The organism is Williamsia muralis (assembly GCF_002735905.1).
Taxonomy (GTDB): domain Bacteria; phylum Actinomycetota; class Actinomycetes; order Mycobacteriales; family Mycobacteriaceae; genus Williamsia; species Williamsia muralis_A.
The window spans coordinates 1-115,343 of record NZ_PEBD01000012.1; the positions used below are offsets into that span (position 1 = coordinate 1).

Consider the following 115,343-nt stretch of genomic DNA (forward strand, 5'->3'; position numbering starts at 1 on the left):
GTGTAAGTGCACAAGGGAGCTTGACTGTGAGACGTACATGTCGAGCAGGGACGAAAGTCGGGACTAGTGATCCGGCACCGGCAAGTGGAAGCGGTGTCGCTCAACGGATAAAAGGTACCCCGGGGATAACAGGCTGATCTTCCCCAAGAGTCCATATCGACGGGATGGTTTGGCACCTCGATGTCGGCTCGTCGCATCCTGGGGCTGGAGTAGGTCCCAAGGGTTGGGCTGTTCGCCCATTAAAGCGGCACGCGAGCTGGGTTTAGAACGTCGTGAGACAGTTCGGTCTCTATCCGCCGCGCGCGTAAGAAACTTGAGGAAACCTGTCCCTAGTACGAGAGGACCGGGACGGACGAACCTCTGGTGTGCCAGTTGTCCTACCAAGGGCACCGCTGGTTAGCTACGTTCGGAAGGGATAACCGCTGAAAGCATCTAAGCGGGAAGCCTGTTCCAAGATGAGGTTTCTCACCCTCTTAGCAGGGGTAAGGCCCCCCACAGACCATGGGGTAGATAGGCCAGAACTGGAAGCCCGGTAACGGGTGCAGGTGACTGGTACTAATCGGCCGAGGACTTACAACCAAAACATGTAAAAACTGTTTCGCATCCACTGTGCAATATCTGAAACAACACACACATCTCAAAAAAAGATAAATAGGCCAGAGACGTGTGTACTGGTTTCATAAAGTTACGGCGGCTATAGCGGAGGGGAAACGCCCGGCCCCATTCCGAACCCGGAAGCTAAGCCCTCCAGCGCCAATGGTACTGCACCCTAATCAGTGTGGGAGAGTAGGACACCGCCGAACACAACTTACTGAAGCCCCCCGCTTACGCGGGGGGCTTCAGTGCTTTCTGGGTACATCGACGTCGAGCAGGCTCCATGGAGACGGTCTTTGCTTAGATGAGTCCATGGCATCCCTGGTCACCGGTCCGTCGCTGGTCGAGTCTTATCTCCAGCACATCCACAGTTCCTGCTACGCCGGCGGGGGCGGCGAGCTGGCGGATTACATCCCAGAACTGGCCCGGGTGGACCCGAATCGGTTCGGGCTGTCCCTGGCGCTGCACGATGGCTACGTCTACTCGATCGCCGACGCGGATATCGGTTTCACCATCCAATCGGTGTCGAAACCACTTACGTATGCCCTTGCGTTGACCCACAAGGGTTTTGATGCTGTCGACGAGCGGATTGGTGTCGAACCGTCCGGTGAGGCGTTCAACGAGATCAGCGTGGACTCTCGTCGACGGCCAAGGAACCCGATGATCAATGCCGGGGCCATTCTCTCCGCTTCGCTGCTTCTGGAAACTCAACCGGACGTGGACAAGGCGTTCACCGAACTACTCGAGTTCTACTCGGCGTGCGCAGGCAGGCAGCTCGCACTCGACGCCGACGTCTACGCGTCAGAGATGCGGACCGGCGCACGGAACAGGGCGATCGCCTACATGTTGCAGAGTTTCGGCATGCTCCGGGCGGCGCCCGAGGACGCAATCGATCTGTACTTCAGGCAGTGCTCGTTGATCGTGACGACCGACGACCTCGCGACGATCGGAGGAACCCTTGCCAACGGCGGCGTCAATCCGCGCACGGGTCGGCGTGCAGTAGGGCAGGCGGTTGTCCAGCGGGTGCTGAGTGTGATGACCACCTGCGGAATGTACGACGGAGCCGGCGACTGGGTGACCACCGTCGGACTTCCTGCGAAAAGCGGTGTCGGGGGCGGAATCATGGCCGTCCTGCCCGGACAGCTGGGGATCGGTGTCTACTCGCCTCTGCTCGATGAGCACGGCAACAGCGTCAGGGGAGTGAGCGCATGTAAGCGCTTGTCGTCCGACCTCGGGTTGCACATGTTCAACGTCGCTCGGGAGAGTCGGGTGACCATCCGGTCGTTCTATTCGGCACGCGAGATCGACATCGTGTCCGACAGGTCCGACCATGAACGGCGATATCTGAACGGGCAACGAGATCGCATCCGGATATACGAGCTCCAGGGTGACCTGACCTTTTCGGGCACGGAGAGCGTACTGAGGCGACTGCGTGCTGCAGTCGCGGAGTTCGATGTCGCCATCCTGGACATGAGCCGCGTCGATCACGTGGACCAGGTATCCCGCTCGATGTTCTCCGGTGCCAGCGAGAACATCAACGGGGCCGCGCGGACGGCAGTGATCGTCGATCCCGACGGAGTGGTGGTACGACGCAATGCGCACGTCGCCGAGCCGAGTCCTGGCGCGGAGTATGTGGTGACCACGATGAGAGAGGCAATCACGCGAGCGGAGGACTTCCTTCTGAAGGTCGCGGTTGACCGTACCTAAATGGTCGCGTCCCCGGAATCGTGGAGAGACAGCAACGTGAGCGCCGCGAGAGTCTGCCCATCGCAGATCTGGCCCGCTCGCGCCGCTGTCCGGACCTCGGCGACCGTCCACCATCGCGCGTCCATGTCCTGTTCTTCGTGCTCTCGTGCGGCTGCTCCCGTGTGTAAGCCCTCGGCGAGAAACACCACTTGCCGCTGACTGCTGAATCCTGGCGCCACGTCCAACACGCCGATCTGGGTGAGGCTGTCGGCCGCCAGACCTGTCTCTTCCGCGAGCTCGCGGACAGCGAGATCCGGCGGCGGAACGTGTGCTCGATCGGGTGCGGTACCCGCGGGGAACTCCCAACGTCGCGCCCCCACCGCGTACCGGAATTGTTCGACGAGAAAAAGCCGGTCGCCGTCCCGTGGGATCACCACAACGCCTGTCGGCTTGTCGACCACGCTGTAGATCCCAGGACTCCCGTCGGCTCGCAGTATCTGATCTTCTCTCAATGACATCCAGGGGTTGGCGTAGATCTCCGAGGAGGAGACTCGTTTGATCGACACATGGACCACAATATTGCCGACCCCGGCACGGCGTGGAGAACGTGCGCTCGTGCGCGCCTAAGGTGGACGTCGTGCGTCTAGTTATCGCGACTTGCCAGGTGGACTATGTGGGCCGGTTGACAGCTCATCTGCCGATGGCCCGTCGGCTCCTGCTGATCAAATCCGACGGCTCGGTGAGCATCCATGCCGACGACCGTGCGTACAAGCCACTCAACTGGATGAGCCCACCCTGCTGGCTGGTGGAGGAAGATTCCGCCGCCCCTGAAGGGCCGCGGCTGTGGGTGGTGACCAACAAAGCCGGTGAAGAGCTCCGGATCACCATCACCGACATCGAGCACGATTCCAGTCATGAACTGGGTGTCGACCCCGGTCTGGTGAAGGACGGCGTAGAGGCGCACCTACAGGAGCTTCTGGCTGAGCATGTGGAGACGCTCGGCAGCGGGTACTCCCTGGTGCGGCGCGAGTACATGACCGCGATCGGTCCGGTCGATCTGCTGTGCCGGGACGCCGACGGTGTGTCGGTGGCAGTGGAGATCAAACGCCGCGGGGAGATCGATGGCGTCGAACAACTGACCCGCTATCTGGAGCTGATGAATCGCGACCCTCTGTTGGCTCCCGTGCAAGGGGTATTCGCTGCCCAGCAGATCAAGCCGCAAGCGCGGACACTGGCAACCGATCGCGGAATACGGTGCGTCACACTCGATTACGACAAACTCCGGGGGACCGAGAGTACCGAGTTCCGACTGTTCTAGGACAGGTGCAACGGTGCTGGAGCGGATCGAACCCGGGCCTGACGGCACCGATTATTACGTGCGGCCCATTTCCGGGCAACGTGCGGTCAAGGACTATCGCTGCCCACACTGCAGTCAGGTGATCTTCGTGGGTACACCTCACGTGGTCGCGTGGCCGGTCGACGACTACGGCGGGCCGGACCGCATCGATGACCGCCGCCACTGGCATACCGGTTGCTGGCGCAGACGCATCCACAGGCGGCGTCCAACCAGGTGAAGAGGAATGGCCGGGAAAGTCGCCTTGGACCGACCTCGTCAGCCGTCGCGGTGATCAGCGGTAGGAGGCGCTGACCGTGTCGTTGTCGGCGGCCGCGGCCTCGTCTGTCTCGCCATCGTGCTTGGCCGCGTCGGCGGTGTCCGCAGGCTCTTCCGAATCCCGTTCGCCGGCAGCTTTACTCGGCTGATCGAGCCGCGCATTCTCGGACAGGTCTTTGTTGAGCAGGCCCTTGGTGTCCGGGTCGAGTAGTTCGGGCTCGTTCTCGACCTCGGCGAGTAGCTGTGGCACATCGTCGAGCTGACTTCGCACCTCGGCGAGTTGCGCCAGCATACGGGCGCGCAGTGTTCGGATCTGCTCGGTGACTTCCTGTGCCCGAGTGATCCTTTCGGTAGCCGCCGAGGCCGCGCGTTGTCGGGTGCTCTCCGCTTCTGCTCGCGCGGTGTCCAACCGCTCTTTCGCCTCGGCCTTGCTGGTGGCTTCGAGCTGCTTCGCCTGCTCCAGGGCTTCCTTGCGGCGGGCGGCCATCGTGGTGTCGAAATCTTCTTGGATGCGCTCGCGATTGCTCTGCGCCCGGGCATCGAGTTCCTCGGCCCTGGCTTTGGCGTCGGCGAGGATGCGCGCCGCCTCTTCGCGCGCGGCATGCATGGTCGCCTCGTGCTCGGCGTTCATCGCCTCGCGACGCTCGTTCATCTCCTGCGTCTGCCTGGCAATCTCCTGGCGGTGCTCTTCAGCTTCTTGCCTGGCTATCGAGAGAGTTTCTGCCGCTTCGGCTTCCGATCGTGCCCGGATCTCCGACGCCTCGTCGGACGCAAGTCGCAACATGCTCGAGACGCGCTCGCTCATGCCTTGCACCGTGGTCGGGGGTACGGAGAGCTTGTTCACCTCACGGCGGAGCTCTTCGATCTCCTCGCGCGCGAGTTCCAAGTTGTCGGCGAGTTCGCGCGCATTCGCGGTGGCAGCGTCACGATCTGCGGCTATGACTCGCATCTCGGCGTCGAAACGACGAAAGAAGTCGATGACCTGATCACGGTCGTAACCGCGCATGACCGTGGCAAAAGGCAGTCCGGACGCAGATGTGGCCTCGTGAGATGGCATGGCCGCAATTTTACGCTGCACGGGCGTCAAAGCGGTTCAAGCCGGTGGACAGCATGAACTGTGTTACCGCACTGCAACGCTGGGCTACTGCCGGCCAGGCGCACCAGCCGTGAAGGTGACGAACGGGGCCGACTCAGTGAGCGGCTGCAGGCTCCACCAGTTCGAGGAGGACACCACCGGCATCCTTGGGATGGATGAAGTTGATGCGTGAGTTCGCGGTGCCGCGGCGGGGTGCGTCGTAGAGCACCCGCAACCCGTTGGCGACGAGCCGCCGGGTGACCTCTTCGACATCGGTGACGCGCACGGCCATCTGCTGCAGACCCGGGCCGTTACGGTCGATGAACTTGGCGATGGTGGACGTCTCGTCGATGGGGGAGAGCAACTGGATCAGAGCGTGTGACTTCTCGGCGCCTGCAGGCCCGACCATCGCTTCGACGACGCCCTGGGCTTCGTTCGTCTCCTCGTGCAGGCACACCAGGCCCAGGTTGTCGAGATACCAGGCCTTTGCCGCCTCGAGGTCGGGGACGGCGATACCTACGTGGTCGATCGCGGTGACCAGTTCGCCGATGGACGTCAGTACCGCTGACTGGGGGTTCTGTTCCGGAGCACTCATGGTCTAAAGGTAGCGTTGTGAGTGGTTGCGCCACCATTCAGCCAGCTTTGACGAGAGGTCAGAAGTAGATGTCGACATCGGTAATCGTATCCGGAGCCCGCACCCCGATCGGACGATTGATGGGTTCGCTCAAGGATTTCAGCGCAGTGGACCTGGGCGCGATCGCCATCCGCGGCGCCCTGGAAAAGGCCAAGGTTCCTGCCTCCGAGGTCGAGTACGTGATCATGGGTCAGGTCCTGGGTGCCGGAGCCGGGCAGATGCCCGCCAAACAGACCGCCGTCAAAGCCGGTATCGGCTGGGACGTCCCGGCGCTGTCCATCAACAAGATGTGTCTGTCGGGCATCGACGCGATCGCACTGGCCGATCAACTGATCCGCGCCGGTGAGTTCGATTGCGTGGTGGCCGGTGGCCAGGAGTCGATGACGCAGGCGCCGCACATCCTCCCGGGTAGCCGTGGTGGATTCAAGTACGGCAACACCGAGCTGGTCGACCACATGGCCTTCGACGGACTCCACGATCCGTTCACCGATCAGCCGATGGGCGCTCTGACCGAGCAGCAGAACGACGTCGAGTCGTTCACCCGCGAACAGCAAGACGCGTACGCGGCAGAATCCCACCAGCGCGCGGCCGCGGCCTGGAAGAACGGCCTCTTCGCGGACGAGGTGGTCCCGGTGAGCATCCCGCAGCGCAAGGGCGATCCCATCGAGTTCGCCGAGGACGAGGGCATTCGCGCGGACACCACCGCAGATTCACTCGCCCGGTTGCGTCCCGCGTTCCGTAAGGACGGCACGATCACCGCAGGCAACTCGTCGCAGATCTCGGACGGCGCCGCAGCGGTCGTGGTGATGAGCAAAGACAAGGCAACCGAGCTGGGACTGGAATGGCTGGCCGAGATCGGGCCCCACGGCGTGGTCGCCGGACCGGATTCCACGCTGCAGCACCAGCCGTCGCGGGCCATCCTGAAGGCCTGTAAGCGTGCCGGCATCGAACCTGCCGATCTCGATCTCGTCGAGATCAACGAGGCGTTCGCCGCAGTGGGTCTGGCGGCCACCGCCGAGCTGGGGCTCAGTGACGACAAGGTCAACGTCAACGGCGGTGCGATCGCTTTCGGTCACCCGATCGGTGTGTCCGGTGCGCGGATCACTCTGCACCTTGCCTTCGAACTGGCCCGCCGTGGCGGCGGTACCGGAGTAGCAGCGCTCTGCGGAGCCGGCGGCCAGGGTGACGCGCTGATCATCAAGGTGCCCGCACAATGATCTCCACCGACCTCACCGCAAAGATCTTCCGTGTTGTTGCCATCGCTGAGGCCGTGACCTGGCTGGCCCTGCTGATCGCCATGTTCTTCAAATGGGTCCTCGGCCATGAAGAGGCCGTCGCCATTCCGGGCATGACGCACGGGGTGGTCTTCGTGGCCTACATCGTGGTTGCTCTGTTCACTGCGTGGCGCCTGCGGTGGAGCCTGGTCACGACCGGACTCGCCCTCGTTGCGAGCATCCCACCGTTCGGAACCCTGATCTTCGAGATCTGGGCCAAGCGGAACAGACATCTCGACGCGACCGACGCCCCGACCCGGGCCGCCACCTCCTGACAACGCATACCGCCGCCAGCGCGCACGCGTCACGTGCCGTGCGCGTGGCGGTGTCCGGCATCTTTGCCCTTAACGGTCTGTTGGCATCGATGTGGGTCGCCCACATCCCGGTGATCCAGGACCGAACGGGCGTCGACAACGCGACTCTCGGTGGACTGTTGCTGACGTTGGGCGCATCGGCGTTTGTCGGCATGCAGCTGCTCGGACCACTGATCGACCGTTTCGGCTCGCGAGGACCCACTGTGATCAGCGCAATCGCGTTGGCTGTTGCGATCGTTCTGCCGGGCCTGGCCACCGGACCGATCACCCTTGCGGCGGCAATGGTGATGTTCGGATTCTGCAACGGTGCCCTCGATGTCTCCATGAACACGCAGGCCGTGCTCATCGAACGGATCTATGGCCGCCCGATCATGTCCTCGATCCACGGGTTCTTCTCGATCGGCGGACTGGTCGGCTCAGGGGCGGTCGCCGCCACCCTCGCAGTGGACTTGCCCCTGCTGGCCACGTTGGGGACTTGCTGCGCACTGGCGATCTGCTGCGCTTTGTTGTTGTCGAACACTCTGATCACCGGCAACACCGACGGAGAGCCAGGCGAACCCGGCGAGACAGGAGACGCCGCCGCGTCGCGGCGGCCGTGGGGAAGGATCGCCCTGCTGGCCGCGGTTGCTTTCGGTCTGATGCTGGCCGAAGGAACCGCCTACGACTGGAGTGCGCTGTACCTGGTGGAACGTTACGACCAGCCGGAGGCCGTCGGAGCAATCGCATTCGGCGCATTCAGCGCCACGATGGTGGTCGGACGCTTCTCGGCCGACACGGTGAGTACGCGGCTGGGACCGGTTGCGGTACTGCGCCTGGGATCTGCGATCGCCATGGTCGGTATGACGTTGGTGATCTGTTCGCCGACACCGGTGCTCAGTGTCATCGGATGGGCGATCTTCGGCCTCGGAGTGGCAGGCGGGGTGCCGCAGCTGTTCACCGCGGCCGGCAACATCTCCAGCCGGTCCAGTGGCCAGACCATCTCACTGGTTGTCGGGTGCGGGTACGTCGGAATGCTTGCGGGACCCGCGGTGATCGGTCCGGTGAGCAGTTGGTTCTCTCTCGGCATCGCGCTCTGGATCGCTGCAGCCGGCATGGCGTTCGCGTTCGTGGCGGCGCCGGTGGTCCGGCCGCGTGCGGGTGACGCCGGGTCTGGGCAGAAACATGCGTCCGCTGCTGGCGAACGCGGGCGGACCGGGGCACCACACGGTCTCTGACCGTGCCAGACTGGACGGGTGAGCAGACCGCAACCACGTCAACAGGCTGCTGCCCGAGCTGCAGCGGCGATGTCCGGGGCAGTGGATCTGTCCGTTCTCAAAGAGCGGGCCGATGCCCAACACGCACAACCCAACCGGCCGGCGACGCCGCCCGCGTCGGGCCCGCCCACCTCGGCATCACCAGTGCCGGCAGGCGGCGCCTTTCCTGCCGTCTATGACGTCACCGAAGCCGACTTCGAGTCCGATGTCGTCGCACGTTCGGAACAAGTGCTGGTACTCGTCGATCTCTGGGCAACCTGGTGTGGGCCCTGCAAACAACTCTCACCGACGCTAGAAGCCCTTGCGCAGCAGTCGGGAGGCAAGTGGGTGCTGGCCAAGGTCGACGTGGACGCCAACCCCCGCATCGCGCAGCTGTTCGGGGTCCAGTCGATCCCGACCGTGGTGGCGATCGCCGGTGGCCAGCCGGTGTCGGCTTTCGCCGGCGCACAGCCTGCCGCCCAGATCCAGGGGTGGGTCGACGACATCCTGGCCAAGTACGAACACACCTTCACCGGAGCTCCGGCTGACGACTCCGATGAGCCGCAGCCCGAACCGGTCGATCCACGGATGGCAGCGGCCGAAGACAAGCTGAACAGTGGCGACATCGACGGTGCTCTCGCCGACTACAGGGACATCGCGGCGTCCGAACCCGACAACGTCGAGGCCGCATCGCTTGTCCGCAATCTCGAGTTCGTATCGAGGGCACAAGGCCACGATCCCGCGTCGCTCACGGACCTCGAGGCCGACGACGTCGATGGCCACCTGGCGGCCGCGGATGTCGAACTGTTGAATCAGCAGCCGGAGGCAGCCTTCGACCGCATCGTTGCGGTGATCGCGAAGACCAGTGGCGACGAGCGGACCAGGGCAAGGACCCGGCTGCTGGAACTGTTCGAGCTGTTCGACCCGGCGGAGCCGTTTGTGGTCGCGGCCCGGCGCAAGCTGGCGACCGCCCTGTATTGACCGACTCTGTACTGAGCGACCCTGCACTGACCGACTCCTGACGGCCGATTCAGCACTGACCTGTCGAGACCTACGGGTCGTAGCGGGCGCAGCCCTTCTCGTCACCGAAGTAACCGGCCGAGAAGGCCGCGATCCGTGAGAACCCGCTCGGTAACGACCGACCGGCCACATCGCTGGCGACCGCGCCACTCACGAGTAGACCCGACACCAATTCGTCGAGGTCACCTCCGCGCAGCGTGAACGTTCCGGAGTCCGCTGTCGACCGTGCCCACCGGCCGGTGAAACAGGCAGCCCGGGCCGCGGTCACCGGCTGGTCCAGCACTTGGCCTCGCGCGCGTTGTGTCGCAAGTGAATACCGGGAAGCGACAAGCGAATACGCACTGAAGTCCCCACCGATGAAGCTCGGCAGCCCAGACGGTCCGCTGGTTCCGTTGGTCGCGATCAGGGCTAGTTCATCAGGGTCCATCGAGACGGTGTTGGTGTCCGGGCAGAACGCGACAGGCAGCGCGGCCTGTTGGTCGGACGTCCCGCCGCACGGTTGCTCGATCCGGTCGGTGAGCACCGACGGCCGGGCGGTGTCCGGCAGGTCGAAGAACGCCTCGACCGACTGCACCACCGACTCCAGGCCGGCTTCGGTGAACGGGGAGGTGTCGATGGCCCCGGCATTGTCGAACCTCGGTGGCATCTGGTCACGCAGGTCGTCGATCGTCAGTTCGGTGATCGCTGCGCACGTCGCCGGTCCAGACCGAAAACCCTTCTCGAACGCGAGGGCCCGCTCGAAGGCGGTGCCGTGATCGGACCGGCCCCGGCGGCTGTCGCGTGCGGAGATCAGCGCGGCCACCGCGGTGTTGAGCCCGTCCCCGGTGTTGATCTGAAGGAACTCGCCGTTGCCTTCGGCGATCCACCGGATGAAGTTCCCGGAGAGACAGTCGGCCTGCTGCTCGCTGACGATGGGCGAGGTGTCCTTGTCGAAACCGCCGATCATCTGGATGTAGTGGCCGTATTCGTGCGCGATCACCGTGACAGGCGCCATCGGACCGAATGCGTCCGCCAAAGCCGGCATCAGAACTCCGCGGTCCCAGCCGATCTCATCGCGCGTGGGGCAGAAGGCCGCATTGACCTGACCGAAGGTCGGTTCGTTGCAGAACAGCACCGACCGGCTCTGGGGAGACTCGGCATCCCATGAGACGAAGGACAGGCCGGTTTTGAAACTCGTTTTGAAGGCGGGCTCGAATGCCTGCTTCCAGTACGTCTCCAGGTCTGCCAGCGCGGCACCCATCAGGTCGTCGATCTCACCGTCGTCGCCCCCGCGGATGTCGAGCGCCGTGTCCGCCGCGTCATCACGGAGTCCGTTGGGCCCGTCTGTGACGGGAAGCCCGGCGACGGTGAACGGGTCGGCGTACGCCGACACCGCTTCACCGCTGACCACCTGACGCTCCTCGCGCGTGGCGCACGCCGATACGAGCATCAGACAGGCCCCCACCAGCGCACCGATCAGAACCGGCGTTCGCCGGGAGCTATGGGCCACGACCAAACTCTAGCCGCGCCGATCCGTGCTAGTCGGTGGCGGCTGCCGGAGTGAGCCAGATGGCACCATTCGCCGGAAGCGTGAGGCGAGCACAGGCCGGTCGACCATGCCACGATTCTTCCTCGGCGATGACCTGCCCGAGGTTGCCTTCCCCGCTGCCGGCGTAGGACGGCGCATCGGTGTTCAGCACTTCGTCCCACGAACCCGTCAGCGGTAGTCCCACCCGGTAGTCGGTGCGAGTGGTGCCGGAGAAGTTGAATACGCAGGCCATCACCGAACCGTCGGATCCCCATCTCAGAAAACTGATGATGTTGCCCGCGGTGTCGTTGGCGTCGATCCAGGAATAGCCATTCGGCGTGATGTCCTGGCTGTAGAGAGCAGGGTGACGTTTGTAGACGCTGTTGAGGTCGGAGACCAGCGACTGGACTCCGCTGTGCAGCTCACCTTCCCAGCCCTCGAGTTGCTCCCAGGCCAGGCTGCGCTCCTCCGACCACTCAGGGGTCTGTGCGAACTCTTGGCCCATGAACAACAGTTGCTTGCCCGGGTGGGCCCACATGTACGCGAGCAGCGCGCGGACCCCAGCCGCCTTCGTCCTGGAATCTCCCGGCATCCGCGACCACAGCGTGCCTTTGCCGTGCACCACCTCATCGTGGCTGATCGGCAACACGAAGTTCTCGCTCCACGCGTACATCAGCGAGAAGGTGATCTCGTGGTGGTGGAAGCTGCGATGGATCTGGTCACGCCCGAGGAACCCGAGCGTGTCGTGCATCCATCCCATGTTCCACTTCATCGAGAAGCCGAGGCCTCCGAGGTTGGTGGTGCGGGTGACGCCCGGCCACGAGGTGGACTCCTCGGCGACCGTGACCACCCCGGGGTGATGCTTGTGGACGGTCGCGTTCATCTCCTGGATGAACTGCACGGCCTCGAGGTTCTCGCGGCCGCCGTGGATGTTCGGCGTCCAGCCCCCTTCGGGCCTGGAGTAGTCGAGGTACAACATCGATGCGACGGCGTCCACCCGTAAGCCGTCGATGTGGAACTGGTCAAACCAGTAGAGCGCGTTCGCGACCAGGAAGTTACGGACCTCGTTGCGTCCGAAGTCGAACACGTACGTGCCCCAGTCGAGCTGCTCGCCTCGCTGAGGGTCGCCGTGCTCGTAGAGCGCGGTGCCGTCGAAGCGGGCCAGCGCCCAGGCGTCCTTCGGGAAGTGGGCGGGCACCCAGTCCACGATCACGCCGATCCCGAGCGAATGCAGGTGATCGACGAAGAACCGGAAATCGTCAGGACTTCCGAAGCGTGACGTGGGGGCGTAGTACGACGTGACCTGGTATCCCCATGAACCGCCGAACGGGTGCTCCGACACGGGCAGCAACTCGACATGTGTGAAGCCGAGTTCGATGACGTAGTCACCGAGTTGTTCGGCCAGCTCACGGTAGGTGAGGCCTTGTCTCCACGAGCCCAGATGGACCTCGTAGACGCTCATCGGTTCGATGGTGGCGTCGGACTCTTCACGCTGGGCAACCCATGTGTCGTCCGACCATTCGAACGACGTCTCGGGGATGACAGATGCGGTCTTGGGCGGGATCTCGGTGGCGCGGGCCATGGGGTCGGCCTTTTCGCGCACCACCCCGTCATTGCCGGTGATCCGGTACTTGTAGGTGGTACCCGGTCCGATGTCGGGGATGAACACCTCCCACACCCCGCTGGAACCGAGGGACCGCATCGGCGCCGTGTGACCACGCCAACCGTCGAAGCTCCCGATCACGGTGACGCCCTGGGCATTGGGTGCCCACACGGCAAAACTCGTCCCGGTCACCTCGCCGTCAGGTGTGGAGTACACACGTGATTGCGGTCCGAGGATCTCCCAGAGCCGCTCGTGGCGGCCTTCGGTGAAGAGATGGATGTCGAGTTCGCCGAGACTCGGCAGGAATCGGTATCCATCGGCGACCACGAACTCCCGGTCCGCCACTCCCGATTCGTCCGCGGGATAGCTCACCCGGTATCGGTAGTCGATCAGGTCGGTCAGCGGCACGGCCGCGACGAACAATCCCGATTCCTGGTGTGTCAGTGGGTAGTCGACTCCACCGATCACGGCGCTCACCGACACGGCATCGGGTTTGAGCGTGCGCAGGATGGTGTGGTCACCGGCCGGATGTGCTCCCAGTAGACCGTGCGGATTGTGATGTGTACCCGACAGCAATCGATGCAGATCACCTTCGGTCACAGCTGCGTCGGGTGCCTCGGAGGCGGCGGCGCTCATGACGGAGTCCGGAACGACAGGGCCGCGCGGGCCTCTTCGGGCATGGGGGGCAACGCGACCACGTGGGCCACCTGACGCCAGGGTTCGAGCCGAACATAGTTGGCCTGACCCCAGTGGAAGTTCTCGCCGGTCACCTCGTCGACTCCGCTGAAGCGGTCCTGCCAGTCATAGCCGAGTGAGGACATGTCCAGCCACAGGGTGGATTCTTCTGCTCCATAAGGATTGATGTTCACCACGACAACCACCGTATCCCCGGTTTTCGGATCGAACTTCGAATATGCGATCAGTGCGTCGTTGTCCACGTGGTGGAACTTGAGGTACCGCAGCTGTTGGAGCGCCGGATGCCGTCGGCGGATCTCGTTGAGCGAGCGAAGCCAGTTCTCCAACGACTCGCCCCGGCTCGCAGCACCTTTGTAATCCCGTGGCCGGAGCTGATATTTCTCCGAATCCAGGTATTCCTCGCTGCCCTCGCGTACCGCCTGGCCCTCATACAACTCGTAGCCGCTGTACACGCCCCACGTCGGCGACAGCGTCGCCGCCAGCGCGGCACGTAACGCGAACATTCCGGGGCCGCCGTGCTGCAGACTTTCGTGCAGGATGTCGGGCGTGTTGACAAAGAGGTTGGGGCGGGCGATGTCGGCGTTCTCGGCCAGTTCGTTGCCGAACTCGGTCAACTCCCACTTGGCGGTCCGCCACGTGAAGTAGGTGTAGGACTGCGTGAACCCGAGTTTCGCCAGGCCGTAGAGGCGGGCGGGCCGGGTGAATGCCTCGGCCAGGAACAGCACGTCGGGGTCGCGCTTCTTCACCTCGATGATCAGCCACTCCCAGAAGTCTGGTGGCTTGGTGTGAGGGTTGTCGACCCGAAAGATCTTGACGCCCTGGGCAACCCAGTGCAGCACCACCTTCAGGACGCCTCTGAATATCCCGTTGCGGTCGTCGTCGAAGTTCAGGGGGTAGATGTCTTGATACTTCTTGGGTGGGTTCTCGGCGTAGCGAATGCTGCCGTCGGGTTCGATCGTGAACCAGTCGGGGTGCTCGGTGGTCCACGGATGGTCCGGAGCGCATTGCAACGCCAGGTCGAGAGCCACCTCCATGCCGAGCTCCTCGGCGCGGTGGCGGAAGTAGTGGAAGTCGTCGAGTGACCCGAGGCGGGGATGGATGGCGTCGTGGCCACCGTCTGCAGACCCGATGGCCCACGGGGAACCCACATCTTCTGGTCCAGCGGTGACGGAGTTGTTCGGTCCCTTGCGATTCACCTCTCCGATCGGGTGGATCGGGGGCAGGTAGACCACATCAAATCCCATGTCGGCGATGCGGGGAAGGTCCTCGGCCGCAGTCAGGAACGTGCCGTGCACCGGATGTCCCTCGTTGTCCCATCCGCCGGTGGAACGAGGGAACAACTCGTACCAGGATCCGAACAGTGCCCTGGTGCGGTCCACCCAGACCCGGTGGGTGCGGCTCTTGGTGATCAGTTCGCGAACGGGGTGATCGGTCAGCAATTGAGCTACTTCGGCCGAGAGCGCCGGTCCGACACGATCGGGCAGATCGGCATTGCCATCACGCAAGGATGCCGATGCGCCCGCGACGACGTCGCGATCACTCGGGGGGACGAGGTCGAGGGCCCGGTCCAGGAGGCGGGCCCCGCGCTCGATGTCGTTGGCGAGCTCCGCACTTCCCTGACCCGCGGCGAGCTTCTTGTCCATCGCGTCGCGCCAGGTGGTGAACGGATCACTCCATGCGTCGATGCGGTACGTCCAATATCCGATGCTGGTCGGACTGAAGACGGCGTTGAAGGTATCTGGTTCTGCTGCCGGGACCATCCGGACGTCGAAGGTGCCGCCGCGGGCGGGACCTTCCACGTGCAGAGTGGCCGCCACCGCGTCATGGCCTTCGCGCCAGACTGTTGCGGTGACTGGAAAAGTCTCTCCGACAACCGCTTTCGCGGCAAACTGTCCGGATGAGACTACCGGGGCAATGTCATCGATCCCGATGCGCCCTATCAATGAGTCCGCCACCTTTCGAGAGTGTTGTCGCCCAACGCTGTCATGTCGTCGCGTGCACCACCACCGTAGGCGACCCGGGCCCGATCGGCTCGGGCTCGGACACCCTCACCCGGCGCCGGCGCCCTGCAATCGGGTCAGTGCACCCCGTACCAGCTGGGCATCGGTGGTCCGCCAAAAAGGTGGTAACGACGCGAGTAGGTAGTTTCCATAGCGTGCCGTCGCCAAACGTGAGTCGAGCACGGCCACCACTCCTCGGTCGGACGTCGACCGGAGTAGACGGCCCGTACCCTGCGCCATCAACAGCGCCGCGTGGGTGGCAGCGATGGCCATGAAGCCGTTGCCTCCTCGGGCCGCAACCGCACGCTGACGCGCCATCAGCAGGGGATCGTCCGGTCGTGGGAAGGGGATCCGGTCGATGAGGACGAGGTTGAGTGACGGGCCCGGCACGTCCACCCCCTGCCACAACGAGAGAGTGCCGAACAGACAGGTCTTCTCGTCTGCGGCGAACTCTTTCACCAGGGCCCCCGTCGCGCCGTCGCCCTGGCAGAGGACCGGGAGCTCGATCCGGGTGCGAACGGCCTCGGCTGCCTCTTTGGCGGCGCGCATCGAAGAGAACAGCCCGAGCGTGCGGCCGCCTGCGGCGGTGATCAATTCCACCATCTCGTCGAGCGTGCGGGTGGAGATGCCGTCGCGGCCCGGTGCGGGCAGATGTTTTGCGACATACAGAATTGCGGCCTTCTGATGGTCGAAGGGGGAGCCGACGTCGAGCCCGTTCCACCGCATCTTCTTCTCATCGGACGGCGGCGGCTTGCCGATTGCGGTGATGCTCTGCGCCGATTTGATTGCGTCGGAGTCGACGTCGGATCCGGCATCGCCGCTGCGGTGTGGCGGCAATCCCCAGCCGGCCGCCAACCCGTCGAACGAACCGCCGACGGTCAGTGTGGCCGACGTCAGGATCACTGTCGCCTTGGCGAACAGTGAGGCACGCAAGAGCCCGCCGACCGACAAGGGGGCCACCCTGAGCACGCGTTTGCGTTCACCTCGCACCAGGTCGTCCCCGACCCAGACGACGTCCAGGCGGCGCGATTCGTCGGGATCGTCGAACGCCGCCAGAATCCGCACGGCGGTGTCGTGCATCTCTTCCAGAGAGGTGAGCGCGGCCGAGCGGGCGGCACTGGCGTCGGCGTCCACCTCGCCACTTCGTTTGGCGGGCCCGATGGCGGTGTGCGCCTTCCACAGACGGTCACGCAACGACGCGAGCGCCGGCGGAGCGCCGTCGGGGAGCCCGCTCCATCTGCCGGGTTCGAGCTGTTCGAGGAGGGACTCGATCAACTCGCCGCTGCCCTCGATGTCGTCGGCGATCTCCTGGTCGATCAACTTCCCGCAGCGCCGGGCCACACCTGCGATGGAAGTGCCCGAGATCTCTGCGGTGGCCACAGCTGTGATCCGGTCGGCGAGTTCGTGGGCCTCGTCGACCACCACCACGTCGTGGTCGGGCAGGATCGTGGCCTGGCTCATCGCGTCGATGGCCAGCAGCGCGTGGTTGGTCACAACGAGATCGGCCGCGCCTGCCTTCGCCTTCGCCTTCTCGGCAAAGCAGTCGGCCCCGTACGAGCAATTGGTTGCTCCCAAGCACTCTCTCGCGCTGACGCTGACCTGTCGCCAGGCCCGGTCCGATACGCCGGGCTCGAGGTCGTCGCGGTCACCGGTATCGGTGTCCGACGACCATTCGCGGACTCGCGTGACCTCGCGTCCCATCCGAGATGCGGTGAAAGCGTCGAAGAGTTCCCCGTCGGGTTCCTCGATGGTTCCGGCATGGATTTTGTTGAGGCACAGATAGTTTCCTCGGCCCTTGAGGATCGCGAACTCTGGTGCACGGCCGAGAGGTTTGGTGAGCGCTTTTGCGGTGCGCGGGAGATCGCGGTCGACGAGCTGGCGTTGCAAGGCGATGGTCGCAGTCGACACCACCACCGTGTGCCCGGTGTCCACGGCATGGCGCAGCGACGGCACCAGGTACGCGAGGGACTTACCGGTTCCGGTGCCTGCCTGGACGGCCAGATGTTCCCCGGTGTCGATCGAATGTGCCACGGCTGAAGCCATTTTGAGCTGACCATCACGTTTGGCGCCTCCGAGCGCCTGCACCGCGGAGGCGAGCAGTTCGGGTACCTCGGGTATGGACGTCACCGTGATCGCCCACGGCGGCTCAGGTCTGTGTCATGCCACCAGATCATGCGGGACGGTCCGCCGCGGACACACCGGTGATCACGCCGATGCCGGCCTCGGTCATCCGGGCAATGGCTGTCTTGGTGGTGTCCGGGCTGACTCCGGCGGTGTAGCGCAACAACACCCGTGTGGTGAAACCGGACGCCTGTGCGTCGAGCGCGGTCGCCACCACGCAGTGGTCGGTTGTCAGTCCCACGATGTCGACGGCGTTGATCTGCTTGTCTCTCAACCAGTCCGCCAATCCGGCACCGGAATCGTCGAATCCCTCGAACCCGGAGTACGCCGCGCTGTATTCACCCTTGCTGAACACAGCATCGAGTGTGTCGGTGGCAAGCGAGGGGTGGAAGTCCACTCCCGGCGTCCCTTTGACACAGTGCGGTGGCCAGCTGTCGACGAAGTCGGGGTTGTCGGAGAAGTGGTCGCCGGGGTCGATGTGATGGTCGCGGGTGGCCACGATCGCGTGGTACCCGTGGTCGCGGCTGATGTAAGCGGTCACGGCTGCGGCGACGGCACCGCCGCCTTTGACGGCAAGAGATCCGCCTTCACAGAAATCGTTCTGCACGTCGACGATGAGCAAGGCGGTGCGGATGGGTTCGCTCACATCATTCCCCTCACGGTGCGATGAATCGGGTCGGGATGGCGGGATCCCCATGCGAGAGTCCCAAACCTTCCCACGGAAGCGAGACCAGGCCTGCGGCGAGGTGGTCACGCGATTGGGTCAGTGACGGTAGGCCTTCCACCGGTTTACCGCCCCTGACGAGTGGGATCTGAAGCGGTCGGGCGGGCAGGTCGAGCGTCGGTTCAGAGCCACCACTCGGGTAGATGACCTCCTCGACGATGGTGCCGGACTGTTTTGCGGTACGGACAGCGGTCTTGGCCCCGCCACGAGACTCCTTGTGACTGGCGCGTTTTGCGACAGGGAGTCCGTCGACCTCCACGAGCTTGTAGACCATACCTGCTGTCGGCGCACCGGATCCGGTGACCAGCGATGTGCCCACCCCGTAGACGTCGACCGGTTCGGCGCGTAGCGAAGCTATTGCGTATTCGTCGAGGTCTCCCGACACCACGATGCGTGTGCCGGTGGCACCGAGGTCGTCGAGTTGCTTGCGGACCTGGCGGGCGAGCACCCCGAGGTCGCCGGAGTCGATACGGACACCACCGAGCTGGGACCCGGCGACCTCGATCGCGTTGGCGACGCCCTGCGTGATGTCGTACGTGTCCACCAGCAAGGTGGTGCCGACACCGAGTTTGGCGATCTGGGCCGCAAAAGCGGTCTTCTCGTCGGGTCCGTCCGCGGTGGTGTGCACCAGGGTGAACGAGTGGGCGCTGGTGCCGGCGCTCGGTACGCCGTGGCGGTGGGCGGCTTCGAGGTTCGACGTGGCCGAGAGCCCGGCCAGGTACGCGGCTCGCGACGCGGCGACGGCCGCCTCCTCGTGGGTGCGTCGCGACCCCATCTCGATGATGGGCCGTGACCCTGCCGCGGTGACCATCCGGGCGGCGGCCGACGCGATGGCGCTGTCGTGGTTGAGCACCGACAACGCCAACGTCTCGAGCATGACGGCTTCGGCGAAAGTGCCGCGGACGGTGAGGATGGGCGAACCGGGGAAGTAGAGCTCGCCCTCGGCGTATCCGTTGATGTCTCCGGAGAACCGATAGTCGGCGAGCCACGACAGCGTCTCGTCGTCGAGGAACTTCTCGACCACCGCAAGCTGTTCGGGTCCGAAGGTGAAGTTGGTGAGCTGGTCGATCAGACGGCCGGTACCTGCGACGACGCCGTAACGACGCCCATCGGGCAGCCGCCGCGCGAAAACCTCGAAGGTGCACGTCCGATGGGCGCTCTGGTCGGCGAGTGCTGCGGCGACCATGGTGAGCTCATATTGATCGGTCAGCAGCGCTGTGTTCGAAGCGGTCACTATCGGTACCCTAGGGCCATGCGCGGACAGATGATGACCGCACCGCACCACTTCGGCCCTGTGTCGGCAGCGGGCGACGGTCAGCACGAGGCTACCCCGTCGAGTACCGCCGTCGCCGAACGTGACCAGGCAGTTGATCGGCCTTGGGTGACCATCGTGTGGGACGACCCGGTGAACCTGATGCGATACGTCACGTACGTGTTCCAGAAGCTGTTCGGGTACAGCGAGACACGGGCGGCGGAGCTGATGATGCAGGTGCACACCGAGGGCAAGGCGGTCGTGTCGACCGGTGACCGCGACAAGGTCGAATTGGATGTCCAAAAGCTCCACGCGGCAGGTCTGTGGGCCACTATGCAGCGGGACAGCTGAGCCGCGTGCGCAATTGGAAGCGGCGTGGTTCCGGCGAACGGCTCCGGATCACCACTGAGCTGGACTCTCACGAGTCGGATCTGATCGCATCTCTGATCACGTCGATGACCGAGTTGCTCGACGAACGGCAGTCCACGGCGCCGTCCGACGAACTCGCCGATCTCACCGGGATCGAGGCAGGACACTCCGAACCGCCGTCAGACGTGACGCTGGGGCGCCTGTTCCCAGATTTCCATCGACCCGACCAAGACGAGTCGACGTCGGTGGACGCGGTCACCGGAGATCTGAACGGCGCCCTGCGCAGTCTGCACGAACCGCACATCATCTCGGCCAAACAGCAAGCGGCCCAAGCAGTTCTGGACTCGTTGCCCAGCGGCGGCGGGCCGGTGTCGCTCACCGAGGCCGAGGCCGATCAGTGGCTCTCGGCGATCAACGACGTACGGCTCGCACTCGGTGCGATGATCGGGATCAGCGAGTCGACTCCCGATCAATTGCCCGAGGGTGATCCGATGGCTGCTCACCTCGACGTCTACCACTGGCTGACGGTTGTCCAGGAACTTCTTGTCGTCGCCCTGATCGGGAAATGATCTCGATGCGGGCCCGAAAGTGAGGAACAAGCCATGATTCCGGGGCCGACTGACTCGATCGCCGACGTGCGCGGCGTGCGAGTCGGACACCACCAGCGGGTCGACGACGAGGTCAGCGTGGCCACGGAAGATCAGGCCGGCGCGGGATGGGCCACGGGAACCACCGTCGTGCTGCTGCCGGACGGTGCAGTCGCGGCCGTGGACGTACGCGGCGGGGGCCCCGGCACCCGTGAAACCGACCTCCTCGATCCCACCAACACTGTGCAGCAAGCCCATGCCGTGGTCCTCACGGGCGGGAGCGCCTACGGTCTCGCCGCCGCCGACGGGGTGATGACATTCCTGGAGGAGCAGGGCACAGGTCTTGTCATGGACAAACAAGGTTCGGTGGTGCCGATCGTTCCCGCCGCGGTGATCTTCGACCTCGCTGTGGGCGACTGGTCGGCGCGGCCGGATCGCGAGTTCGGGGAGCGGGCGGCAGCAGCGGCGAGCACCGATGTGGCATCCGGTTCGGTGGGCGCAGGAGCCGGGGCACGGGCCGGCGAACTGAAAGGTGGCGTCGGGTCGGCGAGTATCCGCATCACCAGCGGGCCGGCCACGGGCATCACGGTGGCGGCGCTGGTGGTGGCGAATCCGGTCGGGGCAGTGATCGATCCGTCCACCGGTGTGCCCTGGGGTGCGGGTCCCTCAGAACTCGACTACTACGGGCTACGTCCTCCCGCAATCGAGGAGATTGCTCAACTGCGTTCGCTCACAACCAAATCAACGGCACTGAACACCACGATCGGGGTGATCGCCACCGATGCCGCTCTGGACCCGGCAGCGGCCACACGGGTTGCAATGACAGCGCACGACGGTCTGGCACGAGCCATTCGACCGGCGCACTCGCCGCTTGACGGGGACACATTGTTCGCTGTTGCCACCGGCGCAGTGACACCAACCCCGGGGGACGGCGAGGCACCGGCGATCCCGATGGGGATGAACCAGCAAGCTGCCCTCGTAGCGGTGGTCGGGGAAGCGGCGGCCACTGCCGTTCAGCGGGCCATCGTCAAGGCTGTCCTGTCGGCTGATCCGATTGCCGGAATACCGTCCTACCGCCAGACGTTGCCTTCAGCATTTGCACTTCGGTGACGGGTGCGTGACAACGGAGGTGGGAGTGCTCAACATCAGTCGATCGCTGGTGGACCAGATGGTGGCGCACGCCCGCGCCGACCATCCCGACGAGGCATGCGGGGTGATCGCCGGACCGGAGGGTTCGGACCGGCCCGAGCGGTTCATCGCGATGACAAACGCCGAGCGCAGCCCGACGTTCTACCGCTTCGACTCCGGGGAGCAGCTCAAGGTGTGGCGCGAGATGGATCGGGCCGACGAGGAGCCTGTGGTGATCTACCACTCGCACACCGCGACCGAGGCCTATCCGAGCCGAACCGACATCTCGTTCGCATCCGAACCGAATGCCCACTACGTGCTGATCTCGACCCGCGATGCCGACAGCGAGGAGATTCGCAGTTATCGGATCGTTGACGGCTCGGTCACCGAAGAACAGATCACCATCGACGACCACTAGCCGTGTGCCACAACGCACAGCACAGATCGGCCACAAATAAGGAGTTCGCCATGGCAGTAACCGTTTCCATCCCGACAATCTTGCGTACTTATACCGACGGCAACAAGCGGGTCGAGTCCAGTGGGGCGACGCTCGGTGAGTTGATCGACAACCTCGACGCCAGCCACGAGGGGCTCAAGGACCGGCTGATCGCGTCCGGCAAACTCCACCGCTTCGTCAACGTGTACGTCAACGACGAGGACGTACGGTTCTCCGGTGGCCTGGACACCTCCGTGGCGGACGGCGACGAGGTCACCATCCTGCCCGCGGTCGCCGGCGGCTGACCGTACCTCGATGACCCGCTACGAATCGCTGATCGACTCTGTCGGCGGCACCCCGCTCATTGGGCTGCAACGGCTGTCGCCGCGCTGGCACGCTGATGACAGCGGGCCGGCGATCCGGCTGTGGGCCAAGCTGGAGGACCGCAACCCGACCGGGTCGATCAAGGACCGACCGGCGCTGCGCATGATCGAGCAGGCCGAGACCGACGGCGCCCTCAAGCCGGGGGACACCATCCTGGAACCGACCAGCGGCAACACCGGCATCTCGCTGGCGATGGCCGCAAAACTCAAGGGCTACAAGCTCATCTGCGTGATGCCTGAGAACACGTCGATCGAACGACGTCAGCTGCTGACCATGTTCGGGGCGGAGATCATCTCCTCACCCGCGGCCGGCGGGTCGAACAAGGCCGTGGCGATGGCGAAGGAACTCGCGGTGGACAACCCCGATTGGGTGATGCTCTACCAATACGGCAATCCTGCGAATGCGCTCGCGCATTACGAGGGCACCGGTCCCGAGATCGTCGCCGACCTGCCGGAAATCACCCATTTCGTTGCCGGACTCGGCACCACCGGCACTCTCATGGGTGTCGGACGGTACCTGCGCGAGGCCCGTCCAGAAGTCCAGATCGTGGCTGCCGAACCGCGTTACGGCGACGAGGTCTACGGACTTCGCAACATCGATGAGGGTTTTGTGCCCGAGTTGTACGACGAGACGATCTTGTCGATGCGGTACTCGGTCGACAGCCACAACGCCGTTCGCCGCGTCCGGGAGCTGATCGAGAGCGAAGGAATCTTTGCCGGTATCTCGACCGGGGCCATTCTGCATGCTGCCCTCGGCGTTGCGCGCAAGGCCGGGAAGGCCGGTGAACGCGCGGACATCGCCTTTGTCGTGTGCGATGCCGGATGGAAGTATCTGTCGACGGGGGTGTACGAAGGTAGCCTCGACGAAGCAGGTGAAGGGCTCGAAGGCCATCTCTGGGCCTGATCAGCGGACATTGATCGGAGACACATGACCGGATCACTCGGCCCGTACGGCGGTGCCGGTGGCGGACTCACGCCATCCGGGTCCGCCGAGGCCAAGCGAACCTCTTGGCCGTTGTGGCTGCGGTCCGCGGTGGTCATCGTCGCGTTGACCGCCCTGCTGTACGTCGTCGAGGCGATCGACGCGGTGAGCGACCATGACCTGGACAGCGCGGGCATCGAGTCGCGCGAGACAGACGGTCTCTCGGGCATCGTGTTCTCGCCGTTCCTGCACGATGGGTGGGAACACCTGCTGGCCAACACGATTCCGGGGATGGTGCTCGGCTTCCTGGTTCTGATGGCCAAGCGGTTCATCGTCACGACACTCATCGTGTGGGTTGTGTCCGGTCTCGGTGTCTGGCTCTTCTCGCCGTCGTATGTCGTCACGGTCGGTGCCTCGGGCATCATCTTCGGCTGGCTCACCTACATCCTGGTTCGCGGCTTGTTCAACCGCGACATCTGGCAGATCTTGCTGGGCGTGGTGGTGTTCGTCGTTTACGGCGGTGTGCTGTGGGGCGTGGTCCCCACCGACGGCCGCGTCTCCTGGCAGGGCCATCTCTTCGGGGCGATCGGCGGAGTGCTGGCCGCGTGGTATCTCTCCGGCAAGGACCGTAAGCGCGGTGACGGCGCCGCGCCGACTCCCTACGGCGGCAACGGCATGGGCGCCAGCGGTTTCGGGAACAAGGGGGGCGCAGCCCTGTGAGCGCGGATGTGGACGCGCCGATCGGCATCTTCGATTCGGGGGTGGGCGGTCTCACCGTGGCGCGTGCGGTGATCGACCAGTTGCCGTCCGAGAACATCATCTACATCGGCGACACCGCCAACGGGCCTTACGGACCGTTGACCATTCCCCAGATCCGAGCGCACGCACTCGCCATCGGTGACGAGTTGGTCGATCGCGGTGTCAAGGCTCTTGTCATCGCCTGCAACACCGCATCGGCCGCCTGCCTGCGTGATGCTCGCGAGCGCTACCCCGTGCCCGTCATCGAGGTTGTGCTGCCCGCTGTTCGCCGTGCGGTGGCGGCGACCCGATCGGGTCGCATCGGTGTCATCGGCACCGAGGCCACCATCGCGTCTCGTGCCTATGAGGACTCCTTCGCCGCTGCCCAGAACGCGGTGATCACCTCGGTGCCCTGCCCACGGTTCGTCGACTTCGTCGAACGGGGGATCACCAGCGGTCGGCAGGTTCTCGGCCTCGCGCAGGGATACCTCGAGCCGCTGGCCCAGGCGGGCGTCGACACGGTGGTGCTCGGCTGCACGCACTATCCGATGCTGTCGGGTGTCATTCAGTTGGCCGTGGGAGATGAGGTCACCCTGGTCTCGAGCGCCGAAGAAACTGCCAAAGATGTGTTGCGGGTGCTGACATCCACAGACCTTCTACGACCGCCCTCCGACGTGCCCGCCGACCGCGTTTTTCAGGCCACCGGTGATCCCGAGATGTTCGCCCGGCTGGCTACACGTTTCCTCGGCCCTGCCATCGGCGCAGTTCAACACGCCTGATCGGCCGTCCGCCGACGGCAAGGTGAGCCGGCGTGGCAGCATGGCTGCATGCGTTTGACCGTGCTGGGTTGTTCGGGCAGTTTGGCGGGCCCGGATTCGCCGGCGTCCGGATATTTGCTAACGGTTCCCGGCGGCCAACCGGTGGTGATGGACTTCGGCCCCGGCGTCCTGGGTTCGTTGCAGCAGCATGCCGACCCCAACGAGGTCGCGGTGATGCTGAGCCATCTGCACGCCGACCATTGCCTTGATCTGCCCGGTCTGCTGGTGTGGCGCCGCTACAACCCGATTCCCGCCATCGGCAAGGGGACACTCATCGGACCTCCCGGAACAGCGGCCCGGATCGGCGCTGCATCATCGGAGTACCCGGGGAAGATCGACGACGTCAGCGACACGTTCGACGTGTCCACATGGACCGACCAGGAGGAGATCGAACTGGGCGGGATGAGAATCCTCGCCCGGAAGGTGAACCATCCACCTTCGACGTTCGGACTTCGCATCACCGGCCCGGGTGGCGAGGTACTGGCCTACAGCGGCGACACCGGCGTGTGCGATGAGCTCATCGAACTGGCCCAGGGCGCCGACGTGTTCCTCTGTGAGGCGTCGTGGACCCACGACCCGCAGAACAGGCCGCCGAACCTTCATCTGTCCGGCAGGGAGGCAGGCGAGGCCGCGGCCAAGGCCGGCGTCAAGAGCCTTGCCCTGACCCATCTTCCACCGTGGACCTGGCCCGACGACATGCTTGCCGAGGCCCGCGAGGTGTACGACGGCCCGATCCGCGTCGTGCGTCGCGACGAGCAGATCGATATCGGCTGACGAACTGCCGGGATGCTCGGACGAGATATCGGGCACCCGCCCACGGTGTCAGGTGGTGTCGATAGGGTGTCGGTGTGAGTAGACGCGCTGATGGCCGAGTAGACGACGAACTGCGGAAGGTCACCATCACCCGCGGATTCACCAACCACCCCGCCGGATCTGTGTTGGTGGAATTCGGACAGACCCGGGTGATGTGTACGGCCAGCGTCACCGAAGGCGTCCCGCGGTGGCGGCGCGGCTCGGGACTGGGCTGGCTGACCGCGGAATACGCGATGTTGCCCGCCGCCACGCACGATCGGTCCGACCGCGAGTCGGTCAAGGGCAAGGTCGGTGGACGCACCCAGGAGATCAGTCGCTTGATCGGCCGGTCGCTGCGTGCATGTATCGACCTGGCGGCGTTGGGGGAGAACACCATCGCCCTCGACTGTGATGTGCTCCAGGCCGACGGCGGCACCCGCACCGCAGCGATCACAGGCGCATACGTCGCGCTCTGCGACGCGGTCACCTATCTCAACGCCGCGGGCAAGCTGGCCGACCCCCAGCCGATCTCGTGCGCGATCGCCGCGGTGAGTGTCGGCGTCGTGGATGGCCGGGTGCGGATCGACCTTCCGTACGAAGAGGATTCGCGCGCCGAGGTGGACATGAACGTGGTCGCCACCGACACCGGCACCCTCGTCGAGATCCAGGGCACCGGCGAAGGTGCGACCTTCCCGCGATCGACCCTCGACCGCCTTCTCGACATGGCGATGCTCGGTACCGAGAAGATCTTCGAGGTTCAGCGCGAGGCTCTGGCCCTGCCGTACCCCGGCACGTTGCCCGAACCCGAGGTGTCCGGCAAGCGCAAGGCTTTCGGTAGCTGATGGCTCAGCGTCTCCTGGTCGCCAGCCGTAACAGTAAGAAGCTCGCCGAACTCCGGCGAGTCCTCGAGCGTGCCGGCATCAGCGGCCTCGAGGTCGTCGGTCTCGACGAGGTGCCTGAGTACGACGAGGCACCCGAGGCCGGCGCCACGTTTGAAGAGAATGCCCTCGCCAAGGCTCGGGACGGGTTTGCCGCCACCGGATTGGCCTGCATCGCAGACGATTCGGGCATCGAGGTGGATGCCTTGCGTGGTATGCCCGGCGTGTTGTCCGCCCGGTGGTCGGGCCGCCACGGCGACGATGAGGCGAACACCTCGCTGCTGCTCGGCCAGATGCGCGACGTACCTGCCGAGCGCCGAGGCGGGGCCTTTGTCTCCGCGTGCGCGCTGGTGACGGCCACCGGGGAGGTGGTGGTCCGCGGCGAATGGCGTGGCCGCATCGTCGATGCGCCCCTGGGCGACAACGGTTTCGGCTATGACCCCGTTTTTGTACCCGATGACGAGGCGGCGTGCGGACGGACAGCGGCCGAGTTGTCTGCATCCGAGAAGGACGCGCTCAGTCACCGCGGTCGTGCACTGACACAACTCGTGCCCGCCCTGCAGGAACTGGCACGGAGCTAGTCGCTCCTGGCCGGGCCTCAGACCCCGAACTGTGCCTTGATCTCTTGGGTGCGCTTGTGTTCCACCCAGAACGACAGGAACGGGATGGTGCCGGCGATCAGGGTGTAGACGGCCTTGCCCAAGGGCCAGCGGACCTTGATGCCGACGTCGATGGCCATGATGAGGTACACGAAGTACACCCAACCGTGAACAATCGGCACGAAGTCGAGTGCGTCGACGTCGAAGCCGTATTTGAGGACCAGTTCGGCCACGAGGAGCAGCAACCAGAGGCCGGTGACCCACGCCATCACCCGGTACCGAAGCAACGCGCCCTTGATCTTGCTCGGCGTTGCCGTGGTTGCAGGCGCGGTCTGTTCGGCCGGGGTCTCGGTCACTGATTGCTCCGTCGTGTGTTGTTCGTGTGCGGGTCGGTGTCGACCATCTCGGGGTCGGTCTGGCGCGGGTCGTTGCCCGCGAGTTCGGCGAGTATCTGGTTGTATTCGGCCAGCTGGTCGCTCTCGGGGCTGTCGTCCGGCGGGGGACTCGCCGGTGCGGGCCGAGGCGGCAGGACTCCGTCTGGAATCTCCGTCATGCCCTTGTTCGTTTGCAGCTTCAGGACTTCGACGGGGTCCGACTCGAGCACCACAAATCGCCGGTACGCGTAGACCACGAATATGGCGAAAGCCGGCCACTGGAGTGCGTACCCCAGGTTCTGGCCAGTACCCGAGCTCGATTCGAAGCGATCCCACTGCCACCACGCCAGCGCGAGACATGCCAGCGCGGCGACGATCACCAGCACGATGAGTGCTGGTCGATGCCGGTGCTTGATGGGAGCCATATCTTGACGGTACCTAAGTACTGCAACGCGCTGGTCAGCCGGTACGCTGTGCTCTGCACGCGCGAGTGGCGGAATTGGCAGACGCGCTGGATTTAGGTTCCAGTGTCTACGGACGTGGGGGTTCAAGTCCCCCCTCGCGCACCACAGATCTCTGCGGCGGCTGCCCGGAGTTTCGTACGCAAACGTCGGCGCTGTCGTGACTGAACGCAGATCCGCGGCGAGTCGGCCCGCGGCGTATGTGCTGCCGATAGACAGGGCGGCTCCTCCATGTCCGAAATCCACGTCCACAGGTGACCGCCCCGCCGGGCTTGAGACTAGCACCCATTCGAACGTATGGTCGAACAATGAAGACGGCCGGAATCGGGGGAGACGGCGGGCAACCGCGCCGTCCGGCCTTTGTGAGGGTCGGGCATATGGCAGTCACGGTCGATCTGATCACGCTGTACGCCTATCAACCCCATCACTCAGGGTCCTATCACCCCGATGGACTCCAATTCCGCAAGAAGACGACGGGAGTGCTCACCGAGTGGGGCATGACCGAATGGGGCGAATGGTTCGGCAAGGTCACCTACACCATCCCGGCCAAGGGGAGAGAGGAGAAGGTGACCCACTGGGTTCCTGGATGGGCGCTTCGGCCCGCGGAAGGGGTTGCCGGCGAACGTGATCCGTGAGCCCAGTCGTCGTCGCGGGTGGCGGGCTGGGCTGAACCCGAGGACTCTGGAGTTCAGTATGTCTGCGCGTCCGTCGTCTCTGACCTCCACGCGGCCCGTTCGCATGGTCGTCGCGGTCGCGATGATCGCTGTGCAACTGATTCTGACGGCATCTGTCGGTGCGTTTCTGTGTGGTGTGGGCAGTGCACGGGACGTGGACGGCCATACGCCGGCTGGATCTGGTGACCGCCGCGGTGTGGTCGGCGGCTTCGTCGGCAGGGCGGTGGCGACATGGCCACCTCGGCTGCCGATGTCGTTCGGCTCTACGCACGTGTGTCGAAGATGCCGGAGTCCGACCGTCAGTTGATCCTGGGCGCTTTGGCGTCGGCACCCGCGTGGCGGCCGACGGGTTCTCTCAAGACTTCGGTCTGCTCGCTCCTGGCGCGCTGAATACGCCTGTCGCCAAACAAGGGTGGATGTGTTGCTTCGAGCAGACGGCCTACCTCCACAGCGCCGGGTTCGTCGGCCCGGATCACAGATTTGTGGTGGCGCTGCTGAGCCGCCAACCCTACGAGGCGAGTTGGGCGACTTCGCGCGACGGCCTGACTGCCGTGGCGTCGGCGGTCGGGTCCGCGTTGTCTCTCTCAGACAACGACACGATGCAACTCGACCCACCGGGCAGCTCCACTGATGTGTCCCACAGCGACAACATCTTTCGGTCAGGTCGCGATAACCGCGCATTGAGCACGGCGCGTCGGCCGGGGCCGTGGTGTGACGTCGCTCGCCACCGGGAACGAAACCGCCGGCACGGATCGTTTGCCCCACAGACCAAAAAGTGCAGTCTTCGAAAGGTGTTTGTTGTGAGTCCGTTTCCGCCCCCGCCGCCATGGACAAGTGGATTCCGTGCACTCAACAGACCTGAGCCCGAACGGCAGAACGATGGCGACAAGAACGGCGGCGACAAGTGGGAGTGGCTCATTCTCGCCGCGATCTTGGCGGTTGTCGTGCTGGTCCTCATCCTGAAGTAGCTGTCGACACGCGGACCTCGGCTGTCCCAGCAATCCAACAAACTCTCCGACAAACAAACGAGCGGTTGGCACCTGTGGGTGCCAACCGCTCGCGTGGTTGTTGCTGCCTCTACTTGGTGTAGAGGCCCTCGATCTCGTCGGCGTGGGAGTCGTGGATGACGTTGCGCTTGAGCTTGAGGGTGGGCGTCAACTCGCCCGTCTCGATGGTGAAGTCGTTCTCGATGATCCGGAACTTCTTGATGGCCTCGGCCTTTGACACCTGATCGTTCGCAGTCTTGATGGCCACGTCGATGTCGGCGATCAGCGTCTTGTTGTCGACCAGATCCGAGACCGCGGTGTCGGCGGGGAGGTTGTTGCGCTCGAGCCAGCCGGGTAGCGCTTCGGGATCGAGGGTGACCAGTGCGGCGATGAAGGGCTTGTTGTCACCGACGACAAGGGCCTGACTGACCAGCGGATGCGCGCGGATCGCATCCTCCATCTGCGCGGGGGAGACGTTCTTGCCGCCGGCGGTGACGATGAGTTCCTTCTTGCGGCCGGTAATCGACAGGTAGCCGTCATCAAGTGTCCCGATGTCGCCGGTGTGGAACCAGCCATCCTTGATGGCCTCGGCCGTTGCCTGCTCGTTCTTCCAGTACCCGCCGAAGACCACGGGGCCCTTCAGCAGCACCTCGCCGTCGTCGGCAATGGCGACCGATTGTCCGTACACCGGACGGCCGACTGTTCCGATGCGTTGTGCGCCTTCGGCATTGACCGTGACGGCGGCCGTGGTCTCACTCAGGCCATAGCCCTCGTAGATGGGAATTCCGATGCCGCGGAAGAAGTGACCGAGTCGGGCGCCGAGTGCGGCTCCGCCGGACACTGCGCTTGTGCACTCGCCGCCGAGCGCAGCGCGGAGCTTGGAATAGACGAGCACGTCGAAGACCTTGTGTTTGGCCTTGAGGACCAGCCCGGCTCCGCCGTTCTCCAGCGCCTTCGAGTATTCGATGGCGGTGTCGGTGGCAGCCCCGAAGATCTTGCCCTTGCCGCCGTCTTCAGCCTTCTGTTTGGCGCTGTTGTACACCTTTTCGAAGACGCGGGGGACCGACAAGAGGTAGCTGGGCTTGAAGGCTGCGAGATCATCGAGGAGCGTCGGCCCCACGGTGGTGTGGCCGAGCTGCACGAGGTGCACGATCGAGGCGACCGAGATGATCCGGGCGAACACGTGCGCGAGCGGCAGGAACAACAGGGTTGAACTGCCTTCGGACATCAGGTCGCCGAGCGTGACACGCACACCGTGGCATTCGTGCAGGAAGTTCGCGTGCGTGAGTGCGACGCCCTTGGGCTTGCCCGTGGTTCCGGACGTGTAGACCAGAGTGGCGATGTCGCTCGACAGGGTATTGGCCAGACGCTGGTCGAGTTCGGAATCGTCGACGGATTCGCCACGGCGAACGAGTTCGTCGATGGCGCCTTCGTCGATCACCAGGATCTCTTTGAGGTCGGCACTGTCGGCGAGTACCGAGCTGTGTTGCTGCTTCTGGGCAGGCGTCTCGACCAACAGCAGGGAGGTCTCGGAGTTCTCGACGATGTACTGCACCTGCGAGGGGGCGGAGGTCTCGTAGATGGCGACCGTGGTTCCCCCGGCACGCCACACGGCGTAGTCGAGGACTGTCCACTCGTAGCGGGTGGCCGAGCAGATCGAGACCCGGTCTCCGTGCTTGATGCCGGACGCGATCAGACCCTTGGCGACCTTGTCCACCAGGTCGGCGAACTCCTTTGTGGTGATCGGAGTCCAGGAGCCGTCGTCACCGCGACGCTTGAACAGCCCCTTGGTCGGCGACTCGTCGCGGTGCCGCAACATCGAGTCAACGATGGACGCCTTTTCCGGAACGACGAAGTCGGACGGCACTGAAACTTCTTGCACAAGGGCCTCCTGCGGCAGGGGAGTGTCGGAGAGGCGGGTAACCGAGGCACTCGGAACCCGTCAACTGTGGGTTAGGTTACCTTTCGAACCTACTCGTCAGTAGGGCACCCTGACAGCCGTTCCCCTGCGTCGGGGTTTTGTCCTGCGAATAACGGATTTGAGCTGTTCACGGCTACAGTAGGTAGTAATGACAGACAGTATTGATGGGCCCCCTGTGCGTGACGCGGCCCTTTTAAGCGAAGACACCGTAACGTTCGCCGACCTCGGGATGGATCCCCGAGTGTTGCAGGCACTCACGGACGTGGGCTACGAGACCCCCTCTCCGATCCAGGCGGCAACCATCCCGCCCTTGCTCGAAGGCCGCGACGTGGTCGGTCTGGCACAGACCGGTACCGGCAAGACCGCCGCATTCGCCGTTCCGATCCTCTCGGGCATCGGCTCATCGGCGCGTAAGCCGAAGGCGCTCATCCTGGCTCCGACGCGTGAACTCGCGCTGCAGGTGGCCGAGGCGTTCGGCCGCTACTCCGCACATCTGCCAGGTGTGAAGGTGCTCCCGATCTACGGCGGTCAGAGCTACACCGTGCAGCTGTCGGGACTCCGCCGTGGCGCACAGATCATCGTCGGAACGCCGGGCCGTGTCATCGACCACCTCGACAAGGGCACCCTCGACATCTCGGAGTTGGACTACCTCGTCCTCGACGAGGCCGACGAGATGCTGAACATGGGTTTTGCCGAAGACGTCGAGCGCATCCTGCGCGATACGCCGGAATCCAAGCAGGTGGCGTTGTTCTCGGCCACCATGCCCAAGACGATCGGCCGGCTGTCGCAGAAGTACCTCAAGAACCCGGTCGAGGTCACGATGAAGGCCAAGACCGGCACCGCGTCGAACATCACGCAGCGGTATCTCCAGGTCTCGCACCAGCGCAAGCTGGACGCGTTGACCCGTGTGCTCGAGGTCGAGCAGTTCGACGCGATGATCGTGTTCGTGCGCACCAAGCAGGCCACCGAAGACCTGGCCGAGCGGCTGCGGTCGCGCGGGTTCTCGGCAGCTGCCATCAACGGCGACATCGCCCAGGCGCAGCGTGAGCGCACCATCGCGCAGCTGAAGAACGGTCAGGTCGACATCCTCGTGGCCACCGACGTGGCTGCACGCGGTCTCGACGTCGACCGGATCTCGCACGTCTTGAACTACGACATCCCGCACGACACCGAGGCGTACGTGCACCGGATCGGTCGCACCGGCCGAGCGGGTCGATCGGGTACCGCGCTGTTGTTCGTCTCACCCCGCGAGCGGCATCTGCTCCGGGCCATCGAGAAGGCGACCCGTCAGCCACTCGACGAGATCGGGTTGCCCAGCGTCGACGATGTGAACGCGCAGCGGGTCACCAAATTCGCCGAATCGATCACCCAGAATCTGAGCTCGGACAACCTCGACCTCTTCCGCAAGCTGATCGAGGACTACGCCCGCGAGAACGACGTGACGATGGCCGACATCGCCGCCGCGCTGGCTCTCGAGACGCGGGACGGCGGGTTCCTGATGTCGCCGGATCCGCCCGCCGGCGAGCGCAAGGAACGCGACCGCAAGGAGCGTTCAGAGCGGTCCGGTCGCGGCGGTGACGTGGAGTTCGCGACGTATCGGCTCGCGGTCGGCCGCCAGAACAATGTGACCCCGGGAGCGATCGTGGGCGCCATCGCCAACGAGGGCGGCTTGTCCCGCGGCGACTTCGGCCACATCAGCATCCGCAACGACCACTCGCTCGTGGAGCTGCCCCGCAACCTGGATCGCGAGACGCTGTCACGGCTTCGCGGCACGCGGATCAGCGGGGTGCCCATCGGCATCAAGAAGGACGACGGCGCACCTCGTCAGCAACGGTCTTCGTCGTCCTCCGCGCGTGGCGGCAGTGGGAAGTCGTTCAGCCGTGACCGTCGCGGATCGCAGAAGGTCGCCGGCCGCGCTCGGCCCTGATCACCGCTGATCACACGTCTGACCTGCTTGTCTCACTCGCCTACACCATGACCTGTGAGCTGCGCAAACCTCGACTGGAACATCACGTCGACGGCCAGTAATATCCGCCATCGGCATGACCTCTGCGGGAATCGTGTTCGATTCCCGGCCACCCCCTGGTAACGCCTGCGTTGCGGGCGGCGACGTACCAGAGGGACGAGAAGCAAAAGCATTAGGAAACGGTGATGAGTCCAGTAGCGATGGCTGATCCGATCTCGGCACAGGAAGCGGCCGAGCATCGTGATCGCGGCGAAGCAGTTGTAGTCGACATGCGGCCTCAGGTGGTGCGGCACCAGGGCAGTCTGCCCGGAGCTGTGGTGGTGGAGCCGAGCGAGCTCGGCATCGCATTCAGCCCCGACTCCGACAAACGAATACCTGCCATCCGCGGGCTGGACACCGAAATCGATGTGGTCTCGGTCAATTCCCAAGCTGCCCGCATCGCGCAGCAGATTGCCGCGATGGGGTACACCAACGTCCACTATGTCGACGGTGGATTCAGGGCGCTGCAGTCAGCCCTCCCGCGCTGACCGCTCGCTTTACATGCCACCGAGATCTGTCCGGGGCAAACGACGCTCAAATTGTGAAGCTCGTGGCCGCAACGGGTAGCGTTCACGTGAACAAGAGTGTCAACCTGAGGCTGAACTCGAGGACGTGATGACCGAATCGGTGCCCGGCGACGACCGGCGTGCGCGAGTGCTGCGCCTGCTGCAGTTCCTGCACGAGCTGATTCGCGCCAAATCCACGGTCATCCGTGATGTGTCGGACCATGCTGCGACGGTCTGGCTCGGAGACGACCACAACATCCCGATCATCCGTGACGCCGCCGTCGGCCAGGTGATCGTCGAACTCGCTCGCGACAACGCCCTTCAGAGCAGCGGATACGACTCGCTGGCCCAGGCCATGGACGAACTCGCAGAACGCCCCGAGTCGCTCGAACTGGTCATCGCGTCCGGATTGCTCACCGTGCAGTCGCCGGTATCGATCCGGGAGCACCTTGTCACCCAGGCCGTCGTCGCCGAACACGATCACGCCGCGGGCATCATCCGGGTGACACTCGCGGGCGAATCGCAACCCGAGTTGCACGCAGGACACATTCTCACCGGTGTCGACGGTTTTGATCTGGCCGGTTCGGCCGACCTGACCGAGCAACTCGCAACCACGCGGTCCCCGGTGGCCGATTCCATCGAGAAGTTCTTCACCAAGTGGCGTCGCGCGGTAGTCGACGACCAGGCTTCGGTCTCGGTCGACCTCGCGCCCGCGCTGGTGCTGCGCCGCCGTGGTTCAGCACCACTGCTCGACTACTACGAGGCCATGATGGCCGCCGTTCGCGACGAAAAGAACGACATCCCGATCGGCTTGGCGCAACTGGTCGAGCCTGTCGAAGCCTCCGAGCGTGTGCTGCGATTGCACGAGAGCGGCGCGATGTCGGCGGAGGAACTGGTCGAAGACGCTCTGTACCCGTTGCCGTCGAACGTCGAGCAACGAGACATCTTGGCTCAGCTGGGACTCGACAGTGGTGTTGTGGTCGAGGGCCCACCCGGCACCGGCAAGACCCACACGATCGCCAACCTGATGTCCGCGCTGCTGGCCAAAGGGCAGCGCGTGTTGGTGGTTTCGGAAAAGGCTCAAGCGCTACATGTCTTGCGGGACAAACTGCCCGCCGAATTGCAGGAACTCGCCGTATCGATCACCGACGTGACCAAAGACGGTTCGCAGTCGCTCATCGACAGCGTGGAAGCGATCGCGAACCGCAAGGGCAGTTTCCAATCCCGGGTCGCCACCAGCGAGATCAAGAACGTGCGATCCAAACGGGATCAGGCGCGGGCCAAGCGGGAGCAGATCCTTCGCGAGATCTGGCAACTGCGCGAGTCGGAGACCGAGAAGCACGAGTGGGTTGCCGCTGGTTACAGCGGGACGGCGGCCGAGATCGTCCGTCAGTGCAATGACGTTGCCGCGGACTACAATTGGCTCCCCGGGCCGTTGCACAGCGCCATCTCGCCACTGGAACCGAGTGAGTTCGAACGGCTTCTGGACCTCCTTCGCAAACGTGGCAAGAACTGGTCTGACCGACTGGCTCAGCATCTGCCCGACCTCGACGATGTGCTGCCCGACACCGTCGAGCTCGAACAAATCTGCACGCGCGTCCGTGACCGTCCGTCGGAGGAAATGGTCGGCAGCGGTTCGCTTCTGGCAATTCTCTCCGACGTCGACAGCGCCCGCCTGCTCCGGGTGAAGACTCGGTGCGACCGGCTCGGTGCCGCCGTCCGTGAGGTGCGCACCTTCCCGCCGCATCTGCAGCAGATGGCGCAACGGCTGCTCTCTGGCGAGGCGTCGTACCTGTGGAACAGGGTGACGGCGCTGTCCGAGGTGATCGACGACGCAACCGAACGCGACAAGAGGATCGGCACCCACACGGTCGAGGCGACCGGCGCGAACACCGGTGACTCGTTGGTGTTCGAGAAGGCTGCCGACTACCTCGATGCGGGCGGTCAGTGGCGCGGTCGCTTCCGGAAGGCGCCCGAGCAGAAAGCGGTCGAGGAGCTGCCGGGACAGTATCTGGTGGACGGCCGGCCTCCGACCGACGCCGCGTCGATGCGCCTGGTCGCCGATCACCTCGGTGTACTGGACGCCGTCGCACGCGTCCAGGCGATCCTGGCCGAGGTGAACGTACCGATGGACACCACCGGTACCCGGTCGGTACAGCTCGGCCGACTGGTACAGCTCGACGGTCAACTCGCCTGGGTGTCCGAATTGCTCACCGGCCGCGACCAATTGGTCCGAGAACTCAACGCGATCAGTCCCGGGGGTCCGCGACCGAAGAGCATCGACGAAGTCGAAGAGGTCGCCCGGCAGGCCGGTGCCATCGCCGCCGCCAACGACGGCACGTTGGCCCGTCGCGAACTCGACGACATCGCCCGCGCGCTCTCCACCGAGATCGAGAAGGGACCCTCGCCTGAAGGCGATGCGCTGCTGGCTGCGGTGCGTGCCGCCGACCCCGACGCCATCCTGGAAACCCGTCGCGCCTGGCACACCGCAAGTGCCGAACGGGAAAGTCAGGGCGCACTGGATCTGCTGGAGCTTCGGCTCAAGCAGAAGGCGCCGGCTCTGGTCAAGCTCCTCGAGGAGACAGCAGACGACCCGATCTGGGACGAGCGACAGGCCGAACTGGACGCCGCTTGGTCGTGGCGACGGGCCTATCAGTGGGCGCAGGACCGCAGCGACCCCCAACGGGAGACGCGACTCGAAGCCGACCTCGACGAGGTCGAGGCAGACATCACCCACTTCACCGCCCGGCTCGCCGCCGCCTGTGCCTGGCGCGAATGTCTCGAGCACATGACGGTGAGTCAGGTGCAGGCTCTACAGTCCTACCGCGACCACATCACCAACATCGGCAAGGGTTCTGGCAAGCACGCCGAGCGGTTCAGGCTCGCGGCCCGATCCGCCATGGCGCAGGCACAGACCGCAGTCCCGGCGTGGATCATGCCGATTTCCCAGGTGCTCAGTTCCGTTGCACCGGCGCAGAATTCGTTCGACGTGGTGATCGTGGACGAAGCGAGCCAGGCGGACATATCCAGTCTGTTCCTGCTGTGGCTGGCGCCGCGGGTGATCGTGGTGGGCGACGACCGCCAATGCGCGCCTGGAGGTTTCGGCGGTTCCGGGATGGACGAGGTGTTCACCAAACTCGACACCTACCTGCCGGACATCCCGCAATACATGCGGGACAGTCTCACGCCGCGGTCGAGTCTGTTCTCGATGCTCCGGACGCGATTCGGACATGTGGTCCGGCTTCGCGAACACTTCCGGTCGATGCCCGAGATCATCGAGTTCTCCAGCCGGCAGTTCTACCCCGATTCGCCACTGATCCCGGTACGTCAATTCGGTGCGGACCGTCTGGCGCCGTTGCGTACCCATTTCGTCGAAGGCGCACGCAGTTCGGGATCGAACTCGTCGCTGGTCAATGCCGACGAGGCCGGTGCATTGGTGGGACTTCTGGCCGGATGCATCGAGGACCCGCGGTACGACGGGATGTCATTCGGGGTGGTGGTGCTGCAGGGCCAACGTCAGGTGGAGCTGATCTCGCAGGCCCTCCGTGAGGCGCTGGATCCACATGTCTGGCGTGACCGCAATCTGCGGGTAGGAACGCCCCCGGACTTCCAGGGCGACGAACGGCACGTCATCTTCTTGTCGATGGTGGTCTGTCCCGACACCAACGTGAACGCGTTGACGCGCAGCGAATCCCAGCGACGGATCAACGTGGCGGCGTCACGGGCCATGGAGCAACTCTGGCTTGTGCATTCTGTGCAACCCGATGACCTCAAGACCAACGATCTCCGGTACTCGCTGTTGACCTACATGCAGAAAACCGAAGGCGCGCTGGTGGATCCGGTCCCGGCCAACGTCAGCACCACCTCTCGAACCGAGCCGTTCGATTCGCTGTTCGAGCAGCAGATCTTTGTCGAACTGGTGGATCGCGGGTACTACGTGAACCCCAAGGTGGTGGTGAACAACCGGACGATCGATCTGGTGGTCACCGGTAGCGACGCACGGCTGGCCGTGGAGTGCGACGGCGATGAGTTCACCAGCACCCCGGAGCAGGCTCGCGCAGACATGGAACGTGAACGCGAACTCCGCCGGTGCGGATGGCGTTTCTGGAGGGTTCGCGAGTCGGAGTACCTGCTCGACCCGACACATGCCCTCGACGGTCTGTGGCACGAACTCGAACGGCGAGGAGTGCAGCCCAACTCGGTCGGTCCGGACCTGGCGGGCCAGGAATCTGCGGAGCCCTGGACGCCGGTGACCTTGTCCGGCGCGGACTAGGTGTCGTCTCCGATCACGTTCAGTAGCGCGGGCAGCCCGACCGCCGCGGTGGTCTGAAGGAAATGGGTGACGTTGCGGCTCAACGGCGTTGGCTCAGGGTTGATCTCGATCACCGGTATTCCCGCGGCCAGTGCGCGTTCCGGGAGCGATGCTGCCGGATACACCAGGTTCGACGTGCCCACCACGATGAGGAGATCGCAACCGGCGCTCGCGTCCGCGGCACGCTCCCACGCGTCCTGGGGCAGGGATTCGCCGAACCAGACCACTCCGGGCCGGATAGGGGAGAGGCAATTGGAGCAGATGGGCGGTTCCACCCGAAGGGACTCGGTGGCGCTGTCGGGATCGGCGTCGGTACCGACGTAGGGCAGTCCACAATGCGAGCACCGGGGTTCGAAGAGGCTTCCATGCAGATGGGCGGTCACTTCGCTGCCGGCCCGTTCGTGTAGATCGTCGACGTTCTGGGTGACCACCATCACCGTTCTGCGCCGCGCCCACTCGGCCACCGCATGATGCCCGGGATTGGGAAGCGCACGCCGCACGAGATGAGCACGCCACTGGTACCAGGCCCACACGAGAGCTGGGTCGTCCGACCACGCTTGCGGAGTTGCCAGCGTAGTCGGGTCGAAACGCTCCCACAGGCCCGTCTCGGCGTCGCGGAACGTCGGCACATCACTCTCTGCTGACATCCCCGCGCCCGAGCACACGGTCACCCATTCAGCGCCTCGCACCAACGCCACCAAATCGCTGTCCAGGTGGAGGTCACTCATCGGCGGCGTGGTCTTTCAGCTGTGCTCGCAAGATGGCCGCAGTCCCGGGAAGATCGTTGTCCCGCCTGGTCAGGAGGCCTTTTGCCAAGGTCAACTTGTCGCCGTAATGCCTCGGCACCACATGCAGATGTGAATGGAAGACGGTCTGGAATGCGGCGCGACCATCGTTGACCAGCAAGTTCACGCCGTCGGCGGCAATCGCGGATGCTCGCTGTGCGGCTGCCACGAGCTGGCCGGCCCGGAACAGTCTGGCGCCCTGTTCGGGTTCGAGTTCCGAGAGGTTGGCGGCGTGGCGCTTGGGCACCAGCAGAGTGTGGCCGGGCCGGACCGGGCGGATGTCGAGGAACCCCAAGATGTCGGAGTCCTCGTAGACGACGTGGGCCGGGGACGTCCTGGCGACGATGGCGCAGAAGATGCACTCGTTCATGCGCCAAGCCTAGTGGGCGCGCAAGAGTCGGCAAATTTGATTGTAACAATTCAATAACGAATCGAACGGGCTGCTCAGGGCCCGGGTGAGCGCTCGTTCGGGTCATCTGAGCAGGTGTTTGACGGCAGGGCGCCACGAAGAGCGGAAGCGGCGATGTGACGGTCTGAGAGGTTACTCGTCGGTATACCCACGGGTCACATCGAAACATGAGGAAAACCTCATTTTCGTGTGCAAACATGGTCATCGTGCGCATCAGGAGACCGCGGCATCGACGCCGTGCGTCCGGGGATGAAAAGGAGTGCGTCGCAGAGTGATTCGAGAATCGGATCACCGCGACCGCCAACGGGTGGACTCCACACGTCCACGCGCCGCCACAGACATCGAGTGGCCGACGAAGACCTACCGCGGTGTCACGCCCGCCGACCGACGAACACCACAGCTACATGAGGGAGCCTCGTGACGATTCACCAGTTCCGCACCGGATCCGAAGAAAACTCAGCGTGGGCCGCACGCCCCGACGGAATCCTGATCGACCGACTGCGAGAAGGTGAGCCGTACGCGGTCAGCTTCGGGGGACAAGGTGGACCCTGGCTGCCGATACTTGCCGAATTGGTCATCGACGCAGACCTCGACCGCAGCATTGCCAACATCGTCGATGCCGCCGAGCGGCTCATCGAGCCGGTTGCCGACCGCCTCGCCGCGGTGCGGCCCGACGGCTTCCACCCACTCAGCTGGGTGCACGCACACAACGCCGAAGAATCGGTACCTGCCGACAATGCTCTCGCCGCGGCGCCGGTGTCGGTGCCGGGCATCCTGCTTGCTCAGTTGGCGGCCATCAGCGCCACTCGCAAGCAGGGGCTCGATCTCGGTGAGCTGACCCCTGTCGCGGCGATCGGACACTCGCAGGGCGTGCTGGGCACCGAGGCCATCAAGGCCGCAGCCGAGGACGGCGGTCTGGGCGACGGTGCACTACTGGCCGTAGCGCATCTCATCGGCGCGGCGGGTGCATTCATCGCCCGCCGGCGAGGTCTCACGTCCGACGCTGCCGGGAGTCCGATGCTGTCGGTCGCGCAGGTCGATCCGGCCCGCATCCAGACACTCGTCGACGACTACGCGTTGACGCTGCGCGAATCGGACCGTGAATCGGCGCCCGTGCTCTCGATCGTCAACGGACGACGCTCCGTGGTCCTCTCAGGAGCTCCCCGCCACCTGTCGGCATTCGTCAGCCAGTGCGAGACGCTCGCCGCCGCAGAAGCCGCCGAACGCAAAAAGAAGACGACCGGCGGCACCGCCTTCGCGCCGGTCTTCGATCCGCTGTCGGTATCGATCGCCTTCCACCATCCGGCGCTCGAGGCCGCCTGCGATCTCGTCGCCGACTGGGCTGCCGTGTGCGGCATCGACCCCGTGGCCGCACGACGACTCGCCGCGGCAGTGTTGGTCGACAAGGTCGACTGGGTCGACGCGCTCGACGACGTCGTCAGTGCCGGCGCCAAGTGGATCCTCGACCTGGGCCCCGGCGACGTCGCCACCCGGCTGAGCGTTCCCGTGGTCCGCGGGCAGGGCGTCGGCCTGATCTCGGTGAGCCAACGCGGGGGGCAGCGCAACCTGTTCGCGCCCGGAGGCATCCCCGATGTCCAGCGCCCGTGGAGTACTTACAGCCCCAAGATCGTCCAGCTTCCCAACGGTCGCCACGTGGTCGAGACCGCGTTCACCCGTCTCACCGGGCGATCGCCGATGCTCCTCGCCGGAATGACACCGACAACGGTCGACCCCGCGATCGTGGCCGCAGCGGCCAATGCCGGGCACTGGGCCGAACTGGCCGGTGGCGGACAGGTGACCGAGGGCATCTTCGCCGACAACGTGGCCAAGCTGACCGAACTCCTCGAGCCGGGCCGTCAGGCGCAGTTCAACACCCTCTTCCTCGACCCCTACCTGTGGAAGCTGCAGATCGGCGGCAAGCGCCTCGTGCAGAAGGCACGTGCCAATGGCGCGCCCATCGACGGTGTCATCGTCTCGGCTGGGATCCCGGAGCTCGACGAGGCCGTGGCGCTGGTGTCCGAACTCGCCGACGCTCAGATCCCGTACATCTCGTTCAAGCCCGGCACCATCGGACAGATCCGTTCGGTGATCCGCATTGCTGCCGAGGTACCGCACTACCCGGTGATCGTCCAGATCGAGGGGGGCCGCGCAGGAGGCCATCACTCCTGGGAAGATCTCGACGACCTCCTCCTGGCCACCTACGCCGAGCTGCGTGCCCGCCCCAACGTGGTCATCTGCGTCGGCGGCGGAATCGGGACAGCCGAACGGGCCAGCGAATACCTCACCGGAGTCTGGTCAGCAGCCCACGACTACCCGCTCATGCCGCTCGACGGCATCCTGATCGGCACCGCCGCCATGGCCACCAAGGAGGCGACCACGTCGCCGGCGGTCAAAGAACTCCTGGTCAACACCCCGGGCTGCGACGAATGGATCGGCGCAGGTTACGCAACAGCCGGAATGGCCTCGGGCCGAAGCCAGCTCGGCGCCGACATCCACGAGGTCGACAACGCCGCGTCGCGATGTGGTCGACTGCTTGACGAGGTGGCCGGTGATGAAGAAGCTGTGCAGGAGCGCCGCGACGAGATCATCGAGGCGCTCACCGGAACCGCGAAGCCGTACTTCGGCGATGTGGCACAGATGACCTACCGGCAATGGCTCGAGCGTTATGTCGAGCTCGCCGTGGGTGAGGCCACCGGGGCGGCGACATGGGTCGACATCACATGGCGTCAGCGCTTCATCGAGATGCTGCAGCGCGCCGAAGCCCGCCTCAACGACGCAGACCGCGGTCAGATCCCGACGTTGTTCGGCCACACGTCGGCCACCGACAATGCCGGTGCAGCGATCGATGCACTGGTCGCGGTGTATCCGGCCGCCGACACGGACGTTCTGCACCCGGCCGACCTGATCTTCTTCCTCGACCTGTGCCGTACGCCCGGCAAGCCGGTCAATTTCGTCCCGGTCATCGACAAGGACGTGCGCCGCTGGTGGCGCAGCGACTCCCTGTGGCAGGCCCACGATCCGCGATACGGCGCAGACGAGGTGTGCATCATCCCGGGGCCGGTTGCCGTCGCAGGCATCACCCGCGTCGACGAACCGGTCGGCGAGTTGCTCGACCGCTTCGAAGCCCAGGTGGTCACCGATCTCCACGGCATCGGCGTAGAGCCCTTCCCTGTCAGCGCGCGACTTCGTGCGGGTCTGGTCGACGTGGAAGGCGTGCTCGGCACCGTCGTCGAGTCGCTGAGCGTGCAGTGGTCCGGGCGCCTCGTCGCGAATCCTGTTGCTTTGCTGGGTGACCGGGACGCGTGGGAGTTCCCGTCCACCGAGCGTGGTGAGCACGAACCGACCGGGTCCGTCCTCGAGCGCACCTCCGACGGAGTCGTCCTGACCGTGCCGATCGGCAAGGCCACCGTTGCCATCCCGATGACCGTCGACGAGTCGATCCTCGACGGTGGGTCACCCAAGGTCACCATCGAAGGCGCCGCAGGAGCGATGCGCCAGATCCTGGCGGTTGCAGCCGGTGGATCCCTCGCGTCGGTGACCGATGGCGCCGCAACGCGCACCGTCACGTGGGACCCGGACCTGGTCGCCGACCACGCCGCGGTCACCGCGTACACCCTTCCCGAGCATCTGAGTGCTTCGGTCCCGCAAGGCGTCACCGGGTTCGCCAACCCCGACACGCTGGTCGGATTGTGCTGGCCCGCCGTCTTCAGTGTCATCGGATCAGCGACGACCCAGTCCGGCGAGCCTGTGGTCGAAGGCCTGCTCGATCTGGTCCACCTCGATCATGTTGCGTCCACCGTCGGCGAACTTCCGCGCGTGGCAACAGATTTGACAGTCACCGCAGCGCTGTCGGGTGTCGTCGACACCGACCTCGGCCGTGTGGTCACCGTGGTGGTCACCATTTCCGACGCCGACCGCCAGATTGCCGAGATGACTGAACGGTTCGCCGTACGCGGACGCACCGGCGACGGTGAATTGACCGATCCGAGTCGGGCCGGTGGTGCACTGAGCGCCAAGTCAGGCGAGGCGACCCGCAAGAAGATCCGCGAAGTCACCATCGCAACCCCGTCGCGGATGCACGGATTCGCCCTCGTCTCAGGCGATCACAACCCCATCCACACCGACATGTCGGCAGCGAAGATGGCCGGTCTGGGCAGCCCCATCGCTCACGGCATGTGGCTGTCCGCGGCTGCACAGCACGTCGTGACCGCCACCGACGCCAAGAACCCCATCCCGGTGCCTCGCGCACTGCTCGGCTGGACCGCCCGTTTCCTGGGCATGGTTCGCCCAGGTGACGAAGTCACGATCCGCGTCGACCGCGTCGGTATGGACGCCGGCCGCGACGTCATCGAGGTCAGCGCGAAGGTCGGCGACCTGCTCGTGATGAACGCCACCGGCCTCCTCGCGCCTGCCAAGACCGTCTACGCGTTCCCCGGGCAGGGCATCCAGAGCAAGGGCATGGGACTAGACGCACGGTCGCGGTCCAAGGCTGCCCGCAAGGTCTGGGACCGGGCGGACAAGCACACCAGGGATGCTCTCGGCTTTTCGATCCTGGCCGTGGTCCGCGACAACCCGACCACCCTCTCGGCAGGCGGCACCACCTACCACCACCCCGATGGTGTGCTGTTCCTGACGCAGTTCACCCAGGTGGCGATGGCCACACTGGGCGTCGCGCAGCTCGCCGAACTCAAGGAGTCGGGCGGTTTCGTCGAGAACGCCATCACCTGTGGTCACTCGGTGGGCGAGTACAACGCGCTCGCCGCGTGCGCCGGGGTGCTGCCGCTCGAGGCAGTTCTCGAGGTCGTGTTCCAGCGTGGCGAGGCCATGCACCACCTGGTCCCGCGAGATGCGAAGGGCCGCAGCGATTACCGCATGGCCGCGATCCGGCCGAGTCAGTTCGGACTGGCCGACGCCGATGTCATGGACTGGGTCTCGCAGGTCGGCGAACGCGCCGGTGAGTTCCTGGAGGTCGTGAACCTCAACCTGCTCGGCTCGCAATACGCGATAGCAGGCACGGTCCGAGGACTCGAGGTGCTCGAGGAGAAGATCGAAGAACTGCGTGCCAAGACGGGCGGCAAACGCTCGTTCATCCTGGTTCCCGGGATCGACGTCCCGTTCCACTCCACCGTGTTGCGTGCGGGTGTGCCCGACTTCCGGCATCGTCTGCAGGACCTGCTTCCCGAGCACATCGACCCCAACATCCTCGTGGGCCGCTACGTACCGAACCTGGTCCCGCGCATGTTCAACCTGGGCCGCGACTTCGTCCAAGAGATCGCCGACCTGGTGCCGTCCGAGCCGCTCGATGATGTGCTGGCCGACTGGGATACGTGGAGTGCCAAGCCCGGTGAGCTGACCCGCGTGCTGCTGATCGAGCTGCTCGCGTGGCAGTTCGCCAGCCCGGTGCGCTGGATCGAAACACAGGATCTGCTGTTCACCCCGGTCGAGCGTGGCGGAGCCGGAGTGGAGCGGTTCGTCGAGGTCGGCGTGAAGTCGGCTCCGACACTCAGTGGCCTCGCCGGCAACACCCTCAAGCTGGACGACTACCTTCAGTCCGCCGTTCAGGTGCTCAACATCGAGCGCGACTCCGACGTCATCCTGGCGAAGGACAGCGCACCGGATGTCGAGGAAGACGACGCACCTGCGGTCGAGGCATCAGCTGCCGCAGCGGCGCCTGCCGCCGAAACAGCGGTCGCGGCACCGGTTCCCGTTGCAGCGCCCGCGGATTCGGGTCCCCGTCCCGAGGACATCTCGTTCGGCCCGTCCGACGCGGTCGACGCTGTCATCGCGCTGTGGACGAAGATCCGCATCGATCAGATCGGCGCTGCGGACACCATCGAGGCTCTGTGTGACGGTGTGTCATCCCGGCGCAACCAGTTGCTTCTCGACATCGGCGGCGAACTGGGCCTCGGCGCCATCGACGGCGCCGCAGAGGCCGAGATGCCCGCGCTCGCTTCGACGGTGAACGCACTGGCCCGCGGCTACAAGCCGCTCGGTTCGGTGCTCACCGATGCGGTCGGTGACCAGATCCGCAAGGTGTTCGGACCGGTTGGCAAGCGTGCGTCGTACATCGAAGACCGCGTCACCTCGGTGTGGCAACTCGGCCCCGGCTGGGCGCTGCACACCAGCGTCGCGGTCGCTCTCGGTAGCCGCGACGGCGTCAGCGTCCGCGGTGGCGACTTGGGCGACCTGGTCTCGGAGGCGCCTTCGAACGCCGACGGTATCGACGCCCTGATCGATGCTGCGGTCGCGAAAGTCGGCTCCAACAAGGGCATCTCGGTGAGCAAGCCTGCCGTCGGCGGGGGCGGCGGAGGCGGAATGGTCGACGCTGCAGCTCTCGGAGAGCTCACCGAGCAGTTCACCGGGCGCACCGGCGCTCTGGCCTCGGCCGCGCAGACCATCCTGCAGAAGCTCGGCCTGGCGGACGAGCCCGAGCTCGCTGCACCTGCCGAGGACAACACCGCGGTGCTCGAACGTGTCAGCGCCGAACTGGGTTCGGATTGGCTGCGTGTGGTGGCCCCGGCATTCGACGAGCGCCGCGCGGTGCTCATCGACGACCGATGGGCCAGTGCTCGCGAGGACCTGGCACGGCTGTGGCTCGAGGACGAGCACGTCATCGACAACGAGTTCTACGACATCAGCGGCAAGTTTGTCGGCGCGGGCGAGACCGTCTGCCATCAGGCCACCTGGTGGCAGGGCAAGGCGCTCGCGAACGGACACCAGGTGCACGCCCGGGTCTACGCGCAGATCGCCCACGCGGCCGAAGATCCGCAGCCCGAGACCTACGCCGACGACATCGCCGTGGTGACCGGAGCCAGCAAGGGTTCGATCGCTGCCGCAGTGGTCGAGCAACTGCTCGCCGGCGGGGCCACCGTGGTCGCGACGACCTCGCGTCTCGACGACAATCGGCTGGCGTTCTTCAAGTCGCTCTACCGTCGCAGTGCCCGCGGAGACGCGGCGCTCTGGGTTGTCCCGGCGAACCTGTCGTCGTACACCGACGTCGACGAGCTGGTCCAGTGGATCGGTAGCGAGCAGACCGAGAACCTCGGCGGCAAGACCGGAGTGCTCAAGCCGGCGCTCAAGCCGACCCTGCTGTTCCCGTTCGCCGCACCGCGGGTCGCCGGTGACCTCACCGACGCGGGCGGCCGCGCCGAACTGGAGATGAAGGTGTTGCTCTGGTCGGTGGAGCGGCTGATCGCCGGTCTCGGCGACATCGCGGCCGACCATCATCTGGCGGCTCGGCTGCATGTGGTGCTGCCCGGCTCGCCGAACCGCGGGATGTTCGGTGGCGACGGCGCTTATGGCGAGTCCAAGGCCGCGCTCGACGCACTGGTGAAGCGCTGGGCCGCGGAGGATTCGTGGAACTCCAAGGTCACCTTGGCGCACGCGCTGATCGGATGGGTCACGGGCACCGGGCTGATGGGCCACAACGATGGACTCGTCGAGGCTGTCGAGGCCGCAGGTGTGAAGACCTGGTCGACCTACGAGATGGCCACCGAGCTGCTCACGGCGGTGACGCCCGAGAGTCGGGTCCAGGCCAGGACCGAACCGTTGCAACTCGACCTGACCGGTGGACTCGCCGACGCAACGCTCGACATGAAGGCGCTGGCACAGGCCCAGGCTGACGCGCTGGCAGCAGCTGACGACGAGGACGAGTCGGACGAGCCGACACTGGCCGCCCTGCCTGCCCCGGCGCGGGCGCCCGAGTCCACCACCCCTGCGTGGGGCAACATCGACGCGCGTCCGGAGGACCTGGTCGTGATCGTCGGTGCCGGTGAACTCGGGCCGTACGGCAGCGCACGGACCCGGTTCGAGATGGAGGTCGAAGACGAACTGTCGGCGGCCGGCGTTCTCGAATTGGCTTGGAGCACAGGCCTGATCACGTGGGAGGCCACACCGAAGCCCGGTTGGTACGACGCCGAGTCCGGCGACCCGGTGGCCGAGTCGGAAATCGCCGATCGCTACCACGACGCCGTGGTCGAACGCTGCGGCATCCGCCGGTACGCCGACGACGGCGACATGATCGACAACTCGTCACCGTTGCTGACCTCGGTGTACCTCGACAACGATCTGACCTTCTCGGTGGCGTCGGAGGGGGAGGCACGCTCATTCCTCTCGGCCGCGCCGGACAAGACCAAGATCAAGGTCGACCCGGACAGTGGCGAATGGCAGGTGACACGTCAGGCGGGTACCGAGATCCGCGTACCGCGTCGATTCAAGCTCACCCGCACCGTGGGTGGCCAGATCCCGACCGGGTTCGATCCCACCCGCTGGGGTGTGTCGGCCGACATGGCCGAGTCGATCGATCGAGTTGCGCTGTGGAACCTGATCGCCACCGTCGACGCCTTCCTCGCTTCCGGATTCGAGCCGTCGGAATTGATGCGGTGGGTGCATCCCGGCCTGGTCGCCAACACTCAGGGCACCGGCATGGGCGGCATGACGTCGATGCGGTCGCTGTACCTCGACACCTTCACCGGTGAGGCCAAGGCGAACGACATCCTGCAGGAGGCACTGCCGAATGTTGTTGCAGCGCACGTGGTCCAGTCGTACATCGGTAGCTATGGCGCGATGATCCACCCGGTGGCGGCCTGCGCCACCGCGGCGGTGTCGGTCGAAGAAGGCGTCGACAAGATCAAGTTGGGCAAGGCGTTGTTCGCGGTCGCCGGTGGGTTCGACGACCTCGGTATCGAGGGCATCGTCGGGTTCGGCGACATGTCGGCCACCGCCGAGACGGCCACGATGGAAGCCAAGGGCATCGATGCCCGCAGGTTCTCCCGCGCCAACGACCGTCGTCGCGGCGGATTCGTCGAGTCGCAGGGCGGTGGAACGATTCTGCTGGCCCGCGGTGACGTGGCCGCCGAGATGGGCCTGCCGGTTCTCGGTGTGGTCGGATGGGCACAGAGCTTCGGCGATGGCGTGCACACCTCGATTCCGGCCCCTGGCATCGGCGCCCTGGGTGCCGCTCGCGGACACCAGGATTCGGGAATCGCGCGGTCGCTGCGTCAGCTCGGTGTCAGTCCTGACGACGTGGCTCTGGTGTCCAAGCACGACACGTCCACCAAGGCCAACGACCCCAACGAGGCGAACCTTCACGAGAGGCTCGCCGAGGCGATCGGTCGTAGCGACGGTGCGCCGTTGTTCGTGGTGTCGCAGAAGTCGCTGACGGGTCACTCCAAGGGCGGCGCGGCAGCCTTCCAGCTGATCGGTCTCTGCCAGGTGTTGCGCGACGGCGTCATCCCTCCCAACCGCAGTCTCGACTGCGTCGACGAGGTGATGGCCGAGCACAAGCATCTGGTGTGGCCGACCGAACCGTTGCGATTCGGCGAGAGGTTCGCCCTCAAGGCCGGCCTCCTGACGAGCCTGGGCTTCGGGCACGTGTCCGGCCTCATCGCCGTGGTGCACCCGGAAGCCTTTGTGGCCTCGCTTGATCCGGCTGAGCGTGAGCGCTACCGCGCCGCGGCAACCGAACGTGCGCGGCTGGGCCAGCAGCGTCTGCTCGAGGCCATGTGCGGCGGCAAGCCCGCCTACCAGCGGCCCCCGAACCGCCGGTTCGACGACAGCTCCTACGAGGGCGATCAGGAAGCGGCAATGCTGCTCGACACGCAGGCTCGTCTGTCGGCGAACGGAACCTACGGCGGATGACGGTCATCGGAGTGGGGATCGACCTCGTGTCGATCCCCGGCTTCGCCGAGCAGTTGAAACAGCCCGGCACCACATTCGCAGATCGGTTCACGGTGGGGGAGCGGCGTGATGCCGCCTCTGGTACCGGGGACGAGGCGAGGCATCTCGCGGCCCGGTGGGCGGCGAAGGAAGCGGTGATCAAGGCATGGTCGGTGAGTCGTTTCGCGCGCTCGCCCCTGCTCCCGCTGATTCGGCATGGCGACATCGAGGTCGTCACCGATGCCTGGGGCCGGCCGGCCATTCGACTGGGCGGTGAGATCGGTACGCACCTGGCAGGAACGGTGGTGCACATCTCGCTGACCCATGACGGCGACATGGCGGGTGCGGTCGCGGTGATCGAAGAGGCTCCGCAGTCGCCGACTCAGTAGTTCCTGCGCCTGTGGATCACTGTGCGTTGCGGTTGTTCTCGGGATCTTCCAGGAGCATGTAGCGTCCCAGCATGCGCTTGAGTTCGGTGACCGTCGCGGAGTGGTTCTGACCTTCTTGCACCGAGAAGCTGAGCAGCGAGTACGCCGTGTGCACCAGGAGTTCGGACATCAGCGCCCGGCGCCTGCGGTCGGGGGTCAGTGGGGCGATGATCCGTGCGACCAATTCTGCCAGCGCACGCTCGTGCACGGTGGCAGTGGCACGAGTGGCGGGCGTCGACTGCACAGCGAGCCACACCGCGCGTCGGGACGGATCGTCGTGCCACAGCTGCGCCAGGTGATCGATGAACTTCTCCAGTAGGCGAGGCCAGTCCAGAGACGGAACCTCCGCGGCGAATCTGGCCAGTTCGCTCTGTACCCCGGCAGCGTCTTCGCGATCGAGTTCGCAGACCACGACGTACTTGTTCGCGAAGTACTGGTAGAGCGTCCCGATCGGGACGTCGGCGCGCTGGGCGATGTGCTCACACGTCAGCGACTCGAAGCCGACCTCGATCAGCAGGTCGCGCGCAGCGGCAAGCATCGCATCGAACCGCAGTTGGCTGCGTTGCTGTGTCGGCCGTTTGCGCGGAACGAGTGGTTCGGAACTGAGCAACCGAGAGACACCGGTCTTGAGGGCGCCCGAATCCCCGGTGCCGGTACCGGACTGCCGCTGGGCCATGGCCACAGGTCGCTTCGGCTAGACCGAGAGGTCGCGGCGAAGTTTCGCCACGTGCCCTGTGGCGCGCACGTTGTACTGTGCCACAGCGATTTTGCCCTCGGCATCCACCAGGAAGGTGGATCGGATCACTCCGGTGACGGTTTTGCCGTACATCTTCTTCTCACCGAACGCGCCCCAGGCCGTGAGGACTGCCTTATCCGGGTCGGATAGAAGCGGGAACGTCAGCTCCTCTGCGTCGCGGAACTTGGCCAGTTTTGCGGGCTTGTCCGGAGAAATGCCGATGACCTCGACACCCGCGTCGTTCAGCTCGCCCAAGTTGTCACGGAAGTCGCAGGCCTGCTTGGTACAGCCTGGAGTGCTGGCAGCGGGGTAGAAATAGACGATCACCTGACGTCCCTGATAGTCGTCGAGCGAGACGGTGTTCCCGTCGGCGTCCGGCAGGGAAAAGCCTGGGGCCTTGTCGCCCACTGCGAGTCGTGTGTTCTCAGTCATCGGGTTCAGGCTAGCCGAGGAGGCAATTCGTGTGGCGGAACACTGGCAACCCTGACTGTGAACTACCGTAGAGCCCGAGAACTGACCGGCCGCTCCGCGCCTTCGTACGAGCGCGGGGAGTGGACTTCACCGATGGAGGACCTTGTGGGACGCGATACCGACGACATCGAGCGCGAGATCGAACGGGCCCGCGACGAACTCGCCGAGACCCTTGACGCGCTTGCGACCCGCGCCAATCCTCAGCGACTGGCCGAAGACGCCAAGGCCACTGCGCTCGTGACCCTCCAGAAGCCGGCGGTCGCGGGAACGCTGATCGCGGTCGGAGTCGTCGTGGTCGCGATCGTCATCAAGAAGATCGTCTCCTGAGCATCTGACCGATTGAGCAGCTTCAGTCGAGCGGCTGGGACCCCGACCGCTCGACCGAAGCCGCTTCCCGGTCCTCGCGCTGAGCGCGATAGATCGAGTCCCCGCTCCGCAGCACCAGCAGGTAGGCGATACCCACGGCGACCATCCCGCCGGGCAGCAGGGTGTAACCGCCGGTCATCTCGGCCACCATCAGCATCACCGCTATCGGCACACGGGCGATGGCGCCGAAGCAGGCCATCATTGCGACGATGACAAACGCCGCCGGCGCCTCGGGTACGCCTGGAGCGAACGGCTCCAGCAGTCGCCACAGCGCAGCGCCGACGAATGCGCCGATCACCATGCCCGGACCGAAGATGCCTCCGGCGCCTCCGGACCCGATCGACAACGATGTCGCGAGGATCTTGGCGAAGGGGAGTGCCAGCACGATCCACAGCGGCATCGAGGCCAGTGTCTCCGCGCTCATCGCTTCCTGCACCCATCCGTACCCGCTGCCCAGTATCTCGGGCATCGCCAGGGCGAGCAGACCCACCAGGAGACCGCCGACGGCGGGTTTGGCGATCCGGTTGCCGGGCAACCGGGCGAACACGCTGACCGTGCCGTAGAAGAAGCGGCTGTACAGAATTCCCACGCCGCCCGCGAGTAGTCCGATCACGGCGAACCAGATGAGCTGTGTGGGTGACTCGAATCTGTAGTCGTCGGCCACGAATCCGAACAGCGGTTCGTAACCCTCGACCGAGCCGAACACGCTGTAGGCGGTGACAGACGAGATCAACCCGGGGATGAGCGTCCGGAACTCGAAGTCGTTGCGGTACAGGATGGCTCCCGACAGCACCGCGCCACCCAGAGGGGCTCCGAAGATTGCTCCGATGCCTGAGCCGATCCCGATCGCTACCGCGATTCGGCCGTCGTCGTCGGTCAGATTCAACCATCGCGTGAACAGCGACCCGAATCCTGCGGAGATCTGTGCTGCCGGTCCTTCCCGACCCGCAGATCCGCCGGAGCCGATGGTCAATGCGCTCGCGACCATCTTCACCCCCACCGCCCGCATCCGGATGCTGCGCGGACCGGAATGGACGGCCTCTATCGCGGCATCGGTGCCATGCCCTTCTGCCTCGGGTGCGAACCGTGCGACGAGAACGGCCGAAGCAAGCGCGCCGCCGGCGACGACCAGGGGGATTGCCCAGGGCCGACTGAAACCGTCTGAGTGGCCCGTGTCGCCGTCGCGCCCGGCCTGGGGAGGTTCGTAGCCGCCGAGGCCCTCCAGGAGGAGTCGGCCGGCCAGCTCGAGCATTTCGAAGAAGACCACCGCGCCGAGTCCCGCGACCACGCCGATGGAGATGCCCAACACCAGCCACTTGACGGCATAGCTCGAGCGCTCGAGTCGGCTACCGATTCTGGCGCCGAGCGCTACGACAGCAGCCCCTCGCGTCATTGGGATGACAGTAATGGGAAGAGCGTGTCCAGGTGTGACAGTTGATGATCGATCACGCGCGACCGGTCAGGTGGGTGTCGATTGTTGGAATGATCTTTGGCCGTTGCGGCCCGGGCAGGAATTGAAGTGGTGCAGTCAATCCGAGAAGTGCGCCATCAGGGACTCGAACCCCGAACCCGCTGATTAAGAGTCAGCTGCTCTGCCAATTGAGCTAATGGCGCGCGTTGTTGCGACTTGGAACGTTAGCAGGACTCATGCGGAAAACGAAAATCGCGTGGTCGCAGAGGTGAAAACGGTCCGTTTTGACCGCTCGTCGCGTTTCCTGTCCGTCACACATTGCCCGTAGACTCTCCTCAGTTGGTTGGTGCCCACTCGTTGGGCTTGAGGGGATGTTTGGAGTGTGATGGGGTTCACGCAGACCTCGGTAGGACAAGGGGCTCGAAAGTCCACTGTTTTCATGGTTTTCCTGATCGCACTCGCCGCGGTGATGTCGGCGTGTGCCTCCGATGCCCCAAGGCCCAAGTACAGCGATCAGGTCGTGAGCACCACACCGTTCGACGATCTCCTGCAGCCGGCGGTGAAGATCACCGGTTTCGCGGACAAGCCAGTGGTCGACGGTGATGTGGGGTTCTCGCCCGGTGCGCCTGTGAAGGTCACCGCGAGCGACGGGCGTCTCACCGACGTCCAGATCACCAACTCGGCGGGCGCACCGGTGCCGGGCACGCTGTCGCCGGACAAGAAAAGCTGGACCGTGGCCCCCGGGTCTTTCGGTTACAACAAGACCTACACGCTCACCGCTGACGCCAAGGGCATCGGTGGCAACACCAAGGCGACCACCTCGTTCACCACGAGTTCGCCCAACAACCTCACCCAGGCCTACGTACTGCCAGAAGACAATTCGACTGTCGGCGTCGGGATGCCGGTGTCCATCCGATTCGATGAGGCGATCCCCAACCGCAAGGCTGCGCAGGACGCGATCACGGTCCGCACCGACCCACCCACCGAGGGCGGGTTCTACTGGCTCAGTGACACCGAATTACGTTGGCGCCCGGCGCAATTCTGGAAGCCCGGCACCAAGGTCGATGTCGCGGTCAACACCTACGGCATCGATCTGGGTGACGGTCTCTTCGGCCAAGAGAACCTGAAGACCAACTTCACGATCGGGCGCGAGCTCATCGCCACTGCCGACGACAACACCAAGACCATCACCATCACGGAGAACGGCAAGGTCATCAAGACGATGCCGACGTCGATGGGCAAGGATTCGACGCCCACCGACAACGGCACGTACATCATCGGTGATCGTCTCGACCGCATCGTGATGGATTCGTCCACCTACGGTGTCCCGGTCAATTCTCCGGCCGGGTACCGGCTGGATGTCGACTACGCCACCCAGATGTCGTGGAGCGGTATCTACATCCATTCCGCGCCATGGTCGGTGTACGCGCAGGGCAGCGAGAACACGAGTCACGGATGCCTGAACGTCAGCCCGGAGAACGCCCTGTGGTGGGTTCAGAACTCGTTGCGAGGCGACGTCGTCACCGTGAAGAACACCGTGGGTCCTGAGCTGTCGGGTACCGACGGCCTCGGTGACTGGAACATTCCGTGGGAGACCTGGAAACAGGGCAACGCCTGAGGCTGAGGGTCCACCCCGATGTGGACCTCTGGATCGACTCCGAGTCGTGAGCCCGGCCTGGGGTCGCTTCACGCGGGGAGTGGGCCCACCGCGCCTGCGTCGTCGGAGCTGCTAGGCCCAGGCCTGGCGGTGGCTCGAACTTGGTGATGCTTATTTTTCACCACGGCTGGGCTCCTCGGAGGCCATCCGGATAAGGAAGCGTCCGATCCACGCCTCCTCGGCCTTCTCCGGGCCCGTATCCGTTGGGCTGTGACGTCAGCGCGGGTCATCGCAGCCCACACACCCACCGAGATGTAAATGGTGGACAATCGGTGCAACGACGAGAACTGTTCGTCGGCGCGGCGGGTGAGGCGGGCGCCCGCTGGGGACAGCCTATGTAGCTGTCAATAACGCGCACATTCCCGACGGCCGTTGTCCGAAGTGGCTGTGTTAGGGCTTCGCCTGTGGTGTGATCGGCCGGTGAAGGGCGTTCTGCTATCGCTAGTTGCGGTTGGGCTGCTGTTGATCGGAGGGTGCGCTGGAGCCGGCGAACCACGCGAGTCAGGCGAGGTAAGCAGTTCCGGATCGCCTTCGGCCGAACCTCAGGAGTCGTCGCGTGTGTCGCCGCCAACTCCGCCGACCACCGAGACTCCCGCAGTGCCGCCACCTGTTGTGGTCGATGAACCAGCGCCGGTCACGTTCGAGTGCGGAGACCCATCCTTGTATCAGTCGGGGACGGCAATCTACTCGGACGGTTCCACAGGGTACGAAGCCGACTGTGACACTTACGTTCCGCCACCGCCCGACAACGGAACCGGCTATCCCTACGATCCGAGCGAAGACCGCAACGGCGACGGAGTGGTCAATGGATACGAGCGGTGCGGTGTCGCCTGCGGCGATGAACCGACGAGTGGCGACATTCAGACTCAATACGGGTGTGAGCAGGGGTACATCACGGGGCCGGCTTGCGAGTAGCCGGCGGACCCAGTCGAGGTTCGGGCGATGCCGGCCGAGGGGTCAGGGGATCTTCGCATGAGCCCGTGGCGGGAGGAAAACCTTTCGGTCGACGGCGCGAGACAGACGGCCCGGCTATTCATGAGAAACGACAAAGGCCGGTGCTTGCGCGATCAGCGCTCACACCGGCCCTCGTGTTGGGGTGGACGACGGGACTCGAACCCGCGACAGCCAGAATCACAATCTGGTGCTCTACCAACTGAACTACGCCCACCATCGGTCCGCGTTAGCGGAACCAGGGACTTACTCTAGCGGCTCGCCGGTCCGGAATTCCAATCGGTTACCCGGCCTGTCGCCATCAGGCCGGACCGAGCGTTTTGGTCACTTCCTCGATGGCCGACGATTCGGGCCCAGGAGGGGCCACAAACGCTGTTGCCCGGTAGTACTTGAGCTCCCGGATCGATTCCCGGATGTCGGCCAACGCACGGTGTGCCAGGCCCTTCTCGGGCTGTCCGAAGTAGATGCGCGGGTACCACCGGCGGCACAGTTCCTTGATGGAACTGACGTCGACCATCCGGTAGTGCAGGTATGCGTCGAGTTCGGGCATGTCCCGAGCTATGAAGCCGCGGTCGGTGGCGATCGAGTTGCCGGCAAGGGGGACTGCGCCGGCGGTGTCGATGTGCTTGCGCAGGTAGTCGAGGACCTGCTTCTGCGCCTGCTCGATGGTCACGGTGGACGCACGCACTTCTTCGGTGAGTCCGGATGCTGCATGCATCTTCTTCACCACCGCAGGCATGGCGGCCAGGGCGTCGTCGTCGGCGTGGATGACCACGTCGACGCCGTCACCGATGATGTTGAGTTCGCTGTCGGTGATCAGGGCTGCGATCTCGATGAGCTTGTCGCTGCGCAATTGCAGCCCGGTCATCTCGCAGTCGATCCACACAAGTTTGTCTTGCACCCCACAACCCTAGTTGAGCGGTTCGCGGCGTCATGCCCTGACCTGCGCCCGCCCGGGGGTAGACCTAGTCGCCGAGCTTGCGATAGAACGAGCCGACGATCGGTGCAGTGAACTTCCGGGGGGTGTAGCCACCGGCAACCGACATCGCCTTGGAGAGCGCCCCGGGGACCACGCGCATCTTGTTTCTCTCCAGGGCGTCGAGGCTGAGTTTCGCAACTGACTCGCTCGAGTTCCACATGAAGTCGGGGACCACACGATCGACGATGCTTGCCTCTTCGGGCGTCGGAGTGTGGGTACGCACAGGCCCCGGTGCCAGCAGAGTCACGTGCACACCCTTGTCGGCCACCTCACCCCGGACCGATTCGGAGAGGGTGTTCACGAACGCCTTGGTCGCCGCATATGTGGCGTTGTTCGGAATCGGCATGTTGCCCGCCGCCGAACCGACCATGAGGATGCCGCCGGCTTTGCGTTGAACCATCTGCGGCAGAACCGCGAGTGTGAGGTCGTGCACGGCAACGGTATTGAGCCTCACCTGTGCTCGCTCGTATTCAGGGTCCAGCTCGGACAACGGTCCGAAGGTGGCGATACCCGCGTTGTTACACAAGATGGAGATCTCACGGTCGCGGAGTTCGTTGCAGAGGGCGTCGGTCGCGGTCGGATCAGAGAGGTCGGTGGCACGCACCTCCGCCTCGACACCGAACGTCGCGCGCAACTCGGTTGCGGTCGCGGTCAGGATTTCCTCGCGGCGGGCAACCAAGATCAGGGAGTGCCCGCGTCGGGCGAGCTCGGTCGCGAGTGCTGCGCCGATACCCGACGATGCGCCGGTGACGACTGCCCTGGCTGACGGTGTCGCATGGGGGATAGGCATGGCGCGATCGTATCGGGAGGATGCCTTCAGGTGGCTGACAGCCGAAACATGCGAATGTCTCGCGAGGTCTTGCTGCGATAGATCGCGTAATTGCGCGCCACTTTTTCGAACTCGCGGTAGAGGCGTTCCTTTTCGCTGCCCTCGACAAGCGTGGCAGTCGACGCGATCTCGGTTCCGTCGATGTTCACCCACGCCGCGGGGTTCGCGAGCAGGTTCGCGGTCCAACCGGGGTGGTGGGCCTGCCCGAAGTTGGAACCGACCACGTAGAGGTCGGGGTCCTCCCGGTAGTACAGCAGGGGCGATACCCGGTGTTGCCCGCTCTTCGCGCCGATCGTCGTCAGCAACATGGTGGGGGCCCCGACCGGACCGGCGATGGTGAACCGCCCCCTGCTACGGATCAGAAGTCGCCGGTCCAGCGGAATCATCTTGCGCGCCAACCACGTTCCGGGTGAGGTGGCCGCCACCGCGAACATGACCCGGTTCAGCGGCGAGCTACTCGAGCCCCAACGCCTGTCGGGAAATGGTGCGGTCACGGCTTCACCCTTCGTGGTTCGGCTTCAGACGATACTTGCGGCGACCTCGGTGCCCTGGCGGATCGCCCGTTTCGCGTCGAGTTCAGCGGCTACATCGGCGCCGCCGATGACGTGGGTGCTCACGCCCGCGACGGTCAGCGGGTCGACGAGCTCGCGCACCGACTCCTGACCGGCACACACCACCACGGTCTCGACATCGAGCACACGCGAGGTGCGATCGCCGACTTCCTCTTTCGGGGCGAAACTCAGGTGCAGACCTGCATCGTCGATCTTGTCGTAACTGGCGCCGGAGATCTGCTCGACGCCTTTCATCTTGACAGTCGCACGGTGCACCCAGCCGGAGGTCTTGCCCAGCGACTTACCTTGCCGGCCCGGTTTGCGCTGCACGAGATACACCGTGCGAGCAGCGGGGGTCGGCCGTGGTTTGCCGACAAACCCCGGCACACCCAGGTCGTCGGTGATGCCCCATTCCTCTGCCCATTCCTTGACGTTCAGGGTGGGGGAATCGTCGACGGTGAGGAATTCGGTGAGGTCGAAGCCGATACCGCCGGCCCCGATGACAGCAACGGTCTTTCCGATTGCCTTGTGGCCGAGCACAGCCTCCGCGTACGACATCACCTTGGGGTGGTCGATACCTGGGATGTCGGGCATGCGCGGGGTGACGCCGGTCGCCACGACAACATCGTCGAACTTCTCGTCGATCAGTTCCTCGGCGCTGACCCAGGTGTTCAGATGGACGCGAACACCGGTCGCCTCGAGCTGGGCTGTGAAGTATCGGATGGTCTCCGAGAATTCTTCTTTGCCGGGAATCCGCGCTGCGATGGAGAACTGACCGCCGATGTGTTCTCCGGCCTCGTACAGGTGCACCTCGTGCCCTCGCTGCGCGGCGGCGACCGCTGCCGACAGTCCGGCCGGTCCAGCACCCACCACGGCGACGCGCTTGGACTTGCGGGTGGTGCCGAGTGTCAGCGTTGTCTCGCGTCCTGCGCGTGGATTGACCAGGCATGACACCTTCTTGCCGACGAACGCATGGTCGAGGCACGCCTGATTGCAGGCGATGCAGGTGTTGATCTCGGCGGCCCGCCCGGCCTCCGCCTTGTTGGCGAACTCGGGGTCGGCCAGTAGAGGACGCGCCATCGAGATGGCATCGACTCGTCCACCCTCGAGGATCTGCTCACCGAGTTCGGGGGTGTTGATGCGGTTGGATGCGATGAGCGGAATCGACACCTCTTCGCGCAAGCGCTCGGTGTAACTGACAAACGCCCCACGAGGAACGGACGTCACGATGGTGGGTACCTGCGCTTCGTGCCAACCGATGTCGGTGTTGATCGCGTCGACACCGTGCTCTTCGAGTTTGCGTGCCAACAGGGCGATCTCATCCCACGTCTGGCCGTCTTTGACGAGGTCGGCAATGGACTGTCGCATGATCACCATGAAGTCGGGGCCGACTCGTTTGCGGATCTCCTTGACGATCTCCACAACGATGCGCTGGCGGTTCTCGGTGCTACCACCCCATTTGTCGGTGCGGTCGTTGGTGCGCTTGCACAGGAAAGTGTTGAGCAGGTAACCCTCGCCGCCCATGATCTCGATACCGTCGTAACCGGCCTCGCGTGCGAGCTTCGCGCAGCGCCCATAGGACCAGATCGCATGCTTGATGAGGGCGTCGTTCATCTTTATCGGCTGAAACGGGTGCACCGGTGATTTTTCCCAGCTGACACTGAACTTGAACGGTGTGTACCCATACCGGCCGGCGTACAGCACTTGCATCGCGATCTTGCCGCCCTCTTTGTGCACCGCGCTGGTGAGGCGTCGGTGGCGGATCACGTCGAACTTGTTGGTGAGTTTGCCCGCGAACGGCGACAGCAGGCCCGCACGGGTCGGTGCGATTCCTCCGGTGATGATCAGTGCCGCACCGCCTTTGGCTCGTTCGGCGTAGTAGGCGGCGAGCTTGTCGACGTCCCAGAGGCGATCCTCCAGACCGGTGTGCATGGAACCCATGATGACGCGGTTCTTGAGTTCGACCTTGTTGATGGTCAACGGCTCGAACAGTTTTGGGTACGGGTTGGTCATGGGTGGAACCTTTCTTGTCACGGGGGCTGGCCGCGACGCTTTCAGTTGCTGGGTGGTTCGTCGAGCTGAGCGCTCAACGCGCCGATCACTTCGTCACACCACTCGATGAACCCGATTTCGATACGAACTCCACCGCGCAAGACCAGGTATTGCTTGAGCTTGCGGAAGTTGAGGGCGTCGGGGTCGGGGTAGTCGTTCTTCTCGAATTCCTGGTAGAGCCTCAGTCGGCCTTCGTGCAGGTCGCGATGGCGCTTCAGTTCTGCGATGAGTCCGGGTAGGTTGCCGAACTCGGCGGCCCTGATCTTGACGCCCAGTTCGTCGCGTAGTTGCTGAGGTTCGGTGGGGGAGCTGACCCATTCTCTCAGCGCCACACGCCCTTTGGCTGACAGCGTGTAGACCTTTTTGTCCGGTCGGCCGTCTTGCGCAATGGATTCGTAGCTCACCAGACCGTCGGTGTGCAGCTTTTTGAGCGTCCGATAGATCTGCTGATGTGTGGCCGACCAGAAATGGCCGATGGACCGGGTGAACTGTTGCCCGATTTCGTAACCGGTGCCCGGACGCTCGGCGAGCGAGGTCATGATCGCGTGTTCGAGTGCCACGCCAGCACGATACCTGTGCAACTGCGCGCTATGCAACAGTGTTCATATGCCAGTTTCTACTAGCTGTGAACTGCGAAGCAGGCGCTATGTCGTTCAGTGGGCGGCGTGATGGTGCTCGATCACGCGGATTTCACCGGACCGCTCACACGTTGCGTACCCCTGCCGTTTCGCGAACAGCTCCCACGACGGCCCTACCGGGTCTGCCGGAACGTCGATACTGCTGCCGTCGCCGAACTCCATGTGCAGGTCCCCGTCGTCAGTGCATTCGGCCACCGAGCATCTGCTGCCCAGCATGGTGAACAAGGGACGTTGCTCGGGGATCACGTTGGCCGGATCGATGTCGTCGTGGTCGATCCCTCGTCCTCCGATGGGTGGTGAGGTCAGTGAGAAGGGCGACCACAACACCAGCTCGCAGTGACCGTCGAAAAAGAACGTCAAGTTGTCGTCGAATGTGAGTCGTTCGACGTGATGGCCTTGTATCCACAGGTGCACGGCTACCTCCAAGTGGTGTACGTCACATTCGACTGTCGCGCACATACGCGAGTTAGGCAAGAAGAACGCTGGTCAGCAGTTGCTCGTGAAGTGTCGATTCGTGACTGAGCTGGATGACGATCTGAACGCATTGGTCATTCTTCGTCGAGCGGCGCGTTCCGGGAGTGAAGGCCTTCGACACCGGAGAATCGCCGCAGCAGAGCCGGGGGGCAAATATCTGCGGGTGGTGTCGCAGTGAACATGCGACGTCGGATCTCGGTGCCCCCGGCAGGACTCGAACCTGCGACCTAGAGATTAGAAGGCTCTTGCTCTATCCACCTGAGCTACGGAGGCGTGCCGACTTGTCGGCGCAGGCGAGTATATCGGCCGATGCAATCGCGGGCGGACGCAGCTCACACCCGTGTGGTGCCTACCCTGGTGGGATGAGTACGACTACAGCCGATTCGATCGACATCCGCCGCAGCGGGGCGGCGAGCATCGGCTGGGTTCTGTCCTGGGTCGCGGCGGCTGCGGCCATCGCGGTCACGGCCATCTCGGCGAGCGTTGTGCTCGATCTGGCCGGCGTCGGTGATCCCGGCGCCCTGACCCGGTACGGGCTGCCCACCGTCCAGGCGATCGGGGAGGTCGGCGCCGTCGTGGCTGTGGGCGGCACGCTGTTCGCGGCGTTCTTCGTCCCCCCGCAATCGGACGGGGTACTGGACGTCGGCGGCTACCGGGCCATCCGATTCGCCGCGGTCGGGGCCCTGGTGTGGGCGATCGCGGCTTTGCTGATGATCCCGCTCACCGTGTCGGACACCTCGGGGTTCCCGCTGTCGGAAACGCTGTCCATCGACCGTTTGATCACCGCCCTCGACCAGATCGCCGATGCCCGTTCCTGGCTGTGGACCGCGATCTTCGCGTTGATCTGCGCCGTCGTAGCACGCATCGCCCTGCGCTGGACCTGGACGCTGATCGCATTGCCGCTGGCTCTGCTGACACTCATGCCCACCGCTCTTGCCGGACACTCGTCAACCGGCGGCAGTCACGATTACGCCACCAACAGTCTCATCCTGCACATCGTGGGTGCCTGTCTGTGGATGGGTGGACTCTTCGCGGTCCTCGTCTATGCGCGCGGAGGCGGTCGTCACACGGCCCTGTCAGTTCGGCGATACTCGCGCATCGCGTTCTGGTGTTTTCTAGTCGTCGGCGCCAGCGGAGTGATCAATGCGTTGATCCGAGTGCACCTCGACCAGTTGTTCACCGAGACATACGGCCAACTCGTCGTTGCGAAGACCATTGCATTGGTCGTACTCGGCGGCTTCGGGGCCTGGCACCGGCGTCACACGATCTCGACTTTGTCGGCGACGGAGAACCGGACACCCTTGATCCGGTTCGCCCTGGCCGAGTTGTTCGTCTTTGCGGCGACCTTCGGCCTCGCGGTCGGACTGTCCCGCACGCCGCCACCGGCCAACGTCAACCCGGCCGATATGCCGGCCACCGAATTGATCCTGGGCTACCGACTGGACGAAGCGCCGACCATCGGGCGGATGTTCGTCGACTGGCGCTTCGATCTGCTGTTCGGCACGCTCGCCATCGTCATGGCGGTTGTGTACCTGCGCGGGGTGTACCGGCTGCGCAAACGTGGCGATGCGTGGCCGATCGGTCGCACAATCGCCTGGATGCTGGGGTGCGCGGCATTCCTCGTCGCCACGTCGTCGGGCCTCGGAAAGTATGCGCCGGCGCTGTTCAGCGTCCACATGGTGGCGCACATGATGTTGTCGATGCTGGTGCCGGTCCTACTGGTTCTCGGTGGCCCGGTGACACTGGCGTTGCGCGCCATACCGCCCGCGGGCAGGACTGCGCCTCCGGGACCACGCGAGTGGATTCTCGCCGTCCTGCACAGCCCGTACTCGCGCTTCCTCACCCACCCGCTGGTCGCGTCGGTGCTGTTCGTCGGCAGCTACTACGTGCTGTATCTCGGCGGCCTGTTCGAGATGCTGGCCGAATATCACGCAGCACACGTGGCGATGAATCTGCACTTCCTGGTCAGTGGCTACCTCTTCTACTGGGTGGTCATCGGCATCGACCCGTCGCCGAGGACCCTGTCACCGGTGGCAAAACTCGCCATGGTCTTCGGGTCGCTCCCGTTCCACGCCTTCTTCGGGGTCGCGCTGATGAGCACCGACAACGTCATCGCCCGGTCGTACTACAACAGCCTTCTGCTGCCGTGGAATCCCGATCTGCTGAGTGACCAGCGGCTTGGTGGGGGCATCGCCTGGGCGGCCGGCGAGATACCGCTGGTGCTGGTGATGTTGGCGCTGCTGGTGCAGTGGAGCCGACAGGACCAACGTCAGGCGACCCGGTTCGACCGGCGGGAAGATCGCGACCATGATTCGGAGTTGGCGAGCTACAACGCGATGCTCGCCCAGCTGGCCGGTCGGCCAGGTGGGCCGGGGCAGGCCGGGGCGAAGGCGCCGACCGCAGCAGGGGACGACCACGACATCGAAGCGGACGGCGACGAGGTTGTCGACGTGGACGCGAGCGAGACAGGTCCTGGCGCCCGTAAGTGACGATTTTTGCGCCGGTTGTCCACAGCACTGAAATTGTCCACAGGTAGGTGCGCGAGACCCACTGAAGTGTCCGCTCGATGGCACATGCTGAACCCACAGAGATCCGCGCCGTTCTTCGGCGCACATCATGAGGGGGAGACCATGTACGAGACCTACACCACCGTGATCGGGACCGCGATCACGAACCCACGTCGACGACAGACCGCAGCCGGCGAAGATGTGCTGTCGTTCCGGATGGTGTGCAACCCCAGACGCGTTGACAAACGGAGTGGCGAATGGGTGGACGGGCCCGCGTTGTATCTGACTGTCAGTTGCTGGCGCCGACTCATCGACGGGGTCGCGCCGGTGGTCGCCAAAGGCCGGCCGATCATCGCACGGTCAGCTCAAGACAAACGAATACGTGTCGGACAACGGCGAACGGCGGTCAGACCTGGAAATGACCGCAACGGCGGTCGGCCTCGATCTGACCCGCTGCCGGGTCGCGTACGAGGGATCGTCAAGGGTGACGAGATCCACCGATGCGCCCCAGGCCGGGGTGACCGCGCCGACAACACGCGATTCGGGCGAGGCGGCTGCGGCTTGAGCTGCCTCGGTGCCGCGCAGTACGCATAGAAGGGTCGCCGCGACCGACCGGAGATCACCGACCCACTACGCTGGTGATGTTGCGGACGGCCTTCTCGGCGGCCGACCGGCGAGAAACCGCGGTGGACACCTGCGAGCACAGTGAGAGAGGCCAGAGCGTGCCAGAATTTATCTACACAATGAAGAAGGTGCGTAAAGCGCACGGCGACAAGGTGATTCTCGACGACGTCACCATGTCCTTCTACCCAGGCGCCAAGATCGGTGTGGTCGGGCCCAACGGCGCCGGCAAGTCGTCGATCCTGAAGATCATGGCGGGCATCGATCAACCGTCCAACGGCGAGGCGTTCCTCGATCCCAACGCGACCGTCGGCATCCTCATGCAGGAGCCCAAGCTCAACGAAGAGAAGACGGTTCGGCAGAACGTCGAAGAAGGCATGGGCCTGATCAAAGAGCAGCTCGACCGCTTCAACGAGATCGCCGAGCTCATGGCCACCGACTACTCCGACGAGCTCATGGAAGAGATGGGCAAGCTGCAGGAGGCGCTCGACCACGGTGATGCGTGGGACCTCGACTCCCAGCTCGAGCAGGCGATGGACGCACTGCGGTGCCCGCCGGCCGACGAACCGGTCACCCATCTGTCCGGTGGTGAGCGTCGCCGCGTCGCGCTGTGCAAGCTGCTGCTGCAAAAACCCGACTTGCTGCTCCTCGACGAGCCGACCAACCACCTCGACGCTGAGAGTGTGCTCTGGCTCGAGCAGTACCTGGCGGCGTACCACGGCGCCGTCTTGGCCGTCACCCACGACCGGTACTTCCTCGATCACGTCGCGCAGTGGATCTGTGAGGTCGACCGCGGCAAGCTCCACCCCTACGAGGGCAACTACTCCACCTACTTGGAGAAGAAGGCCGAGCGTCTCGAGGTCCAAGGCAAGAAGGACCAGAAGCTCCAACGCCGCCTCAAGGAGGAACTCGCCTGGGTGCGGTCGGGCTCCAAGGCGCGCCAGACCAAGAACAAGGCTCGTCTCGGCCGTTACGAAGAGATGGCTGCCGAGGCCGACAAGATGCGCAAGCTCGACTTCGAAGAGATTCAGATCCCGACCCCGCCGCGCCTCGGCGACGTGGTGGTCGAGGTCAAGAACCTCGACAAGGGCTTCGACGGCCGCGTGTTGATCAAGGACCTGTCGTTCACGCTGCCGCGCAACGGAATCGTCGGCGTCATCGGCCCCAACGGTGTCGGTAAGACAACCCTGTTCAAGACGATCGTCGGACTCGAAGAACCGGATTCCGGCATCGTCAAGGTCGGCGAGACGGTCAAACTCAGCTACGTCGACCAGAACCGCTCGAACATCGACCCGAAGAAGAACGTGTGGGAGGTCGTGTCCGAAGGGCAGGACTTCATCACGGTCGGCCAGAACGAGATGCCCTCGCGGGCCTACGTCAGTGCATTCGGCTTCAAGGGTCCCGATCAGCAGAAGAAGGCAGAAGTGCTCTCCGGTGGTGAGCGCAACCGTCTGAACCTGGCCCTGACTCTCAAAGAGGGCGGCAACCTGATCCTGCTCGACGAGCCGACGAACGACCTCGACGTGGAGACGCTCGGTTCGCTGGAAAACGCACTCGAGCTGTTTCCGGGTTGCGCAGTGGTCATCTCGCACGACCGGTGGTTCCTCGACCGCACCTGTACCCACATTCTGGCGTGGGAAGGCAATGTCGAAGAAGGCAAGTGGTTCTGGTTCGAAGGCAACTTCGAGGCCTACGAGGCGAACAAGATCGAGCGCCTCGGCGCGGACGCGGCCCGACCGCATTCGGTCACCCACCGAAAGTTGACGCGCGACTAGAGTTGTTTCATCGCCCACCGCGGTATCCGCAGAACTCCGAGAGTGACGGCTCATGACCGGATCAACGAAAACGGACCTGGCGGATTCGCGGGGCGACGATTCCTCCGAAGCGATCAAAGCGCTTCTGCCGCAGGCTGTGGCCCCCTATTTCCACGGGCCCGGCAGTGTCGACGAGACCACGTGGGATGAGCTGGGGCCGGAGCAACGGTCCCAGCTCACCGCCCACGTGACAATCGCCTATACGCGCGCGGGCGGCGTTGCGATCACCGACGTCGTGTTCGACGGCAGCGCGGTGTCGGTGTCGATGGTCACCGATGACATGCCCTTGCTGGTCGAATCGGTGGTCGCAGCACTCGAGGCCTCTGGGCTGATGGTGGTTCGCATCGACCATCCGATCATGCTCGTGGTCCGCGACGGTCACGGCGAGCTGCGAGAGATAGTTGATTCTGACAAGCCCAGCGATACGGTCCGAACCGACCAGCAGGTCGAATCGTGGATCAATGTCCATGCCGTTCCACGGGTGTCGCCCATCGACATCGATGTGGTGAGAACCGAACTCGACACCGTGATCGGCCGCATCGCCGATGTGCACGACGACCGCGCGCCGATGCTCGATCTGCTGACCGGGCTGGCCGACACCTACTCGTCCTATCTGACGACAACCCTTCCCGACGGGCTCGACCGGGCTGCCGGAGAAGACTTCGCGCGTCTCTTGCGCTGGCTGGTGGAGAACAACTTCACCCCGTTCGGTTACCTGCATTGCGACGGGGCTGGGCGCGATCGCACGCCACGCCGGCCCTCCGGCCTCGGTGTCTGGCGCACCGCGGATGTCGAACACAAGGCGACCCAGGGGACAGGTGCTGTCGCCGTGCAGCAGCTGTATCTGCCGACGCGTATACAGCGGTCCAACTTCCCGAGTTTGATCCAGATCGACGACTACGACGACAACGGCCGCAGCGTCGGTGAACACGTGTTCGTGGGCAGATTCACGCCCACGGCCTTGCACGAGAACATCTTCGACATCCCCGTCCTGGACACCAAGGTGGGCGAGGTGTTGGCGGCTGCCGAGGTCGAGGCCGAGTCGTACACCGGTATGGCGATGCTCGAACTCCTGCAGACGTTCCCGCGATCAGAGCTGTTCTCCCTGCAAGCGGGAGAGCTCGCCCGCACACTCACCGAGGTGCTCGAGGCCGTCCCCAATCGCCAGCTCCGCGTATTTCTCCGACCCGACCCGGCCGGCGAGATCGTCTCTGCCCTGGTGTATCTGCCCAGGGACCGTTACACCACGCGGCTACGGGAGGCATTGCAGAACGAACTGCTGAGTGCGTTGGGCGGCGACGCACTGGAATACACCGCCAGGGTCAGCGAATCGCCGTTGGCGCTCCTGCATGTGGTGATGCGCATCTCCGCGTCCGCGTGCGCCGAGCTCGGAGATCTGGCCGTCGGCTCGCCGGGTCAGGTGGCCATCCAGGACAGACTCATCGCAGCCGCACGAGGCTGGGACGAACGGCTGAGGCAGGTGGCCGCGAACACCTCAGGGACCGCCGGCCCGGAGGTGGTTGCGTTCTATGCAGCGACCCTCGCCGACAGTTACAAGGACATCCGTGCCCCGTCGGAGGCATACACCGATATCGATGTGGTGCAGGGCCTCGGCGACGGAGCGTTCGAGGTGAGGTTGTACCGCCCGGTGGGCGAAGACGCCGAGCTGGCAGAAGATACTGCAGCACAGCAACATTGGCGGTTCGCCTTCTATCTGTGCGGCCGATCGGCGACTCTGACCGAGGTGTTGCCCGTGCTGCACAGCCTCGGCGTCAACGTTCTCGACGAACGGCCGTATGAGCTACGACGTCCTGATGGCCAGACGTGCCACATCTATGAGTTCAGTCTCTCGCTCGCCGAGGGTATGGCGGTCGACGAAAAGACCACCGACGACGTCGAACATCGGTTCACCGACGCATTCGCACAGATCTGGCGCGGCGATGCAGAGGTGGACGACTTCAACGAACTCGTGTTCCGCTGCGGCCTGACCTGGCGTGAAGCGGCAGTGTTGCGTGCCTACTCCAAATATCTGCGTCAGTGCGGTTCGTCCTACAGCAACAACCACGTGGCGTCCGTTCTGGGCGCACACCCGACGATCACCAAGGCGCTCGTCGAGTTGTACGCGGCGTCGTTCGATCCCGAAGCAGCTGACGATGACCGGCGGTCAGAGGTGCTCGACGGTCTGGCGGCCGACGTCGGGTCGATCATGAGCCTCGACGTCGATCGCATCATCAGTGCCTACATCTCGGTGATCTCGGCGACCGTGCGTACCAATTACTACGTCGCCGCTGAACATGGTTCATCACGGAACGTCCTCGCTTTCAAGTTGCGCCCCAGGGACATTCCGCAGACGCCGGAACCACGTCCGCTGTATGAGATCTACGTCTACTCTCCCCGGGTGGAGGGCGTCCACCTGAGATTCGGGTCGGTGGCTCGCGGCGGATTGCGTTGGTCGGATCGGCGTGAGGACTTCCGGACCGAGATCCTCGGGTTGGTCAAGGCGCAGGCGGTGAAGAACGCGGTCATCGTGCCGGTTGGTTCCAAAGGCGGATTCGTGGTCAAGCGGCCGCCGTTGCCGACGGGGGACCCCACCGCGGATCGGGACGCCTACCGAGCAGAAGGAGTGGAGTGCTACCGCCACTTCATCTCAGGACTGCTCGACCTCACCGACAACATCGACCAGAAATCGGGGAACGTCACCGCGCCCACCCGGGTGGTACGCCGCGACGATGACGATCCCTACCTGGTGGTCGCCGCGGACAAGGGCACCGCCACGTTCTCCGACATCGCCAATGATGTTGCGGGGCAATACGGTTTCTGGCTCGGGGACGCGTTCGCCTCCGGCGGTTCGGCCGGATATGACCACAAGGCGATGGGCATCACGGCCAGAGGCGCCTGGGAGGCGGTCAAACGTCACTTCCGAGAAGTGGGCGTCGACACCCAGACCGAGGACTTCACGGTGGTGGGCATCGGCGACATGAGCGGCGATGTCTTCGGTAACGGCATGCTGCTGTCAGGGCATATTCGATTGACCGCGGCGTTCGACCATCGTCACATCTTCATCGATCCCGCCCCCGATGCGGCGAAGTCGTTCGCTGAACGACAGCGCTTGTTCGAACTGCCGCGCTCGTCGTGGGCCGATTACAACACCGAGTTGATCAGCGAAGGTGGCGGCGTGTGGTCGCGCGACCGCAAGTCCATCGACATCAGCCCTCAGATCGCGAAGGCACTGGGAGTGCCCGAAGACGTCTCGACTCTCTCGCCCCCGGAACTGATCCGCGCCATCCTGCTCGCTCCCGCCGATCTGCTGTGGAACGGCGGCATCGGAACGTATGTGAAGGCGAGCACCCAGTCACATGAAGCGGTGGGGGACAAGGCGAACGACGCGATCCGCGTGGACGGGAACGAGCTGCGCGTCAAGGTCGTCGGCGAGGGCGGCAACCTCGGAGTGACCGAACTGGGTCGTATCGAGTTCGATCTGAGCGGTGGACGCATCAACACCGATGCGATGGACAATTCGGCCGGCGTCGATTGCTCCGATCACGAGGTGAACATCAAGATCCTGCTCGACTCCCAGGTGTCGGCCGGTGAATTGGCTGCTGAGGATCGAAACCCGTTGCTGGAGTCGATGACCGAAGAGGTCGGTGACCTCGTGCTGGCCGACAACGTGTCACAGAACGCCGAGCTGGGGACCAGCCGATCGCAGGCGGCCGAAGCGGCCGAGGTCTACGTGAGGCTGCTCAAGGAGCTCGCCGGCCGTGGGGTCAACCTGAAGCTCGAAGCCCTCCCTCGCCCGGCCGAGCTGATCAAGCGCGGTGAGTCCACCGGGCGTCATGGTCTGACGTCGCCGGAGCTTGCGACGTTGATGGCGCACGTGAAGTTGGCGCTCAAGTCCGACATGCTCGACGGTGACCTGCCGGACAATGACGTCTTCTCACCGCGTCTGATGACGTATTTCCCCGTGCCGCTGCGAGAGCGGTTCGCCGAAGGGATCGTCAACCACCCGCTGCGTCGCGAGATCGTCACGACGGCAGTGGTGAACGACCTCGTGGACAACGCGGGAATCACCCATGTGTTCCGCCTGTGTGAGGGGAGCGGATCCACGTCGCTCGATGTGGTGCGCTCATTTCAGGCGGTCACGCAGATATTCGGGCTGCCCGGGTTGTGGCAGGACATCGCTTCGGCGCCCTGCTCTGTCCCGACCACCGACGCGATGATCACCTACGCGCGACGGCTGCTCTTTCGCGCGTCGCGCTGGATGATCGCCGGCCGGCCGCAACCTCTCGCGATGGCCGCCGAGGTGACGCGCTACGCCGCACTTGTCGCCGAACTGTCGCCCCAGTTGCCGGGTTGGCTTCGTGGCAGTTCCGCCGAGGGGGTCGAGCGTCGCGCCCAGCGCTTGCGCGATGACGACGTGCCCGCCGAGATCGCCGAGGCCGTCGCCGTCAGCCTGCACCGGTTCTGCCTGCTCGACATCATCGACGCGGCCGAGATATCGGACCGAGAGCCTGCCGAGGTGGGGGAGTTGTACTTCGAGGTGATGGATCATCTCGGCGTCGAGGATCTGTTGACCGCGGTGTCCGACCTTGACCGCAAAGACCGCTGGCACTCGCTCGCCCGGCTGGCGTTGCGGGACGACCTGCACAGCACGCTGCGATCGCTCTGTCTGGTGATCCTTGATTCGGCCGAGCCCGACGAGTCACCTGCCGAGAAGATCGCCGACTGGGAACTCAGCAACTCCTCGCGCCTCGCCCGTGTGCGGACGACCCTCTCCGACATAGCCGAATTGGGCGAACTCGATCTCGCGACGCTGTCGGTGGCGGCTCGTCAGCTCAGGAGTTCGATCCGCTGATGGCGACGTTGACCCTGGCGGCCCGCGACCGCACCGATCTGGCCGTGTTCGCCGGCCGGGCTCTGCGCGCCGACGATGTCGCTGTTCTCCGCATCAAGAAGCGTCCCGATGGCCTGCTGGGAATCTGGGTGAACACCGGCTTCGATGTGTTGGCCACCCGGGTGGTCGCGGGATCCATCGAGGGTGACGACGTGGTCTGCGGTGCAACCGAATTGCGCAGCGCGCTGAGGCGGGAGGCGGACAATCCGGAGACCGCGTCGGTCGACACCGGATTCCCTCTCGACAGTGCCTGGCGCGGCGCCCTGCCCGCCGTCGACGGATTCGTCCACGTCGATGACGTTCCGGCCCGGGTACTGATTCAGTTGTCGCGTACCGGGGCGGAGGTGGCCCGCACCCAAGGCAGCGGCCACGGACCGCCGACCTCATTGCTCGACCAGCAGGTGCTCGACGTGACAGGGGAGACGACAGACGAGGTCGTCAACGTATCGATGCGGTCGATCTTTGCGCTGACGGCAATGGGTTTCGTGCGGCAGGCCGACAATCACGACGTCACCGAGACGTCGGACATCGAACTCATCGACGCCGACGAAGTCGTGCGAGTGCGTTGCACCCCGGTGTGGGCGCGACTCGACGCCCGATTCGGGTCGGTCTATCAGCGGCGCACGATGGCGTTTTCGCTCCAGGTCAACTGAGCCTGGCGGGTTGGCTCAGACCAGCCACGCCGCGGCGTTCGGTGGGAGCTTCCCGTCGACCAGGGGACTGCTGCTGAGCAGCAGCTCTCCGGGCGGAAGTCCGATGGGGTCCGGCCCCGCGTTGAGAGCGCACACCAGCTTGCCGAGCGACCGGCGAAACGCCAGGCACCCGGGAGGTGCGCCGTACCATTCGATGCTCTCTCCGGCGAACTCCGGACGGGTCTTACGCAGTTCGATCGCCAGCCGATAGAGCGACAGCGTCGACTCCAGATCCTCGAGTTGCGACTCGACGGTGAGGTTCGACCACTCCGGCGGGATCGGCAACCAGGTCTTGGTGTTGCTGGAGAACGCGAAAGGGGGTGTCTCGCCTTCCCAGGGCAGGGGAATTCGGCAGCCGTCTCGACCACGCTCGGTATGGCCGGAACGTTCCCACACCGGATCCTGTAGTGCCTCGTCCGGCAGCTCGGCATTCGGCAACCCGAGTTCGGCACCGTTGTAGATGAATGCCGCACCCGGCAAGGCGAGCTCGACCAGGATCATCGCGCGTGCGCGGTCGAGCCCGGCGCGCGGATCGGTGTCGTCGGAGTACCTGGTGACCTCGCGCTCGACATCGTGGTTCGACAACGTCCACGTGGGTGTGCCGGAGACCGTTGCGACGGCTTCGAGGGAATGTTCGATGGCTTCGCGGATCTCCTCGGAGTCGAAACCCACCTTTGCCAGGCGGAAGTTGAAGCCGAGGTGGAGCTCGTCAGGGCGCACGTATTCGGCGAATCGGGTGTTGTCCTTCACCCAGATCTCGCCGACGGTCATCGCGTCGGGGTAGTCGTCGAGCACTCCGCGGATTTGGCGGTGGATGTCGTGCACACCGTCGTTGTTGAACCGCGGATCGTCGTCGTCGTTGGTGAGCAGGCCGAAAGCTTCGTGGTCCATGTCCGGGAGGCCGTCGGGTTTGGCCATGCCGTGTGCCACATCGATCCGGAACCCGTCCACGCCACGGTCGAGCCAGAACCGCAGCGTGCGCTCGAGGTCGGCGAACACCTCTGGGTTGTCCCAGTTCAAGTCCGGTTGTTCGGGTGCGAACAGATGCAGATACCACTGTCCGGGCTCGCCGTCGGGTCCCGTGGTGCGTGTCCATGCCGGACCGCCGAAAACGCTGGGCCAGTTGTTGGGCGGCTCGTCGCCGTTTTCGCCCTTGCCGTCGCGGAAGATGTAGCGTTCGCGCGCCGCGCTCCCGGGCTCGGCGGAGAGGGCTTCGACGAACCAGGCGTGTTGGTCGCTGGTGTGGTTGGGTACCAGGTCCATGGTGATCTTGATGCCTCGCCCGTGTGCCTCGGCGATGAGCAAATCGAGGGCTTCGAGTCCACCGAACAGTGGGTCGACATCGCGCGGGTCGGACACGTCGTAACCGTGGTCGGCCATCGGTGACTTCATGACGGGGCTGAGCCAGATGGCGTCGATGCCCAGCAGTTCGAGGTAGCCGAGCTTGTCGATCACACCGGCCAGATCGCCAACCCCGTCTCCGTTGTTGTCCGAGAACGAGCGCGGATAGATCTGGTAGAAAACCGCGTTCTGCCACCACAGTGGATAGTCCGACTGCACATGCTGCTGAACCTGGTGTGGCGCACCGGTTTCAGCGGCGGAAAGGTCGTTCTTCACGTCACTCACCCGCATCATCTTGCCTCACGATCGTTGTTTGCCCGCGATCCCGGGGCCGCTCCGCGAGCCAGGTCAGATAGGTGTATTCACCATGGACTGGGCCGCCATCTCCATGTACTCGGTGAGCGCCTGCCGGTGAGGCGGGTCGAGCCGGGTGGAATCGATGGAGGCGATGGCTGTGTGCATGCATCTGAGCCAGGCGTCCCGTTCGAGTGGGCCGACACGGAAGGGGTTGTGTCGCATCCGCAGCCGGGGATGCCCGCGCTCGTCGGAGTACGTGCGGGGCCCGCCCCAGTACTGGATGAGGAACATACGCATTCGGCGTTCTGCCGGGCCCAGGTCTTCCTCGGGGTACAGCGGCCGGAGGATCTCGTCGGCTGCCACCTCCCGATAGAAGCGCGCCACGAGGTCGACGAACGTCTGCTCGCCGCCCACCGCGTCGTAGAACGTGCGGACCGGCTCCGTCTGCGTGGAACCGGCGTCGCCGGCCGGGTCCGTCTGCGATGAATCAGTCACGGGAACCATTGTTCCAGAGCCGGACCATCATGCGCATATCCCGCGATACGCAGAGTTCACGCAAAAGACCAGTTGCAGCTGGTCTTATTGTCGTGCATTTCTGCCATATCCGTGTTGAACTGAATCGTTCCCATCGAGGTCGGTTGGTTGGCCGGGAGGTTAGATGTCGCGTACGAAGTCGCAGCGGGAAAAGGTCCACGCGGGGTCTGAACGCGTGCCCCATCACCCCGGTAACTCGTCTGTGACCACCTTGACGCCTGGGTCTCGCGGCACCTCGGTAGATGCCATCGGCGGGCCGCCTGCGCGGATGAACACACGGTGGGGAAAACACCGGGTACTCCTTCTCAATGCCACCTACGAACCCCTCGCGGCGATCTCGATACGCAGGGCGATAGTCCTGGTGCTGCGCGAACGGGCCGACGTCATCCACGAGGATGGTGCCGGCCCTCTCATTCATTCGGCAGAGATGGCGCTCGCGGTGCCGTCTGTGATCCGGCTCCGCAACTACGTGCGGGTGCCGTACCGGGCGGTCGTCCCGATGACCAGAGCAGCATTGATGCAGCGCGATCGATCCCGCTGCGGCTATTGCGGCGGTAAGGCGGACACGATCGACCACGTCGTCCCCCGGAGTCGCGGAGGTACCCACACATGGGACAACTGCGTCGCGTGCTGCGCCTCCTGCAACCACAAGAAGGCGGATCGGTTGCTCGGCGAACTCGGCTGGACCCTCAAGGCAACTCTGAGCGCACCCAAGGGGCGCCATTGGCGTCTTCTCGCCACCGTCAAGGACTTCGACCCCGCATGGTCGCGGTACCTCGACTCGGGTGCCGCGTAGGAGTCCGACGCGCCACCGCGACCTCGGCGAGGCGTCCGTGAGCGGCGTCCGCTAAGTTCTCAGATGAAAGACGACTGCTGAAGGGCGGATGTGGTGGAAGACCTGATTGTGGCGATCGGTTTACCGGTCGTCATCCTCACTGTGATCTCGGTTGTGCTGGTGGTCGGTGCGATGACCCTCACTTTTGGCGTCAAGTACCCGAAGGTGCAGCCCTACACGATCGACCAGAAGTGGGAGCACGAACCGCTGCTGTTCAGCGCCACCGACGTCACACCGGTTGCGCCCGGGTACCACGGGCATGGACACGACGATCTGATCGGAGGCTCGGCAAGTGGCAAGTGGTGAAATCGTAAGGGCGAACATCGACCCTGACACCCTCCCCATGGGTGCCACGGTGACCGGTAGCGGGCGCGTCTCGGCTGCCCGGTTCCCCGGCGCCGCGCCGGCCACGCCGCCGTTTCGGCGTGACGAACTGATTGCGCTCGACGATGCACTGTCCGACGCCACGGATCGGACGGGCATCCGTTTCTCGATCTACATCGGCGACCTCGGACCCGACGCGTTCGCAGGCGCGTCGGCGGTGCTGCCGAGCGTGCCCGAACCCGAACACGCAGCGTTGATCGCGGTCTCGCCGAACACCAAGGATGTTGTGGTCGTCTCCGGCCGGGAAGTCGCTCCGCGGCTCAACGACCGGGTTGCTCAGCTGGGCGTGACCGCCGCGATCGCAGGTATCCGCGCGGGCGATCTCGTCGACGGATTGATCTCGGCGATACGAGTCATCGCTTCGGCGGTCACCATCCGCTGATCTGATACCTACACAAGGGCGGGGCAACCACTGTGGTTGCCCCGCCCTTGTTATGTCTGGCCTGTGTGCCGTCTCAGCTCTTGTCGAACTCCCGTGCGCGCAGGGCACGGGCCACGGTGTCGCGGCCTTCGGAGATCAGTCGACGCAGGGCCGGGGGATGGTCAGCGGACAACAACTCGTCGGCCAGTGCCAACCCGTTCTCGTCGGCGGCCCAGTTGGGGTACAGCCCGACAACCACCGTCTGGGCTACCTCACTGGAGCGCCGTTGCCACACCTGCGGGACCGCCTCGAAGTACTTCTGGGTGTACGGCTCAAGCAACTCACCCTGCCCCGGACGCACGAAGCCGGCGATCACGGACCGACCCAGAGTGTTCGAGAGGGTGTCGTCCTCGACCGCCTTGGACCAGGCGTCGGCCTTCGCCTCGGCGAGGGGACGGGCTGCCCGGGCCTTGGCAGCCTGCCGGCCGCCCGCCGAGGTGTTGTCTCGTTCGAATTCCGCATCGATGACAGGTGTTGTCGACGGATCGGTGTCGATGGCACCGGCGGTGGCCAAGGCGTTCACGATCGACCAGCGCAGGTCGGTGTCGACGGTGAGACCGGGTAGCCCTTGATCGGCGGGGTCCGAGTCGAGAAGCGACTGCACGATCTCCGCCTGTCCGGGCCCCAGGACGCCAGAGAGCAGCGTGTTGACGAAGGCCAATTGATGGTCCGAGCCCGGTTCGGCAGCGCGCGCGAGTTCCAGCAGCCGCGCGCTGAAACCCGGCCAGCCTTCCGACTTCGCCCAGTGCGGGTCCGCGTAGGCGTCGATCGCGGTCTGCGCCTGCAACAGGACTCGTTGCACCACACCGATTTCGGTCTCCGAGCCGATACCCTCCTGGACCAGGGCCACGAACTCGCGTGCCCGCATCTCCGCCTGGCGAGTCATCTCCCACGCTGCCGACCAGACGAGTGTGCGCGGCATCGATTCACTGATGTCGCCCAATCGGCTGGTGGCCGTCGCCAGTGAGTCGGGATCCAGCCGCACCGAGCAGTACGTGAGATCGTCGTCGTTGAGCAGGATCAGCCGGCCGCGATCAACGCCGACGAGGTCGTCGACCGCCGTGCGGCCACCCTCGACATCGAGTTCCACTCGTTTGGTCCGGACCAGCTTTCCGTCGACGTCGTCATAGATGCCGACGGCCAGTCGGTGCGTGCGGGTCTCGCCGGCGCCCGGCGCGGCGCCATCCTGGATGATCTCGAAGCGGGTGAATGCGCCGGCATCGTCGAGGTCGAAGTCGGGCCGCATCACGTTGATGCCGGTGGTCTTCAACCACTGCGATCCCCAGTCCGAAAGGTCACGGCCAGAAGACTTCTCGAGTGCCCCGAGAAGATCACCGAATGTCGCGTTCCCGAACTTGTGGGCCTGGAAATAGTCGCGGAGACCGGCGAGGAAGTGGTCGAGGCCGACGTACGCGACAAGCTGCTTGAGTACCGAAGCGCCTTTGGCGTAGGTGATTCCGTCGAAGTTCACCTCGACGGCGGCGATGTCGGGGATGTCGGCTGCCACCGGGTGTGTCGACGGCAATTGATCCTGTCGATACGCCCACGACTTCTCGACGTTGGCGAACGTGGTCCAGGCGTTCTTGTACTCGGTCGCCTCGGATTGGCACAGCACCGAGGCAAATGTTGCGAACGATTCGTTGAGCCACAAGTCATCCCACCACTGCATGGTGACGAGATCGCCGAACCACATGTGGGCCATCTCGTGCAGCACGGTCTCGGCGCGCCGCTCGTACAGATACTTCGTGACCTTCGAACGAAAGACATAATCCTCGAGGAACGTGACTGCGCCCGCATTCTCCATCGCGCCCGCGTTGAACTCGGGAACGAAGAGCTGGTCATACTTGCCGAATGCGTAAGGGATGCCGAAGTTCTTGTGATAGAACTCGAATCCTTGTTTGGTCTCGGTGAACAGTCGCCCGGAATCCATGAACTCGGCCAGCGACGATCGGCAGAAGATCCCGAGGTCGATGGTGCCGTGCTCATCGGTGTACGAGTCGGTCCACTGCGCATAGGGGCCCGCGATGAGAGCCACCAGGTACGTGCTCAGCAGGGGTGTCGTGGCGAAAGTGTGCCTGCCGGGCGTTGTCTCGGTACCCGCGCCGTTGGAGATCACCTTCCAGTCCGCGGGCGCGGTCACCGACACGTCGAACGTTGCCTTCATGTCCGGCTGATCGAAGCACGCGAACATGCGTTTGGCGTCGGCCGTCTCGAACTGTGAGTAGAGGTATACGGAGTCGTCGGTGGGGTCGACGAATCGGTGCAGACCCTCCCCGGTGTGTGAATAGACACAGTCGGCCACGACCTCGAGTGTGTTCTGTTCCGCCAGTTGGGCGAGCGCCAGCCCGTCCTCTTCGGTGTAGGCCGACAGGTCCACCGGCTCCCCGTTGAGCGTGGCGCTGTACACCTTCTCGGCGATGAGGTCGACAAACGACGACGACCCGGGTTCGGCCGAGAACGCGATGGTGACCGATGAACGGAACGTCTTCTCGCCTGGTTTGCCCGATCCGTCCGTGAGGTCGAGGTCGATCGCGTAGTTGGAGACCGAGATGTTCGCCGAGCGCTCGCTCGCAAGATCACGGGTCAAGTTTGGTGCCGCCACGTTGCCTCGCCTTTCCGATTGCCATTTGTGTACTCACCCACCGTATGGCCTGTCCCTACGGGGGCGCGCGACCACGGGCGGGAATGCAGGCGGACGCCGGTTGTTGTCACCTGCAGGTGGTTAATCTGCTGACGAACCGACTGTCCCCGGATGAACCGACTGTCCCCGGATGAAGGAGTGATCTGCGCATGACCGACTCGATTGATCGTGTTGATTTCTGGTTCGACCCGTTGTGCCCCTGGTGCTGGATCACCTCGCGCTGGATCCTCGAGGTGGAGAAGGTTCGCACCATCGAGACCAGTTTCCACATCATGAGTCTGGCGGTGCTGAACGAGGGCAAGGACATTCCCGATGAGTACCGCGAGGGGCTCAAACAGGCGTGGCGTCCCGTGCGGGTGATCGCCGCGGCACAGGCCGAGCGCGGCGACGAGATCCTGGCTCCGCTGTACACCGCGATGGGGACACTGATCCACAACAAGGGCAACAAGGACTTCGATTCCGTGATCGCCGAATCGCTGGCCGAGGTGGGCCTTCCCGCGGAATTGGCGGCGGCCGCCGACGAGACGACCTTCGACGACGCGATCCGTAAGAGTCATCACGCCGGCATGGACAAGGTGGGAGACGACGTGGGAACACCGACGATCCACATCAACGATGTCGCCTTCTTCGGCCCGGTACTCTCGCGGATCCCCAGAGGGGAAGATGCGGGCAGGGTGTGGGACGGCGCGGTGGCGCTCTCGAGCTACCCGCACTTCTTCGAACTCAAGCGCAGCAGGAACGAAGACCCTCAGTTCGACTGAGGCGCAGGTCCCTCCTGGCGGGGCTGTTGGTCGATGTCGTCCTTCGGGGGGCCGGCCGGCGGCCCCGCCGGTGTGTGGAATGGGGGATGGCCAGGGGGACCTTGCAGCACGGGAGGCTGCGGTCCGGGCGGTGGCAGCACCTGAACATGTCCGCTGCCGATGCCCCGGACGAGATGTTTCGGACGAAAGAACATTCGGCCGGGCGCGGTCCGGTTTCGCAGGGCGGCGGCACGCCAGGTGAGCACGGGATGACTGGAGCGCAGATTCGTCAGCCAGGTGAAGAACCCTTTCTCGTGGGTGGCCCGGTCGGCGAACTCGTCGAAGTCCACCGAGGTCAGCATGTACTTGCCCGCGGCGAGCACGCCGATCGCGCCTGGCGAACCCGATGGCTGGTTGTAATACCCGTGGTTGTCGGCCGTGTACTCCATCGATCTCGACAGGGCCTGCCCGAGGACCGGGATGTTCATCCCCACGATCGACCCGAGTTGACGCCAGTAGGACACGTGGCCTGCGGCGATGTGCCCGACCTCGTGGCCGATGATGAAGCGCAGCGATTCGGGGCTGCGGGCCTGACCGCCGATCTCGAAAAGATCTGAGTACACCACCACGAAGCGCCGGAAACCATGACCGGACGCGTAGGCGTTGATGGTTCCGTTTCCCAGGACCACATAAGCGTCGGGTACGTGTTCGAGCCCGAAGCGACGTGCGGCGTCGACCACCATCTGGTACCCCTCCGGGAACTGGGTGGGGCTCATCTTCACCCCGTTGACGCGCGGCATCGCGTACGTGAGGCCACGGATCAGATACAGCAACAGCGGTGCGACGAGGATCAGGATGAACCAGGTGTCGAGTGAACCGCTGGCCACGAGCACGACACCGATCACGTAGGCGCCCACACCGATCACGAGGATGAGGACCAGCATCGGGATCTCCCACGGATGGCGCCGGGGCTGACCGGCGTATGGCGCGGGCGCCAGCCAGTGCGTGACGGGCTGCGGCGGCGCCGGAAACTGCGGTGGATACACGAGACCAATCTAGGGGAATGCGGCCCGTGCGACGGTGACCGTGAATGATCTGTGGTCGGGCACAGATCCGGTGGTGGACTCTGACAGACTGTTCGCCATGCGCGTGTATCTAGGTGGCGACCATGCCGGCTTCGAACTCAAAGGCCAGATCTCTGAACACCTGACGTCCGGTGGGCACGAGGTGATCGACTGCGGGGCGCACGAATACGACGCCGTCGACGACTACCCGGCGTTCTGCGTGGAGGCCGCCCGCCGCACCGTCGCAGACGAGGGGAGCCTCGGCATCGTCCTCGGCGGCAGTGGCAACGGCGAGCAGATCGCGGCGAACAAGGTTCCCGGTGCCCGATGTGCGCTCGCCTGGAGCGTGGAGACCGCCCAGCTGGCGCGGCAGCACAACAACGCTCAGCTGATCGGCATCGGCGGCCGCATGCACAGCAAAGAAGAGGCCTTGGCGATCGTGGATGCTTTCGTCACCACGGAGTGGTCCGGCGAAGAACGTCATCAGCGACGGATCGACATCCTCTCCGAATACGAGCGCACCGGCACCCCACCGGCCCTGCCTGCCGACTGACCGCAGGGGCGGGCCGTGCCGGAAGGGCATACGCTCCACCGTCTGGCGCGACTGCACCAGCGGAAGTTCGCCAGGCAGACGGTCACTGTCACCAGCCCACAAGGCAGGTTCGCCGCAGCAGCAGCCCGACTCGACGGCCAGGTGTTCTCAAGGGCAGAGGCTTGGGGCAAGCACCTGGTCCATCGGTATGCCGGTGGAGAACTGGTGCACATCCATCTCGGTCTGTACGGGTCGTTCTCCGACGGTCCCTCACCGTTGCCGCCGCCGGTCGGCCAGGTCCGGATGCGGATGGAGACCGACGAGTACGGAACCGACCTTCGCGGGCCAACCGCCTGCGAACTGTTCACGCCGGCCGATCTCGCTGCGCTGACGTCTCGGCTCGGACCGGACCCTCTGCGTAAAGATGCGGATGCGGAACAGGCATGGAGCGCGATAGCGAAGTCACGCAAGCCAATTGGTGCACTACTGATGGATCAAAAAGTGTTGGCCGGTGTGGGGAACGTCTATCGGGCCGAAGTGCTGTTCCGTGCTTCGATCAACCCGTTTCGCCCTGGTAGCGATGTGTCCCGAGACGAATGGGACGCGATATGGGCGGACCTGGTGAACTTGATGACCGTGGGAGTCCGGCGAGGCAAGATCCACGTCATCCGGCCCGAAGACGATCACGGCGCACCCTCGTACGGTCCCGGCCGACCCCGGACGTACGTGTACCGCCGTACCGGTGAACCCTGCCGTATATGCGGCACGCCGATCCTGATGACCGACATGGCCGCACGCAAGGTCTACTGGTGCCCGGTCTGCCAAGCCGACTGAGCATCGCGGGCCCGAATGAGTGCCGACACAGCAAGGCCTCAGGTTGACCCGGCACGATGGGGCGATGGCCACTGTGACGATCCTGGCGGTCGGGGGTACGGGCGAGACCCATCGGAAGGACCCTCGTACGGCGGTGTCCGGAATGCTGGCCCAGGTGACAGATCGACTCGATGAGCGGTTCGACTGCCGGTGGGTCCGATACCCGGCCAGTTACGGACCCGTGCCCCGACGCAACGGGATCAGTTATCGGGAGAGTGTTGCTGCCGGTGTCGACAACTTACGCGCCGAAATGGCGCGGGCGTCCGGGCCGGTGATGCTGATCGGCTACTCGCAGGGTGCGGTGGTCATCCGGCAGTTGTTGGCGATCACACATGCACATGTGGCCGCTGTCGGTTTTGTCGCCGATCCGTACCAGCCGCCCGGCGTGGTCGCGGGCTGCGATGGTTTCGGTTTGGCCGGACACGGGCCGGGTCTGCCCGAGGGGCTGCCGGCGCTCTGGATCGGTCATCCGGGTGACGTGATCTGCAACGCAAGCGACGACTCATTGCTGCGCGACCTTGCTGATCTCACCGCGACGTTCTCGACGAGAGATGTTCGGAGCTGGTTCGGCGGGTTGTGGCACATACTGCGCAGCAACAGTTTTCAGAACGCGGCGAGGACATCGCTGCATCCTCGTCAGTGGCGACGGGACCTCCGGCGGCTGCGTGTGCTGGCAATCGAGTTGGCCGGTTATCTTCCGACGCGGGTGCATCTGGGGAGGCTGGTCATCGCCAATCGGCGAGGTGGACGCCACATTGCCTATGGGTTCGAGCCGTTGGATCCCGACGGGCTCACCGGGTGCGAGATGCTGAGTCGTTGGCTTCAGGTCCAGGCCACTTTCTTGCCGGACACCGGTCGTCACGACGTCGCCTGACTGCCACCCGGGGACGCTCCGCCATAACAATTCACTCGTCTGAAATGTGCAGGGGTCCGAGGTGGGTGACACTGATCCCGACGTATCAACGCTGGGAGAAGTCACGTGGACCATTACGACCTTGTTGTCATCGGCTCCGGCCCGGCTGGGCAGAAGGCTGCCATTGCCGCCGCGAAACTCGGTAAACGCGCGGCGGTGATCGAACGGCGCAACATGGTGGGCGGAGTGTGCATCAACACCGGCACCATCCCGTCGAAGACGTTGCGCGAAGCGGTCCTCTACCTCACCGGCCTGAACCAGCGTGAACTGTACGGCCAGTCGTATCGGCTGAAGACCGACATCACCGTGGGCGATCTGTCGGCCCGTACCGCTCACGTCGTCGGTAAGGAAATCGACGTCATCCAGAATCAGTTGTCGCGCAACAGGGTTGCATTGTTGCTCGGCAGTGCGGCCTTCATCGGCCCGAACGAGATCGAGATCACCACCGGCGACGGTGACCACAAGAACGTGACGTTCGACCACGCCGTGATCGCAGTCGGCACCCGTCCCGCGCGTCCCGACACGGTCGAGTTCGACGGCGTGACCATCGTCGACTCCGACCAGATACTCGGGATGGACCGGGTTCCTACGTCCATGGTGGTGGTGGGCGCAGGGGTGATCGGCATCGAATATGCGTCGATGTTCGCCGCGCTGGGCACCAAGGTCACCGTGGTGGAGCAGCGTTCGAGCATGCTGGACTTCTGTGACCGTGAGGTGGTCGAGGCTCTGCAGTATCAGATGCGTGACCGCGGCGTCACGTTTCGATTCGGCGAGACCGTGCAGATGGTCGAAAAGCACACATCGGGCAGTGTGACCGTTCTGCAGTCGGGCAAGAAGATCCCGTCCGACACGGTGCTCTACTCGGCAGGACGTCAAGGTGTCACCGACGAACTCAACGTGGCCGCAGCGGGTCTCGAGGCCGACAAACGTGGCCGCTTGACTGTCGACGGCAGCTTCCGGACAGCGGTGAGCCACATATACGCGGTGGGAGATGTGATCGGCTTCCCGGCACTTGCCGCGACCGCGATGGAACAGGGGCGGCGCGCAGCGTACGACGCGTTCGGGGAGCCGGTCGGCGAGACCGATTCGTCGAAGCACCCGATCGGCATCTACTCGATCCCGGAGATCAGTTACGTCGGCAAGACCGAAGACCAACTGACCGCGGCGAACGTCCCGTTCGAGGTGGGCGTCGCCCGGTACCGCGAACTCGCACGCGGGACCATCATGGGCGACGCCTACGGCATGTTGAAGCTCCTCGTCGATGCCCAGGACCGAAGCATTTTGGGGGTGCACGTATTCGGTTCCAACGCAGCCGAATTGGTCCACATCGGCCAGACGGTCATGGGTTGCGGTGGCACCATCGACTACCTCGTCGACGCGGTCTTCAACTACCCGACCCTCGCCGAGGGATACAAGGTTGCCGCTCTGGATGCGGTGAACAAGATGCGGGCCATCGCGCGTGTCACCGGCGTCGGCAACGGGTACGAGCTGGGCGCAGAGTAACAGCCGGCACAACAAAACCGGCGCCGAGAATGTTCTCGGCGCCGGTTTTGTCGGGATCAGGAGGTTCTAGCTGCCGGGGACGTACTGCCCGCCGATGGTGCCCTGCACCACGATCGGGGTGCCCTCGGGGAAGTTCTCGTACACGAACTGCGCATTCTCCGGGCTCAGGTTGATGCAGCCGTGGCTCACGTTGGTGTTGCCCTGCTGCGCGACCGACCATGGCGCGCCGTGGATGAAGATGCCGTCCCACGACATGCGGATCGCCCACTCGACGTAGGTGCGGTAGCCATTGGGGGAGTCGACCGGAACGCCGTACGTGGACGAATCCATGTACATGTCCCGGTACTTCTCCTTGGTGTAATAGGTGCCGTTCGGTGTCGGGTTCTCGTTCGAGCCCATCGAGATCGGCATCTTGCGTACGACCTTGCCGTCGTGCCAGACGGTGAGTTCGTGCGTGGCGTCGTCGGCGAGCGCCACCCAGCCGGTCTGGGTGGCAACCGGGGGAGCAGGCTCTGCGGGCGGCGCGGGCGCGGGTTCCGGGATCGGCTGCGGCGCGGGCGGCTGTGGAGCGGGGGTGTAGATGCCGGGAATGGTCGGCAGCGGCACACCGGGCAGGCCCGGAATGGTCGGAGCCGGCTGCGCGAATGCGGTTGCCGGAATCATCAGCGCCATGACGATCACGCCCACAACGGCGGCCAGGAGGCGGGTGACGCTGCGCCCGGAGGCGAACTTGCTGGTCGACACTGTGTTGGACCCTAACTTCGACGACAGGCTTATACGCTCCCCGAAAGCGCGGATTAATAGTTGCACGCATAAGACGGCCAGCCAAACGCAAAAGGCCTAGTTGTGGCGCGTGTCTACCGGTGTGGCACAAGTGAATGTGGTGTGCCTCACTTGTATTCACGCGGACCTCGACCACGCCGGCGGCGGTGCCGCGTTCGCCTGACCTGGTGCGCAAACGACAGAAGCCCTGGCCGGCAATGCGCTGACCAGGGCTTCTGAGGATGGAGCGGGTGACGGGAATCGAACCCGCGTAGCTAGTTTGGAAGACTAGGGCTCTACCATTGAGCTACACCCGCGTGCATACGATTTCGGCGGGATCGCCACCGTCGTCGTCTGCGAAAAGGACTGTACCGCCTCCGGCCCGCGGATCGAAAATCGCCTCGCCACCATCACCGGTTTAGGTGGAGACCGACACGGCACGTAGTATTTGCGTTCGGTTCCGCAGGCGGTGACAGACCCCTGCGGGCGGACCTACACGGGATGTGGCGCAGCTTGGTAGCGCATCCGCTTTGGGAGCGGAGGGTCGCAGGTTCAAATCCTGTCATCCCGACTCACGTGAGAAGGCAAGACAAGGGAGTCAAGTGAAGAGCACCGTCGAGCAGATCAGCCCGACGCGGGTCAAACTCAACGTCGAGGTCCCGTTCGCGGAACTCGAACCGGATTTCGCCCGCACCTACAAGACGCTGGCCCGCGACATCCGGATCCCCGGATTCCGGCCCGGCAAGGCCCCGGCCAAACTGATCGAGGCCCGAGTCGGCCGCGACGCAGTGCTCGCCCAGGTCGTGAACGAGGCGATCCCGGGCAAGTACAGCGAGGCCGTCGCCGAGACGGAGATCAAGGCGATCGGTCAGCCCGAGATCGACCTCTCCGAACTCGCGTACGGCGAGAGCATCACGTTCACCGCCGAGGTCGACGTGCGCCCGGACATCGATCTGCCCGACTACTCGACCCTCGAGGTCGAGGTCGAACCGGTCAAGGTCGACGACGAGGCTGTGGACGAGCAATTGCAGTCGCTGCGCGCACGTTTCGGCACCCTGACCGGTGTGGACCGGCCCGTCGCCGACGGCGACTTCGTGTCGATCGACCTCTCCGCCACGATCGACGGCAAAGAGGTCGAAGAGGCAGCCACGAGCGGTCTGTCGCACGAGGTGGGCTCCGGTGAGCTCATCGACGGACTCGACGAGGCCCTCATCGGCCTGAAGGCCGGCGAAGAGAAGACCTTCACGAGCACTCTCGTCGCCGGTGAGCACAGCGGCGATCAGGCCGAGGTCACCGTCAAGGTCCTCACCGTCAAGGAACGCGAGCTGCCCGAGGTCGACGACGAGTTCGCCCAGCTGGCGAGTGAGTTCGACACCGTGGACGAGCTGAAGGCTGATCTGCGTGAACGTGTCGCACGCTCGAAGAAGATGGAGCAGGCCAATGCGATCAGCGAGGCGCTTGTCGCCAAACTGACCGAGTCGGTCGAGATCCCGCTTCCCGAGGCCGTCGTCACGGCCGAGGTCGACGGACAGGTCCACCAGGTGGTGCACAGCCTCGGACACGACGAGGCGGCGTTCGAGCAGCTGCTCGAGGCGCAGGGCACCACCCGCGAGAAGTTCGAGGCCGAGACACGCGAGGCGGCCGAGAAGTCGGTCAAGACCCAGCTGTTGCTCGACGCCATCGCCGACCAGCAGGACACCGAGGTCGGCCAAGACGAGCTGATGCAGCAGATCATGTTCCAGGCGCAGCGTTACGGCATGCAGCCGGCGGAGTTCGCGCAGCAGCTGCAGCAGGCAAATCAGGTGGGCGCGGTGTACGCCGAGGTCCGCCGGAGCAAGGCGCTGTCGTCGATCGTGCACCTGGTGACCGTCAAGGACACCGAGGGCGAGGCCGTCGACACCGAAGAGTTCTTCGGTAAGCCGACATCCGACGAGGACGCCGACACGTCGGCATCCGATGAGTCGTAGCTGGTAAAACGCCAGCACAATTTCTGCTGTCAGCGAATAGGGGCGACGCCGGGCCATCGGCGTCGTCCCTATTCGTTAGGGTCGAAGACAGCAATCAAATGACTGTGAGTCCGTTGAACGAAAACCCCGGAAATCTTTCCGGGACGTCGAAGGTAGGTACCGTGACTGAGCCGAAGATCCACACGCCCGCGCTCTCCGGAGCAACCGCGAGTTCGGGTATCGGTCTGAATTTGTCCGACTCGGTCTTCGAGCGTCTGCTCCGCGAGCGGATCATCTTCTTGGGCACCCAGGTCGATGACGAGATCGCGAACCGGCTGTGCGCCCAGATCCTGCTGCTCGCCGCAGAGGACCCGACCAAGGACATCAGCCTCTACATCAATTCACCCGGTGGCTCGGTGACGGCCGGCATGGCGATCTTCGACACCATGCAGCTCGCCCCCTGCGACATCGCCACATACGCGATGGGCATGGCCGCCTCGATGGGACAGTTCCTGCTCGCCGCGGGCGCCAAGGGCAAGCGCCACGCCCTGCCTCACGCGCGCATCATGATGCACCAGCCGTCTGCCGGCATCGGCGGAACCGCTGCCGACATCGCCATCCAGGCCGAGCAATTCGCGCTGACGAAGAAAGAGATGAACAAGCTCAACGCCGAGTTCACCGGTCAGCCTCTCGAGAAGATCGAAGAGGACGCAGACCGCGACAAGTGGTTCACGGCCGAGGCCGCCAAGGAATATGGGTTTGTCGACCACGTCATCACACGCGCCTGATCTCAGTCTCGCGCCCGAACCGAACCCGTCGCACACTCACCGGAGAGACCGAGAAGACATGAACAACCTTTCACCCCAGTCGCGGTACATCCTGCCCTCGTTCATCGAGCACACGCCGAACGGCGCTCGCGAGTACAACCCCTACGCCAAGCTCTTCGAAGAGCGAATCGTGTTCCTGGGCACGCCGATCGACGAGACGGTTGCCAACGACATCATGGCCCAGCTGCTGGTGCTCGAGTCGCAGGACCCTGACCGCGACATCATCATGTACGTCAACTCGCCCGGTGGCAGCGTGCCGGCGATGCTTGCCATCTACGACACCATGCAGTACGTGCACTGCGACATCGCGACCGTCTGCCTCGGCGAGGCGGCATCGGCCGCGGCCATCGTCCTGGCCGCCGGAACACCGGGTAAGCGTGCGGCGCTGCCCAACGCCACCGTTCTGATCCACCAGCCCCGCACCGGCGGTGCATACCAGGGCCAGGTGTCCGACCTCGAGATCCAGGCGGCCGAGATCGAGCGGATCCGCAAGCGGCTCGACGACATCCTCGCCGAGCACACCGGGCAGCCGGCGGACAAGATCCGCAAGGACACCGATCGCGACAACATCCTGACCGCACAAGCGGCCAAAGAGTACGGGATCATCGACGAGGTCTTCGAGTACCGGAAGAAGTCAGGAAAGAAGTAGCGCCGCGCTCGGCCCGCCGTCCTCGGCGGCGGGCAAGAGCGGTCGTGGGCAGGCAAAAAGGCCCGCGACATTTGGCTTTATCGGTCGAAGTTCCGCCGACGTACGGGTACGGTCGTGGTTACTGTGCTCCGCATGGGCTGGGGCGGACCACCGGACTTCACGTCTTTGGAGCATCAGGGTAAGGGAAGTAGGTACAGCAACAGATGGCACGTATCGGAGATGGTGGCGATCTGCTGAAATGTTCTTTCTGCGGGAAGAGCCAAAAGCAGGTCAAGAAGCTGATCGCTGGCCCCGGCGTGTACATCTGCGATGAGTGCATCGACCTGTGCAACGAGATCATCGAGGAAGAGCTGGCCGAGACCAGCGATGTCAAACTCGATGAACTCCCCAAGCCCATGGAAATCCGGGATTTCCTGGAGAACTACGTCATCGGTCAGGACACCGCCAAGCGCACCCTGGCCGTCGCGGTCTACAACCACTACAAGCGCATCCAGGCGGGTGACCGCAAGGACTCGCGCGGCATGGAGCCCGTGGAGCTCGCGAAGTCGAACATCCTGATGCTCGGTCCGACGGGCTGTGGAAAGACCTACCTCGCGCAGACCCTGGCGAAGATGCTGAACGTGCCGTTCGCCATCGCCGACGCCACGGCGCTCACCGAGGCCGGCTACGTGGGCGAGGATGTCGAGAACATCCTGCTCAAGCTCATCCAGGCGGCCGACTACGACGTCAAGCGGGCCGAGACCGGCATCATCTACATCGATGAGGTCGACAAGATCGCCCGCAAGAGCGAGAACCCGTCGATCACCCGAGACGTCTCGGGTGAAGGCGTGCAGCAGGCATTGCTCAAGATCCTCGAGGGCACACAGGCATCGGTACCTCCGCAGGGCGGTCGTAAGCACCCCCATCAAGAGTTCATCCAGATCGACACCACAAACGTGCTCTTCATCGTGGCCGGCGCATTCGCCGGACTCGACAAGATCGTGTCGGATCGAATCGGCAAGCGCGGCATCGGATTCGGCACGGAGGTCGCCAAGAACGACGACGACAGTGCTGACCACTTCGCCGAGGTCATGCCCGAGGACCTGATCAAGTTCGGTCTGATCCCCGAGTTCATCGGCCGACTGCCGGTGATCGCCTCGGTGACCAACCTCGACAAGGAATCCCTTGTCAGCATCCTGTCGCAGCCGAAGAACGCGCTCGTCAAGCAGTACGCGCGACTTTTCGACATGGACGGTGTGGAACTCGAATTCACCGAGGACGCTCTCGAGGCCATCGCGGATCAGGCGATCCACCGTGGCACCGGTGCTCGTGGTCTTCGGGCCATCATGGAAGAGGTCCTGCTCCCCGTGATGTACGACATCCCGAGCCGCGATGATGTCGCGAAGGTGGTTGTCACGGGAGAAACCGTGCGCGACAACGTTCTTCCCACCATCGTTCCCCGCAAGCCGCGGCGCGACGAACGGCGCGACAAGAGCGCCTGAGCCGCTGGGCTATTCGAGGACGCGGTGACCGGCCGAGTACACGTTCATCGATTCTCCGCGGAGAAACCCGACGATCGTCAGGTCGTTGTCGTTGCCCAGATCCACCGCCAGTGACGATGGCGCGGACACCGCCGCGAGAATCGGTACTCCGGCCATGACGGCTTTCTGCGCGAGCTCGAAAGACGCGCGGCCGGACACCATCAGCACTGTTGCCCGTAAAGGCAACATTCGTTGTGTCACAGCCCATCCGATCACCTTGTCGACGGCATTGTGGCGACCCACGTCTTCGCGAACCGCGAGGAGTTCGCCGTCGGTGGTGAACAGCGCCGCGCCGTGTACTCCGCCGGTCGCGTCGAACGTCTTCTGCAGCGACCGCAACTGCTCTGGCATGGTGAAGAGCGTGTCGACGTCCACGGTCGAGGGATCGTCCTCCAACCGGTAGTTGGATGCCAGTCGAACAGCGTCGAGGGATGCCTTTCCGCACACACCGCACGATGACGTGGTGTAAAAATTCCGGGTCGACCCCGCCGGAAGCGGCCGGTCGCCGCGGAGGCTGACGTCGAGCACGTTGTAGGTGTTCCGGCCTTGGTCATCAACGCCGTCGCAATATCGGATGGTGCTGATGTCGTCCGCGCCGTCGATGAGTCCCTCGGTCATCAAGAAGCCGTGTGTGAGGTCGATGTCGGACCCAGGTGTGCGCATCGTGACCGAGAGCGCTTCTCCGCCAACACGAATCTCGAGGGGTTCCTCGACCGCGAGGGAGTCGGCCCGCGAATCGGTGTTGCCCGGCCGGATCCGGCGGACCCGCGTACGACTGGTGACTCGTCCCATGACGACCATCATCACCCTGTGCTCCCGTTTTCGCCCACGCGCCCCCGTGCTCGCGTTAACTGTCTCCATGGAGCATGAGCGAGTAGGCGCAGTTGTCCTGGCCGGTGGCGCGTCCAAGCGGATGGGCAGCGACAAAGCGGCATTGGAATGGAACGGCGAATCGATGCTCGGCCGGATCACCCGGATCGTGGGGGAACGATGCGACCCGGTTCTGGTGCTGGCCCCGGAGGGCTCGCCCGCCTATCAGGGCCTGCGGGCCGGCCATGATGGTGTCGAAGGCACCGCTGACAGCAGCTCCGCGGACGTCACCTGGGTGACCGGTGAGGCCGAAGGCGCCGGCCCGCTCGGTGGTCTCGCCACCGGCTTGGCCGCAGCCGCAGAACGTGGCCGCGACATCGTCTTCGTCTGCGCAACCGACATGCCCCTCGTCACCGCTGAGATGGTCGATGAACTGCTGCGCGGGCTCACCGACGCCGACGATGCCGCCATCGCCGTCGACTCGCAGCGGGCTCACCCACTGGCCGGGGTGTATCGCACCCGTGCGGCGGCCACGCTGGACGAGCTGGTCCAGGGTGGCGAACGCCGGATGCTGGCCGCAGTGGACGCTCTGCGAACCAACCGGGTGACGCTGAGCGATCCGACTTGGTTGACCAACGTCAACGCCCCCGAAGACCTGCACCGATTGCGTGTTCCCTGAGCAGGAGACCTGCACTTTCGTCTCTTCACCACCGACTGCCTAGAATTGGCCGGTGACCGAATCGTCCCAGCACTCCGACAGCACTCCCGAAGCCCTGCCCAAGACCTGGGACCCTGGCGTACACGAGGGACGGCTGTACCGGAACTGGGTCGAGGCCGGATACTTCACCGCGGACCCGTCCAGCGACAAGCCGCCGTTCTCCATCGTCCTGCCGCCGCCGAACGTGACGGGTTCGCTGCACATGGGACACGCCCTCGACCACGTTCTGATGGACGCCATGTGCCGCCGTCGGCGGATGCAGGGGTACGAGGTGCTCTGGCTCCCGGGAATGGACCATGCCGGTATCGCGACGCAGACCCTGGTCGAGCGTCAGCTGACGGGTCAGGGTATCGACAAGAACGACATCGGGCGTGACGAGTTCATCGATCGCGTGTGGAAGTGGAAGGCAGAATCCGGCGGCGCGATCGGTGCCCAGATGCGCAGCCTCGGCGACGGCGTCGACTGGAGTCGTGAACGCTTCACCATGGACGACGGACTGTCCCGCGCCGTGCAGACCGTGTTCAAGAAGATGTTCGACGAGGGATTGATCTACCGCGCCGAGCGACTCGTGAACTGGTCGCCGGTGCTGCAGACCGCGATCAGTGACATCGAGGTGAAGTACTCCGACGTCGAAGGCGAGCTCGTCAGCTTCAGGTACGGCTCCCTCGACGACAACGAACCCCACATCGTCGTTGCGACCACGCGAATGGAGACCATGCTCGGTGACACCGCGATCGCGGTGCATCCGGACGACGAGCGTTACAAACACCTGGTCGGCACCGAACTGGACCACCCATTTGTCGATCGCCGCATCCCGGTTGTCGCGGACGACTACGTTGATCCCGAATTCGGAAGTGGCGCAGTCAAGATCACGCCCGCGCATGATCCGAACGACTTCGCACTCGGAGCGCGACACAACCTGCCGATGCCGACGATGATGGACGAATCGGGTCGAGTCGCGGGTACCGGAACGCAATTCGACGGCCTCGATCGCGCGGAGGCGCGGGTCAAGGTCCGGGAGGTGCTGGCCGAACAGGGCCGCATCGTCAAGGAGGTGCGCCCGTATCTGCACAGCGTCGGGCACTCCGAGCGAAGCGGCGAACCGATCGAGCCGCGTCTGAGCATGCAGTGGTGGGTGCGGGTGGAGTCGCTGGCCAAGGCAGCCGGCGACGCGGTACGCAACGGCGACACCGTGATCCACCCTGCTTCGCTCGAACCGCGCTGGTTCGCATGGGTCGATGACATGCACGACTGGTGCATCTCGCGCCAGCTGTGGTGGGGGCATCGGATCCCGGTCTGGTACGGCCCGGACGGCGACATGGTGTGCGTGGGCCCGGGGGAGTCGGCGCCGGAAGGGTACGTGCAGGACAACGACGTCCTCGACACCTGGTTCTCGTCCGGACTGTGGCCCTTCTCCACCATGGGGTGGCCCGAGGAGAGCGCCGAGCTGGCCAAGTTCTATCCCACGTCCGTCCTGGTCACCGGGTACGACATCCTGTTCTTCTGGGTCGCCCGGATGATGATGTTCGGTACGTACGTCGCCGGGGTCATCGGCGAACAGATCGGCGCGGAGGCTCCGGTCCCGTTCCGGAACGTCTTCTTGCACGGTCTCGTTCGTGATGAGCACGGAAGCAAGATGTCGAAGTCGAAGGGCAACGGGATCGACCCGCTGGACTGGGTGAGCCAATACGGCGCCGATGCACTGCGGTTCACACTCGCGCGAGGTGCGAACCCCGGCGGCGACCTGTCCGTCGGCGACGATCTCGCGCAGTCCTCGCGCAATTTTGCCACCAAGTTGTTCAACGCCACCAAGTTCGCGTTGATGAACGGGGCGAAGGTCGGGGAGCTGCCGCCGCGTGCAGATCTGACCGACGCAGATCGATGGATTCTCGGGCGGCTCGACGAGGTTCATGCCGAGGCGGACGCGGGTTTCGAGGCCTATGAATTCTCGAAGGCCTGTGAGGCGCTGTACCACTTCGCCTGGGACGAGGTGTGCGACTGGTACCTCGAACTGGCCAAGGTGCAATTCGCTCGCGAAGACGAAACCGTCTCGGCCACAACGAAGATCGTTCTCGGAACCGTGCTCGATTCTCTGCTGCGAATGTTGCATCCGGTGATGCCGTTCGTCACCGAGGTCCTGTGGCAGGCCTTGACCGGTGGCGAATCCGTGGTCATCGCTGATTGGCCCACCGCATCAGGTGAAGCGGTCGATCGCGACGCACATCACCGCATCGAGGACACCCAGCGACTGATCACCGAGGTCCGCCGGTTCCGTAGCGACCAGGGACTCAAGCCGTCGCAGCGAGTCGCGGCCGAACTGATCGGACTCGAAGCCGCAGACCTCGTCGCACAGCGCGACTACATCGACTCACTGGCACGACTGAGCACAGTGGAGCCGGGCTTCGCGGCGACCGCGACCATCGAGGTGCGCCTGCGGGCGACGACGGTCACGGTGCAGATCGACACCTCCGGCACGATCGATGTGGCTGCGGAGAAGCGTCGTCTGGAGAAGGAGTTGGTCGCTGCGGAGAAGGAGCTGGCCACCACCACTGGGAAGCTGGCCAACGAGCAGTTCATGGCCAAGGCGCCCGACCATGTGAAGGCGAAGATCCAGACCCGGGCGCAGGTGGCCGAAGAAGAGATCGTCCGCATCAAGGCCAAACTGACCGAACTGGATTCGCGGTCGTGACGGGCCCCCAGGTACCGACCGCGGAGGACCTCGCCGAGCTCGGTGAGGTGGAGGCGCAGCTCGACACCCGCTGGCCCGAGACGAAGATCGAACCGAGCTTGGCCAGGATCTCAGCTCTGATGGATCTGCTGGGGTCGCCGCAACACGGCTATCCAGCGATCCACGTGGCCGGCACGAACGGGAAGACCTCGGTCACGAGGATGATCGACGCGCTGCTCACCGCTCTCCATCGGCGTACGGGCCGCATCACCAGTCCGCATCTGCAGTTGGCCACCGAACGCATCTCGATCGATGGGGAGCCGATCTCGCCGCGTGTCTACGTGGACACCTACCGAGAACTCGAGCCCTACATCGACATGATCGACGATCGGTCACTCGCGGCCGACGGCCCACGGATGAGCAAGTTCGAGGTCCTCACCGCGATGGCCTACACGGCCTTCGCCGAGGCGCCGGTGGATGTCGCGGTGGTCGAGACAGGCATGGGCGGCAGGTGGGATGCCACCAACGTGATCAACGCTTCGGTAGCCGTGATCACCCCGATCGCGATGGACCACAGCGACTATCTGGGTGACACCCTCACGGCCATCGCGGGGGAGAAGGCCGGGATCATCAAGAAGGCCCCGGATGCACTGGTGCCGACCGACCCGGTGACCGTGCTCGCCGTCCAGCAGCCGGAGGTGGCCGACGTGCTCCTGCGCGCCGCGGTCGAGGCCGACAACTTCGTGGCCCGTGAGGGCTCGGAGTTCGCAGTGCTCGAACGCCGGACCGCGGTGGGCGGACAGATGCTCACGCTTCAGGGCCTCGGCGGCGAATACTCCGAACTGTTCCTGCCTCTGCACGGAGCCCACCAGGCGTCGAATGCGGCGCTCGCACTCGCGGCGGTCGAGGCCTTTTTCGGCGCCGGTGCGGACCGGCAACTCGACATCGAGGCGGTGCGCGCCGGCTTTGCCGCAGTCACCAGTCCGGGACGGTTGGAGCGGGTGCGTTCGGCGCCGACTGTCTTCCTCGACGCGGCGCACAACCCACACGGTGCCGCTGCGCTGGCGGCCGCTCTGAACGAGGAATTCGACTTCCGGCGGCTGATCGGCGTCATCAGTGTGATGGCGGACAAGGACGTCGCAGGATTACTCGCCGCGTTCGAGCCGGTGTTCGACGCCATCGTGCTCACCCACAACGGATCCCCGCGGGCGATGGACCCGGAGCAACTGGCCGACGTGGCAATCACGATCTTCGGCGAGGATCGGGTTCAGGTTCGCGGCTTCCTGCCCGATGCGGTCGAAACCGCCATCGAATTGGCCGAGGAGAACCTCGACGAGGCCGAGGGCATGTCGGGAACCGGCGTGGTGATCACCGGCTCGGTGGTGACGGCGGGCGCTGCTCGCACCCTCTTCGGCAAGGACCCGGCATGAGCCCTCAAAACCCTGACCCATCAGCGCGATTCACGCCGCCGACGGTCGATCCGTGGCGTGGTCTACGGGGTGTGATGGCCGGAACGCTCATCCTGGAAGCAATAGTGGTGATGCTGGCGTTTCCGATCGTCGTCCGGGTCGGCGGCGGACTGACTGCGTGGTCGGCTGTATATCTCGGTGTGCTGACGCTCGCTCTCATCCTCGGTTCGGGGCTGCAGGGCAGAAGCTGGGCGCTCCCGTATGACCTTGCGCTGCAAGTGATCACCGTGGCCGGGTGGATAGTCCACTGGTCGATCGGGGCCGTCGGTGTGGTGTTCCTGCTGGTGTGGTTGTACATCGCCTACATCAAGCGGGACGTTCGTCTTCGAATGGAACGCGGCTTGCTGAACGGGCAAGAGCCGATCACCGACTGACGCAAGGTCAAATCGTGTTGTCCGGTAACGAGTTTTGTCGTTGCCGGAACGTGACCTGAAAACTCGCATTTCGGGTTCCGTGGAGCCATCGACGCTGACAAGATCGCAGACACACGTAACCGTCGAAAGGCCCAGCTTTTATGTCTCGTCTCGCATCCGTTCCTGCCGTACTCGCAGCCGGCGCCGCCTGCATCGTCGCGGGGACTGCACTCGGTGCGGGCTCGGCATCGGCTGTCGCGGGCCCACCCATGCCGGTGGGTGGCAGTCAGTTCAGTTACACCGCGACCCATGCTCTGACTCAGCGGGCCGCGGACATGGACCTGCCGGAGTTCGTGGCATCGCTCCCGGTGCCCACCGAGTACAAGCCGGCGAACCTGGCACTGGCCGCGCGTTTCGACGTCGCCGTCCAAGAGGCGCTTGCGTCGCCGGGCGGCTGCATCCAGGTGGTCATCGATCCGGCGCCCACCACGGGTGGCGTGTTCAGCTACGGGTTCTTCGGAGTCGACGGCGCGTACTGCCAGCCGTAGGGCGGTGCCCTCGACCGGCGGGCTAGGCTGACCGGGTGACTGAACGGACTCTGGTACTCATCAAGCCCGACGGTGTGAAGCGCGGCCTGGTCGGCGACATCATCGGCCGCATCGAGCGCAAGGGCTTGACCCTGGTGGCTCTGGAACTCAAGACCGTCAGCGACGACGTCGCTGCGGGACACTACGCGGAGCACGAGGGCAAGCCTTTCTATCCCTCACTGCTCGAATTCATCACGTCGGGCCCCCTGGTCGCGGCAGTGCTCGAGGGCCCGCGCGCCGTGGCCGCATTCCGGCAGATCGCCGGCGGAACCGATCCGGTGGAAAAGGCGGTACCCGGGACGATCCGCGGGGACTATGCGCTGAGTACCCAGTTCAATCTTGTCCACGGCTCGGACTCGCCCGATTCGGCCGAGCGCGAAATCGGTCTCTGGTTCCCTGACCTCGGCTGATCGGACTTGCTGTCGGCCTGTGTGCCGGCGATGTCGGAGGTCTGGACCGCCGGACCACAGTTGTGTGGGATACTGACAGAGGTTGTCGAGCCCTCGCGGGCGTCGACTGCCAGATGATCAGCTCGGGTGCTCGGTCCCCACTCATGTGGCTCTCACATGGCGTGGTGTGGACATCGTGGCGCTCGACATCAGTCAGTCATCACGCCAGGCATCGCCGGTGAACGCGGGGTCATCCCCGCCGACATAGGGCGAAGCGAGACCTACAATCCCGGCGCAGTCCGGGTAAATAGCACAGCCCTCGCGTGGCCGCGTTTATCCGCGCCCGGGGGCTTGAGGAGAATACGTGGCCGACACGCAGTCGCCGGACGAACTGAACAGCACAGGTTCGGCGCAAGAATTCCCGCACAAACTACGAGTGCATGCGCTGGCCAGGATTCTTGGCCTCAGCAGCCGCGAGGTGCTCGCGCACCTCGCCGAGCTGGGCATCGCGGCTCGCAGTCCGCAGTCGAGCATTGTGCGCAGCACTGCCATCGCGGTACGCGACCGAATCAATCCGCCCGCCGACGAGTCGGTGGAGGGCGACGATGCCATCACCGCCGGCGCTGACTCCCCGCTGGCCGACCCCCAGCCGGTCGAGGCCGAGCAGTCGGCGGAAGTATCGGCTGCGCGTGTCGCCGAGCCGGAATCAGAGAATGTCGCCCCGCCCGTGGATTCCGAGGTCGCTGCGGCGGCAACTGCACCCAGTGAGGACGCGCCGGCCGAGGCCGAGCCCGCTGACAAGGCGCCGGAGTCGGTGCCACGCGAGAGGTCGATTCCCAGTCTCTTCTCCGCGGTGGAAGAGGAGCAGCCTCGGCACACGCCGACAACCTCGGCCGGGGCCGGGGCAGGATCGCCGCTCTTCCTGTCGGCAGAACAATCAGCTCCCATCCCGCAGAGCACCAAGGACTCGGTCGACGCGGACGCCGACACCGATACCGACGATTCGGACGACGAGAGCGAGTCGGGGTCGCGGAAACGGCGTCGCGGTCGTCGTGGTCGCGGTCGTGGACGCGGTGACCAGGCCGGCGGCGACTTCGGCGACGACGATTCGGACACGGATGCCACCGATTCGGCCGGAGAGCCGGCTCGGGAGACCCAGGACGGCGCCTCGGCAGACTCTGACGACGCCCCCGACACCGACGACGAAGCCGCCAAACCCGAGACGAGATCGGGGAACAGGCGAAAGCGGAGTAGGCCGAAGAAAGCCCGGCCCGACTCCGACGGCGACAACGAGCAGGGCCCAGACGGCTCGCCGTCCGATGCCCCCGCCGACGAGACGGCCGGTGGCGATGACGACGACTCCGACCAGTCGGCTGAATCGGACTCCTCGGACTCCGATGATCAGGACGACTCGGGCGACGGCACCTCGGCAAATCGCAGGCGTCGTCGCAGGCGTCGTCGCAAAGGCGGAGAGGGCGACGAACCGCTGCCTGCCGACGACCCGCCCAACACGGTGGTGCACGAACGCGAGCCACGGAACAAGTCGCGCGGTCGCGATGAGGTGCAGGGCATCTCCGGGTCCACCCGTCTCGAGGCCAAGCGCCAGCGACGCCGTGATGGCCGCGACGCGGGACGGCGTCGTCCACCCATCCTGAGTGAGTCGGAATTCCTGGCCCGCCGCGAAGCGGTCGACCGGGTGATGGTTGTGCGCGAACGCTCGGGGGTGGCCGCAACGGTCACTCATGGGGACACACACTCCGACGGCAACGCCGAATCTTCGAACCAGCAGACTCGCGATTACACACAGGTCGCGGTGCTGGAAGACGGCGTACTGGTCGAGCACTTCGTGACCACGTCCAACTCCTCGTCGATGGTGGGCAACATCTACCTGGGTCGGGTGCAGAACGTCCTGCCCGGCATGGAAGCTGCCTTCGTCGACATCGGACGGGGACGCAACGGCGTCCTCTACGCCGGTGAGGTGAATTGGGACGCAGCCGGTCTCGATGGCGGATCACGCAAGATCGAACAGGCCCTGCGTCCCGGTGACCAGGTCTTGGTCCAGGTCAGCAAGGACCCGGTCGGGCACAAGGGTGCCCGTCTGACCACACAGATCTCCTTGGCCGGCCGGTACCTGGTGTACGTGCCGGGCGGCGGTTCCACCGGGATCAGCCGCAAGCTCCCCGACACCGAGCGCAAACGCCTCAAGCAGATCCTCGGCAAGATCGTTCCTGACGACGCGGGTGTGATCATCCGCACCGCATCCGAAGGTGTCTCGGCCGAAGAGCTGACGGCCGACATCGAACGTCTGCAACAGCAGTGGGAAACCATCAACACGGCCACGTCGGCGGCCGGTAGCTCGAAATCCGGTGCGCCGCAGACGTTGTACGAAGAGCCGGACCTTCTCGTGAAGGTTGTCCGTGACCTCTTCAACGAAGACTTCAAGAAGCTCATCGTCGAGGGCAACGGTGCCTGGAACCAGGTGGAGAACTACGTCCGAGGCGTCGCACCCGACCTGCTCGACCGCACTGAGCGCTTCGAGAAGGCCCACGCCGATGCGCCGGACGTCTTCGACGTTCATCGGATCGACGAGCAGTTGGCAAAGGCATTGGACCGCAAGGTGTGGTTGCCCTCCGGTGGAACGCTGATCATCGAGCACACCGAGGCGATGACCGTCGTCGACGTGAACACCGGCAAGTTCACCGGCTCGGGCGGAAACCTCGAAGAGACGGTGACCCGCAACAACCTCGAGGCTGCCGAAGAGATCGTCCGGCAGATGAGGTTGCGCGACATCGGCGGCATGATCGTCGTCGACTTCATCGACATGGTCCTCGAGTCGAATCGTGACCTTGTCTTGCGCAGGCTCACCGAGGCACTGGGCCGCGATCGCACGCGCCATCAGGTGTCCGAGGTGACGTCGCTCGGCTTGGTGCAGATGACGCGAAAGCGCCTCGGAACCGGTTTGCTCGAAGCATTTTCGACCACCTGCACCTGCTGTAACGGGCGCGGCATCGTCGTGCACGCCAACCCGGTCGAGATCTCGTCCGGCGATGATCAGGCAGGCCGCGGCGACAACACCAAGAGGGCGCGGCGCAACCGTCGCAGTGGCAAAGCGGATCAGCCCGCAGCTGTCGAGAGCAAACCGGCTGCCCACAGTCCCGCCGAGCACCCGATGTTCCGGGCGATGGCCAGCCACACCCCCGATTCCGAAACACCCGAAACCGAGACCGATTTCGAGGTCACGGAGACAGGCTCGGAGGAGTCCGTCGACGATGCTGCCCGCACCGAGACCGACACCGAGGACACCACGTCCGCGGTGTCCGCGTCCGAGGGCTCGACGGCGGCCGTCGAGGACACGGCTGCAGGGTCCGCGAAGGTTCACGGGGACCCCGCTCCGGCCATCGAGTCATCGGCCGCAGAACGGTCGGCGTCTGCTGCCCCCAAGAAATCCGAGAAGTCCCAGAAGCCTGAGAAGTCCGGCACATCCGAGGCCACCAGCCCTGTGGACGAGACAGCACACAGCCCGGCGACTCCGGCGGCCGGCGACACGCAGCAGAGCACCGCTGACGAACCCGGACAAACGCCGCCGAGTGCCCCGCCAAAACGGCGACGCGCCGTGCGGCGCAAGCCGGCGGCTCCCACCACGGCGACCGATCCCGCTGTCATCGCCGAGGTCATCGCCTCGCCGGTGACCACCTCGGGCCCGGTCGGAACCTCCACGTCCACCGAGCCGGCTGTGGCGGTACGGCGCACGCCGCGACGGCGCGCAGCCGGGAGACCTGCAGGTCCGCCGGTGGAGGAGTGAGGATTGCTGGGCGTACCGGGTCAGTTTGACCCGGCCCGCCACACTCCCGTAACCTGGATCAGTCGCCATCCGGCGGACGGATTGCGCTGTGCTCGGAAAGACGGCGCCCGGCCGGATCGGCAACGGGCAAGAGCCCGAACAACACACGACAGACAGTAAGAGGTAGCTCTCCGATGGCAACGTACGCGATCGTCAAGACCGGCGGTAAGCAGTACAAGGTCGCTGAAGGCGATCTGGTGAAGGTCGAGAAGATCGACAGTGAACTCGGCGCGACCGTCTCACTTCCCGTGACGCTTGTCGTCGACGGTGCCGATCTGACCACGGACGCGGACAAGTTGGCGAAGATCTCGGTGACCGGTGAGGTCGTCGAGCACGTCAAGGGTCCGAAGATCCGCATCCACAAGTTCAAGAACAAGACCGGCTACCACAAGCGTCAGGGTCACCGTCAGAAGTTGACGGTCCTCAAGGTCACCGGCATCAAGTAAGCACGCCCCCACACTTTTCAGGAGAACTGTCATGGCACATAAGAAGGGTGCATCCAGCTCGCGCAACGGGCGCGACTCGAATGCTCAGCGACTCGGTGTGAAGCGCTTCGGCGGCCAGCAGGTGAGCGCCGGTGAGATCCTGGTCCGCCAGCGCGGTACACACTTTCACCCCGGCGTCAACGTCGGTCGTGGCGGCGACGACACGCTGTTCGCCCTGGCTCCCGGTGCTGTGGAGTTCGGCAGCAAGCGTGGCCGCAAGACCGTGAACATCGTTCCGGAGCCTGCGCAGGCCTGATCCGGCGCAATGCAATCCAGCTCCTAAGGGGCGGGCAGGATCACCAGATCCCGCCCGCCCCTTAGAAAATTCCAAACTCTCTCACAGGTGGTTCCATGTCCAGATTTGTTGACCGCGTGACGATTCACGCAACGGCGGGCAACGGTGGTCATGGCTGCTCATCGGTGCACCGCGAGAAGTTCAAACCCCTCGGCGGACCCGACGGCGGCAACGGTGGCAACGGTGGCGATGTCACCCTCGTGGTCGACCCGCAGGTCCACACCCTGCTCGACTTCCACTTTCATCCGCACGCGAAAGCCGGTAACGGCCGGCCCGGTGCGGGCGCCAACCGTGACGGCGCAAACGGGGATCCATTGGTTCTCCCTGTCCCTGACGGCACCATGGTGCTCGACCGCGACGGCCGGCTCCTGGCCGACATGGTCGGTGCAGGAACCACTTTCGCTGCGGCGTCCGGTGGACGCGGTGGTCTCGGCAATGCCTCGCTGGCGTCCAAGGCGCGCAAGGCGCCGGGCTTCGCTCTGCTGGGGGAGGAAGGCGAGGTCCGCGAACTCGTCCTCGAACTCAAATCCGTCGCCGACGTCGGCCTCGTGGGTTTCCCGTCGGCCGGCAAATCGTCTCTCGTCTCGGTGCTCTCGGCGGCCAAGCCGAAGATCGCCGATTATCCTTTCACCACGCTTCAGCCGAACCTCGGTGTGGTGAACAGTGGTTCAGATGTTTTCACCGTTGCGGACGTTCCTGGGCTGATTCCGGGAGCGTCTGCCGGCCGCGGTCTGGGGTTGGAGTTCCTCCGTCACCTCGAACGCTGTGCGGTGCTTGCGCATGTGGTCGATTGCGCCACTCTCGAGCCCGGTCGAGACCCGGTGTCGGACATCGACGCGCTGGAGGCCGAGCTGGCCGCGTATCAGCCCGCTCTGCAGGCAGATACCGGTCTCGGGCATCTCGCCGACCGGCCTCGCGTGGTCATCCTGAACAAGACAGACGTGCCCGATGCGGCGGAACTGGCCGAGATGGTCACTCCCGAACTGCAAGAACGTGGTTGGCCCGTGTACGCGATCTCCGCCGTCTCCCACAAGGGCCTCAAGGAACTCACGTACGCACTGGCCGACATGGTGCGCCAGTACCGCATCGACCACCCGAAACCGGTTGCCAGGCGCCCGGTGATCCGTCCGATTCCTACCGACGACAACGGCTTCTCCGTGATCGCCGATCCCGATCAGCCCGGTGGTTTCATCGTGCGCGGTACGCGGCCGGAGCGTTGGATCAAGCAGACGCAGTTCGAGAACGACGAAGCCGTCGGATATCTCGCCGACCGACTCAACCGGCTCGGTGTCGAGGCGGAGCTGGTCAAGCAAGGCGCCGAGCCCGGCTGCCCGGTCACCATCGGTGACGTGTCCTTCGAGTGGGAACCGCAGACGCCTGTCGCGGAGGACTTCCCGATGAGTGGTCGCGGCACCGACATCCGTCTGGATCGTCCAGAGCGCGTCGGTGCCTCCGAGCGCAAGATCGCACGACGGCTGCGGCGCGGCCTCGATGTGGATGCCGAGGATCCGGACGAACGTGGCTAGTGTTACCCGGCAACAGCTTTCGGGAGCTCGCAGCGTTGTGGTCAAGATCGGCTCCTCGGCTCTGACCGAGTTGGCGACCGGCCTGGACTCAGGCCGTCTCGACGCCTTGGCCGATGCGATCGAAGCGCGGATGCAGGCCGGCTCGGACGTCATCGTGGTGTCGTCCGGCGCAATCGGAGCGGGTATCGCGCCGTTGGGTCTCAAGAGCCGGCCGAAGGATCTGGCCACCAAGCAGGCAGCGGCCAGCGTTGGGCAGCTGGCTCTCGCGCACGCGTGGAACACCTCGTTCGCCCGATACGGTCGCACCGTTGGGCAAGTTCTGCTGACGGCCCATGACATCTCGCTGCGTGCACACCACGCCAATGCGCAGCGCACCCTCGATCGGTTGCGGTCTCTCGGCGCGGTCGCAATCGTCAACGAGAACGACACCGTGGCAACCAACGAGATCCGTTTCGGCGACAACGATCGGCTGGCGGCCCTGGTCGCGCACCTGGCGGGCGCTGATGCGCTGGTCCTTCTGTCCGATGTCGACGGTCTCTACGACGGGGATCCCCGGAAGGGCAACGCCTCGATGATCTCTGAGGTCGACGGCCCCGAGGACCTCGACGGTGTGATCGCCGGCACCGGTGGCGCCCTGGGAACCGGCGGCATGGCATCGAAGTTGTCCGCTGCCCGCCTCGCCGCAGATGCCGGGTTGCCGGTGCTGCTGGCAGCTGCGGCCGATGCTGCCGCAGCGCTGACCGATGCCTCGGTCGGCACTGCGTTTGCGCCTCGACCGCAACGACTTTCGGCGCGCAAGTTCTGGGTGCGGCACGCCGCAGAAGCCAGTGGACGTCTGGTGCTCGATGATGGGGCGGTGCAGGCCGTTGCCACCGCGCGCCGTTCACTGCTGTCGGCCGGTATCACCGCGGTGTCGGGCCGGTTCTACGGTGGCGACGTGGTCGATCTGACGGATCAGTCCGGACACACGATGGCCAGGGGAGTCGTGGCGTACGACGCCACCGAGGTGGCCCAGATGGTGGGCAAGTCGAAGGCCGATCTGCCCTCGGATCTACGTCGTCCGGTGGTTCACGCCGACGATCTCGTCGCGGTCTGACTCCAGCCATCCGGTCAGCACCGTTGAGCACGAACCGTCGATCTTCATGGTCGCGAACTCGTCGCCGCGGGTGTGTCCGCGGTTGACGATGGCTATCGGTTTGCCGGTACGCCTGGCGTGCCGAACGAACCTCAGCCCACTCATCACCGTCAGGGACGACCCCAGGACGAGTACCGCATCGGCGTCATCGACCATCGAATAACCCTGCTGCACAACTGCTTTCGGCACACTTTCACCGAAGTAGACGATGTCTGGTTTGAGTATTCCGCCGCAGTCCGGACAGTCGAGCATCGCGAAGTCGGTGGTGTCCTCCACAACCACATCGGCGTCGGGGGCCACCTCGATGGCGCCGCGGCCACGAATCCTGCTGACGAACTCGGCGTTTGGCGGCTCCAGGAGTTCGGCAAGTCGGTGCCGGGAGACCCGGTGTTCGCAGTCGAGGCAACGAACACGCCCGTAGCTGCCGTGGAGTTCGAGCACGGCGCGGTTGCCGGCCTTGAGGTGGAGCATGTCGACGTTCTGCGTGATGACGCCACTCACTTTGCCCCGGCGTTCCAGGGTGGCGAGGGCGCGGTGGCCCGCGTTGGGAACCGCCGCGTCCATGTGACGCCAGCCGAGATGATTACGTGCCCAGTAGTGACGGCGGAAGTCGCTCGAGCTCAGGAACATCTCGATGGTCATCGGTGTCCGTGGGGGAGTTCCGGGGCTGCGGTAGTCCGGTATCCCTGAATCGGTCGACATCCCGGCCCCGGTCAGCGCGAGCACACGACGTCCGTCGAGGAGCTGTGCCAGCTCCTCGATCCGATGGGGTAGATCGGGGTCGGGTGCGGTGGGCTGGGCCGGTGTCCAGCGAATGGGGCGGGTACGCACCTCGTCCAGAATACCCCGACCGCGACAGCGCCCCGGAGACGAGAACTCGGCACCCCCGTCGGGGTGCCGAGTTTCTTGCTGGCTCGCCTCGGGTGACGGTCGGAGGGCCCGGGCATCTGACGCAATCGCACAAGCGCCAGCACAACGCTACCCAGCGAAGCCCGGGTTCAGGCCCGCCATCCTGCGAACCGGTCAGGTGCCGACGGTGACCAGCGGGTAGACGCCGTTCTCGTCGTGCGTTTCGGTTCCGACCACCGGCGGATTGAACACGCAGAGCATGCGAAGCTCGGTGTCAGCGGTGACCGTATGCCGTTCGTGGCCGTTGAGGAGATACATCGTGCCCGGCCCGAGCGGGTACACCTCGCCGGTCTCGCGATCGGTGAGGGTCCCGGTGCCCTCCACCAACCACACTGCTTCCACATGGTTGGCGTAGTGGAACTCGTTGACCGAACCTGCCTTGATGGTCGTCTCGTGGAAGGAGAACCCCACTTTGTCGCCGCCGAGGACGATGCGCTTGGAGCGCCAATTGCCGTTCTCCGCCTCGACATCGCGTTCGGTGCCGGTGATTTCCTTGGTGGTACGTACGATCACGTGTAGTCCTTTCGCGCGCTTGGGTTTTCGTCGAGTCGGGCCGGCTCAGGCGCTGAGCACCTCGGCCGTGGCCTGGCCGAGAATCGCCAGCCCCTGATCGAGCTCCTCGATGGTGATGGTCAGCGGCGGCAGCAGTTTGACGACCTGGTCTGACGGGCCGGAGGTTTCGACGAGCAGTCCGCGGTCGTACGCGAGTGCGCACACCTTGCCTGCCTTTTCGGCGTCGTCGAACACCAGCCCCTGGACCATGCCGCGACCGCGGGTCGTGATGCCCTGGTGCGCGCTGCACAGCGAGATGAACGAGTCGCGGATCCGCTCACCCTTGGCGATGACCTCGTTCTCGAACTTGTCGTCCGACCAGTAGGTGTCGATCGCTTTCTTGGCGGTGACGAAGGCGGGGTTGTTGCCGCGGAAGGTGCCGTTGTGCTCGCCCGGTGCCCACACGTCGAGGTGCGGCTTGAACAAGGTGAGCGCCATGGGCATGCCGTATCCGCTGATCGACTTCGACATGGTGACGATGTCGGGCTCGATGCCGGCGATCTCGAATGAGAAGAACGGTCCGGTCCGGCCGCAGCCCATCTGGACGTCGTCGACGATCAAGAGGATCTCGCGCCGCTTGCAGAGTTCGGCGAGAGCCCTGAGCCATTCCGGCCGGGCCACGTTGACGCCGCCTTCGCCCTGGACGGTCTCCACGATCACGGCTGCCGGACGGTTGAGACCGCTACCCGAGTCGTCGAGGACGCGCTCGAACCAGCTGAAGTCCTCCACGACACCGTCGAAGTAGTTGTCGAACGGCATCGGAGTGGCGTGGACCAGAGGGATACCGGCGCCCGCCCGCTTCATCGAGTTGCCGGTGACCGAGAGTGCTCCCAGGGTCATACCGTGAAATGCGTTCGTGAAGTTGATGATCGATGTACGGCCGGTCACCTTGCGAGCCAGCTTCAGTGCGCTCTCGACGGTGTTGGCACCGGTGGGTCCGGGGAACTGGACCTTGTAGTCGAGTCCGCGTGGCAACAGGATCTTGTCCTGGAATGCCTGCAGGAACTCGCCTTTGGCGACGGTGGACATGTCCAGGCCGTGGGTGATGCCGTCGTTCTCGATGTACTCGAGCAGAGCCGACTTCAGGATGGGGTTGTTGTGCCCGTAGTTCAGCGCACCGGCGCCGGCGAAGAAATCGAGGTACTGCTTGCCGTCGCGGTCGGTGAGCCATGCGCCCTTGGCCTTGGTGAAGATTGCGGGCCAGCCGCGGCTGTAACTACGAACTTCAGACTCGCGGGTCTCGAAGATATTGCTGGAAAACGTTTCTTGGATGGATGCAGTCATGTCTGTCGTGTCCTCCGGGTGTGCCTGAAGCACAGTAGGGTGCGAAAAATACAGCTGTATTCCAACTGGTAAAGATGTGGCGGCCGGGTCGGTCCCGGCTCTGCCGTGAAGTGACCACGGGTAGCGGTGGTCGAATGCGGTATTGCTAACCGCGACAGATCATCTCGGGCGTCGCGGCGCGACGGCGTACAGATCTTCTGGTTCGTGGTCGTCCGGGAAGTCGGCGGGGGAGAAAAAACTCTCCTTGGTGATGCTCATCCCGCGACGTTCGGCGAGGGCGGTGAACAGCGCCACCGACGCCTCGTTGTCCGGACTGATCGTTGTGTGCAGGGTGGTGATGCCGCGCGGCTCCAGTCGATCCATCAACTGGGACAACATTTTTCCGGCCAGACCGAGTCCCCGTTGGTCGGCGTCGACAGCGACCTGCCACACCATCACCACATCGGGGAGTTCAGGGCGAAGGTAACCGGTGACAAAGCCGACGACGCGTCCGTCCACTTCGGCGACCACCGATGTCTCGGCGTAATCCTTGCACCACAGGAGGTAGGCGTAACTCGAGTTGAGATCGAGAACTTGCGAGTCACGGGCGATTTCCCAGAGCCGGACTCCGTCGGAAACCTTTGGCGAACGAAATGCCACCGCGTCCGGCGCGGTGGTTAGGGTAGCGCTGATCTGAGTTGGGCTCATATCGAATTTGAAGTTAACAACGTGTCACACGAAAGTCACCCGGTTGTCGAAATTCGTCGCAAAAGCGCCGGTATAAGCCCTGTTCAACTGCGGTTTGTGAGGTGGCTCACAAAAACTTGCAGGCTGCAAGTAGTTGGGCCGCCGGACCCGGGTCCCGGGGCCGGGCCGGGCCCCGAAACAATGGACGCATGACGCGCATCATCGCCGGCTCGGCCCGCGGTCGCCGACTGTCGGTGCCTGCCGCCGGCACCCGGCCGACCACCGACCGGGTGCGCGAATCGATGTTCAACATATTGGCGGCCCGCATCGACTTCGACGGGCTGATCGTGCTCGATCTGTTCGCCGGAAGCGGCGCGCTGGGGCTCGAGGCGTTGTCGCGGGGAGCCGAATCGGTGACGTTCGTGGAGGCCGACGCCAAGGCGGTGAAGATCATCGAGGCGAATGTCAGGGCGTCGGGGTTGTCGGGCGGGCAGGTGCTCCGCCGCCGAGCGGCTGAACATCTCGAGCGCCGCGGCGGCGCCTACGACCTGGTGCTCGCCGATCCGCCCTACGATCTGCCCGAGGATGAGGTTGCGCGCCTGGTTCGGCAGCTCGCGGACGGGGCGGTCTCCGATGGGGGCTTGGTGGTGCTGGAGCGCGCTGCTCGCGCGGCCGACACCCGGTGGCCGTCCGAGTTCGATGACGTCCTGATCCGCCGGTATGGGGAAACCCGGGTCGAGGTTGCCTTGTACTGCCCGCCACATGGGTGAGACGGCTGCCCGCAGGCTGATAACTTGACTCCCATGTCGGGAGCTGTCTGTCCGGGTTCATTCGACCCCGTGACCTCGGGTCATCTGTTCGTCTTCGAGCGGGCTGCCGCCCGGTTCGATGAGCTGGTGATCACCGTGATGGTCAATCCGAAGAAGAGTGGTCTCTTCATGATCCCCGAACGCATAGCTCTCCTGCGGGAGACCACCTCTCACCTGCCCAACGTTCGGGTCGACAGCTGGCAGGGATTGCTCGTGGACTATGTGCGTTCGCAGGGGATGGACACGATCGTGAAGGGCCTGCGCGGCGCCGTGGACTTCGAATACGAGCTGCCGATGGCGCAGATGAACCGGGATCTCACCGGGGCCGAGACCATTTTCATGCTGACCGACCCGCGTCTGGCCCATGTCTCGAGCTCGCTGGTGAAGGAAGTTGCCACCCTCGGTGGACCGGTCGGCGAGTTCCTGCCGCCGGTGGTCCACGAACAACTGCTCGCCAAAATCAACGCTCGTTGACCGGCCGGTCCGCACAGGCCGCCAAGCGGGACAGATCCTGGTTGGTATCACGACACGCCCCGTAGGTTGACGAGTCTCAGGCGTACCAGTGGGCACAATAGTCACAGAATTAACACCAACCACTGTTTGCACGCGGGTGGGGACCCAGTGGGTCACCGGCCGATGTCGCGACGAGGAGTGAGGTAGCTGTGTACCGGGTATTCGAAGCGCTGGACGAATTGGGCGCCATCGTCGAAGAAGCGCGCAGTGTGCCGATGACTGCGGGTTGCGTGGTCCCCAGAGGTGACGTGCTCGAATTGCTCGACGACGTCAAGGACGCCATCCCCGGCGACCTCGACGACGCGCAGGACGTCCTCGACCAGCGCGACAAGCTGATCGGCGACGCGCGGATGCGCGCCGACACCCTCGTCGGTGAGGCAACCGCGGAGTCCGATTCGCTGCTGGCGCATTCGCGCGCAGAGGCCGATCGCCTGCTGTCGGAGGCGAAAGCACAGGCCGACCGCATGGTTGCCGAGGCGCAGTCACACTCGGGGCAACTGCTCGCGGATGCCACCGCCGAGGCCGAACGGGTGGCCGCGTCGGCCCACCGTGAATACGAGTCCGTGACCGGGCGTGCGCACGCCGAGGCCGAACGCATGATCGCCTCGGGCAATGCGAACTACGAGCGCTCGGTGGCCGAGGGCATCGCTGAGCAGCAACGACTCGTCTCCGAGACCGAGGTGGTCCAGGCCGCCCGTGCCGAGTCCGAGCGGGTCATCGACGCGGCACACGCCGAGTCCGATCGTCTGCGCGGCGAATGCGACATCTACGTGGACAACAAATTGGCCGAGTTCGAGGAACTCCTCACCGGGACGATCCGCTCGGTCAACCGTGGTCGGCAACAGCTTCGGACGGGCGCAGGGGTGCACGACTACGCCGAGCACGTCCATCGCGGGGATTTCGGCACCGGAATGGCGGTCTGACCACCGCGTCTTGATCGGGGACACGGCGCGGCGTCAGGATTGCCGCATGCGGTGATCAGGGGCGTATCGTGGTTCCCTGTGTCGCAGCGTGAGAGTAATTCAACCCGCCACGATCGCCCCGCCACCGGCCCGTTCAGTCTGGACATTCGCAGTCTAGGACGACGTGCCGGTTCGATGCAGGAGGTGCATCGTGCCATCACGTCTGCCCCTCGCATCGGGCTGGACATGATCGCGATCCCGGCCGGCAGTGACATCGACCTCGACTTGCGGCTCGAAGCCGTGTCCGAGGGCGTTCTGGTCACCGGGTGCGTCAGTGGCGAAACCGAAGGGCAATGTGTTCGCTGCCTGGAGCCGATCGCGGGAACGTCGAGCGTCTATCTGACCGAACTGTTCGCCTATCCGGACAGTGTGACCGATGAGACCACCGACGCCGACGAGGTACATCGCATCGTCGATGACACCATCGATCTCGAACAGGCCATCGTCGACGCGGTGGCGCTCGACCTCCCCAATGCGCCGCTGTGCTCACCTGACTGCCCCGGGCTGTGTCCCGAATGCGGTGTACGCCTGGCCATTGCGGACCCGGGCCATCACCACGACAAGATCGATCCGCGGTGGGCTGGTCTTGCCGCGAAGTTCGCCGAGGAACCCGAGTCGAAGAAGTGACCGAAACCGACCGTGGTGCCGCGCAAGTGCACTCCGATCATGCCGATCTCCTTGCCGCATTGGATATTTCCCTGTCCGATGAGATGCTCACCCTGGCTCTGACCCATCGTTCCTACGCGTACGAACACGGTCGCCTGCCGACCAACGAACGGCTGGAGTTCCTCGGCGATTCGGTGTTGGGAGTGGTGATCACCGAGCAGCTGTACCGAACCCATCCAGATCGCCCCGAAGGCGAGCTGGCCAAGATCCGGGCGAGTGTGGTGAACATGCACGCCCTCGCCGATGTCGCGCGTGGACTCGGACCCGGCGGGCTGGGAGTTCACCTACGTCTGGGCCGCGGCGAAGAGATGACCGGTGGCCGGAACAAGGCCAGCATCCTGGCCGACGGCATGGAGGCGCTGATCGGGGCGGTCCATCTCGAGCACGGTCTCGAAACCGCACGCGCGACCGTCCTGAAACTTTTCGAGCCGGCACTGAACCGGTCTGCCGCCCTGGGCGCCGGACTCGACTGGAAGACCTCGTTGCAGGAATTGACCGCAGAGAAGGGTCTGGGGGTGCCTGCCTACCAGATCACATCGACCGGACCGGACCATTGCAAGGAGTTCACCGCGACGGTGGTCGTCGCGGGTGACCCGATGGGGTCCGGAGTCGGGCGGACCAAGAAAGAAGCCGAGCAACTCGCGGCGTCGACGGCCTGGAAGGCGATCTCCGGATCCGGAGACGATGCCTGAACTGCCCGAGGTGGAGGTCGTTCGGCGCGGGCTGCTCGCCCACGTGGTCGGTAGGCGCATCGTCTCCGTCGACGTCCTGCACCCACGGGCGGTCCGGCGGCATCTGGGCGGCCCACTCGACTTGACCGGCCTGCTGTCCGGCGCGACTGTCACCGCTGCGCGTCGTCGCGGCAAGTACCTGTGGCTGCAAGCGGACCCGGCCGGTGGCGCCGACGCACTGGCTCTTGTCGTGCACCTGGGGATGAGCGGACAGATGCTGGTGCAGACCGCAGGTGCCGAGGACGAGAAACACCTGCGAATCCGGGCGACACTCGACGACGGCAAGGAACTCCGCTTTGTCGACCAACGCACATTCGGCGGCTGGATGGTCGACGACCTGGTCGAGCTGCCGTCTCTCCGTTCGCGCTTTGACGCCGTCAGGCACGCTCCGCGTGCGACCGGAGGGCCGGGGCCGGCGTCCATCACGCACATCGCGCCCGATCCGTTTGACCCGGACTACGACCCCGATGCCGTTGTCCGGCTGCTCAAGGCCAAGCACACCGAGGTCAAACGTGCGCTGCTGGATCAGACCGTGGTGTCGGGTGTGGGCAACATCTATGCCGACGAGGCATTGTGGCTCAGCAAGATTCATGGGAGGCGACTCACCGACAAGTTGAGCGCCAAGGCATTACGGTCGGTGCTCGACAACGCCAAGGACGTGATGGAGCGAGCACTCGATCAAGGTGGGACGTCATTCGATGCCTTGTACGTCAACGTCAACGGACAGTCGGGCTACTTCGAACGCTCACTGAACGCGTACGGGCGTGAAGGGGAGGCCTGTCGTCGTTGCGGCGCGACGATGCGGCGCGAGGCGTTCATGAACCGCAGCTCGTTCAGTTGCCCACGCTGCCAGGTGCGTCCACGCATCTAGACCGTGATGGCTAGGGCATCATCGGGGCATGACCCTGGCTCTGACACCCGATGAATTGCTCACCACCACCCGAACGGTACGCAAGCGCCTGGACCTGACGCGGCCGGTGCCCATCGAACTCGTCCGCGAGTGCCTGGAGGTCGCGCTGCAGGCGCCGTCCGGTTCCAACCGGCAGGGCTGGCAGTGGCTGGTGATCACCGACCCGGAGCTGCGCGCGGCAGTCGGCCGGATCTACGGGGAATTGACCGAGGAATACCTGAACTCTCGCCATTCGGCCGCGGCCCTATTCGCCGATGACCCGAACCGGGCACCGGTCCAGCAGCGAGTCGGAGGCAGTGTGGCGTGGCTGGGTGAGCACATGGGCGAGGTGCCCGTTCTTGTCATCCCGTGCATCAAGGCGGGCAAGACCTTGCCGCCGGACAATCAGGCCGGATTGTGGGGCTCCCTGCTGCCCGCCGCGTGGAGCTACTGCCTGGCGGCGCGCGCTCGTGGCCTCGGAACAGCCTGGACCACACTGCATCTGCAACGTGAGGCCGAGGTGGCCGACCTGCTGGGCGTGCCGGCGGGATTTCACCAGGCGGCATTGATCCCGACGGCGTACTACACGGGTGAGACCTTCAAGCCGGCGCCGCGAGAACCGCTCGACAATGTGATCCACTTCGACCGTTGGTGAGCCGGCGGTCCGGGCCATGGCGAAGAACCTCGGCCCGGAAGCGGGACGCCGTAAAAAACTCGTGAAGACCGCAGGTCGCAGCGTCGAAAGACCGTTAACGCCGTCGATCTGATCGGGCGGCGGATACATGCTTGCACCACCAGCCGGACTCGTCGAAGTAGTCCGGCACGTGTGCAGGAGTGGAACGTGGCAGATCTTGCCTTCATGGCAGCGGTTTTCGGGAGTTTTGCGTTGTGCCTCGTCGTGGTGCGGGTGGTCGCGGCGCGGGGTGACCGATGACCGCCGAGGGCGTGACCAATGTGGTGCTCGTGGTCGTCGCCATCGCCGTGGTGCTGTACCTGGCTGTCGCCCTCGTGTGTCCCGAGAGGTTCTGACCCGTGGACTCCACATTGGCCGCAGTTGCCCAGGTGGGCATCGTCATCCTCATCTTGGCCGCCGCGTACGTGCCGCTCGGTGACTACATGGCACGGGTCTTCCGGAGCAGCCGCGACCTCGCTCCTGAACGACTCATCTACCGACTGGCGCGGATCGACTCGGCACGTCAGCAGACCTGGGTCGGCTATGCGGTCGCCGTGCTTGCCTTCTCGTTGATCAGCGTTGTGTTCCTCTATGTCCTGCAACGGGTCCAGGGGATCCTGCCGTTCGGAGACGGCCGTCCGGGTGTCAGCCCGGCGATGGCCTTCAACACAGCCATCTCGTTTGTCGCCAACACCAACTGGCAGTCGTATTCGCCTGAAGTGGTGATGGGAAATCTGACGCAGATGATCGGTCTGGCCGTCCAGAACTTCCTGTCGGCCGCAGTCGGGCTGGCGGTCGCCATTGCGCTGATACGCGGCATCGTCGCCGCGGGCGGGGGCAAACTGGGCAACTTCTGGGTTGATCTGGTGCGAGGCACACTACGGATCTTGTTGCCGCTGGCCGGGCTGATGGCGCTTGTGTTGCTGACCCAGGGAGCGGTCCAGTCGCTGCGGAGCGGCATCGACTTCGTAGGTCTCGACGGCTCGACCGGCCACAGCGTGATCGGTCCCTTCGCGTCCCAGGAAGCCATCAAGATGCTGGGCACCAACGGCGGCGGAACGCTCGCGGCCAACTCCGCCCATCCGTTCTCCAATCCGACACCCTTGAGCAATGTCGCCGAGGTGATCGCGTTGCTGATCATCCCCGTGTGCCTCACCCGCACCTACTCGACTCTCGTCGGCGACCGCAGGCAGGGTGTGACCATCCTGGGTGTCATGTCCGTCATCTGGGCGTCCATGCTCGCACTCGTGTGGTTCTTCGAGTCGAAGACCAATGGCGTTGCAGCCCAGGCGGCCGGCGCGATGATGGAAGGCAAAGAGCAGCGGTTCGGCGTGGCCGGCTCGGCACTGTTCGCCGTCTCCACCACAGGAACCTCGACCGGCGCCGTCGATTCGGCACATGACAGCTTTTCGGCTGCCGGTGGCGGCGCACTGATCTGGAACATGTTGCTCGGCGAGGTCGCTCCGGGCGGTGTCGGCTCCGGGCTCTACGGCATGCTGATCCTGGCCATCATCGCGGTGTTCGTCGGTGGCCTACTGGTGGGCCGCGGTCCGGAGTTCCTTGGGAAGAATATCGGCCAGGGCGAGATCACCATGGCTGCGTTGTACGTGCTGGTGATGCCCGCTCTGGTGCTCGTCGGAACGTCCATCACCGTGATCCTCGAGTCCACCAGCGCTTTTCAGGGCAATGCAGGTGACCCCGGCACCCCGGGTTCGGTACACGGCTTCTCCGAGGTGCTGTACGCCTACGCCTCAGCTGCGAACAACAATGGCAGCGCCTTCGGTGGTCTCACGGTCACCAGCGACTGGTTCCAGACCTCCTTGGGGCTGGCCATGCTGCTTGGCCGCTTCCTCCCGATGATCTTTGTGCTCGCACTCGCCGGCCGCCTCGCGGCGGGGCGACGACCTGCGGCACCCGAGTCCTCTTCCGGGGGCGCAGTGGCGGTTCGGACTCGGGATCGGGTGGCGACGCTGCCCACCCACGGGCTGCTGTTCGGCGGATTACTCACCGGCACGGTACTTCTCGTTGCCGGACTCACATTCTTCCCAGCGATGGCGCTGGGACCGATCGCAGAGGCATTGGCATGAGCACGATCCTTGACGAACCCGTACCGGACACGGTATCCACCACCACGGCCGATCTGGTCGGCAGCGGAGCGTTCGATGCACGCCAGCTGATCAGCGCGGTGCCACAAGCCATCCGGAAGTTGAACCCCAAGGACCAAGCGCGTAATCCGGTGATGTTCGTCGTGTACCTCGGAGCGATCATCACCACTGTTCTGGCGGTGTGGCAGCCGTCCTGGTTCGCCTTCGGCGTGGTCTTCTGGCTGTGGTTCACGGTGCTGTTCGCGGGCCTGGCAGAGGCTGTTGCCGAGGGACGCGGCCGGGCGCAGGCGGCGAGCCTGCGAAAGGTGAAACAGGACACGATGGCTCGGCGAATCGGGCCCGACGGAGCGATCACCGAGATCTCAGGGGGCTCACTGGTCATCGGCGACCGGATCCTGGTGACTGCAGGCGAGGTGATCGCCGGTGACGGCGACGTCGTGGAAGGTATCGCCACCGTCGACGAGTCGGCCATCACCGGCGAATCAGCGCCTGTGTTAAGGGAATCCGGAGGTGATCGCTGCGCCGTGACCGGTGGCACCGTCGTGCTCTCGGATCGGATTGTCGTGCAGATCACGACGTCGCCGGGGGAGTCCTTCGTCGACCGGATGATCGCCCTGGTCGAGGGAGCCGAGCGTACGAAGACCCCGAACGAGATCGCGCTCGACATCCTGCTGTCGAGTCTGACCATCATCTTCTTGCTCGCGGTGGTGGCAGCGGGGCCGATGCAGCAGTATGCAGGCCAGTCTCCGGACCCGATCAAACTCATCGCCCTGCTGGTGTGCCTGATCCCGACAACCATCGGTGCGTTGCTCTCGTCCATCGGCATCGCGGGCATGGACCGGTTGGTGCAGCGCAATGTGCTCGCGATGTCGGGCCGCGCCGTCGAGGCCGCCGGCGACATCGACACCTTGTTGATGGACAAGACCGGGACCATCACGTTCGGCAACCGCCGGGCCACCGCGCTGATCCCGGCACCCGGAATCAGCGACGAGGAGATGGCGCGAGAGGCCTGCCGATCGAGCCTGTCCGACGACACTCCTGAGGGACGCAGCATCGTCGATCTCTGCCGCGACGACTTCGGCGTCGACCCGATGTCGATCGACGCCGAGACCCGGCACGATCGTGTGGTGGTCCCGTTCACCGCGCACACCCGGATGTCCGGGGTCGATGTGCCGGAGGCGCCGGGTCTACGGAGCATCCGGAAAGGGGCTGCGGACTCACTCCTCGCCTGGGTCGGTGAGAACGGCGGAACCGTACCGGCCGAGGTAGCCGGCGGGGTCGAGGAGATCGCATCGGCGGGAGGAACCCCGCTGGTGGTCGGAACCACAACAGACGATCAACCCGCCCGCGTCATCGGTGTCATCGCTCTGTCGG

Annotated in this window: 98 protein-coding genes, 6 tRNA genes, 2 rRNA genes and 1 pseudogene (1 of these 107 running past the window's edge); 70 read left to right on the plus strand and 37 right to left on the minus strand. The window is 64.7% G+C overall.

Features of this window, described 5'->3' with window-relative positions; translation table 11 throughout:
* From CSW57_RS22080 to glsA, 3 genes are all read left to right on the plus strand, one after another.
* Window positions 1-580, plus strand: a 23S ribosomal RNA gene (locus CSW57_RS22080); the annotation flags it as partial.
* Window positions 581-686: 106 nt separating this feature from the next.
* Window positions 687-803: ribosomal RNA gene (gene rrf / locus CSW57_RS22085) — 5S ribosomal RNA — on the plus strand.
* A gap of 103 nt (window positions 804-906) precedes the next feature.
* Window positions 907-2,301, plus strand: a complete 1,395-nt coding sequence (gene glsA, locus CSW57_RS22090; protein ID WP_099384810.1) for a glutaminase A — start codon at window positions 907-909, stop codon at window positions 2,299-2,301.
* Here glsA and CSW57_RS22095 read toward each other — a convergent pair.
* Window positions 2,298-2,798 carry an NUDIX domain-containing protein gene (locus CSW57_RS22095; protein ID WP_099385037.1) on the minus strand — a complete coding sequence of 167 codons (501 nt, stop codon included), beginning with the start codon at window positions 2,796-2,798 and terminating at the stop codon, window positions 2,298-2,300. The two genes, glsA and CSW57_RS22095, sit on opposite strands and share 4 nt — an antisense overlap.
* A gap of 119 nt (window positions 2,799-2,917) precedes the next feature.
* On the opposite strand from CSW57_RS22095, the gene nucS reads away from it, so the two are divergent.
* Both nucS and CSW57_RS22105 read left to right on the plus strand, forming a co-directional pair.
* Window positions 2,918-3,598 carry an endonuclease NucS gene (gene nucS / locus CSW57_RS22100; RefSeq protein WP_099385038.1) on the plus strand — a complete coding sequence of 227 codons (681 nt, stop codon included), beginning with the start codon at window positions 2,918-2,920 and terminating at the stop codon, window positions 3,596-3,598.
* A 13-nt stretch (window positions 3,599-3,611) separates the two neighbouring features.
* Window positions 3,612-3,854, plus strand: a complete 243-nt coding sequence (locus CSW57_RS22105) for an ATP/GTP-binding protein (RefSeq protein ID WP_189339403.1) — start codon at window positions 3,612-3,614, stop codon at window positions 3,852-3,854.
* 54 nt (window positions 3,855-3,908) lie between these two features.
* Here the strand turns inward: CSW57_RS22105 and CSW57_RS22110 are convergent, their stop codons facing one another.
* Complete coding sequence (locus CSW57_RS22110) at window positions 3,909-4,949, minus strand: hypothetical protein (protein ID WP_189339404.1); 1,041 nt, start codon at window positions 4,947-4,949, stop codon at window positions 3,909-3,911.
* A 133-nt stretch (window positions 4,950-5,082) separates the two neighbouring features.
* On the minus strand, window positions 5,083-5,562 hold the full coding sequence (mce, locus tag CSW57_RS22115) for a methylmalonyl-CoA epimerase (RefSeq protein ID WP_030163870.1): 480 nt from the start codon (window positions 5,560-5,562) through the stop codon (window positions 5,083-5,085).
* Window positions 5,563-5,630: 68 nt separating this feature from the next.
* Here mce and CSW57_RS22120 point away from each other — a divergent pair, with 68 nt between their 5' ends.
* The 4 genes from CSW57_RS22120 (at window position 5,631) to trxA (ending at window position 9,402) form a co-directional block, all read left to right on the plus strand.
* On the plus strand, window positions 5,631-6,818 hold the full coding sequence (locus tag CSW57_RS22120; protein ID WP_099384811.1) for an acetyl-CoA C-acetyltransferase: 1,188 nt from the start codon (window positions 5,631-5,633) through the stop codon (window positions 6,816-6,818).
* Window positions 6,815-7,150: a DUF3817 domain-containing protein gene (locus CSW57_RS22125; RefSeq protein ID WP_099384812.1), complete on the plus strand. Its 336-nt coding sequence runs from the start codon at window positions 6,815-6,817 to the stop codon at window positions 7,148-7,150. The genes CSW57_RS22120 and CSW57_RS22125 overlap by 4 nt, the downstream gene beginning before the upstream one ends.
* Window positions 7,151-7,200: 50 nt before the next feature.
* The gene (locus CSW57_RS22130) at window positions 7,201-8,403 is read left to right on the plus strand and encodes an MFS transporter (RefSeq protein ID WP_317615621.1); all 1,203 of its coding nucleotides are present in this window, start codon (window positions 7,201-7,203) and stop codon (window positions 8,401-8,403) included.
* A 69-nt stretch (window positions 8,404-8,472) separates the two neighbouring features.
* A complete protein-coding gene (gene trxA, locus CSW57_RS22135) occupies window positions 8,473-9,402 on the plus strand; it encodes a thioredoxin (RefSeq protein WP_099384814.1) in 930 nt (309 codons plus the stop codon).
* A 70-nt stretch (window positions 9,403-9,472) separates the two neighbouring features.
* On the opposite strand, the gene CSW57_RS22140 is transcribed toward trxA, so the two are convergent.
* The 6 genes from CSW57_RS22140 to CSW57_RS22165 form a co-directional block, all read right to left on the minus strand.
* Window positions 9,473-10,930 (minus strand): hypothetical protein, encoded by a 1,458-nt coding sequence (locus CSW57_RS22140; RefSeq protein ID WP_143696596.1) that lies wholly within the window; start codon window positions 10,928-10,930, stop codon window positions 9,473-9,475.
* Window positions 10,931-10,958: 28 nt separating this feature from the next.
* A complete protein-coding gene (gene glgB, locus CSW57_RS22145; RefSeq protein ID WP_099384816.1) occupies window positions 10,959-13,187 on the minus strand; it encodes a 1,4-alpha-glucan branching protein GlgB in 2,229 nt (742 codons plus the stop codon).
* The gene (locus CSW57_RS22150) at window positions 13,184-15,190 is read right to left on the minus strand and encodes a maltotransferase domain-containing protein (protein WP_099385039.1); all 2,007 of its coding nucleotides are present in this window, start codon (window positions 15,188-15,190) and stop codon (window positions 13,184-13,186) included. Before CSW57_RS22150 ends, glgB begins: the two co-directional genes overlap by 4 nt.
* A 105-nt stretch (window positions 15,191-15,295) precedes the next feature.
* Entirely contained in the window at window positions 15,296-17,374 is a 2,079-nt protein-coding gene (locus tag CSW57_RS22155; protein WP_099384817.1) for an ATP-dependent DNA helicase, read from the minus strand.
* 43 nt (window positions 17,375-17,417) lie between these two features.
* Complete coding sequence (locus CSW57_RS22160; protein ID WP_223249440.1) at window positions 17,418-18,014, minus strand: isochorismatase family protein; 597 nt, start codon at window positions 18,012-18,014, stop codon at window positions 17,418-17,420.
* Between the two features lie 10 nt (window positions 18,015-18,024).
* Complete coding sequence (locus CSW57_RS22165; RefSeq protein ID WP_099384819.1) at window positions 18,025-19,326, minus strand: nicotinate phosphoribosyltransferase; 1,302 nt, start codon at window positions 19,324-19,326, stop codon at window positions 18,025-18,027.
* Window positions 19,327-19,359: 33 nt separating this feature from the next.
* On the opposite strand from CSW57_RS22165, the gene clpS reads away from it, so the two are divergent.
* The 11 genes from clpS (at window position 19,360) to CSW57_RS22220 (ending at window position 26,976) form a co-directional block, all read left to right on the plus strand.
* Window positions 19,360-19,695 (plus strand): ATP-dependent Clp protease adapter ClpS, encoded by a 336-nt coding sequence (clpS, locus tag CSW57_RS22170; protein WP_099385040.1) that lies wholly within the window; start codon window positions 19,360-19,362, stop codon window positions 19,693-19,695.
* Window positions 19,696-19,700: 5 nt separating this feature from the next.
* On the plus strand, window positions 19,701-20,282 hold the full coding sequence (gene aosR / locus CSW57_RS22175) for an oxidative stress transcriptional regulator AosR (RefSeq protein WP_099385041.1): 582 nt from the start codon (window positions 19,701-19,703) through the stop codon (window positions 20,280-20,282).
* Between the two features lie 33 nt (window positions 20,283-20,315).
* Window positions 20,316-21,410: a P1 family peptidase gene (locus CSW57_RS22180; protein ID WP_099384820.1), complete on the plus strand. Its 1,095-nt coding sequence runs from the start codon at window positions 20,316-20,318 to the stop codon at window positions 21,408-21,410.
* A gap of 25 nt (window positions 21,411-21,435) precedes the next feature.
* Entirely contained in the window at window positions 21,436-21,846 is a 411-nt protein-coding gene (locus CSW57_RS22185; protein WP_099384821.1) for a Mov34/MPN/PAD-1 family protein, read from the plus strand.
* A gap of 50 nt (window positions 21,847-21,896) precedes the next feature.
* Window positions 21,897-22,169 carry a MoaD/ThiS family protein gene (locus CSW57_RS22190; RefSeq protein WP_023960627.1) on the plus strand — a complete coding sequence of 91 codons (273 nt, stop codon included), beginning with the start codon at window positions 21,897-21,899 and terminating at the stop codon, window positions 22,167-22,169.
* 10 nt (window positions 22,170-22,179) lie between these two features.
* Window positions 22,180-23,151 (plus strand): PLP-dependent cysteine synthase family protein, encoded by a 972-nt coding sequence (locus tag CSW57_RS22195; RefSeq protein ID WP_099384822.1) that lies wholly within the window; start codon window positions 22,180-22,182, stop codon window positions 23,149-23,151.
* Between the two features lie 24 nt (window positions 23,152-23,175).
* The gene (locus CSW57_RS22200; RefSeq protein ID WP_099384823.1) at window positions 23,176-23,889 is read left to right on the plus strand and encodes a rhomboid family intramembrane serine protease; all 714 of its coding nucleotides are present in this window, start codon (window positions 23,176-23,178) and stop codon (window positions 23,887-23,889) included.
* Window positions 23,886-24,686, plus strand: coding sequence for a glutamate racemase (gene murI, locus CSW57_RS22205; protein WP_062801263.1), 801 nt, complete (start codon window positions 23,886-23,888; stop codon window positions 24,684-24,686). Before CSW57_RS22200 ends, murI begins: the two co-directional genes overlap by 4 nt.
* A 48-nt stretch (window positions 24,687-24,734) precedes the next feature.
* Window positions 24,735-25,499, plus strand: coding sequence for a cyclic nucleotide-degrading phosphodiesterase (locus CSW57_RS22210; protein WP_099384824.1), 765 nt, complete (start codon window positions 24,735-24,737; stop codon window positions 25,497-25,499).
* 74 nt (window positions 25,500-25,573) lie between these two features.
* Entirely contained in the window at window positions 25,574-26,359 is a 786-nt protein-coding gene (gene rph / locus CSW57_RS22215; RefSeq protein ID WP_030163832.1) for a ribonuclease PH, read from the plus strand.
* Entirely contained in the window at window positions 26,359-26,976 is a 618-nt protein-coding gene (locus CSW57_RS22220; protein WP_099384825.1) for a non-canonical purine NTP pyrophosphatase, read from the plus strand. The genes rph and CSW57_RS22220 overlap by 1 nt, the downstream gene beginning before the upstream one ends.
* Before the next feature lie 17 nt (window positions 26,977-26,993).
* Here CSW57_RS22220 and CSW57_RS22225 read toward each other — a convergent pair whose 3' ends face one another.
* Window positions 26,994-27,350, minus strand: a complete 357-nt coding sequence (locus tag CSW57_RS22225; RefSeq protein WP_099384826.1) for a DUF3817 domain-containing protein — start codon at window positions 27,348-27,350, stop codon at window positions 26,994-26,996.
* Complete coding sequence (locus CSW57_RS24740) at window positions 27,347-27,793, minus strand: transcriptional regulator (protein WP_099384827.1); 447 nt, start codon at window positions 27,791-27,793, stop codon at window positions 27,347-27,349. The genes CSW57_RS22225 and CSW57_RS24740 overlap by 4 nt, the downstream gene beginning before the upstream one ends.
* A gap of 59 nt (window positions 27,794-27,852) precedes the next feature.
* Here CSW57_RS24740 and CSW57_RS22235 point away from each other — a divergent pair.
* The 4 genes from CSW57_RS22235 to CSW57_RS24555 all read left to right on the plus strand — a co-directional run bounded on the left by CSW57_RS22235 (window position 27,853) and on the right by CSW57_RS24555 (window position 29,471).
* A tRNA-Leu gene (locus CSW57_RS22235) sits at window positions 27,853-27,937 on the plus strand.
* Window positions 27,938-28,137: 200 nt separating this feature from the next.
* Entirely contained in the window at window positions 28,138-28,464 is a 327-nt protein-coding gene (locus tag CSW57_RS22240) for a hypothetical protein (protein ID WP_099384828.1), read from the plus strand.
* A 270-nt stretch (window positions 28,465-28,734) separates the two neighbouring features.
* Window positions 28,735-28,893, plus strand: a complete 159-nt coding sequence (locus tag CSW57_RS24550; RefSeq protein ID WP_189339405.1) for a hypothetical protein — start codon at window positions 28,735-28,737, stop codon at window positions 28,891-28,893.
* A gap of 410 nt (window positions 28,894-29,303) precedes the next feature.
* The gene (locus CSW57_RS24555) at window positions 29,304-29,471 is read left to right on the plus strand and encodes a hypothetical protein (protein WP_189339406.1); all 168 of its coding nucleotides are present in this window, start codon (window positions 29,304-29,306) and stop codon (window positions 29,469-29,471) included.
* Window positions 29,472-29,580: 109 nt separating this feature from the next.
* On the opposite strand, the gene CSW57_RS22250 is transcribed toward CSW57_RS24555, so the two are convergent.
* Complete coding sequence (locus CSW57_RS22250) at window positions 29,581-31,371, minus strand: AMP-dependent synthetase/ligase (protein WP_099384830.1); 1,791 nt, start codon at window positions 31,369-31,371, stop codon at window positions 29,581-29,583.
* 187 nt (window positions 31,372-31,558) lie between these two features.
* Here CSW57_RS22250 and CSW57_RS22255 point away from each other — a divergent pair, with 187 nt between their 5' ends.
* From CSW57_RS22255 to CSW57_RS22265, 3 genes are all read left to right on the plus strand, one after another.
* A complete protein-coding gene (locus CSW57_RS22255) occupies window positions 31,559-33,337 on the plus strand; it encodes a DEAD/DEAH box helicase (protein ID WP_099384831.1) in 1,779 nt (592 codons plus the stop codon).
* A gap of 224 nt (window positions 33,338-33,561) precedes the next feature.
* Window positions 33,562-33,903: a rhodanese-like domain-containing protein gene (locus tag CSW57_RS22260; protein WP_099384832.1), complete on the plus strand. Its 342-nt coding sequence runs from the start codon at window positions 33,562-33,564 to the stop codon at window positions 33,901-33,903.
* Between the two features lie 127 nt (window positions 33,904-34,030).
* Complete coding sequence (locus CSW57_RS22265; RefSeq protein ID WP_099384833.1) at window positions 34,031-38,194, plus strand: AAA domain-containing protein; 4,164 nt, start codon at window positions 34,031-34,033, stop codon at window positions 38,192-38,194.
* Here CSW57_RS22265 and CSW57_RS22270 read toward each other — a convergent pair.
* Window positions 38,191-38,961 carry an SIR2 family NAD-dependent protein deacylase gene (locus CSW57_RS22270; RefSeq protein ID WP_099384834.1) on the minus strand — a complete coding sequence of 257 codons (771 nt, stop codon included), beginning with the start codon at window positions 38,959-38,961 and terminating at the stop codon, window positions 38,191-38,193. The two genes, CSW57_RS22265 and CSW57_RS22270, sit on opposite strands and share 4 nt — an antisense overlap.
* On the minus strand, window positions 38,954-39,388 hold the full coding sequence (locus tag CSW57_RS22275; RefSeq protein WP_099384835.1) for an HIT family protein: 435 nt from the start codon (window positions 39,386-39,388) through the stop codon (window positions 38,954-38,956). The genes CSW57_RS22270 and CSW57_RS22275 overlap by 8 nt, the downstream gene beginning before the upstream one ends.
* Window positions 39,389-39,844: 456 nt before the next feature.
* Between CSW57_RS22275 and CSW57_RS22280 the strand changes: the two genes are divergently transcribed.
* Together CSW57_RS22280 and acpS are read left to right on the plus strand one after the other, a co-directional pair.
* Entirely contained in the window at window positions 39,845-49,066 is a 9,222-nt protein-coding gene (locus CSW57_RS22280; protein ID WP_099384836.1) for a type I polyketide synthase, read from the plus strand.
* Window positions 49,063-49,473 (plus strand): holo-ACP synthase AcpS, encoded by a 411-nt coding sequence (gene acpS, locus CSW57_RS22285; RefSeq protein ID WP_099384837.1) that lies wholly within the window; start codon window positions 49,063-49,065, stop codon window positions 49,471-49,473. Before CSW57_RS22280 ends, acpS begins: the two co-directional genes overlap by 4 nt.
* A gap of 16 nt (window positions 49,474-49,489) precedes the next feature.
* Here the strand turns inward: acpS and CSW57_RS22290 are convergent, their stop codons facing one another.
* Window positions 49,490-50,188 (minus strand): TetR/AcrR family transcriptional regulator, encoded by a 699-nt coding sequence (locus tag CSW57_RS22290; RefSeq protein WP_099384838.1) that lies wholly within the window; start codon window positions 50,186-50,188, stop codon window positions 49,490-49,492.
* An 18-nt stretch (window positions 50,189-50,206) separates the two neighbouring features.
* Window positions 50,207-50,680, minus strand: coding sequence for a thioredoxin-dependent thiol peroxidase (gene bcp, locus CSW57_RS22295; RefSeq protein WP_099384839.1), 474 nt, complete (start codon window positions 50,678-50,680; stop codon window positions 50,207-50,209).
* A 144-nt stretch (window positions 50,681-50,824) separates the two neighbouring features.
* Between bcp and CSW57_RS22300 the strand changes: the two genes are divergently transcribed.
* Window positions 50,825-51,046 (plus strand): DUF3618 domain-containing protein, encoded by a 222-nt coding sequence (locus CSW57_RS22300; protein WP_099385042.1) that lies wholly within the window; start codon window positions 50,825-50,827, stop codon window positions 51,044-51,046.
* A gap of 22 nt (window positions 51,047-51,068) precedes the next feature.
* Here CSW57_RS22300 and CSW57_RS22305 read toward each other — a convergent pair whose 3' ends face one another.
* Complete coding sequence (locus CSW57_RS22305) at window positions 51,069-52,478, minus strand: chloride channel protein (protein WP_099384840.1); 1,410 nt, start codon at window positions 52,476-52,478, stop codon at window positions 51,069-51,071.
* A 148-nt stretch (window positions 52,479-52,626) separates the two neighbouring features.
* Window positions 52,627-52,699 (minus strand) — tRNA-Lys (locus CSW57_RS22310).
* Between the two features lie 236 nt (window positions 52,700-52,935).
* On the opposite strand from CSW57_RS22310, the gene CSW57_RS22315 reads away from it, so the two are divergent.
* Complete coding sequence (locus tag CSW57_RS22315) at window positions 52,936-54,114, plus strand: L,D-transpeptidase (RefSeq protein ID WP_099384841.1); 1,179 nt, start codon at window positions 52,936-52,938, stop codon at window positions 54,112-54,114.
* Between the two features lie 1,131 nt (window positions 54,115-55,245).
* On the opposite strand, the gene CSW57_RS22325 is transcribed toward CSW57_RS22315, so the two are convergent.
* The 8 genes from CSW57_RS22325 to CSW57_RS22360 form a co-directional block, all read right to left on the minus strand.
* Window positions 55,246-55,321, minus strand: a tRNA-His gene (locus CSW57_RS22325).
* 84 nt (window positions 55,322-55,405) lie between these two features.
* Window positions 55,406-56,005, minus strand: a complete 600-nt coding sequence (gene orn / locus CSW57_RS22330) for an oligoribonuclease (protein WP_023960479.1) — start codon at window positions 56,003-56,005, stop codon at window positions 55,406-55,408.
* 64 nt (window positions 56,006-56,069) lie between these two features.
* Window positions 56,070-56,873 carry a mycolate reductase gene (gene cmrA, locus CSW57_RS22335; protein WP_099384843.1) on the minus strand — a complete coding sequence of 268 codons (804 nt, stop codon included), beginning with the start codon at window positions 56,871-56,873 and terminating at the stop codon, window positions 56,070-56,072.
* 26 nt (window positions 56,874-56,899) lie between these two features.
* Entirely contained in the window at window positions 56,900-57,406 is a 507-nt protein-coding gene (locus tag CSW57_RS22340; protein WP_223249441.1) for a nitroreductase family deazaflavin-dependent oxidoreductase, read from the minus strand.
* A gap of 24 nt (window positions 57,407-57,430) precedes the next feature.
* Complete coding sequence (locus CSW57_RS22345) at window positions 57,431-59,476, minus strand: NADPH-dependent 2,4-dienoyl-CoA reductase (RefSeq protein WP_099384845.1); 2,046 nt, start codon at window positions 59,474-59,476, stop codon at window positions 57,431-57,433.
* Window positions 59,477-59,517: 41 nt separating this feature from the next.
* Window positions 59,518-60,075: a PadR family transcriptional regulator gene (locus CSW57_RS22350; protein WP_099384846.1), complete on the minus strand. Its 558-nt coding sequence runs from the start codon at window positions 60,073-60,075 to the stop codon at window positions 59,518-59,520.
* 93 nt (window positions 60,076-60,168) lie between these two features.
* Window positions 60,169-60,567 carry a DUF6188 family protein gene (locus CSW57_RS22355; protein ID WP_099384847.1) on the minus strand — a complete coding sequence of 133 codons (399 nt, stop codon included), beginning with the start codon at window positions 60,565-60,567 and terminating at the stop codon, window positions 60,169-60,171.
* A gap of 259 nt (window positions 60,568-60,826) precedes the next feature.
* A tRNA-Arg gene (locus CSW57_RS22360) sits at window positions 60,827-60,900 on the minus strand.
* Between the two features lie 89 nt (window positions 60,901-60,989).
* On the opposite strand from CSW57_RS22360, the gene CSW57_RS22365 reads away from it, so the two are divergent.
* From CSW57_RS22365 to CSW57_RS22385, 5 genes and pseudogenes are all read left to right on the plus strand, one after another.
* Window positions 60,990-63,116, plus strand: a complete 2,127-nt coding sequence (locus tag CSW57_RS22365; protein ID WP_099384848.1) for a cytochrome c oxidase assembly protein — start codon at window positions 60,990-60,992, stop codon at window positions 63,114-63,116.
* A gap of 141 nt (window positions 63,117-63,257) precedes the next feature.
* Window positions 63,258-63,699: pseudogene (locus tag CSW57_RS22370) on the plus strand (single-stranded DNA-binding protein).
* Between the two features lie 157 nt (window positions 63,700-63,856).
* The gene (gene ettA / locus CSW57_RS22375; protein ID WP_030163760.1) at window positions 63,857-65,530 is read left to right on the plus strand and encodes an energy-dependent translational throttle protein EttA; all 1,674 of its coding nucleotides are present in this window, start codon (window positions 63,857-63,859) and stop codon (window positions 65,528-65,530) included.
* Window positions 65,531-65,582: 52 nt separating this feature from the next.
* Window positions 65,583-70,421, plus strand: a complete 4,839-nt coding sequence (locus CSW57_RS22380; RefSeq protein WP_099384849.1) for an NAD-glutamate dehydrogenase — start codon at window positions 65,583-65,585, stop codon at window positions 70,419-70,421.
* Window positions 70,421-71,113, plus strand: coding sequence for a hypothetical protein (locus tag CSW57_RS22385; protein WP_189339408.1), 693 nt, complete (start codon window positions 70,421-70,423; stop codon window positions 71,111-71,113). Before CSW57_RS22380 ends, CSW57_RS22385 begins: the two co-directional genes overlap by 1 nt.
* 15 nt (window positions 71,114-71,128) lie before the next feature.
* Here the strand turns inward: CSW57_RS22385 and CSW57_RS22390 are convergent, their stop codons facing one another.
* Together CSW57_RS22390 and CSW57_RS22395 are read right to left on the minus strand one after the other, a co-directional pair.
* On the minus strand, window positions 71,129-72,712 hold the full coding sequence (locus CSW57_RS22390) for a glycoside hydrolase family 13 protein (RefSeq protein ID WP_223249478.1): 1,584 nt from the start codon (window positions 72,710-72,712) through the stop codon (window positions 71,129-71,131).
* Window positions 72,713-72,841: 129 nt separating this feature from the next.
* Window positions 72,842-73,294, minus strand: coding sequence for a globin (locus tag CSW57_RS22395; protein WP_051721101.1), 453 nt, complete (start codon window positions 73,292-73,294; stop codon window positions 72,842-72,844).
* 154 nt (window positions 73,295-73,448) lie between these two features.
* Between CSW57_RS22395 and CSW57_RS22400 the strand changes: the two genes are divergently transcribed.
* The 3 genes from CSW57_RS22400 to CSW57_RS22410 all read left to right on the plus strand — a co-directional run bounded on the left by CSW57_RS22400 (window position 73,449) and on the right by CSW57_RS22410 (window position 74,925).
* Window positions 73,449-74,120 carry an HNH endonuclease gene (locus CSW57_RS22400; RefSeq protein ID WP_030163752.1) on the plus strand — a complete coding sequence of 224 codons (672 nt, stop codon included), beginning with the start codon at window positions 73,449-73,451 and terminating at the stop codon, window positions 74,118-74,120.
* A gap of 93 nt (window positions 74,121-74,213) precedes the next feature.
* Window positions 74,214-74,465, plus strand: a complete 252-nt coding sequence (gene ctaJ, locus CSW57_RS22405; RefSeq protein ID WP_030163750.1) for an aa3-type cytochrome oxidase subunit CtaJ — start codon at window positions 74,214-74,216, stop codon at window positions 74,463-74,465.
* A complete protein-coding gene (locus CSW57_RS22410; RefSeq protein ID WP_223249442.1) occupies window positions 74,452-74,925 on the plus strand; it encodes a DUF5130 family protein in 474 nt (157 codons plus the stop codon). The genes ctaJ and CSW57_RS22410 overlap by 14 nt, the downstream gene beginning before the upstream one ends.
* A 73-nt stretch (window positions 74,926-74,998) precedes the next feature.
* Here the strand turns inward: CSW57_RS22410 and pepN are convergent, their stop codons facing one another.
* Window positions 74,999-77,566, minus strand: coding sequence for an aminopeptidase N (gene pepN / locus CSW57_RS22415; RefSeq protein ID WP_099384852.1), 2,568 nt, complete (start codon window positions 77,564-77,566; stop codon window positions 74,999-75,001).
* Window positions 77,567-77,754: 188 nt separating this feature from the next.
* On the opposite strand from pepN, the gene CSW57_RS22420 reads away from it, so the two are divergent.
* Window positions 77,755-78,366, plus strand: coding sequence for a mycothiol-dependent nitroreductase Rv2466c family protein (locus CSW57_RS22420; protein ID WP_099384853.1), 612 nt, complete (start codon window positions 77,755-77,757; stop codon window positions 78,364-78,366).
* On the opposite strand, the gene CSW57_RS22425 is transcribed toward CSW57_RS22420, so the two are convergent.
* Window positions 78,354-79,400: a M48 family metallopeptidase gene (locus tag CSW57_RS22425; protein ID WP_099384854.1), complete on the minus strand. Its 1,047-nt coding sequence runs from the start codon at window positions 79,398-79,400 to the stop codon at window positions 78,354-78,356. The genes CSW57_RS22420 and CSW57_RS22425 overlap by 13 nt on opposite strands.
* An 88-nt stretch (window positions 79,401-79,488) precedes the next feature.
* Here CSW57_RS22425 and CSW57_RS22430 point away from each other — a divergent pair, with 88 nt between their 5' ends.
* The 4 genes from CSW57_RS22430 to sthA all read left to right on the plus strand — a co-directional run bounded on the left by CSW57_RS22430 (window position 79,489) and on the right by sthA (window position 83,230).
* Window positions 79,489-79,962, plus strand: coding sequence for a ribose-5-phosphate isomerase (locus tag CSW57_RS22430; protein WP_030163741.1), 474 nt, complete (start codon window positions 79,489-79,491; stop codon window positions 79,960-79,962).
* A gap of 15 nt (window positions 79,963-79,977) precedes the next feature.
* On the plus strand, window positions 79,978-80,775 hold the full coding sequence (locus CSW57_RS22435; protein ID WP_099384855.1) for an Fpg/Nei family DNA glycosylase: 798 nt from the start codon (window positions 79,978-79,980) through the stop codon (window positions 80,773-80,775).
* Window positions 80,776-80,839: 64 nt separating this feature from the next.
* Window positions 80,840-81,688, plus strand: a complete 849-nt coding sequence (locus CSW57_RS22440) for a PE-PPE domain-containing protein (protein ID WP_099384856.1) — start codon at window positions 80,840-80,842, stop codon at window positions 81,686-81,688.
* Between the two features lie 105 nt (window positions 81,689-81,793).
* Entirely contained in the window at window positions 81,794-83,230 is a 1,437-nt protein-coding gene (gene sthA, locus CSW57_RS22445) for a Si-specific NAD(P)(+) transhydrogenase (RefSeq protein ID WP_099384857.1), read from the plus strand.
* 66 nt (window positions 83,231-83,296) lie between these two features.
* Here sthA and CSW57_RS22450 read toward each other — a convergent pair whose 3' ends face one another.
* Together CSW57_RS22450 and CSW57_RS22455 are read right to left on the minus strand one after the other, a co-directional pair.
* On the minus strand, window positions 83,297-83,974 hold the full coding sequence (locus CSW57_RS22450; RefSeq protein WP_223249444.1) for a L,D-transpeptidase: 678 nt from the start codon (window positions 83,972-83,974) through the stop codon (window positions 83,297-83,299).
* 261 nt (window positions 83,975-84,235) lie between these two features.
* Window positions 84,236-84,309 (minus strand) — tRNA-Gly (locus CSW57_RS22455).
* 180 nt (window positions 84,310-84,489) lie between these two features.
* On the opposite strand from CSW57_RS22455, the gene CSW57_RS22460 reads away from it, so the two are divergent.
* From CSW57_RS22460 to clpX, 5 genes are all read left to right on the plus strand, one after another.
* Window positions 84,490-84,563: transfer RNA gene (locus tag CSW57_RS22460), tRNA-Pro, on the plus strand.
* A 31-nt stretch (window positions 84,564-84,594) separates the two neighbouring features.
* Window positions 84,595-85,959, plus strand: coding sequence for a trigger factor (gene tig, locus CSW57_RS22465; RefSeq protein WP_189339409.1), 1,365 nt, complete (start codon window positions 84,595-84,597; stop codon window positions 85,957-85,959).
* Window positions 85,960-86,120: 161 nt separating this feature from the next.
* Window positions 86,121-86,726, plus strand: coding sequence for an ATP-dependent Clp protease proteolytic subunit (locus CSW57_RS22470; protein ID WP_099385045.1), 606 nt, complete (start codon window positions 86,121-86,123; stop codon window positions 86,724-86,726).
* 58 nt (window positions 86,727-86,784) lie between these two features.
* A complete protein-coding gene (locus tag CSW57_RS22475) occupies window positions 86,785-87,414 on the plus strand; it encodes an ATP-dependent Clp protease proteolytic subunit (RefSeq protein WP_023960403.1) in 630 nt (209 codons plus the stop codon).
* Between the two features lie 203 nt (window positions 87,415-87,617).
* Entirely contained in the window at window positions 87,618-88,895 is a 1,278-nt protein-coding gene (clpX, locus tag CSW57_RS22480; protein ID WP_030163729.1) for an ATP-dependent Clp protease ATP-binding subunit ClpX, read from the plus strand.
* 9 nt (window positions 88,896-88,904) lie between these two features.
* On the opposite strand, the gene fdhD is transcribed toward clpX, so the two are convergent.
* Entirely contained in the window at window positions 88,905-89,726 is an 822-nt protein-coding gene (fdhD, locus tag CSW57_RS22485; protein ID WP_099385046.1) for a formate dehydrogenase accessory sulfurtransferase FdhD, read from the minus strand.
* Window positions 89,727-89,793: 67 nt separating this feature from the next.
* On the opposite strand from fdhD, the gene mobA reads away from it, so the two are divergent.
* The 11 genes from mobA to proB all read left to right on the plus strand — a co-directional run bounded on the left by mobA (window position 89,794) and on the right by proB (window position 103,171).
* Window positions 89,794-90,423, plus strand: coding sequence for a molybdenum cofactor guanylyltransferase (gene mobA / locus CSW57_RS22490; protein ID WP_099384859.1), 630 nt, complete (start codon window positions 89,794-89,796; stop codon window positions 90,421-90,423).
* A gap of 52 nt (window positions 90,424-90,475) precedes the next feature.
* Window positions 90,476-93,151, plus strand: coding sequence for a valine--tRNA ligase (locus CSW57_RS22495; RefSeq protein ID WP_099384860.1), 2,676 nt, complete (start codon window positions 90,476-90,478; stop codon window positions 93,149-93,151).
* Window positions 93,148-94,560, plus strand: a complete 1,413-nt coding sequence (folC, locus tag CSW57_RS22500; RefSeq protein WP_099384861.1) for a bifunctional tetrahydrofolate synthase/dihydrofolate synthase — start codon at window positions 93,148-93,150, stop codon at window positions 94,558-94,560. Before CSW57_RS22495 ends, folC begins: the two co-directional genes overlap by 4 nt.
* Window positions 94,557-94,973: a DUF4233 domain-containing protein gene (locus tag CSW57_RS22505; RefSeq protein ID WP_099384862.1), complete on the plus strand. Its 417-nt coding sequence runs from the start codon at window positions 94,557-94,559 to the stop codon at window positions 94,971-94,973. Before folC ends, CSW57_RS22505 begins: the two co-directional genes overlap by 4 nt.
* Before the next feature lie 140 nt (window positions 94,974-95,113).
* The gene (locus CSW57_RS22510) at window positions 95,114-95,500 is read left to right on the plus strand and encodes a hypothetical protein (RefSeq protein ID WP_099384863.1); all 387 of its coding nucleotides are present in this window, start codon (window positions 95,114-95,116) and stop codon (window positions 95,498-95,500) included.
* A 35-nt stretch (window positions 95,501-95,535) separates the two neighbouring features.
* Window positions 95,536-95,949: a nucleoside-diphosphate kinase gene (ndk, locus tag CSW57_RS22515; RefSeq protein ID WP_030163720.1), complete on the plus strand. Its 414-nt coding sequence runs from the start codon at window positions 95,536-95,538 to the stop codon at window positions 95,947-95,949.
* Window positions 95,950-96,292: 343 nt separating this feature from the next.
* The gene (locus tag CSW57_RS22520) at window positions 96,293-99,730 is read left to right on the plus strand and encodes an Rne/Rng family ribonuclease (protein ID WP_099384864.1); all 3,438 of its coding nucleotides are present in this window, start codon (window positions 96,293-96,295) and stop codon (window positions 99,728-99,730) included.
* Between the two features lie 173 nt (window positions 99,731-99,903).
* The gene (rplU, locus tag CSW57_RS22525) at window positions 99,904-100,215 is read left to right on the plus strand and encodes a 50S ribosomal protein L21 (RefSeq protein ID WP_023960383.1); all 312 of its coding nucleotides are present in this window, start codon (window positions 99,904-99,906) and stop codon (window positions 100,213-100,215) included.
* A gap of 31 nt (window positions 100,216-100,246) precedes the next feature.
* Window positions 100,247-100,510 (plus strand): 50S ribosomal protein L27, encoded by a 264-nt coding sequence (gene rpmA / locus CSW57_RS22530; protein WP_023960381.1) that lies wholly within the window; start codon window positions 100,247-100,249, stop codon window positions 100,508-100,510.
* Between the two features lie 95 nt (window positions 100,511-100,605).
* Complete coding sequence (obgE, locus tag CSW57_RS22535; protein WP_099384865.1) at window positions 100,606-102,075, plus strand: GTPase ObgE; 1,470 nt, start codon at window positions 100,606-100,608, stop codon at window positions 102,073-102,075.
* Window positions 102,068-103,171, plus strand: coding sequence for a glutamate 5-kinase (proB, locus tag CSW57_RS22540; protein ID WP_223249445.1), 1,104 nt, complete (start codon window positions 102,068-102,070; stop codon window positions 103,169-103,171). The genes obgE and proB overlap by 8 nt, the downstream gene beginning before the upstream one ends.
* On the opposite strand, the gene CSW57_RS22545 is transcribed toward proB, so the two are convergent.
* The 4 genes from CSW57_RS22545 to ectA form a co-directional block, all read right to left on the minus strand.
* The gene (locus tag CSW57_RS22545) at window positions 103,127-104,041 is read right to left on the minus strand and encodes a Sir2 family NAD-dependent protein deacetylase (RefSeq protein ID WP_099384867.1); all 915 of its coding nucleotides are present in this window, start codon (window positions 104,039-104,041) and stop codon (window positions 103,127-103,129) included. The two genes, proB and CSW57_RS22545, sit on opposite strands and share 45 nt — an antisense overlap.
* A 192-nt stretch (window positions 104,042-104,233) precedes the next feature.
* The gene (locus CSW57_RS22550; RefSeq protein WP_030163704.1) at window positions 104,234-104,632 is read right to left on the minus strand and encodes an ectoine synthase; all 399 of its coding nucleotides are present in this window, start codon (window positions 104,630-104,632) and stop codon (window positions 104,234-104,236) included.
* 45 nt (window positions 104,633-104,677) lie between these two features.
* Window positions 104,678-105,955, minus strand: coding sequence for a diaminobutyrate--2-oxoglutarate transaminase (gene ectB / locus CSW57_RS22555; protein ID WP_099385047.1), 1,278 nt, complete (start codon window positions 105,953-105,955; stop codon window positions 104,678-104,680).
* A 159-nt stretch (window positions 105,956-106,114) separates the two neighbouring features.
* Window positions 106,115-106,642 (minus strand): diaminobutyrate acetyltransferase, encoded by a 528-nt coding sequence (gene ectA, locus CSW57_RS22560; RefSeq protein WP_099384868.1) that lies wholly within the window; start codon window positions 106,640-106,642, stop codon window positions 106,115-106,117.
* Between the two features lie 188 nt (window positions 106,643-106,830).
* Here ectA and rsmD point away from each other — a divergent pair, with 188 nt between their 5' ends.
* From rsmD to kdpB, 10 genes are all read left to right on the plus strand, one after another.
* Window positions 106,831-107,391, plus strand: coding sequence for a 16S rRNA (guanine(966)-N(2))-methyltransferase RsmD (gene rsmD / locus CSW57_RS22565; protein ID WP_099384869.1), 561 nt, complete (start codon window positions 106,831-106,833; stop codon window positions 107,389-107,391).
* 33 nt (window positions 107,392-107,424) lie between these two features.
* Window positions 107,425-107,904, plus strand: a complete 480-nt coding sequence (gene coaD, locus CSW57_RS22570; RefSeq protein WP_099384870.1) for a pantetheine-phosphate adenylyltransferase — start codon at window positions 107,425-107,427, stop codon at window positions 107,902-107,904.
* 188 nt (window positions 107,905-108,092) lie between these two features.
* On the plus strand, window positions 108,093-108,866 hold the full coding sequence (locus tag CSW57_RS22575; RefSeq protein WP_099384871.1) for a DivIVA domain-containing protein: 774 nt from the start codon (window positions 108,093-108,095) through the stop codon (window positions 108,864-108,866).
* 174 nt (window positions 108,867-109,040) lie between these two features.
* A complete protein-coding gene (locus tag CSW57_RS22580) occupies window positions 109,041-109,532 on the plus strand; it encodes a YceD family protein (protein WP_099384872.1) in 492 nt (163 codons plus the stop codon).
* Window positions 109,529-110,263, plus strand: coding sequence for a ribonuclease III (gene rnc / locus CSW57_RS22585; RefSeq protein WP_099384873.1), 735 nt, complete (start codon window positions 109,529-109,531; stop codon window positions 110,261-110,263). Before CSW57_RS22580 ends, rnc begins: the two co-directional genes overlap by 4 nt.
* Window positions 110,256-111,173 (plus strand): bifunctional DNA-formamidopyrimidine glycosylase/DNA-(apurinic or apyrimidinic site) lyase, encoded by a 918-nt coding sequence (gene mutM / locus CSW57_RS22590; RefSeq protein WP_099384874.1) that lies wholly within the window; start codon window positions 110,256-110,258, stop codon window positions 111,171-111,173. Before rnc ends, mutM begins: the two co-directional genes overlap by 8 nt.
* 28 nt (window positions 111,174-111,201) lie before the next feature.
* On the plus strand, window positions 111,202-111,846 hold the full coding sequence (locus CSW57_RS22595) for a nitroreductase family protein (RefSeq protein ID WP_099384875.1): 645 nt from the start codon (window positions 111,202-111,204) through the stop codon (window positions 111,844-111,846).
* A gap of 275 nt (window positions 111,847-112,121) precedes the next feature.
* Window positions 112,122-112,220 (plus strand): potassium-transporting ATPase subunit F, encoded by a 99-nt coding sequence (locus CSW57_RS22600; protein WP_023960355.1) that lies wholly within the window; start codon window positions 112,122-112,124, stop codon window positions 112,218-112,220.
* A gap of 3 nt (window positions 112,221-112,223) precedes the next feature.
* Window positions 112,224-113,951 carry a potassium-transporting ATPase subunit KdpA gene (gene kdpA, locus CSW57_RS22605; protein ID WP_099384876.1) on the plus strand — a complete coding sequence of 576 codons (1,728 nt, stop codon included), beginning with the start codon at window positions 112,224-112,226 and terminating at the stop codon, window positions 113,949-113,951.
* Window positions 113,948-115,343 carry the 5' portion of a potassium-transporting ATPase subunit KdpB gene (gene kdpB / locus CSW57_RS22610; protein ID WP_099384877.1) on the plus strand. Its footprint extends 713 nt past the window's final position, so only the first 1,396 of its 2,109 coding nucleotides appear in the window; it begins with the start codon at window positions 113,948-113,950; the stop codon falls past the right edge of the window. The genes kdpA and kdpB overlap by 4 nt, the downstream gene beginning before the upstream one ends.

Bases quoted from the DNA above. Each gene is read 5' to 3' on its own strand.
- glsA (WP_099384810.1), top strand. From the start codon at position 907: ATGGCATCCCTGGTCACCGGTCCGTCGCTGGTCGAGTCTTATCTCCAG.
- CSW57_RS22095 (WP_099385037.1), bottom strand. From the start codon at position 2,798: ATGTCATTGAGAGAAGATCAGATACTGCGAGCCGACGGGAGTCCTGGG.
- CSW57_RS22110 (WP_189339404.1), bottom strand. From the start codon at position 4,949: ATGCCATCTCACGAGGCCACATCTGCGTCCGGACTGCCTTTTGCCACG.
- mce (WP_030163870.1), bottom strand. From the start codon at position 5,562: ATGAGTGCTCCGGAACAGAACCCCCAGTCAGCGGTACTGACGTCCATC.
- CSW57_RS22120 (WP_099384811.1), top strand. From the start codon at position 5,631: ATGTCGACATCGGTAATCGTATCCGGAGCCCGCACCCCGATCGGACGA.
- CSW57_RS22125 (WP_099384812.1), top strand. From the start codon at position 6,815: ATGATCTCCACCGACCTCACCGCAAAGATCTTCCGTGTTGTTGCCATC.
- trxA (WP_099384814.1), top strand. From the start codon at position 8,473: ATGTCCGGGGCAGTGGATCTGTCCGTTCTCAAAGAGCGGGCCGATGCC.
- glgB (WP_099384816.1), bottom strand. From the start codon at position 13,187: ATGAGCGCCGCCGCCTCCGAGGCACCCGACGCAGCTGTGACCGAAGGT.
- clpS (WP_099385040.1), top strand. From the start codon at position 19,360: ATGACCGCACCGCACCACTTCGGCCCTGTGTCGGCAGCGGGCGACGGT.
- CSW57_RS22180 (WP_099384820.1), top strand. From the start codon at position 20,316: ATGATTCCGGGGCCGACTGACTCGATCGCCGACGTGCGCGGCGTGCGA.
- CSW57_RS22190 (WP_023960627.1), top strand. From the start codon at position 21,897: ATGGCAGTAACCGTTTCCATCCCGACAATCTTGCGTACTTATACCGAC.
- CSW57_RS22195 (WP_099384822.1), top strand. From the start codon at position 22,180: ATGACCCGCTACGAATCGCTGATCGACTCTGTCGGCGGCACCCCGCTC.
- CSW57_RS22200 (WP_099384823.1), top strand. From the start codon at position 23,176: ATGACCGGATCACTCGGCCCGTACGGCGGTGCCGGTGGCGGACTCACG.
- CSW57_RS22210 (WP_099384824.1), top strand. From the start codon at position 24,735: ATGCGTTTGACCGTGCTGGGTTGTTCGGGCAGTTTGGCGGGCCCGGAT.
- CSW57_RS22220 (WP_099384825.1), top strand. From the start codon at position 26,359: ATGGCTCAGCGTCTCCTGGTCGCCAGCCGTAACAGTAAGAAGCTCGCC.
- CSW57_RS24740 (WP_099384827.1), bottom strand. From the start codon at position 27,793: ATGGCTCCCATCAAGCACCGGCATCGACCAGCACTCATCGTGCTGGTG.
- CSW57_RS22240 (WP_099384828.1), top strand. From the start codon at position 28,138: ATGAAGACGGCCGGAATCGGGGGAGACGGCGGGCAACCGCGCCGTCCG.
- CSW57_RS24550 (WP_189339405.1), top strand. From the start codon at position 28,735: ATGGCCACCTCGGCTGCCGATGTCGTTCGGCTCTACGCACGTGTGTCG.
- CSW57_RS22255 (WP_099384831.1), top strand. From the start codon at position 31,559: ATGACAGACAGTATTGATGGGCCCCCTGTGCGTGACGCGGCCCTTTTA.
- CSW57_RS22260 (WP_099384832.1), top strand. From the start codon at position 33,562: ATGAGTCCAGTAGCGATGGCTGATCCGATCTCGGCACAGGAAGCGGCC.
- CSW57_RS22265 (WP_099384833.1), top strand. From the start codon at position 34,031: ATGACCGAATCGGTGCCCGGCGACGACCGGCGTGCGCGAGTGCTGCGC.
- CSW57_RS22270 (WP_099384834.1), bottom strand. From the start codon at position 38,961: ATGAGTGACCTCCACCTGGACAGCGATTTGGTGGCGTTGGTGCGAGGC.
- CSW57_RS22275 (WP_099384835.1), bottom strand. From the start codon at position 39,388: ATGAACGAGTGCATCTTCTGCGCCATCGTCGCCAGGACGTCCCCGGCC.
- acpS (WP_099384837.1), top strand. From the start codon at position 49,063: ATGACGGTCATCGGAGTGGGGATCGACCTCGTGTCGATCCCCGGCTTC.
- CSW57_RS22290 (WP_099384838.1), bottom strand. From the start codon at position 50,188: ATGGCCCAGCGGCAGTCCGGTACCGGCACCGGGGATTCGGGCGCCCTC.
- bcp (WP_099384839.1), bottom strand. From the start codon at position 50,680: ATGACTGAGAACACACGACTCGCAGTGGGCGACAAGGCCCCAGGCTTT.
- CSW57_RS22305 (WP_099384840.1), bottom strand. From the start codon at position 52,478: ATGACGCGAGGGGCTGCTGTCGTAGCGCTCGGCGCCAGAATCGGTAGC.
- CSW57_RS22315 (WP_099384841.1), top strand. From the start codon at position 52,936: ATGGTTTTCCTGATCGCACTCGCCGCGGTGATGTCGGCGTGTGCCTCC.
- cmrA (WP_099384843.1), bottom strand. From the start codon at position 56,873: ATGCCTATCCCCCATGCGACACCGTCAGCCAGGGCAGTCGTCACCGGC.
- CSW57_RS22345 (WP_099384845.1), bottom strand. From the start codon at position 59,476: ATGACCAACCCGTACCCAAAACTGTTCGAGCCGTTGACCATCAACAAG.
- CSW57_RS22365 (WP_099384848.1), top strand. From the start codon at position 60,990: ATGAGTACGACTACAGCCGATTCGATCGACATCCGCCGCAGCGGGGCG.
- CSW57_RS22380 (WP_099384849.1), top strand. From the start codon at position 65,583: ATGACCGGATCAACGAAAACGGACCTGGCGGATTCGCGGGGCGACGAT.
- CSW57_RS22385 (WP_189339408.1), top strand. From the start codon at position 70,421: ATGGCGACGTTGACCCTGGCGGCCCGCGACCGCACCGATCTGGCCGTG.
- CSW57_RS22395 (WP_051721101.1), bottom strand. From the start codon at position 73,294: ATGGTTCCCGTGACTGATTCATCGCAGACGGACCCGGCCGGCGACGCC.
- CSW57_RS22400 (WP_030163752.1), top strand. From the start codon at position 73,449: ATGTCGCGTACGAAGTCGCAGCGGGAAAAGGTCCACGCGGGGTCTGAA.
- CSW57_RS22420 (WP_099384853.1), top strand. From the start codon at position 77,755: ATGACCGACTCGATTGATCGTGTTGATTTCTGGTTCGACCCGTTGTGC.
- CSW57_RS22430 (WP_030163741.1), top strand. From the start codon at position 79,489: ATGCGCGTGTATCTAGGTGGCGACCATGCCGGCTTCGAACTCAAAGGC.
- CSW57_RS22440 (WP_099384856.1), top strand. From the start codon at position 80,840: ATGGCCACTGTGACGATCCTGGCGGTCGGGGGTACGGGCGAGACCCAT.
- CSW57_RS22475 (WP_023960403.1), top strand. From the start codon at position 86,785: ATGAACAACCTTTCACCCCAGTCGCGGTACATCCTGCCCTCGTTCATC.
- clpX (WP_030163729.1), top strand. From the start codon at position 87,618: ATGGCACGTATCGGAGATGGTGGCGATCTGCTGAAATGTTCTTTCTGC.
- fdhD (WP_099385046.1), bottom strand. From the start codon at position 89,726: ATGGGACGAGTCACCAGTCGTACGCGGGTCCGCCGGATCCGGCCGGGC.
- mobA (WP_099384859.1), top strand. From the start codon at position 89,794: ATGGAGCATGAGCGAGTAGGCGCAGTTGTCCTGGCCGGTGGCGCGTCC.
- CSW57_RS22505 (WP_099384862.1), top strand. From the start codon at position 94,557: ATGAGCCCTCAAAACCCTGACCCATCAGCGCGATTCACGCCGCCGACG.
- CSW57_RS22510 (WP_099384863.1), top strand. From the start codon at position 95,114: ATGTCTCGTCTCGCATCCGTTCCTGCCGTACTCGCAGCCGGCGCCGCC.
- rplU (WP_023960383.1), top strand. From the start codon at position 99,904: ATGGCAACGTACGCGATCGTCAAGACCGGCGGTAAGCAGTACAAGGTC.
- rpmA (WP_023960381.1), top strand. From the start codon at position 100,247: ATGGCACATAAGAAGGGTGCATCCAGCTCGCGCAACGGGCGCGACTCG.
- obgE (WP_099384865.1), top strand. From the start codon at position 100,606: ATGTCCAGATTTGTTGACCGCGTGACGATTCACGCAACGGCGGGCAAC.
- ectB (WP_099385047.1), bottom strand. From the start codon at position 105,955: ATGACTGCATCCATCCAAGAAACGTTTTCCAGCAATATCTTCGAGACC.
- ectA (WP_099384868.1), bottom strand. From the start codon at position 106,642: ATGAGCCCAACTCAGATCAGCGCTACCCTAACCACCGCGCCGGACGCG.
- rsmD (WP_099384869.1), top strand. From the start codon at position 106,831: ATGACGCGCATCATCGCCGGCTCGGCCCGCGGTCGCCGACTGTCGGTG.
- coaD (WP_099384870.1), top strand. From the start codon at position 107,425: ATGTCGGGAGCTGTCTGTCCGGGTTCATTCGACCCCGTGACCTCGGGT.
- CSW57_RS22580 (WP_099384872.1), top strand. From the start codon at position 109,041: ATGCAGGAGGTGCATCGTGCCATCACGTCTGCCCCTCGCATCGGGCTG.
- mutM (WP_099384874.1), top strand. From the start codon at position 110,256: ATGCCTGAACTGCCCGAGGTGGAGGTCGTTCGGCGCGGGCTGCTCGCC.
- CSW57_RS22595 (WP_099384875.1), top strand. From the start codon at position 111,202: ATGACCCTGGCTCTGACACCCGATGAATTGCTCACCACCACCCGAACG.
- CSW57_RS22600 (WP_023960355.1), top strand. From the start codon at position 112,122: ATGACCGCCGAGGGCGTGACCAATGTGGTGCTCGTGGTCGTCGCCATC.